111 protein-coding genes, 17 tRNA genes, 9 rRNA genes and 2 other annotated features (2 of these 139 running past the window's edge) are annotated in these 115,343 nt (G+C 41.0%); of the genes, 5 read left to right on the top strand and 132 right to left on the bottom strand.

The features are described from left to right. The 4 genes from MKX65_RS01050 to MKX65_RS01035 all read right to left on the bottom strand — a co-directional run. Nucleotides 1-130, bottom strand: partial view of a metal-sensitive transcriptional regulator gene (locus MKX65_RS01050; protein WP_160549524.1) — the beginning only. Its footprint begins 134 nt before the window's first position; only the first 130 of its 264 coding nucleotides appear in the window; it begins with the start codon at nt 128-130; its stop codon lies off the left edge, out of view. A 177-nt stretch (nt 131-307) separates the two neighbouring features. Beyond that, complete coding sequence (locus tag MKX65_RS01045; RefSeq protein ID WP_101730630.1) at nt 308-1,423, bottom strand: IS4 family transposase; 1,116 nt, start codon at nt 1,421-1,423, stop codon at nt 308-310. A gap of 118 nt (nt 1,424-1,541) precedes the next feature. Beyond that, a complete protein-coding gene (locus MKX65_RS01040; protein WP_340901820.1) occupies nt 1,542-1,892 on the bottom strand; it encodes a hypothetical protein in 351 nt (116 codons plus the stop codon). 166 nt (nt 1,893-2,058) lie between these two features. Beyond that, a complete protein-coding gene (locus MKX65_RS01035) occupies nt 2,059-4,005 on the bottom strand; it encodes a CoA-disulfide reductase (protein ID WP_340901819.1) in 1,947 nt (648 codons plus the stop codon). A gap of 224 nt (nt 4,006-4,229) precedes the next feature. On the opposite strand from MKX65_RS01035, the gene MKX65_RS01030 reads away from it, so the two are divergent. Continuing rightward, on the top strand, nt 4,230-5,141 hold the full coding sequence (locus MKX65_RS01030) for a ferritin family protein (RefSeq protein ID WP_340901818.1): 912 nt from the start codon (nt 4,230-4,232) through the stop codon (nt 5,139-5,141). Nucleotides 5,142-5,194: 53 nt separating this feature from the next. Here MKX65_RS01030 and MKX65_RS01025 read toward each other — a convergent pair whose 3' ends face one another. The 7 genes from MKX65_RS01025 to sigW form a co-directional block, all read right to left on the bottom strand. Further along, the gene (locus tag MKX65_RS01025) at nt 5,195-5,995 is read right to left on the bottom strand and encodes an HAD-IIB family hydrolase (protein ID WP_160549527.1); all 801 of its coding nucleotides are present in this window, start codon (nt 5,993-5,995) and stop codon (nt 5,195-5,197) included. Between the two features lie 230 nt (nt 5,996-6,225). Beyond that, nucleotides 6,226-8,028, bottom strand: coding sequence for a glutamine--fructose-6-phosphate transaminase (isomerizing) (glmS, locus tag MKX65_RS01020; protein WP_340901817.1), 1,803 nt, complete (start codon nt 8,026-8,028; stop codon nt 6,226-6,228). A gap of 429 nt (nt 8,029-8,457) precedes the next feature. Next, nucleotides 8,458-9,801 carry a phosphoglucosamine mutase gene (gene glmM / locus MKX65_RS01015; protein WP_340901816.1) on the bottom strand — a complete coding sequence of 448 codons (1,344 nt, stop codon included), beginning with the start codon at nt 9,799-9,801 and terminating at the stop codon, nt 8,458-8,460. Nucleotides 9,802-9,833: 32 nt separating this feature from the next. Next, nucleotides 9,834-11,069, bottom strand: coding sequence for a CdaR family protein (locus MKX65_RS01010; protein ID WP_340901815.1), 1,236 nt, complete (start codon nt 11,067-11,069; stop codon nt 9,834-9,836). Continuing rightward, nucleotides 11,062-11,889, bottom strand: a complete 828-nt coding sequence (gene cdaA, locus MKX65_RS01005; RefSeq protein ID WP_340901814.1) for a diadenylate cyclase CdaA — start codon at nt 11,887-11,889, stop codon at nt 11,062-11,064. The genes MKX65_RS01010 and cdaA overlap by 8 nt, the downstream gene beginning before the upstream one ends. Before the next feature lie 143 nt (nt 11,890-12,032). Then, nucleotides 12,033-12,665 carry an anti-sigma factor gene (locus tag MKX65_RS01000; RefSeq protein ID WP_340901812.1) on the bottom strand — a complete coding sequence of 211 codons (633 nt, stop codon included), beginning with the start codon at nt 12,663-12,665 and terminating at the stop codon, nt 12,033-12,035. Between the two features lie 16 nt (nt 12,666-12,681). Further along, nucleotides 12,682-13,245 carry an RNA polymerase sigma factor SigW gene (gene sigW, locus MKX65_RS00995; RefSeq protein ID WP_160549887.1) on the bottom strand — a complete coding sequence of 188 codons (564 nt, stop codon included), beginning with the start codon at nt 13,243-13,245 and terminating at the stop codon, nt 12,682-12,684. Nucleotides 13,246-13,440: 195 nt separating this feature from the next. On the opposite strand from sigW, the gene MKX65_RS00990 reads away from it, so the two are divergent. Further along, complete coding sequence (locus MKX65_RS00990; RefSeq protein ID WP_160549888.1) at nt 13,441-13,611, top strand: aspartyl-phosphate phosphatase Spo0E family protein; 171 nt, start codon at nt 13,441-13,443, stop codon at nt 13,609-13,611. Nucleotides 13,612-13,628: 17 nt separating this feature from the next. Here the strand turns inward: MKX65_RS00990 and rocF are convergent, their stop codons facing one another. The 13 genes from rocF to MKX65_RS00925 form a co-directional block, all read right to left on the bottom strand. Beyond that, nucleotides 13,629-14,525 carry an arginase gene (rocF, locus tag MKX65_RS00985; protein ID WP_160549889.1) on the bottom strand — a complete coding sequence of 299 codons (897 nt, stop codon included), beginning with the start codon at nt 14,523-14,525 and terminating at the stop codon, nt 13,629-13,631. A gap of 153 nt (nt 14,526-14,678) precedes the next feature. Then, nucleotides 14,679-14,751: transfer RNA gene (locus tag MKX65_RS00980), tRNA-Lys, on the bottom strand. A gap of 130 nt (nt 14,752-14,881) precedes the next feature. After that, nucleotides 14,882-14,953, bottom strand: a tRNA-Gln gene (locus MKX65_RS00975). 62 nt (nt 14,954-15,015) lie between these two features. Continuing rightward, a tRNA-Tyr gene (locus tag MKX65_RS00970) sits at nt 15,016-15,099 on the bottom strand. 18 nt (nt 15,100-15,117) lie between these two features. Continuing rightward, nucleotides 15,118-15,193: transfer RNA gene (locus tag MKX65_RS00965), tRNA-Thr, on the bottom strand. Between the two features lie 44 nt (nt 15,194-15,237). Then, nucleotides 15,238-15,310: transfer RNA gene (locus MKX65_RS00960), tRNA-Val, on the bottom strand. A gap of 89 nt (nt 15,311-15,399) precedes the next feature. Then, nucleotides 15,400-15,474: transfer RNA gene (locus MKX65_RS00955), tRNA-Glu, on the bottom strand. A gap of 24 nt (nt 15,475-15,498) precedes the next feature. Continuing rightward, nucleotides 15,499-15,571 (bottom strand) — tRNA-Thr (locus tag MKX65_RS00950). Between the two features lie 36 nt (nt 15,572-15,607). Then, nucleotides 15,608-15,683: transfer RNA gene (locus MKX65_RS00945), tRNA-Asn, on the bottom strand. 16 nt (nt 15,684-15,699) lie between these two features. Next, nucleotides 15,700-15,815: ribosomal RNA gene (rrf, locus tag MKX65_RS00940) — 5S ribosomal RNA — on the bottom strand. Between the two features lie 232 nt (nt 15,816-16,047). Further along, a 23S ribosomal RNA gene (locus tag MKX65_RS00935) occupies nt 16,048-19,003 on the bottom strand. Between the two features lie 203 nt (nt 19,004-19,206). After that, a 16S ribosomal RNA gene (locus MKX65_RS00930) occupies nt 19,207-20,756 on the bottom strand. Together the 16S, 23S and 5S rRNA genes with 8 tRNA genes alongside form the textbook arrangement of a ribosomal RNA operon. A gap of 253 nt (nt 20,757-21,009) precedes the next feature. Further along, nucleotides 21,010-21,243, bottom strand: a complete 234-nt coding sequence (locus MKX65_RS00925) for a hypothetical protein (protein WP_160547945.1) — start codon at nt 21,241-21,243, stop codon at nt 21,010-21,012. Nucleotides 21,244-21,370: 127 nt separating this feature from the next. On the opposite strand from MKX65_RS00925, the gene pdaB reads away from it, so the two are divergent. Next, entirely contained in the window at nt 21,371-22,123 is a 753-nt protein-coding gene (gene pdaB, locus MKX65_RS00920) for a polysaccharide deacetylase family sporulation protein PdaB (protein ID WP_340901811.1), read from the top strand. Between the two features lie 14 nt (nt 22,124-22,137). Here pdaB and MKX65_RS00915 read toward each other — a convergent pair whose 3' ends face one another. Beyond that, nucleotides 22,138-22,758: a KinB-signaling pathway activation protein gene (locus MKX65_RS00915; RefSeq protein ID WP_340901809.1), complete on the bottom strand. Its 621-nt coding sequence runs from the start codon at nt 22,756-22,758 to the stop codon at nt 22,138-22,140. A 143-nt stretch (nt 22,759-22,901) separates the two neighbouring features. Between MKX65_RS00915 and gerD the strand changes: the two genes are divergently transcribed. Further along, nucleotides 22,902-23,495 carry a spore germination lipoprotein GerD gene (gerD, locus tag MKX65_RS00910; protein ID WP_160547948.1) on the top strand — a complete coding sequence of 198 codons (594 nt, stop codon included), beginning with the start codon at nt 22,902-22,904 and terminating at the stop codon, nt 23,493-23,495. Nucleotides 23,496-23,921: 426 nt separating this feature from the next. Here gerD and MKX65_RS00905 read toward each other — a convergent pair whose 3' ends face one another. The 3 genes from MKX65_RS00905 to MKX65_RS00895 all read right to left on the bottom strand — a co-directional run bounded on the left by MKX65_RS00905 (nt 23,922) and on the right by MKX65_RS00895 (nt 26,341). Continuing rightward, complete coding sequence (locus MKX65_RS00905; RefSeq protein WP_160547949.1) at nt 23,922-24,977, bottom strand: P-loop NTPase; 1,056 nt, start codon at nt 24,975-24,977, stop codon at nt 23,922-23,924. Nucleotides 24,978-25,097: 120 nt separating this feature from the next. Further along, nucleotides 25,098-25,820 (bottom strand): N-acetylmuramoyl-L-alanine amidase CwlD, encoded by a 723-nt coding sequence (gene cwlD, locus MKX65_RS00900; protein WP_160547950.1) that lies wholly within the window; start codon nt 25,818-25,820, stop codon nt 25,098-25,100. 77 nt (nt 25,821-25,897) lie between these two features. Beyond that, nucleotides 25,898-26,341 (bottom strand): YbaK family protein, encoded by a 444-nt coding sequence (locus tag MKX65_RS00895; RefSeq protein WP_340901808.1) that lies wholly within the window; start codon nt 26,339-26,341, stop codon nt 25,898-25,900. Between the two features lie 220 nt (nt 26,342-26,561). On the opposite strand from MKX65_RS00895, the gene MKX65_RS00890 reads away from it, so the two are divergent. Further along, complete coding sequence (locus MKX65_RS00890; RefSeq protein WP_340901806.1) at nt 26,562-27,947, top strand: PAS domain S-box protein; 1,386 nt, start codon at nt 26,562-26,564, stop codon at nt 27,945-27,947. A gap of 86 nt (nt 27,948-28,033) precedes the next feature. On the opposite strand, the gene rpsI is transcribed toward MKX65_RS00890, so the two are convergent. The 104 genes from rpsI to spoIIE all read right to left on the bottom strand — a co-directional run. Beyond that, entirely contained in the window at nt 28,034-28,426 is a 393-nt protein-coding gene (gene rpsI, locus MKX65_RS00885; RefSeq protein WP_066058480.1) for a 30S ribosomal protein S9, read from the bottom strand. 19 nt (nt 28,427-28,445) lie between these two features. Then, entirely contained in the window at nt 28,446-28,883 is a 438-nt protein-coding gene (gene rplM, locus MKX65_RS00880) for a 50S ribosomal protein L13 (protein ID WP_066058483.1), read from the bottom strand. A 250-nt stretch (nt 28,884-29,133) separates the two neighbouring features. Then, nucleotides 29,134-29,874 carry a tRNA pseudouridine(38-40) synthase TruA gene (gene truA / locus MKX65_RS00875; protein ID WP_160547952.1) on the bottom strand — a complete coding sequence of 247 codons (741 nt, stop codon included), beginning with the start codon at nt 29,872-29,874 and terminating at the stop codon, nt 29,134-29,136. 13 nt (nt 29,875-29,887) lie between these two features. Continuing rightward, nucleotides 29,888-30,685, bottom strand: a complete 798-nt coding sequence (locus MKX65_RS00870; RefSeq protein ID WP_340906125.1) for an energy-coupling factor transporter transmembrane component T family protein — start codon at nt 30,683-30,685, stop codon at nt 29,888-29,890. Continuing rightward, a complete protein-coding gene (locus MKX65_RS00865) occupies nt 30,682-31,548 on the bottom strand; it encodes an energy-coupling factor ABC transporter ATP-binding protein (protein ID WP_160547954.1) in 867 nt (288 codons plus the stop codon). Before MKX65_RS00865 ends, MKX65_RS00870 begins: the two co-directional genes overlap by 4 nt. Beyond that, nucleotides 31,524-32,372, bottom strand: coding sequence for an energy-coupling factor ABC transporter ATP-binding protein (locus tag MKX65_RS00860; protein ID WP_377058712.1), 849 nt, complete (start codon nt 32,370-32,372; stop codon nt 31,524-31,526). The genes MKX65_RS00865 and MKX65_RS00860 overlap by 25 nt, the downstream gene beginning before the upstream one ends. A gap of 383 nt (nt 32,373-32,755) precedes the next feature. Then, nucleotides 32,756-33,118 (bottom strand): 50S ribosomal protein L17, encoded by a 363-nt coding sequence (gene rplQ, locus MKX65_RS00855; RefSeq protein ID WP_066058495.1) that lies wholly within the window; start codon nt 33,116-33,118, stop codon nt 32,756-32,758. A gap of 77 nt (nt 33,119-33,195) precedes the next feature. Then, nucleotides 33,196-34,140 carry a DNA-directed RNA polymerase subunit alpha gene (locus MKX65_RS00850; RefSeq protein WP_160547955.1) on the bottom strand — a complete coding sequence of 315 codons (945 nt, stop codon included), beginning with the start codon at nt 34,138-34,140 and terminating at the stop codon, nt 33,196-33,198. Between the two features lie 172 nt (nt 34,141-34,312). Continuing rightward, nucleotides 34,313-34,702 carry a 30S ribosomal protein S11 gene (rpsK, locus tag MKX65_RS00845; RefSeq protein ID WP_160547956.1) on the bottom strand — a complete coding sequence of 130 codons (390 nt, stop codon included), beginning with the start codon at nt 34,700-34,702 and terminating at the stop codon, nt 34,313-34,315. Nucleotides 34,703-34,723: 21 nt separating this feature from the next. Beyond that, nucleotides 34,724-35,089 (bottom strand): 30S ribosomal protein S13, encoded by a 366-nt coding sequence (rpsM, locus tag MKX65_RS00840; protein ID WP_119706284.1) that lies wholly within the window; start codon nt 35,087-35,089, stop codon nt 34,724-34,726. A gap of 23 nt (nt 35,090-35,112) precedes the next feature. Next, entirely contained in the window at nt 35,113-35,226 is a 114-nt protein-coding gene (gene rpmJ / locus MKX65_RS00835) for a 50S ribosomal protein L36 (protein ID WP_000868344.1), read from the bottom strand. Between the two features lie 36 nt (nt 35,227-35,262). Beyond that, nucleotides 35,263-35,481 carry a translation initiation factor IF-1 gene (gene infA / locus MKX65_RS00830; RefSeq protein ID WP_034676129.1) on the bottom strand — a complete coding sequence of 73 codons (219 nt, stop codon included), beginning with the start codon at nt 35,479-35,481 and terminating at the stop codon, nt 35,263-35,265. A gap of 202 nt (nt 35,482-35,683) precedes the next feature. Further along, complete coding sequence (map, locus tag MKX65_RS00825; RefSeq protein ID WP_340901802.1) at nt 35,684-36,430, bottom strand: type I methionyl aminopeptidase; 747 nt, start codon at nt 36,428-36,430, stop codon at nt 35,684-35,686. After that, nucleotides 36,431-37,081, bottom strand: coding sequence for an adenylate kinase (locus MKX65_RS00820; protein ID WP_340901801.1), 651 nt, complete (start codon nt 37,079-37,081; stop codon nt 36,431-36,433). Nucleotides 37,082-37,139: 58 nt separating this feature from the next. Then, nucleotides 37,140-38,432 carry a preprotein translocase subunit SecY gene (gene secY / locus MKX65_RS00815; RefSeq protein ID WP_340901799.1) on the bottom strand — a complete coding sequence of 431 codons (1,293 nt, stop codon included), beginning with the start codon at nt 38,430-38,432 and terminating at the stop codon, nt 37,140-37,142. Continuing rightward, nucleotides 38,432-38,872 carry a 50S ribosomal protein L15 gene (rplO, locus tag MKX65_RS00810; RefSeq protein ID WP_066058511.1) on the bottom strand — a complete coding sequence of 147 codons (441 nt, stop codon included), beginning with the start codon at nt 38,870-38,872 and terminating at the stop codon, nt 38,432-38,434. The genes secY and rplO overlap by 1 nt, the downstream gene beginning before the upstream one ends. 34 nt (nt 38,873-38,906) lie before the next feature. Continuing rightward, nucleotides 38,907-39,089, bottom strand: coding sequence for a 50S ribosomal protein L30 (gene rpmD / locus MKX65_RS00805; protein ID WP_119706280.1), 183 nt, complete (start codon nt 39,087-39,089; stop codon nt 38,907-38,909). A 14-nt stretch (nt 39,090-39,103) separates the two neighbouring features. Continuing rightward, a complete protein-coding gene (gene rpsE, locus MKX65_RS00800; protein ID WP_066058517.1) occupies nt 39,104-39,604 on the bottom strand; it encodes a 30S ribosomal protein S5 in 501 nt (166 codons plus the stop codon). Between the two features lie 24 nt (nt 39,605-39,628). Further along, nucleotides 39,629-39,991 (bottom strand): 50S ribosomal protein L18, encoded by a 363-nt coding sequence (gene rplR / locus MKX65_RS00795; protein ID WP_066058521.1) that lies wholly within the window; start codon nt 39,989-39,991, stop codon nt 39,629-39,631. Nucleotides 39,992-40,024: 33 nt separating this feature from the next. After that, on the bottom strand, nt 40,025-40,561 hold the full coding sequence (rplF, locus tag MKX65_RS00790) for a 50S ribosomal protein L6 (RefSeq protein ID WP_119706279.1): 537 nt from the start codon (nt 40,559-40,561) through the stop codon (nt 40,025-40,027). Nucleotides 40,562-40,592: 31 nt separating this feature from the next. After that, nucleotides 40,593-40,991, bottom strand: a complete 399-nt coding sequence (gene rpsH / locus MKX65_RS00785; RefSeq protein ID WP_066058527.1) for a 30S ribosomal protein S8 — start codon at nt 40,989-40,991, stop codon at nt 40,593-40,595. Nucleotides 40,992-41,021: 30 nt separating this feature from the next. After that, the gene (gene rpsN / locus MKX65_RS00780; RefSeq protein WP_001085700.1) at nt 41,022-41,207 is read right to left on the bottom strand and encodes a 30S ribosomal protein S14; all 186 of its coding nucleotides are present in this window, start codon (nt 41,205-41,207) and stop codon (nt 41,022-41,024) included. 25 nt (nt 41,208-41,232) lie between these two features. Further along, nucleotides 41,233-41,772, bottom strand: coding sequence for a 50S ribosomal protein L5 (gene rplE / locus MKX65_RS00775; RefSeq protein WP_066058530.1), 540 nt, complete (start codon nt 41,770-41,772; stop codon nt 41,233-41,235). A 24-nt stretch (nt 41,773-41,796) separates the two neighbouring features. Continuing rightward, nucleotides 41,797-42,108, bottom strand: a complete 312-nt coding sequence (gene rplX, locus MKX65_RS00770) for a 50S ribosomal protein L24 (protein WP_160547960.1) — start codon at nt 42,106-42,108, stop codon at nt 41,797-41,799. 35 nt (nt 42,109-42,143) lie between these two features. Continuing rightward, nucleotides 42,144-42,512: a 50S ribosomal protein L14 gene (gene rplN / locus MKX65_RS00765; RefSeq protein WP_066058539.1), complete on the bottom strand. Its 369-nt coding sequence runs from the start codon at nt 42,510-42,512 to the stop codon at nt 42,144-42,146. A 42-nt stretch (nt 42,513-42,554) separates the two neighbouring features. After that, complete coding sequence (rpsQ, locus tag MKX65_RS00760; RefSeq protein WP_066058542.1) at nt 42,555-42,818, bottom strand: 30S ribosomal protein S17; 264 nt, start codon at nt 42,816-42,818, stop codon at nt 42,555-42,557. A gap of 20 nt (nt 42,819-42,838) precedes the next feature. Further along, entirely contained in the window at nt 42,839-43,042 is a 204-nt protein-coding gene (gene rpmC / locus MKX65_RS00755; protein ID WP_119706276.1) for a 50S ribosomal protein L29, read from the bottom strand. Then, the gene (gene rplP, locus MKX65_RS00750) at nt 43,032-43,466 is read right to left on the bottom strand and encodes a 50S ribosomal protein L16 (protein WP_160547961.1); all 435 of its coding nucleotides are present in this window, start codon (nt 43,464-43,466) and stop codon (nt 43,032-43,034) included. The genes rpmC and rplP overlap by 11 nt, the downstream gene beginning before the upstream one ends. 1 nt (nt 43,467) lies before the next feature. Beyond that, on the bottom strand, nt 43,468-44,124 hold the full coding sequence (rpsC, locus tag MKX65_RS00745) for a 30S ribosomal protein S3 (protein ID WP_119706274.1): 657 nt from the start codon (nt 44,122-44,124) through the stop codon (nt 43,468-43,470). 2 nt (nt 44,125-44,126) lie between these two features. Next, nucleotides 44,127-44,468 carry a 50S ribosomal protein L22 gene (gene rplV / locus MKX65_RS00740; protein WP_119706273.1) on the bottom strand — a complete coding sequence of 114 codons (342 nt, stop codon included), beginning with the start codon at nt 44,466-44,468 and terminating at the stop codon, nt 44,127-44,129. 18 nt (nt 44,469-44,486) lie between these two features. Next, entirely contained in the window at nt 44,487-44,765 is a 279-nt protein-coding gene (rpsS, locus tag MKX65_RS00735) for a 30S ribosomal protein S19 (RefSeq protein WP_066058557.1), read from the bottom strand. Nucleotides 44,766-44,825: 60 nt separating this feature from the next. Continuing rightward, nucleotides 44,826-45,656: a 50S ribosomal protein L2 gene (rplB, locus tag MKX65_RS00730; RefSeq protein ID WP_066058560.1), complete on the bottom strand. Its 831-nt coding sequence runs from the start codon at nt 45,654-45,656 to the stop codon at nt 44,826-44,828. Nucleotides 45,657-45,687: 31 nt separating this feature from the next. Next, on the bottom strand, nt 45,688-45,972 hold the full coding sequence (rplW, locus tag MKX65_RS00725) for a 50S ribosomal protein L23 (protein WP_066058561.1): 285 nt from the start codon (nt 45,970-45,972) through the stop codon (nt 45,688-45,690). Beyond that, nucleotides 45,972-46,595, bottom strand: coding sequence for a 50S ribosomal protein L4 (gene rplD / locus MKX65_RS00720; RefSeq protein WP_066058564.1), 624 nt, complete (start codon nt 46,593-46,595; stop codon nt 45,972-45,974). The genes rplW and rplD overlap by 1 nt, the downstream gene beginning before the upstream one ends. Before the next feature lie 29 nt (nt 46,596-46,624). Beyond that, nucleotides 46,625-47,251, bottom strand: a complete 627-nt coding sequence (gene rplC, locus MKX65_RS00715; RefSeq protein ID WP_066058566.1) for a 50S ribosomal protein L3 — start codon at nt 47,249-47,251, stop codon at nt 46,625-46,627. Nucleotides 47,252-47,290: 39 nt separating this feature from the next. Continuing rightward, nucleotides 47,291-47,599: a 30S ribosomal protein S10 gene (rpsJ, locus tag MKX65_RS00710; RefSeq protein WP_009336571.1), complete on the bottom strand. Its 309-nt coding sequence runs from the start codon at nt 47,597-47,599 to the stop codon at nt 47,291-47,293. Nucleotides 47,600-47,972: 373 nt separating this feature from the next. After that, the gene (gene cysC, locus MKX65_RS00705) at nt 47,973-48,572 is read right to left on the bottom strand and encodes an adenylyl-sulfate kinase (RefSeq protein ID WP_119706271.1); all 600 of its coding nucleotides are present in this window, start codon (nt 48,570-48,572) and stop codon (nt 47,973-47,975) included. 13 nt (nt 48,573-48,585) lie between these two features. Continuing rightward, nucleotides 48,586-49,734: a sulfate adenylyltransferase gene (gene sat, locus MKX65_RS00700; RefSeq protein ID WP_160547962.1), complete on the bottom strand. Its 1,149-nt coding sequence runs from the start codon at nt 49,732-49,734 to the stop codon at nt 48,586-48,588. A gap of 2 nt (nt 49,735-49,736) precedes the next feature. Continuing rightward, nucleotides 49,737-50,816: an inorganic phosphate transporter gene (locus MKX65_RS00695; RefSeq protein WP_160547963.1), complete on the bottom strand. Its 1,080-nt coding sequence runs from the start codon at nt 50,814-50,816 to the stop codon at nt 49,737-49,739. A gap of 13 nt (nt 50,817-50,829) precedes the next feature. Beyond that, nucleotides 50,830-51,549: a phosphoadenylyl-sulfate reductase gene (locus MKX65_RS00690; protein ID WP_160547964.1), complete on the bottom strand. Its 720-nt coding sequence runs from the start codon at nt 51,547-51,549 to the stop codon at nt 50,830-50,832. A gap of 170 nt (nt 51,550-51,719) precedes the next feature. Continuing rightward, nucleotides 51,720-52,907, bottom strand: a complete 1,188-nt coding sequence (gene tuf, locus MKX65_RS00685) for an elongation factor Tu (protein ID WP_160547965.1) — start codon at nt 52,905-52,907, stop codon at nt 51,720-51,722. Nucleotides 52,908-53,038: 131 nt separating this feature from the next. Further along, nucleotides 53,039-55,117: an elongation factor G gene (gene fusA / locus MKX65_RS00680; RefSeq protein ID WP_160547966.1), complete on the bottom strand. Its 2,079-nt coding sequence runs from the start codon at nt 55,115-55,117 to the stop codon at nt 53,039-53,041. Between the two features lie 63 nt (nt 55,118-55,180). Continuing rightward, nucleotides 55,181-55,651 carry a 30S ribosomal protein S7 gene (gene rpsG / locus MKX65_RS00675; protein WP_119706265.1) on the bottom strand — a complete coding sequence of 157 codons (471 nt, stop codon included), beginning with the start codon at nt 55,649-55,651 and terminating at the stop codon, nt 55,181-55,183. Nucleotides 55,652-55,701: 50 nt separating this feature from the next. After that, on the bottom strand, nt 55,702-56,124 hold the full coding sequence (rpsL, locus tag MKX65_RS00670; protein ID WP_066058589.1) for a 30S ribosomal protein S12: 423 nt from the start codon (nt 56,122-56,124) through the stop codon (nt 55,702-55,704). Nucleotides 56,125-56,230: 106 nt separating this feature from the next. Further along, on the bottom strand, nt 56,231-56,479 hold the full coding sequence (locus tag MKX65_RS00665) for a 50S ribosomal protein L7ae-like protein (protein WP_119706264.1): 249 nt from the start codon (nt 56,477-56,479) through the stop codon (nt 56,231-56,233). Between the two features lie 147 nt (nt 56,480-56,626). After that, nucleotides 56,627-60,223: a DNA-directed RNA polymerase subunit beta' gene (gene rpoC / locus MKX65_RS00660; RefSeq protein WP_160547967.1), complete on the bottom strand. Its 3,597-nt coding sequence runs from the start codon at nt 60,221-60,223 to the stop codon at nt 56,627-56,629. A gap of 169 nt (nt 60,224-60,392) precedes the next feature. Continuing rightward, on the bottom strand, nt 60,393-63,962 hold the full coding sequence (gene rpoB / locus MKX65_RS00655) for a DNA-directed RNA polymerase subunit beta (RefSeq protein ID WP_445677899.1): 3,570 nt from the start codon (nt 63,960-63,962) through the stop codon (nt 60,393-60,395). Nucleotides 63,963-64,280: 318 nt separating this feature from the next. After that, nucleotides 64,281-64,883 carry a methyltransferase gene (locus MKX65_RS00650; protein ID WP_160547969.1) on the bottom strand — a complete coding sequence of 201 codons (603 nt, stop codon included), beginning with the start codon at nt 64,881-64,883 and terminating at the stop codon, nt 64,281-64,283. A gap of 110 nt (nt 64,884-64,993) precedes the next feature. Continuing rightward, nucleotides 64,994-65,359 (bottom strand): 50S ribosomal protein L7/L12, encoded by a 366-nt coding sequence (gene rplL, locus MKX65_RS00645; protein WP_160547970.1) that lies wholly within the window; start codon nt 65,357-65,359, stop codon nt 64,994-64,996. Nucleotides 65,360-65,419: 60 nt separating this feature from the next. After that, nucleotides 65,420-65,920, bottom strand: coding sequence for a 50S ribosomal protein L10 (gene rplJ, locus MKX65_RS00640; RefSeq protein ID WP_160547971.1), 501 nt, complete (start codon nt 65,918-65,920; stop codon nt 65,420-65,422). A gap of 32 nt (nt 65,921-65,952) precedes the next feature. Next, nucleotides 65,953-66,099: a sequence feature (ribosomal protein L10 leader region), on the bottom strand. Between the two features lie 57 nt (nt 66,100-66,156). Next, complete coding sequence (rplA, locus tag MKX65_RS00635) at nt 66,157-66,855, bottom strand: 50S ribosomal protein L1 (protein WP_119706258.1); 699 nt, start codon at nt 66,853-66,855, stop codon at nt 66,157-66,159. A gap of 163 nt (nt 66,856-67,018) precedes the next feature. Continuing rightward, complete coding sequence (gene rplK, locus MKX65_RS00630; protein ID WP_251523673.1) at nt 67,019-67,444, bottom strand: 50S ribosomal protein L11; 426 nt, start codon at nt 67,442-67,444, stop codon at nt 67,019-67,021. Between the two features lie 174 nt (nt 67,445-67,618). Further along, entirely contained in the window at nt 67,619-68,152 is a 534-nt protein-coding gene (gene nusG / locus MKX65_RS00625; RefSeq protein ID WP_160547972.1) for a transcription termination/antitermination protein NusG, read from the bottom strand. Nucleotides 68,153-68,318: 166 nt separating this feature from the next. After that, entirely contained in the window at nt 68,319-68,498 is a 180-nt protein-coding gene (secE, locus tag MKX65_RS00620; RefSeq protein WP_160547973.1) for a preprotein translocase subunit SecE, read from the bottom strand. Nucleotides 68,499-68,547: 49 nt separating this feature from the next. Next, nucleotides 68,548-68,691: a 50S ribosomal protein L33 gene (gene rpmG / locus MKX65_RS00615; RefSeq protein WP_119706256.1), complete on the bottom strand. Its 144-nt coding sequence runs from the start codon at nt 68,689-68,691 to the stop codon at nt 68,548-68,550. Nucleotides 68,692-68,785: 94 nt separating this feature from the next. Further along, a complete protein-coding gene (gene sigH / locus MKX65_RS00610; RefSeq protein ID WP_377058716.1) occupies nt 68,786-69,397 on the bottom strand; it encodes an RNA polymerase sporulation sigma factor SigH in 612 nt (203 codons plus the stop codon). 125 nt (nt 69,398-69,522) lie between these two features. Further along, nucleotides 69,523-70,029: an NYN domain-containing protein gene (locus MKX65_RS00605; protein ID WP_160547975.1), complete on the bottom strand. Its 507-nt coding sequence runs from the start codon at nt 70,027-70,029 to the stop codon at nt 69,523-69,525. A 1-nt stretch (nt 70,030) separates the two neighbouring features. Then, nucleotides 70,031-70,774 carry a 23S rRNA (guanosine(2251)-2'-O)-methyltransferase RlmB gene (rlmB, locus tag MKX65_RS00600; RefSeq protein WP_160547976.1) on the bottom strand — a complete coding sequence of 248 codons (744 nt, stop codon included), beginning with the start codon at nt 70,772-70,774 and terminating at the stop codon, nt 70,031-70,033. A 16-nt stretch (nt 70,775-70,790) separates the two neighbouring features. After that, nucleotides 70,791-71,195, bottom strand: a complete 405-nt coding sequence (locus MKX65_RS00595) for a ribonuclease III domain-containing protein (protein WP_160547977.1) — start codon at nt 71,193-71,195, stop codon at nt 70,791-70,793. Between the two features lie 3 nt (nt 71,196-71,198). Then, nucleotides 71,199-72,596 (bottom strand): cysteine--tRNA ligase, encoded by a 1,398-nt coding sequence (cysS, locus tag MKX65_RS00590; RefSeq protein WP_340901777.1) that lies wholly within the window; start codon nt 72,594-72,596, stop codon nt 71,199-71,201. Beyond that, on the bottom strand, nt 72,577-73,245 hold the full coding sequence (gene cysE / locus MKX65_RS00585) for a serine O-acetyltransferase (protein WP_160547978.1): 669 nt from the start codon (nt 73,243-73,245) through the stop codon (nt 72,577-72,579). Before cysE ends, cysS begins: the two co-directional genes overlap by 20 nt. Nucleotides 73,246-73,308: 63 nt before the next feature. Then, nucleotides 73,309-73,537: a binding site (T-box leader), on the bottom strand. Between the two features lie 43 nt (nt 73,538-73,580). After that, a complete protein-coding gene (gene gltX, locus MKX65_RS00580) occupies nt 73,581-75,041 on the bottom strand; it encodes a glutamate--tRNA ligase (protein WP_160547979.1) in 1,461 nt (486 codons plus the stop codon). A gap of 65 nt (nt 75,042-75,106) precedes the next feature. Continuing rightward, complete coding sequence (gene ispF / locus MKX65_RS00575; RefSeq protein ID WP_160547980.1) at nt 75,107-75,589, bottom strand: 2-C-methyl-D-erythritol 2,4-cyclodiphosphate synthase; 483 nt, start codon at nt 75,587-75,589, stop codon at nt 75,107-75,109. Nucleotides 75,590-75,594: 5 nt separating this feature from the next. Beyond that, entirely contained in the window at nt 75,595-76,293 is a 699-nt protein-coding gene (gene ispD / locus MKX65_RS00570) for a 2-C-methyl-D-erythritol 4-phosphate cytidylyltransferase (protein ID WP_160547981.1), read from the bottom strand. A gap of 20 nt (nt 76,294-76,313) precedes the next feature. Then, nucleotides 76,314-77,405 (bottom strand): PIN domain-containing protein, encoded by a 1,092-nt coding sequence (locus MKX65_RS00565; RefSeq protein ID WP_160547982.1) that lies wholly within the window; start codon nt 77,403-77,405, stop codon nt 76,314-76,316. 196 nt (nt 77,406-77,601) lie between these two features. After that, entirely contained in the window at nt 77,602-78,978 is a 1,377-nt protein-coding gene (radA, locus tag MKX65_RS00560) for a DNA repair protein RadA (RefSeq protein WP_160547983.1), read from the bottom strand. A 138-nt stretch (nt 78,979-79,116) separates the two neighbouring features. Further along, nucleotides 79,117-81,552 (bottom strand): ATP-dependent protease ATP-binding subunit ClpC, encoded by a 2,436-nt coding sequence (gene clpC / locus MKX65_RS00555; RefSeq protein ID WP_160547984.1) that lies wholly within the window; start codon nt 81,550-81,552, stop codon nt 79,117-79,119. 20 nt (nt 81,553-81,572) lie between these two features. Continuing rightward, nucleotides 81,573-82,637, bottom strand: coding sequence for a protein arginine kinase (locus MKX65_RS00550; protein ID WP_160547985.1), 1,065 nt, complete (start codon nt 82,635-82,637; stop codon nt 81,573-81,575). Between the two features lie 3 nt (nt 82,638-82,640). Further along, nucleotides 82,641-83,195, bottom strand: coding sequence for a UvrB/UvrC motif-containing protein (locus MKX65_RS00545; RefSeq protein ID WP_160547986.1), 555 nt, complete (start codon nt 83,193-83,195; stop codon nt 82,641-82,643). A gap of 52 nt (nt 83,196-83,247) precedes the next feature. Then, nucleotides 83,248-83,709 (bottom strand): CtsR family transcriptional regulator, encoded by a 462-nt coding sequence (locus MKX65_RS00540; RefSeq protein ID WP_066058665.1) that lies wholly within the window; start codon nt 83,707-83,709, stop codon nt 83,248-83,250. Between the two features lie 255 nt (nt 83,710-83,964). After that, a 5S ribosomal RNA gene (gene rrf / locus MKX65_RS00535) occupies nt 83,965-84,080 on the bottom strand. A 192-nt stretch (nt 84,081-84,272) separates the two neighbouring features. Beyond that, nucleotides 84,273-87,227: ribosomal RNA gene (locus tag MKX65_RS00530) — 23S ribosomal RNA — on the bottom strand. 323 nt (nt 87,228-87,550) lie between these two features. Further along, nucleotides 87,551-89,100: ribosomal RNA gene (locus MKX65_RS00525) — 16S ribosomal RNA — on the bottom strand. Between the two features lie 166 nt (nt 89,101-89,266). Further along, a tRNA-Ala gene (locus MKX65_RS00520) sits at nt 89,267-89,342 on the bottom strand. 21 nt (nt 89,343-89,363) lie between these two features. Continuing rightward, a tRNA-Pro gene (locus MKX65_RS00515) sits at nt 89,364-89,440 on the bottom strand. A 13-nt stretch (nt 89,441-89,453) separates the two neighbouring features. Then, nucleotides 89,454-89,530, bottom strand: a tRNA-Arg gene (locus MKX65_RS00510). A gap of 85 nt (nt 89,531-89,615) precedes the next feature. Next, nucleotides 89,616-89,704, bottom strand: a tRNA-Leu gene (locus tag MKX65_RS00505). Between the two features lie 10 nt (nt 89,705-89,714). Further along, nucleotides 89,715-89,789 (bottom strand) — tRNA-Gly (locus MKX65_RS00500). A gap of 33 nt (nt 89,790-89,822) precedes the next feature. Further along, a tRNA-Leu gene (locus tag MKX65_RS00495) sits at nt 89,823-89,907 on the bottom strand. A gap of 45 nt (nt 89,908-89,952) precedes the next feature. Further along, nucleotides 89,953-90,028, bottom strand: a tRNA-Lys gene (locus tag MKX65_RS00490). An 8-nt stretch (nt 90,029-90,036) separates the two neighbouring features. After that, nucleotides 90,037-90,112, bottom strand: a tRNA-Thr gene (locus MKX65_RS00485). A gap of 69 nt (nt 90,113-90,181) precedes the next feature. After that, nucleotides 90,182-90,257 (bottom strand) — tRNA-Val (locus tag MKX65_RS00480). An 8-nt stretch (nt 90,258-90,265) separates the two neighbouring features. Further along, nucleotides 90,266-90,381: ribosomal RNA gene (gene rrf, locus MKX65_RS00475) — 5S ribosomal RNA — on the bottom strand. 78 nt (nt 90,382-90,459) lie between these two features. Beyond that, a 23S ribosomal RNA gene (locus tag MKX65_RS00470) occupies nt 90,460-93,414 on the bottom strand. A gap of 323 nt (nt 93,415-93,737) precedes the next feature. Then, nucleotides 93,738-95,290: ribosomal RNA gene (locus MKX65_RS00465) — 16S ribosomal RNA — on the bottom strand. A 310-nt stretch (nt 95,291-95,600) separates the two neighbouring features. Continuing rightward, complete coding sequence (gene lysS, locus MKX65_RS00460; RefSeq protein WP_340901768.1) at nt 95,601-97,094, bottom strand: lysine--tRNA ligase; 1,494 nt, start codon at nt 97,092-97,094, stop codon at nt 95,601-95,603. A gap of 202 nt (nt 97,095-97,296) precedes the next feature. Then, nucleotides 97,297-98,298 (bottom strand): tRNA dihydrouridine synthase DusB, encoded by a 1,002-nt coding sequence (gene dusB, locus MKX65_RS00455; RefSeq protein WP_160548448.1) that lies wholly within the window; start codon nt 98,296-98,298, stop codon nt 97,297-97,299. Between the two features lie 26 nt (nt 98,299-98,324). Further along, a complete protein-coding gene (locus tag MKX65_RS00450; protein ID WP_160548447.1) occupies nt 98,325-98,540 on the bottom strand; it encodes a helix-turn-helix domain-containing protein in 216 nt (71 codons plus the stop codon). Further along, nucleotides 98,492-99,019, bottom strand: coding sequence for a 2-amino-4-hydroxy-6-hydroxymethyldihydropteridine diphosphokinase (gene folK / locus MKX65_RS00445; RefSeq protein ID WP_160548446.1), 528 nt, complete (start codon nt 99,017-99,019; stop codon nt 98,492-98,494). The genes MKX65_RS00450 and folK overlap by 49 nt, the downstream gene beginning before the upstream one ends. Further along, complete coding sequence (gene folB, locus MKX65_RS00440; RefSeq protein ID WP_160548445.1) at nt 99,016-99,381, bottom strand: dihydroneopterin aldolase; 366 nt, start codon at nt 99,379-99,381, stop codon at nt 99,016-99,018. The genes folK and folB overlap by 4 nt, the downstream gene beginning before the upstream one ends. Beyond that, nucleotides 99,374-100,147, bottom strand: coding sequence for a dihydropteroate synthase (gene folP / locus MKX65_RS00435; RefSeq protein ID WP_160548453.1), 774 nt, complete (start codon nt 100,145-100,147; stop codon nt 99,374-99,376). The genes folB and folP overlap by 8 nt, the downstream gene beginning before the upstream one ends. Nucleotides 100,148-100,222: 75 nt before the next feature. Beyond that, a complete protein-coding gene (gene pabC / locus MKX65_RS00430) occupies nt 100,223-101,083 on the bottom strand; it encodes an aminodeoxychorismate lyase (protein WP_160548444.1) in 861 nt (286 codons plus the stop codon). Beyond that, nucleotides 101,083-101,682, bottom strand: coding sequence for an aminodeoxychorismate/anthranilate synthase component II (pabA, locus tag MKX65_RS00425; RefSeq protein ID WP_160548443.1), 600 nt, complete (start codon nt 101,680-101,682; stop codon nt 101,083-101,085). The genes pabC and pabA overlap by 1 nt, the downstream gene beginning before the upstream one ends. Beyond that, on the bottom strand, nt 101,679-103,079 hold the full coding sequence (locus tag MKX65_RS00420) for a chorismate-binding protein (protein WP_160548442.1): 1,401 nt from the start codon (nt 103,077-103,079) through the stop codon (nt 101,679-101,681). Before MKX65_RS00420 ends, pabA begins: the two co-directional genes overlap by 4 nt. A gap of 105 nt (nt 103,080-103,184) precedes the next feature. After that, nucleotides 103,185-104,111, bottom strand: coding sequence for a cysteine synthase A (gene cysK / locus MKX65_RS00415; protein WP_160548441.1), 927 nt, complete (start codon nt 104,109-104,111; stop codon nt 103,185-103,187). A 131-nt stretch (nt 104,112-104,242) separates the two neighbouring features. After that, nucleotides 104,243-105,115: a peptidyl-prolyl cis-trans isomerase gene (locus tag MKX65_RS00410; RefSeq protein WP_160548440.1), complete on the bottom strand. Its 873-nt coding sequence runs from the start codon at nt 105,113-105,115 to the stop codon at nt 104,243-104,245. A gap of 17 nt (nt 105,116-105,132) precedes the next feature. After that, on the bottom strand, nt 105,133-106,014 hold the full coding sequence (gene hslO, locus MKX65_RS00405; RefSeq protein WP_160548439.1) for an Hsp33 family molecular chaperone HslO: 882 nt from the start codon (nt 106,012-106,014) through the stop codon (nt 105,133-105,135). Nucleotides 106,015-106,050: 36 nt separating this feature from the next. Further along, nucleotides 106,051-106,827, bottom strand: a complete 777-nt coding sequence (locus MKX65_RS00400) for a type III pantothenate kinase (protein ID WP_160548438.1) — start codon at nt 106,825-106,827, stop codon at nt 106,051-106,053. 122 nt (nt 106,828-106,949) lie between these two features. Beyond that, the gene (gene ftsH, locus MKX65_RS00395; protein ID WP_340901760.1) at nt 106,950-108,929 is read right to left on the bottom strand and encodes an ATP-dependent zinc metalloprotease FtsH; all 1,980 of its coding nucleotides are present in this window, start codon (nt 108,927-108,929) and stop codon (nt 106,950-106,952) included. Nucleotides 108,930-109,037: 108 nt separating this feature from the next. After that, nucleotides 109,038-109,586 carry a hypoxanthine phosphoribosyltransferase gene (gene hpt / locus MKX65_RS00390; RefSeq protein WP_340906120.1) on the bottom strand — a complete coding sequence of 183 codons (549 nt, stop codon included), beginning with the start codon at nt 109,584-109,586 and terminating at the stop codon, nt 109,038-109,040. 27 nt (nt 109,587-109,613) lie between these two features. After that, nucleotides 109,614-111,008, bottom strand: coding sequence for a tRNA lysidine(34) synthetase TilS (tilS, locus tag MKX65_RS00385; RefSeq protein WP_340901758.1), 1,395 nt, complete (start codon nt 111,006-111,008; stop codon nt 109,614-109,616). An 88-nt stretch (nt 111,009-111,096) separates the two neighbouring features. After that, entirely contained in the window at nt 111,097-112,116 is a 1,020-nt protein-coding gene (locus tag MKX65_RS00380) for a protein kinase domain-containing protein (protein WP_160548434.1), read from the bottom strand. Then, entirely contained in the window at nt 112,085-112,822 is a 738-nt protein-coding gene (locus tag MKX65_RS00375; RefSeq protein ID WP_160548433.1) for a VWA domain-containing protein, read from the bottom strand. The genes MKX65_RS00380 and MKX65_RS00375 overlap by 32 nt, the downstream gene beginning before the upstream one ends. A gap of 90 nt (nt 112,823-112,912) precedes the next feature. Further along, nucleotides 112,913-115,343, bottom strand: the 3' portion of a protein-coding gene (gene spoIIE / locus MKX65_RS00370; protein ID WP_160548432.1) for a stage II sporulation protein E. It continues 44 nt past the right edge of the window; 2,431 of the gene's 2,475 nt are visible here — the last part of the coding sequence; its start codon lies off the right edge, out of view; its stop codon occupies nt 112,913-112,915.

Here is a 115,343-nt window from a genome sequence, read left to right as displayed (position 1 = left end):
CCGTTCGAACAGCTGATAATTGTGTAATTACTTCTTTACAGTCCTTATTTTCATCCATCATTCGTAAAATCCCTCTAAGCTGTCCTTCTATACGCTTTACTCTATTTTGAATTTGAGTATTGTATTCCATATCCTTGCCTCCTTTTAACAAAGATTTTTTCACTAGTGTTGCATAAATAATTTCGTAATTTTCAGTTTAATTATATTCTCTATTTAGAGCCAAAAAAGTAAATACCCAACAAAGGTGGCTCCATCCATTTGGAAATTTATTTACAATTAGACCTGTGTGACGACGACAACTTTCTTATCAAGGAATGGCTTTTCCTTCAATTTTTCGGAGCCAAATATGGGCTGGTTTCCAAAGGGCAGCCCGTAGATAACGGCTAATTTTTAAGGTTTTTCGCTTACTATTTGTCTCAAGTTGAACAAGAACATGTAGGCAAAAAACGATAAGTGCGATAAACACTTGATTTTGAATGGCCCATTCGCTTTGTCCGTAGAACTTTTTGATGCTAAGGTGCTGTTTGATCCATTTAAAAAACAACTCAATGGCCCACCTTGATTTATACATCTCTGAAATTTCTTCAGCGTTCAAATCAAAGCGATTGGTGATTAAATGGAGTTCATTTCCTTTGGAATCAAGCACTTTTAGAAGGCGAAAGTAATTTTCAGCACGGTTTTGGGTTGTACCAATCAGGACCATTTGATCTGATAAAACAGCGGAATCCTCGGGTAGTTTAAAATCATAAACCTCCCGTATAACGGCGTTTTTTCTTAGCCTTGATAGAAAAAAGTAACCATCATCTGTCATGCGATCAAAGCGCTCGTAGTCTAGATAGCCACGGTCAAACACATACATGCATTCCTTGTCATCGACCATGATTTCAAGTTGACCACGATCATGTTCGTTTGCCGTTGTTATGACTGCTTTTTCGGGATAGGACGCACCTTTTTCCATAAACACAAGGCGTAGATGCAACTTCACACCGGCTTTTGTCTTACGGAACTTTGCCCATTTATGATTGGTCAAATTAAGTGGCAATGTGCTTGAATCAATGATTTTTAACGGCATGACCAGTTTCGTATAGTGTGTCTTGGCATGAATTTGTACGACCAAATCAAGGAAAAGCCTTTGAAATAGATCTGGGTTCATGCCATTTAATCGCCGTGACAGCTGAGAAATACTGATCGAATCAAGGTCAATCCCTTTTTGAAGTTGGTCATCGAATAGACAATCACCTAGCGCATGCAGGCTTTCGATTTCTTCTAGCTGGGCAAAAAGTAGTAATTTTAGGAAAGACTCTGTCGTTAATTTTTTCGTATAGTAATCTAATTTCATCGTTTTCACCTGTTCTTCAAATAATTGAATATTAATTGGTGAAAACCATTGTCCAAATGAAGTTTTTCGTGTAATCTTGTCCATGAGATGTGTCCTTTTTAGTGGATTTGGACGGGTTACCACCTGACTTATCCATTATAAAGGACTTTTTCTTTGCACAATATAATAAAGTTGAACATTTTGAGTATTTTTAATAGTGAAATTAAATTAATGCAACACTAGTGAGATTTTTTATATTTAGTTGATCCTCTTTCAATAGTTTTGATTGATGACCAGCAAGGGTATATCCAATTACTTGAAATCCTTTCCTACGTAAAAGACGAATACCCACATTTCTTTCTAGATTGTTTGAAGCAATAATATATAGTTTACGATTGGGTATGTCCGTGCTAAATCTATTAAGATAAGCAACAGGTATATTTACTGAACCCGGTATAGAGAATTTACTCGATTGATTATAATCTCTTAAATCAATAATAGTGGATTTTGTTTCGATCTCTTCTCTCGGAATATAAACTACAGAGTAAACCGGAAAATACCTTTCAAATAACACATATCCAATCACTAACAGTAGAATGGTTACAAAAGCAATCTGAAATACCTCCTTAGGTGTTTGTCGATATGTACATATTATACCCCATTGGGTATAAAGTCAATCAGGGAATTTTTACCACATGAAAAACGCACGACTCCTGTATTTGAGTCATGCGTTTATTAACCTATTTCTTTTTAATCCAAAACTTAATGAGCTTATCATCTTGCTCCGTTTTTAGAATGGTGTGACCAGCATTTTTTGACCAAGCAGGTAAATCATTTAATGCTCCTTTATCTGTTACATGAAGCTCTAGCACCTGGCCACTTACTAATACCTCTATTCCTTTTTTTAGCTTTACGATAGGCATGGGACACGTTAAACCACTAACATCTACCAATGAATCCACCTGTAAGTCTTTGGAACGTTCTTCGATAACTGTTTCTCCAAGATCGTTCGTTTTTGTTTCAACTTGTTTAGCTATGTTGCTTCCAAATACGGAAGAATAGGTCTTCCAGCCACCATCCACATTCTTTACATTGAATCCGTTATTTTTTAGAATTCGGCTTGCTAAATACCCTCTTAACCCTACCTGACAGCTTACATATATGGTTTGATCTTTAGGAATTTCATCTAATTTATTTCTGAGTTCATTTAGCGAAATATTAATTGAACCTTCAATAAAACCAAATTCACGTTCCATTGGTTCGCGAACGTCAATTAGTAAGCCACCTTCAGAAACGATTTGGTCTACTTCATGCCACTGAATATGTTCTAATTCATCCTCCATAAGATTTGTTGCTACATAACCTGCCATATTGACTGGATCTTTAGCAGAGGAATACGGTGGAGCGTATGACAGTTCTAAGTTTGTTAAGTCTTCAACCGTTAGTCCACCTTTAATCGCTGTAGCAATAACGTCCATTCGTTTATCAACCCCATCTGCTCCAACCGCTTGTGCACCAAAGATTTTTCCTGTTTCCTTGTCAAAAATCAACTTTAGAGACATGGGTACAGCTCCTGGATAGTAGCCAGCATGTGAGCTTGGGTGAAGATGAACCACTTCGTAAGATACCCCTAGTTGTTTTAGTGTTTTTTCATTGTTCCCAGTAGCGGCAACCGTTAAATCAAATACCTTTGCAATAGAAGTACCCATCGTTCCTTGGTATTTCTCTTTTTTCCCCATGATATTATTAGCAGCGATCCGCCCTTGACGGTTTGCAGGACCAGCAAGTGGAATCATTGCCTTTGTACCGCTAATATAATCGACTACCTCTACTGCATCTCCCACTGCGTAAATATCCTCAATTGACGTTTGAAGATACTCATTCACCATAATACCTCCACGCTGTCCTATTTCAAGACCAGCTGATTTGGCCAACTCATTTTCAGGAATGACACCGATAGACAGAATGGTCATATCTGTAGAAATTTCCAAACCATCTGAGAGGATGATGTTCTTTCCTTGATCTTCAAACGCTTTTACCCCATTTTCTAGAATAAGTTGAACTCCTTTTTCTTTTAAATGAGCATGTAAAATACTCGCCATTTCAAAATCGATTGGTGCCAGAATTTGATTAGCCATTTCAATTAGTGTTACTTCAATTCCTCGATCTACTAGGTTTTCTGCCATTTCGATACCAATAAAGCCACCACCTATAACAACCGCCTTTTTAGGTTGTACGGTATCTACATAGTTTTTTATTTTATCCGTATCTGGAATATTTCTTAAAGTAAATAAAGTCTCATTTTCCTTTAATCCTGGAATCGGTGGCACGATGGGTCTAGCCCCAGGAGATAATAATAACTTATCAAAGGACTCTTCATAAACTTCCCCATTTTGAAGATTCTTTATGGTCACCCGTTTGTTATCCGGATCAACGCTCACTACTTCACTTAAGTTACGAATATCGAGCTTAAAGCGTTCTGACATACCCTCGACAGTTTGTACTAACAACTTGCTTCTATCCTTGATCGTTTCCCCGATATAATAAGGTAATCCACAGTTTGCAAATGAAATATGCTCCCCACGTTCGAAAAGAACGATTTCTACATCTTCACTAATTCTTCTTAATCTTGCTGCTGCCGTTGCTCCCCCAGCTACTCCGCCTACGATAACCACTTTCTGTGTCATATCTATTCCTCCAACAAAGAATTTTTATATATGAAAAACTAACTTTATAACTAGGTTTCAGGCAATACCATATACCTATATGGGTATTATAGTATATAAAAAAATAAAGTAAACCCCTTTGGGTATGAGTTCACTCTTTCTTCACAATTACTCCCTGTTAGGCACCTATCCAATATATGAGCATATGATAAGTTGAAAAATTACCCTAGGGGGTGGATTCTTGCATGCACTATTTCTATAATAATTATCCCTTTTATCATACTTATCTAAGAAATACTTTTGATGTCAGTTTAATAACCGATATTCAAAAAGCGATCAACGGGGAATATGGAGCCATTGAATGTTATGAACAATTATCTAGAATGGCCAAATCTCAGGTTGAAAAAGATCAGATTCTTGAAATACGTCAGGATGAGATACGTCACTTTGAGGAGTTCAGTAGAATATATAGAGAGCTAACGGGCAGACAACCGGTTGCTGAAAACATTGAAAAGTGTCCTGACCAGTATCAAGAGGGTGTAGAGTTTGCTTTTAGAGATGAACAAGAAACCGTAGACTTTTACCTAGACATTGCAGATAAGTCACAAAATCCTGTTATTAAAGAGACCTTTCGTCGCGCTGCTGCTGATGAGCAAAATCATGCCGTATGGTTTTTATACTTTCTATTAAATAAACAAATGATTCCAACCGCTAGTCGCCAGCCTACTAATTACGGAGCTAAAGGTGCATTAAATGCTACCAGTTTAACCCTACCCCAGATGCTAACCTTCGCACTTCAAGATGAACACTTGGCTCAATCTAGGTATAAAAATGTACTCCAAACTTTTGGAGACATTCGTACATTTGCACAAATCAAAGAAGCAGAATTAAGACATATCTATGCACTATTACCTCTTTTTGAAAAATATCAAGTCACAATTCCAGAAGATATATCACAATCGTTCGTCAAAACACCGGGAAGTGTAAAGGCCGCTTTTGCCGCTAGTGTAGAAGCAGAAGTTGACAATATAGCTATGTATGAAAAGTTCCTAGCATATGAACTTCCAAATGATATTAGTATGGTGTTCACTCAATTACGAAATGCATCCAAAAATCATCTTGCGGCATTTGAAAGAGGGCTTGAAAGAAATAGGTAAAAATCTTCAGGACAAAAAAAGTCGGAAACAAATCCGACTTTCTTTTTCTTCCATTATCTTTGTAATGATAATATCTCAATGATGGTTTTCATCACAGCGTCATCTTGATTGGAACGTGTGATAAAATTAGCCGCGTCTTTTAATTCTTGAACAGCATTTCTTACAGCAAAGCTATAGGTAGCTCGAGTCATTAGTTCTAAATCATTATAGCCATCGCCGAATGCCATCGTTTCTTCTGGCGTCACATTCAATAAGCGCTGTAAGTGTTCAACCGTAGTACCTTTATGAACATTCACATTGGCAATGTCGATCCATGCTGCTTCAGATGCGACAATATAGGCTGACTCAAAAAATGGTGATAGTTTTTCTCTTGTTTCCATACATCTTAACAAGGGATCATGAATCGTGATCTTAACAAAATCCTCTGTTAGTTCATTAAAATCAGATACTTGTTTTACATGCGCATAGGATCTTCTGACAATAGCCGATTCCCCTTGAGGAATGTTATCTTTTATTACCGCACCATTTCTCGTACAAGCAATAATCGTATGTTCTGTACTAATTTCCTCCAGTAAACGAATAATTGCCAAACCTAATTTATTACTTAACAGAGATTCATAAACAAATTCTCCATTATGCTTAATTCGAGTTGCACTATCACCTAGAATCCACAAATCTTCGGTATCCACACCAAATAACTCTTCTACACGTTCACATTGCTTACCAGTAACGGGAGCAAATACTACTCCTTTTTCTTTCATGATCTTCTTTACATCCTGGTACAGTTCTCTATTAAAATCACCACTATTATTTAAGAACGTTCCATCCATATCAGTTAACACTAATTTAATCATTATGGTTCCCCCATTATTTCTACTTCGTGACTTATTAAACTTCTTTAATAAGTGATGTGAATAATATATCATATGAGATCTTATAGAGAGTATAAAAATGAGATAAACAGTTATTAATAATGATGAATGATAAACGTTACAACCATGTAACACAGCGTTACATAGTAAGAATGAAAAATATGCAAAAAAAGACACAACCCTTTAAAGGATTGTGCCTTACTAGACAAGTTTTACTCAACCGTTACTGATTTGGCAAGGTTTCTTGGCTTATCTACGTCACACTCACGGTGTAGTGCTGCATAGTAAGCGATCAGCTGGGTTGGAATAACAGAGACTAAAGGTGTTAAAATTTCGTGTACTTCTGGAATAACAAATCGATCTTCTTCCATTTCTAAGCCTTTCATGGAAATGATACATGGGTTTGCTCCACGAGCTACTACCTCTTTCACATTTCCGCGAATGCTTAGGTTCACACTTTCTTGAGTTGCTAGAGCGATGATTGGAGTACCATCTTCAATTAAAGCAATCGTTCCATGCTTTAATTCTCCACCTGCAAAGCCCTCCGCTTGAATATAAGAGATTTCTTTCAGCTTTAGTGAAGCTTCAAGAACTACATAAAAGTCGATTCCACGGCCAATAAAGAACGCATTTCTAGTGGTTGATAAATACTCACGTGCAATGGCTTCAAACTCATCTTTAGAATCACATAGTACCTCGATGGCATTTGCTACGATTCCTAGCTCATGAATTAAATCAAAGTTCACTTCAAGTCCACGTTTTTTCGCTATTACTTCTGACAAGATAGAAAGAACCGCAATTTGTGCCGTGTAGGCTTTCGTAGATGCAACCGCAATTTCAGGACCAGCATGAAGCAGGAGTGTATAATCGGCTTCACGTGATAATGTTGAACCTGGTACATTCGTTACAGTTAACGTCTTATAACCAAGCTTTTTCACATGAACTAACACCTGACGGCTATCTGCAGTCTCACCACTTTGAGAGATAAAAATAAATAATGGATTTGCTGATAATAATGGTGTATTATAAGCAAACTCACTTGCAATATGAACCTCAACTGGAATGTGAGCAATTTTTTCAATTAATTGCTTCCCAACAAGTCCTGCGTGATAAGAAGTTCCAGCCGCAATGATATACACTCGATCAGACTGATCCACTGCATCCACAATGTCTTGGTCAATCACAAGCTGACCTGATTCATTTTGGTACTGTTGAATAATTTTACGAATAACAGCTGGCTGCTCATCAATTTCCTTCAACATGTAGTGAGCATAGGTGCCTTTTTCAATATCACTTGCATCAAGCTCTGCTGTATAAGGCGCACGAGTAATGGTTTCACCTTCAAGGTTTTGAATGGTTACTTCATCTTTCGTAACAATGACTACTTCTTTATCCATTAGTTCTACATATTGGTTAGTCACTTGAAGCATCGCCATTGCGTCACTAGCCACTACATTGAACCCGTCTCCAAGACCAACTAAAAGAGGACTTTTGTTTTTCGCAACAAAAATCGTCTCATTGTTTTGAGAGTCAAGCAAGGCAAGGGCATATGAACCCTTCAAAAGTTTCAATGTTTTACGGAATGCTGCTTCTACTTCAAGACCTTCACTCACGAATAAATCGATTAATTGAACGATAACTTCTGTATCTGTGTCACTCTCAAAGTGAACATTTTGTAGATACTCTTTCTTCAACAAGTCATAGTTCTCAATAACTCCATTATGAACAAGTGTTAAACGAGTCGTAGAACTTTGATGTGGATGGGCATTCACTTTGCTTGGCACCCCGTGTGTTGCCCAGCGAGTGTGACCAATACCTGTATTTGCCATTACACCTAAGTCGACAATTTCACGTAAGTCTGCAATACGACCCTTTTCCTTAAACACGTGAACGCCTGTATCATTCATTACTGCAATACCAGCAGAATCATAACCTCTATATTCAAGCTTTTCTAGCCCTTTTAATAAAATTTCCTTTGAGTCATTATTACCGATATATCCAACGATTCCACACATAAGTGTAATTCCTCCTAATTTACGGAGGCAAGTTGCTAACGAGGGCAGACTTGCCCCCTAGTCTCTGTGATATTTATTGTTAGCATTTATTGATTTAAGCATTCTTTTTCCCTTTGTCCATCGGGTTACCCCAATGATTTTTAGAAAAAGCATACGATTGTGCTTAACAATCGGGAGGCATCCGCCGAAAAATCGATAAACCTCCTCCTCGTCAACTAGCCGCTCTTCGTCCATTAGCTAGTTCAGGCGCTTTAAGTTTTTATATTTTTTACCTCTATCCTCCTTCCGACTTCTTTACAAAATCAGGATAATCATACAATATGGATAGGCCTTCGTCAACAAAAATCTATGTGACATAAAGTATCCCATATATAAAAAATATGCATGAGGGGTTGTAAACGTTCCCCACATGCATATTTCTAGGTGATATTATAGTCCCATTTCTTCCTGAACAACTGCTGCTATACGGCTTACGTAAGACTCACAAAGCTCCTCTGTTGGTGCTTCTGCCATGACTCTTACAAGTGGTTCTGTACCTGAAGGTCGAACAAGAATACGTCCGTTACCGTTCATTTCGGTCTCTACCTCTGAAATAATAGCACTTACCTTTTCATTGTCTGTAACATGGTACTTATCCGTTACGCGAATGTTCACCAGCTTTTGAGGGAATTTTTTCATTTCTCCTGCAAGTTCCGAAAGTGGCTTCTTCGTGATCTTCATGATATTTGCTAACTGGAGGCCAGTAAGCAATCCATCTCCGGTTGTGTTGTAGTCTAGGAAAATGATGTGTCCTGACTGTTCACCACCTAAGTTGTAGCCTGTCTTTTTCATTTCTTCCACAACATAACGGTCACCTACTGCTGTTTGAACACTTTCAACCCCGTGACCTTCCAAGCCCTTATAGAAACCAAGATTACTCATTACAGTCGAAACCACTGTATTGTGCTTGAGTCTTCCTTGCTCCTTCATGAACTTAGCACAAATATACATAATCTGATCTCCGTCAACGATATCTCCATTTTCATCGATGGCAATTAATCGATCTCCATCACCATCGAAAGAGAGACCCACATCTGCACCTTTTTCTTTAACAAAAGCTGAAAGTGCCTCAGGGTGTGTCGAACCAACACCATCATTGATGTTTAGTCCATTAGGAGACGCTCCCATTGTTGACAGATCTGCATCTAGATCAGCAAATAAATGTGTCGCTAGAGAAGAAGTAGCGCCGTGAGCACAATCTAGAGCAATATGTATTCCTGTAAAATCTTCATCAACCGTTTGTTTTAAGTATTGAAGATATTTCTGTCCACCTTCAAAATAATCATTAACTTGTCCTAAATCTGAACCGACTGGTCTAGGCAATTCATCTTTTTCAAGATCCATTAAACCTTCAATCTCCAGTTCTTGCTCATCAGAAAGCTTAAAGCCATCTGGTCCAAAGAATTTAATTCCGTTATCAGCTACCGGGTTATGAGAAGCTGATATCATAACTCCAGCTTGTGCTCCAAGTGCTTTCGTTAAGTATGCCACTCCAGGTGTTGAAATCACGCCTAAGCGCATGACCTCTGCACCAATAGATAAAAGGCCTGCAACAAGTGCCCCCTCTAGCATATGTCCTGAAATACGAGTATCACGTCCAATGATCACCTTCGGACGGTCTTTATCTTTTGTTAACACATACCCACCAAAACGTCCTAGTTTGAATGCTAATTCTGGTGTTAACTCACTGTTTGCTACTCCTCGCACCCCATCAGTACCGAAATATTTACCCATTAAAAGATCTCTCCTTAATAATTGTTGTGCATCTATGCTTCACGTTCTGTAATCGAAATTTTTGCTGTCTTTTGGTTGATCGTCCAACTAATATTTGTTGGACCAGTGACGTTTAGATCTACAGTATGTTCTCCTTCACCTAGACCAGCTAAATTAAGGATGACGCTAAAGTCACTTTCTTTTAAGGAGCCTATTATATTGCTCTCCCCTGTTGCGGTAATTGAAACTGTCCCATCAAGCGGTTCATTGTATGACATATTAAAGTCGGCTGCCAATCCATTTGCTTTAATCGGAATATTTGAAAAGGTAATATCCTCTTCCCGACTGACCTTAACGGTGACTTCAACAGTTTCCGGATCCACACTAACTATGCCTTCAGATATAATGACCGGCAGAGTAAGAGTTGTATCATCATTTATGGAACTAACATCTACCTCCACACGTACAGATTCTGTCTTGTTTAATATATCCGCATTAGCAAGTATGGTTGCTTGGGATTGAGCTAAGTCAATGGATTCAATCGTCACCCCACTGGGGGGAGTTCCTTGTTCAACTATTTTAATTGGAACTTCTTTACTAGACGCCTTTACAGGTATGGTCACTTCTACTGTATCTGATTCAAGTATGACATCCAGTTTATTTAGATCTTGATCCAAGACTAAAATTTTCGCTTCCTTCGTTACAGTATCCTCGATCTTTCCTTCTAAATCTATCGTTGCTTTTACATAAGTGATTTTTTCAATCACATCTTTTGCGCCGGTAATTTTCACTTTGTTAGGCTTAACAACCGCCTGCTCAGCGGTATAGCCATCTGCAACAAGACTTGAATTATATTCGGGCTCCACCTTAAATTCTTGAGTAACCTTCTCTTGTATAGATACATCAGCATAATTCGGTTCAATTTCCACCGTTAGTCTGTCGGACACATCTCTAATTTCAATTGGTACGCGTTGTGTACCGATCTCTGCCTCTGATAAATCCACATACACTTCATATGATCGAGAGGTCTTTGCTTGCTGCAAGAGATTTTTAGGTCCACTTAACTTGATGGTTACGGTACTAGGAACCCCACTTACGACAAGGTTTTCCGTATCATAATAACTTTTCACGGGAACGTCTGTGATTGTTTCAGTTTCTTGATCCTGTGGCACATTAATCGATAAATCTTCTCCGTCATACACGTATATGAAAAGTAAGAAGGCTAATAGCAAGGCAACAACTCTAATAAACCATCGATTATCAATTAGTTTATCAATTATATTATCCATTCTTTTTTCCCCTCCAATTCCATCGAGGTGTGGAGGCTTGCTTCGGTTTCATTGGAGTAATAAATTCATTGGCTAACATTTGCTTAAACTGTTCAAGTTTTAAGTCACGGTGAAGTTCTCCATTTTTAGTAAGTGAAATTGCCCCGGTTTCTTCAGAGACAATAACGGTTACACTATCTGTCACTTCACTAATTCCTAGAGCCGCTCTGTGCCTTGTTCCTAGTTCCTTAGAAATAAAAGGACTCTCAGATAAAGGTAGATAACAGGCAGCTGCTGCAACCATATTCTTTTGAATAATAACTGCACCATCATGAAGCGGTGTATTTGGTATAAATATATTAATTAATAGCTCTGAGGAGATTTTCGCTTGTAAGCCAATTCCAGTCTCTATGTAATCTCCCATACCGGTTTCTCTTTCAATTGACATTAACGCACCGATTCGACGCTTTGCCATATAATCAGTTGCTTTTGTAATCGCTTCTACCATTTTTTCCTGTTCTTCCTCTTCCTGTCCTCCCGTTCGAGAGAAGAAACGCCCACGACCTAGCTGTTCAAGTGCTCTTCTAAGCTCTGGCTGAAAGATAATAATAATCCCAAGAACTCCCCAAAGCAATACTTGTTCCATCATCCAATTCAGTGTTTTTAGGCTAAACCAATCACTAATCACTGTCACCATTAATATAACAAATATTCCTTTAAGCAGTTGGACTGCCTTCGTACCTTTAATAACCATAATCAGCTTATAGATCACGTACCAAACTAGGAGAATGTCAATGGTAATGGATAAGTATTTCAAAACATCGAAATCCGCAATCGACATTGTACTTCCTCCAAATATATTTTTCAAAGCATCAAGCTAATAATTTTGTTTAACTTTTTTATTATAACATAAAATTGAAATGACAAATAATTTGCTCTTATTATAAGAAAAAATTAGTCACTCCTATACGAGCGACTAATTTATCAATCCTTATCTTGAAAAACGCTAACAAGCTCTTTGCTTGTCTTTTTTATATGATACCAAATCCATTCAAACACTTCATTTACTTCTTTAATCTCACCCGTAACATGTCCTGCAGAGGCCAAATAATTTTCTCCGTTAATTTGCCCGTTAATGACAGTTACATCACCTTCAACCTTTCCCTCAATTTGAAGGGCGCCGTTTCTAACAGTTATATCCCCTTTAACTACTTCACCCTCAGGAACAATAACGGTATTATTATGAACCACTAAATTTGGTTGCTTTGTTACTGAAAACTCTTGATCTTTATTCCAAGTTGAAAGAACACTACCTGTCATTAAAATGATAAAAAGTGATGCTGCGGTCAATAAAGGATGCTGTCGGAACCATCGATTGACACCCACCCTTCTTTTTTCTTTAGGTAGTCGAGCCATTACATTTTCAGTAAAATTACTAGGTGCCTGTATATGAGAAGTGCTCTGCACTAAGGCAATTGCCTTCTCTAATTCATGAAAATAACTTTGACATTTTGGGCAGGTCTGTAAATGCTTTTTTAGTAGCTGTTCATCTTGATCTTCAATTTCTTCATCTAGATATTCATGCATATACAAGACAATGTTATCTGGACACTTCACTGATTTTCACCTCTCATTAAACATTTCTTAATTGGTGTCGTAATGCTTCCCTACCCCTATGTATCCTTGTTTTTACTGTGCCTAGTGGGATATCTAGTATCTCACTAATTTCATTTAATGAAAGCTCTTCAATATATTTTAGAACAATTACAGATCGATATTTTTCTGGCAACTTAGTAATTTCTCGTTGAATCGTCTCTTGTAGTTCAAGACTCTCTATTTCATCTTCAGGAAGAATCGTATCTGATGCAATTTGAGAATACATGGTCAGTCCATCTGTACCTGATACTTCTGCATCAAGGTAGTAGTCTGGCTTTTTCTTTCGAATCCGATCAATACATAGGTTTGTTGCAATTCTATATAACCAAGTTGAAAACTTTAAATCAATATTAAAGCTGGATATGTTAACATATCCTCTAATAAATGCCTCTTGTGCCATATCCTCCGCTTCATGACGATTACCAAGAATTCGAAAACAAAGTTGAAAAACTTTGTCCTTATATATCTCAACGATTTCCCCGTATGCGCTTTGGTCCCCTTTTAACACTTGCTTGATTCTTTTTTTAATCAGTGCTTCCATTCCTATACCTCCGCTCTAATGCGGCTACTCGATAATACGTATCGATACCGGAAAAGGTTTCATTACTTACAAAAAATTTTTCTCCACTACATATTTTAACAAATATTTACTGTAAATAGTTTAAAAATTTTGGCTCTGGGTATAAATGTAGAAATTAGGGAGGTTATTATATCATTACGAATAGGAGTGAATCATATGGATAAGCAATCTCTTCTTAAAGATATTGAAGCTCATCGTAGAAAAATGGTGAGCCAAGCATCTCACTCTTCATTAAGCAATGAAAAAGTAATCATACTTAGTAAAAAATTGGACAATCTATTAAATAAATACGACAGATTAATAAAAAATAGCAGCAACTCTTTATGAGAGTTACTGCTATTGTGTTATAATAATTTTTCGCCAAATAACGAACCCATCAGAGCAACAGCTACTGATGCTGTTTTATTTTTATCATCTAATATCGGATTAACTTCGACAAATTCAGCGGATGTAATAAGTTTAGATTCTGCAAGCATTTCCATGGCAAGATGGCTTTCTCTGTAGCTAATCCCACCGGTAACAGGTGTTCCTACTCCTGGAGCATCATGTGGATCTAACCCATCTAAGTCTAAAGAGAGATGTACCCCATCCGTTCTCTCTTTTAAATACTCAATCGTTTCTTCCATCACCTTTGTCATACCTAAACGATCGATTTCATGCATCGTGTATACTTTTATACCAATCTCTTTTATTAACTCTTTTTCTCCCTCATCAAGTGCTCTTGCACCTATTAGAACAATATTTTCAGGTTTAATTTTAGGTTCAAATCCTCCGACACTTGTTAACATCTTATGTCCAATACCCAGACTTACAGCCAATGGCATTCCGTGGATATTTCCAGAAGGTGAAGTTTCCGCCGTATTAAGATCCCCATGTGCGTCATACCAAATAACACCCAAGCTCTTGTAATGCTTTGAAACTCCAGCTAATGTTCCAATTGCAATACTGTGATCTCCTCCAAGGACAAGCGGAAAGGATCCTGAAGAGATCGCTTGATCAACTTCCTTTGATAGTGCCTCATTTTTTTCTGCGACAAGATGTAAGTTTCTTAGATTAGATTGCTCGTCTATCACAACCTCAGGTCTGCCGATCGGAATATCTCCTAAATCTTGAACTTCATCAAAAAGGTTTCGCAATCTTTCAACAACCCCAGCATACCTAATGGCACTCGGCCCCATATCTACCCCACGTCTCATTTGACCTAGATCCATTGGCATCCCAATAATAGATAGTTTTTTCATCCTCTAACCCCCTGTCTGTTCTCCCTCCTATTGTATACATTTCTATGTCTGTGACTCAACTCGACAAAATCACGCATAAATATGCAGTAAATATCCAATTTTCAAATAACTTTACGTACAAAAAAACCTTAGGAAATACTCCTAAGGTTTAAATGAGCCATGAAGGACTCGAACCTTCGACCCTCTGATTAAAAGTCAGATGCTCTACCGACTGAGCTAATGGCTCAAGATATTAGTGTCTAGCTACAGCAACTAGGGGCTCGGGGTTATAAGGCAAAGTCTCCAGAGGTCAGCACCTCCTACAGCCTTCGCCTTATACCAGTCGCCCCTATTCAAGTTGCTTCCGCTTTTTCCAACTGGGCTAGCTGGATTCGAACCAACGCATGACGGAGTCAAAGTCCGTTGCCTTACCGCTTGGCTATAGCCCAAAAGTCAAAATAAAAAGGACACTTTTAGTTTGTCCAGTTTTAGACTTACTATGTAATTTAAATGGTGGAGGGGGACGGATTCGAACCGCCGAACCCAAGGGAGCGGATTTACAGTCCGCCGCGTTTAGCCACTTCGCTACCCCTCCATTATTCTAAATGAAGCATGGTGCCGGTGAGAGGACTTGAACCCCCAACCTACTGATTACAAGTCAGTTGCTCTACCAATTGAGCTACGCCGGCTTATTAGGAAGACTACTTTTCACAGAAGTGAAAAGTAGTCTTGATGGAGGATGACGGGATCGAACCGCCGACCCCCTGCTTGTAAGGCAGGTGCTCTCCCAGCTGAGCTAATCCTCCGAAATAGAATGTTATTTTCACTTTGCGAAAAAACTTGGTTATTTTCACTTCGTAAAAAAACTTGGTTATTTTCACTTCGTTAAAAAACTTGGTGACCCCTACGGGATTCGAACCCGTGTTACCGCCGTGAAAGGGCGGTGTCTTAACCGCTTGACCAAGGGGCCGTACTAGTAATCTATAAAACAGAGAGCTTCCAACCGGATTCGAACCGGTGACCTCTTCCTTACCATGGAAGTGCTCTACCTGCTGAGCTATGGAAGCATTCCAAAGAGCTCATAAGAGGTTGTCTTATGAAAATGGCTCCACAGGCAGGACTCGAACCTGCGACCGTTCGGTTAACAGCCGAATGCTCTACCAACTGAGCTACTGTGGAACGATAAAATATTAACGCCTGGCGACGTCCTACTCTCACAGAGGGAAACCCTCAACTACCATCGGCGCTGAAAAGCTTAACTTCCGTGTTCGGTATGGGAACGGGTGTGACCTTTTCGCTATCGCCACCAGACTATTTATGCGACACTATTTATTATAATAGTTTTTCGCGTTTTTTCAAGAGAAATTTTTAAGCATTCTCTCAAAACTAGATAATGAATGAAGAAGAAAGAAATACGTTTCATCGTTGTCCAGCTACAGCGCCTAGCCGCTCGAGGTCATAAGCCAAATCCCTCCAGAAGGCAGGCCTTCTTGCGTGATTCGTCTTATGCTTGTCGCGTCTGTTCAAGGCGCTTCCGCTTTTCTTGGTTAAGTCCTCGATCGATTAGTATCAGTCAGCTCCACACGTCGCCGCGCTTCCACCTCTGACCTATCAACCTGATCATCTTTCAGGGATCTTACTAGCTTGCGCTATGGGAAATCTCATCTTGAGGGGGGCTTCATGCTTAGATGCTTTCAGCACTTATCCCTTCCGCACATAGCTACCCAGCGATGCCTTTGGCAAGACAACTGGTACACCAGCGGTGCGTCCATCCCGGTCCTCTCGTACTAAGGACAGCTCCTCTCAAATTTCCTACGCCCACGACGGATAGGGACCGAACTGTCTCACGACGTTCTGAACCCAGCTCGCGTACCGCTTTAATGGGCGAACAGCCCAACCCTTGGGACCGACTACAGCCCCAGGATGCGATGAGCCGACATCGAGGTGCCAAACCTCCCCGTCGATGTGGACTCTTGGGGGAGATAAGCCTGTTATCCCCGGGGTAGCTTTTATCCGTTGAGCGATGGCCCTTCCATGCGGAACCACCGGATCACTAAGCCCGACTTTCGTCCCTGCTCGACTTGTAGGTCTCGCAGTCAAGCTCCCTTGTGCCTTTACACTCTACGAATGATTTCCAACCATTCTGAGGGAACCTTTGGGCGCCTCCGTTACTTTTTAGGAGGCGACCGCCCCAGTCAAACTGCCCACCTGACACTGTCTCCCACCCCGATCAGGGGTGAGGGTTAGAATTTCAATACAGCCAGAGTAGTATCCCACCGACGCCTCCACCGAAGCTAGCGCTCCGGCTTCTCAGGCTCCTACCTATCCTGTACAAGCTGTACCAAAATTCAATATCAGGCTACAGTAAAGCTCCACGGGGTCTTTCCGTCCTGTCGCGGGTAACCTGCATCTTCACAGGTACTATAATTTCACCGAGTCTCTCGTTGAGACAGTGCCCAGATCGTTACGCCTTTCGTGCGGGTCGGAACTTACCCGACAAGGAATTTCGCTACCTTAGGACCGTTATAGTTACGGCCGCCGTTTACTGGGGCTTCGATTCAGAGCTTCGCGTGAGCTAACCCCTCCTCTTAACCTTCCAGCACCGGGCAGGCGTCAGCCCCTATACTTCGCCTTGCGGCTTCGCAGAGACCTGTGTTTTTGCTAAACAGTCGCCTGGGCCTATTCACTGCGGCTCTTCTGGGCTATTCACCCTGAAGAGCACCCCTTCTCCCGAAGTTACGGGGTCATTTTGCCGAGTTCCTTAACGAGAGTTCTCTCGCTCACCTTAGGATTCTCTCCTCGCCTACCTGTGTCGGTTTGCGGTACGGGCACCTGTTACCTCGCTAGAGGCTTTTCTTGGCAGTGTGGAATCAGGAACTTCGGTACTATATTTCCCTCGCCATCACAGCTCGAGCCTTTTGATCACGGGATTTGCCTCGTGATCAGCCTAACTGCTTGGACGCGCATATCCAACAGCGCGCTTACCCTATCCTCCTGCGTCCCCCCATCACTCAAACGGTAATTTGGTGGTACAGGAATATCAACCTGTTGTCCATCGCCTACGCCTTTCGGCCTCGGCTTAGGTCCCGACTAACCCTGAGCGGACGAGCCTTCCTCAGGAAACCTTAGGCATTCGGTGGATGGGATTCTCACCCATCTTTCGCTACTCATACCGGCATTCTCACTTCTAAGCGCTCCACCAGTCCTTCCGGTCTAGCTTCAACGCCCTTAGAACGCTCTCCTACCACTGACATCAAAGATGTCAATCCACAGCTTCGGTGATACGTTTAGCCCCGTTACATTTTCGGCGCGGAGTCACTCGACCAGTGAGCTATTACGCACTCTTTAAATGGTGGCTGCTTCTAAGCCAACATCCTGGTTGTCTAAGCAACTCCACATCCTTTGCCACTTAACGTATACTTTGGGACCTTAGCTGGTGGTCTGGGCTGTTTCCCTTTCGACTACGGATCTTATCACTCGCAGTCTGACTCCCATGGATAAGTCTTTGGCATTCGGAGTTTGTCTGAATTCGGTAACCCGATGAGGGCCCCTAGTCCAAACAGTGCTCTACCTCCAAGACTCTTACTACATGAGGCTAGCCCTAAAGCTATTTCGGAGAGAACCAGCTATCTCCAAGTTCGATTGGAATTTCTCCGCTACCCACACCTCATCCCCGCACTTTTCAACGTGCGTGGGTTCGGGCCTCCATCCAGTGTTACCTGGACTTCACCCTGGACATGGGTAGATCACCTGGTTTCGGGTCTACGACCACATACTCATTCGCCCTATTCAGACTCGCTTTCGCTACGGCTCCGTCTTATCAACTTAACCTCGCATGTAATCGTAACTCGCCGGTTCATTCTACAAAAGGCACGCTATCACCCGGTATTTATCCAAAGGAAAAATACACAGGGCTCTAACTACTTGTAGGCACACGGTTTCAGGATCTCTTTCACTCCCCTTCCGGGGTGCTTTTCACCTTTCCCTCACGGTACTGGTTCACTATCGGTCACTAGGTAGTATTTAGCCTTGGGAGATGGTCCTCCCTGCTTCCGACGGAATTTCACGTGTTCCGCCGTACTCAGGATTCACTCAGGGAGGGAACGAAGTTTCAACTACAGGGTTGTTACCTTCTATGACTGACCTTTCCAGATCGATTCGTCTACTTCATTCCTTTGTAACTCCGTATAGAGTGTCCTACAACCCCAAGAGGCAAGCCTCTTGGTTTGGGCTAATCCCGTTTCGCTCGCCGCTACTCAGGGAATCGCGTTTGCTTTCTATTCCTCCGGGTACTTAGATGTTTCAGTTCCCCGGGTCTGCCTTCATTACCCTATGTATTCAGGTAAAGATTCTATCCCATTACGGATAGAGGGTTTCCCCATTCGGAAATCTCCGGATCAAAGCTTACTTACAGCTCCCCGAAGCATATCGGTGTTAGTACCGTCCTTCATCGGCTCCTAGTGCCAAGGCATCCACCGTGCGCCCTTTCTAACTTAACCTATGGTTAAAAAGAATTTCTCTAATAAATTAGAGAGAAAACTAAAATGGCGATTACTCGGTATTTCTTGGTTTTCTTCATTTATCATTATCTAGTTTTCAAAGAACGATTATCATAGAGAGATTGCTCTCTCAAAACTAAACAAATCATATCATCAACGGTTGTTAGCTTTGACCGAAGGTCATAAGCCTCAATTTTCCTTAGAAAGGAGGTGATCCAGCCGCACCTTCCGATACGGCTACCTTGTTACGACTTCACCCCAATCATCTGTCCCACCTTAGGCGGCTGGCTCCTTACGGTTACCCCACCGACTTCGGGTGTTACAAACTCTCGTGGTGTGACGGGCGGTGTGTACAAGGCCCGGGAACGTATTCACCGCGGCATGCTGATCCGCGATTACTAGCGATTCCAGCTTCATGTAGGCGAGTTGCAGCCTACAATCCGAACTGAGAGTGGTTTTATGGGATTGGCTCGACCTCGCGGTTTTGCTGCCCTTTGTACCACCCATTGTAGCACGTGTGTAGCCCAGGTCATAAGGGGCATGATGATTTGACGTCATCCCCACCTTCCTCCGGTTTGTCACCGGCAGTCACCTTAGAGTGCCCAACTGAATGCTGGCAACTAAGATCAAGGGTTGCGCTCGTTGCGGGACTTAACCCAACATCTCACGACACGAGCTGACGACAACCATGCACCACCTGTCACTCTGTCCCCCGAAGGGGAACGCCCTATCTCTAGGGTTGTCAGAGGATGTCAAGACCTGGTAAGGTTCTTCGCGTTGCTTCGAATTAAACCACATGCTCCACCGCTTGTGCGGGCCCCCGTCAATTCCTTTGAGTTTCAGCCTTGCGGCCGTACTCCCCAGGCGGAGTGCTTAATGCGTTTGCTGCAGCACTAAAGGGCGGAAACCCTCTAACACTTAGCACTCATCGTTTACGGCGTGGACTACCAGGGTATCTAATCCTGTTTGCTCCCCACGCTTTCGCGCCTCAGTGTCAGTTACAGGCCAAAGAGTCGCCTTCGCCACTGGTGTTCCTCCACATCTCTACGCATTTCACCGCTACACGTGGAATTCCACTCTTCTCTCCTGCACTCAAGTCTCCCAGTTTCCAATGACCCTCCCCGGTTGAGCCGGGGGCTTTCACATCAGACTTAAGAGACCACCTGCGCGCGCTTTACGCCCAATAATTCCGGACAACGCTTGCCACCTACGTATTACCGCGGCTGCTGGCACGTAGTTAGCCGTGGCTTTCTGGTTAGGTACCGTCAAGGTACCGGCAGTTACTCCGGTACTTGTTCTTCCCTAACAACAGAGTTTTACGATCCGAAAACCTTCATCACTCACGCGGCGTTGCTCCGTCAGACTTTCGTCCATTGCGGAAGATTCCCTACTGCTGCCTCCCGTAGGAGTCTGGGCCGTGTCTCAGTCCCAGTGTGGCCGATCACCCTCTCAGGTCGGCTACGCATCGTCGCCTTGGTGAGCCGTTACCTCACCAACTAGCTAATGCGCCGCGGGCCCATCTATGAGTGATAGCCGAAACCATCTTTCAGCTTTTCTACATGTGTAGAAAAGAATTATCCGGTATTAGCCCCGGTTTCCCGGAGTTATCCCAGTCTCATAGGCAGGTTGCCCACGTGTTACTCACCCGTCCGCCGCTAACCTTTGGGAGCAAGCTCCCAAAGATCCGCTCGACTTGCATGTATTAGGCACGCCGCCAGCGTTCGTCCTGAGCCAGGATCAAACTCTCCAATAAAGAGTAAGATTAGCTCTTAAAGTTAAAACGTTGGCTAGTGTATTTTTCAACACTAATCATTTTTGTTGACGTATGATTTGTTTAGTTTTCAAAGAACAATTTGTTTCTCTTTCGCCAAAAAGCGACTTTATTAATATACCACTTAACCATCCGCTCGTCAACAACTTTTTTTGAAAAACTTTTTTTCATTAATTCGTTGTTCAGCAGCGACGTTTATTAATATAACAAGTTATAAAAAATAAGTCAACAGTTTTTATCCCTTTTTTTCTTTTCTTTGATTGGAAGACCTTATGTACTTCAGACATTCTTTTGCTGGTGCTACACGCTTAAATAGCGTAAATAGAATTTTATATCTTTCCTCCATTGCTCTTTTTACAATATGATCAATTCGGTTATCTTTTAAATCAAACAAGATCTCATCCATTTCTCTCTTTATCAGGTACTCGATCTCTTTTACTTCTTTTTCATTGATTAACAATCCTAGCATAAAACATGTACACTCCTTTAACAATTTAGTTATTGTAGTGTGTTCCTAATTTCACCATTTTATAAGCATAAATCAAATTCTTTTTGAATAGATTTGAGACAAGTAGTGTTTGGGACGAGGTGAGAGGATGAACTTTTTCTATGTATTAAATGGCAAATCATTAAAACAATTTATCCTTGTAGGAGTCGCAGCATTTTTCACAGCTTGGTTTTTGTACTTAGAAAATTACGTAAATGTACCAGCGTTTTCAGGAAAAGACGGTCCAAAGGCAGTTTATAAGGGAGAAAAAGACTTAGCTGTTAGCTTTAATATTGGATGGGGGGATGAAAAAGCAGAGCCGATTTTGGATATCCTAAAAAGTAAAAATGTAAAATCAGCGACTTTCTTTTTATCAGGTTCTTGGGCAGAAAGGCATCCACATATTGTGGATCGAATTGTGAAAGAAGGATATGAGATTGGAATGCTGGGATATAATTATGAAGATTATACCGAGCTAGAAGAAAACAAAATTGTAAAGGATATCTCAAGGGCTCAAGAGGCTTTTAGGAAACTCGGTATAAAGGATATAAAACTTTTACGAGCTCCTACAGGGCATTTTGATCAAAAAACCTTAAAAGTAGCAGACCGTTTTGGACTTACTGTAATCCATTGGAGTATCGACTCAAAAGACTGGACTAATCCAGGTGTCGAGATCATACAAGAAAATGCAGCTAAAGCTACCAAGGGAGATATTATTCTCCTTCACGCATCAGATTCTGCCAAACAGACAGCCGCTGCCCTTCCATCTATTATTGATGATATTAATAAAAAAGGATTAAAACTCGTATCTGTTTCCGAAATGATAGCAAATGCGACTTCGTCTTCAAAAGAAATAAAATAATAAAGCCGTTCATTTTAGACGGCTTTTTTACTCTTTTCACTATTTGAAATAAATTTTGGTAATGCTAATAACTGATAGGCATTACAAATTAACAAAGGGAAAATCATTAAGTATAACCAACTATTTTCATTTACTCGAAGAATGGGTACCCATTCTAACACAGTAACAACAATCATAAAGAAAAGTGCAGGTATAAACGCTTCTTTATTTGTAAGCTTCGCTTTATAATATGCCACAACGAACCCACTAACAGCAATAAATGAAGCAAGTCCTAAATAAGGTATCAGACTGTCTCCTTTTTCAGAAAAAGCATTAAATCGTAAATAAACCAAGTCAAAAAGGACAAAAAAGATAAGTAGCACTTGTACACCATTCCAAAGCTTTACTGATTTAAATATACCTAAACCAAAACGATGAACTGTTAAGTAGGCAAAGAAGCCCATTTGACTAATAAGGCTGAATATCAAACCAACCCCTACTAACCATGCTAAGATTGATAATATTTCAACTATCTGAAAATCAGTAAAAAACGGCTCAAATTCTTTCCAACGAACAATGAAGCCAACGATTCCTGTTGTCACTCCCCCGATTATAAGCGTCGAGAAAAACAACCTTACCAAGTTACGGCTATTCAACGTAATTTCCCCCAATTATGTAATCATTCCTTATTGATTGTACCAACCAAAGTATGAAAAATCTAGGTTCGAGTAGGAAACGTATAATTTTTGTCGTTTTTCTTCATCATATACTATAGTTACTATCGAAAGGAGCGTTAATCATGCCTAAAAAGTCTTTAGTGCTCCCTCTTTTAATAAGTGGGTTACTTCTTACTGGTTGTGCTGAAGTGGACACAAGCAGCCAAATGGATTACGAAGAAACAAAAAAAATGGTAGTTGATATTTTAAAGACTGATGATGGAAAAAAAGCTATAAAAGATGTGATGAATGATGAAACCATGAAGGAAACGTTGATCATGGACCAAGCAGTTGTTTCAGATACAGTTGAAAAAGCATTAACCTCAGATCAAGGGACTGCATTCTGGAAGAAGTCCTTTGAAGATCCAAAGTTCTCTGAAAGTGTAGCTAAAAGCATGAGAACAGAAAACGAAACCCTTTTAAAAGATTTAATGAAGGATCCAGAGTATCGAACCATGATGATTGATGTACTAAAAGACCCGGAACTTGAAAAAGAAGTAACAACCATCTTAAAAAGCGCCGAATACAGAAAGCATGTTCAAGCGGTTATGACCGAAACATTCGAAAGCCCTTTATTCAAGGCAAAAATTCAAGATCTCATTTTAAAAGCGGTAGAAGAGGTAGCTGAACAAAGCGGAAGTAAGGAAGAAGCAAAAGAAGAAGGGACAGGGGCATAGAAATGCGGCTCTGCTTTCAATTAAAGCGTTCTAGTGCTTTTCTTAAAATACGTGTAGAACGACGTTCGTAATATTAAAAAGAAATAAGCGGAGATTTTTCGGTTAAATAAAGAATGTAGCTCCTTTTCGGGGAAATAGGGGGAGGTTTTCCGCTTATGTAAAGAAAAATCCTCCATTTTCGACTTTTTCGAGTCAATAGGCGGAATCTCTCCGTCTATTGAACCTTGTTTTAATAATAATTACCAATTAGGCGGAATTTCTCCGACTATTATTATTCGCGCGCTCGGGTACTTAGCATGATCCCCCGTTAGCGGGGACCCTTAAATCCCGGATACAGGAATCAGCAGCTTTTTAGCAAACAATTTATAAAGATCAAACTCTCCATGCATAAAAAACCTCTCCAAGTGGAGAGGTTTTCCTAATTCACTATTTACCAAGTGACTCGATGATCGTACCTGCGATTTCTTTATATATTTGACCAAGCTTATGGTCTTCGTGATATATAGATGGAGCAAAATCATCTTCATTCCAATCAGGCTGGCCAAGAGGTAACTTGCCAAGTACCTTCGTTTGAAGCTCATCAGCAAGCTTTTCTCCTCCACCTTGTCCGAACACATATTCCTTTTCTCCAGTTAGCTTACTTTCAAAATAAGACATATTTTCAACCACACCTAAAATCTCGTGATCCGTTTTAAGCGCCATGGCACCCGCTCTCGCAGCAACAAAAGCAGCTGTTGGATGTGGAGTTGTGACGATAACCTCTTTACAGGCTGGAAGCATGCTATGTACATCAAGAGCTACATCACCTGTTCCAGGAGGTAAGTCTAGTAGTAAATAATCTAACTCTCCCCATTCAACTTCATTGAAAAAGCTGTTCAGCATCTTTCCAAGCATCGGTCCTCGCCAGATGATAGGAGAGTTATCTTCAACAAAAAAGCCCATAGAGATGACTTTTACACCGAAGCGTTCGACTGGTATTATTTTTTCCCCACGTACGGCTGGGCGCTTCGTTATGCCCATCATATCTGGTACACTAAATCCGTAAATATCCGCATCCACTAGCCCAACTTTTTTCCCTAATCTTGCTAAAGAAACAGCAAGATTCACTGAAACCGTCGATTTTCCTACTCCACCTTTCCCGCTAGCAATAGCAATAAAGGTTGTCTTACTTCCTGGTGATAAAAGACCTTGGGATTCTTCCTCCTGAGTAGAACGGAACTTATCAAGAGTTTCTTGTGACAGTTCAGAAAAACGAATTCCGACTGACTCTGCACCCGCTCCCTTTAATAGGTTTACTATTTTCATCTGTAACTGTAGCTGTTCTGCTGTTCCTGTTTTTGCAATTCCTATTTTAACACTTACATGTTTTTTCTCTTCTTTAATCTTTACTTCTTCAATGGCATTTAATTCATCTAATGTCTTATGTAAAAATGGTTCTTCCACACTTTGTAATAGTTCAATCACTTTTGCTTCTGTTAACAACGTTTACACCGCCTTTTTGAATTCGTTTGCATTTCTTATTATAACATAATACTCTGTATATACAGTTAACTGCATCACACTCTTATATAAGAAAAAAAGAAGGTGGCTTAGTTCACCTTCTTACTCCGCTTCAATTAATTCATTTTCATTTGAGAAATATCTTAGCAGTCCTTTATAGATGGAAGCTGCCACCTTTTCTTGATATTCCTCGGTCTTTAACAACTGCTTTTCAGTTGGATTTGATAAAAAGCCAACCTCCACTAATACCCCTGGTTTCTGTGCATTTTTCAAAATATACACAGAACTTAACGGTTTTGCTTTTCGATCCGTATTTTCAAGATTGATTCGAAGCTCGTCCTGAATGAATTTTGCAGCCTTAGCATTTTCCTTTAACTGTGGTGCGTAAAACGTCTGTGCACCACTCCATTTCTGTGAAGGAATTGAATTTAGATGGATGCTAACAAAAAAGTTTGCTTCCGATTCATTGATCATGGCTAAACGCTTTTTTAGATCCTCCGTTTTTCTCCTACTATATCCTCTAGTTCCACCCTCTGCTAAGTCCTTATCTTCCTCTCTAGTCATTATAACTAAAGCACCTTGCTCTTGAAGATAGTCTCTTAATTTTTTCGATACACTTAATGCAATATCCTTTTCAAGGGCCCCTTCTTCCCCAGCTCCCCCATCAGGTCCACCATGACCAGGATCTAATAAGATAATTTGGCCAGAAAGCGGAAGACTCCAAGAACTCCATGATTCTTTTGTTTTAAAATAATCGTACTGAAGAATAAAAAATAAAATAACTAGTCCAACGGTAAAAGCAATGATTTTGGCTCTTTTGCTCATCTCTATGCGTCAGTCCTTCCCATCCGTCCAATATTCACTTTAATATATGGGACAAGATGGGATAATAGAACCTTGAGTTAATGGAGCCTTAATTTATGTCTTCTTTCTCCTGTACGAAAGCCTTCATGCCACCAACTTTCTACATACTGCTCACACAAGTAATAAAGGGACTCACTATAAACTCCTTCCGTTCCCTTTCCCCAATAAAGGAGGAAATTATAAAGTGTATCGATTAAATGTTTTTCCTCTTTATGACATCGATCCTTAATACTGTCTACTGACTCTCCATAAAACCCGAATTTACTAAAGTGTGCACCTAGAAGATAAGCTTCAATTGCTACATCATAACAAGCCTCTTCTATGCCTGATTGCGTCATTAAATTAGCAGTTATACGAGATGAACCAAAATATTGTTTCACTCTTTCCTTTAACGTTTTTAGTGAGATTTCTCTTAAGACTGATTTTTCATATTTCAACTGTTTTTCACGTTTTTTATCTTTAAAGGTTGTAATCACATTCACCGCATTGTCACCCCTTTCGGTTATTCTTTAACGACGAAAAGAGAGACATACAAATTTGCTACTGAATTCGCCTTCCAATTTTTTTGGTTAATTTTTCTACACATTTTCTATTAATTTTTACAAGGAATTAAAAGAGATGAAATAATTCCAGGCAGGAATATGCTACAAAATCTAGAACTTGTTACCAGATGGAAAATTTTAGATAAGGCAGGGTATAAGTATGAACCAACTCGAAATTGATGCACTTGAAATATTAGATCGAATAACAGATGGTTTCTTCTCGGTTGATACAAATTGGAACTTCACTTACATTAACTCTGAAGCAGCACGATTACTTTTCAGAAATCGAGATGATCTTATAGGTAAAAACATTTGGTTTGAATTCCCCGAGGCAGTATATTTAGCTTTCTACGATCAGTACAATAAAGCTGTAAAGGAACAAGTACCAGTTACATTTAGTTCTTTTTTTCCTCCGCTAAATACTTGGTTTGATGTAAGAGCCTATCCATCTTCCAATGGCCTCTCTGTATACTTTTTAGATGTTACAACAGAAAAGAAATCTGCTTCAGAAAAACAGCAACATTATAAATCCCTATTCGAACAAAATCCTGATGCTGTCTTCTCTTTTGATTTAGAAGGAAATTACCTTAGTGTTAACTCAGCTATGAAGCGCTTGTTAGGCTATACAGAAAAAGAATTTCTCCAATCATCTTACCTTCCCCTTGTTGAAGAAGCAGAATTACAAAGAACCAGAAGTCACTATGAAAAGGCAGCAGCAGGTTATACTCAAAATTATGAAACGAAGGCTTTACATAAAGATGGGCGAGTGGTTCACGTGAGTGTTACAAATATCCCCATTATAGTTGATCATGAGGTAGTGGGTGTATATGGGATTGCCAAGGATATCACGGATCAGAAGGCCACTGAGCTCCAGCTCATTAAGTCTGAAAAACTTTCAGCAGTTGGTCAACTCTCTGCTTCGATCGCACACGAAATACGTAACCCACTTACAGCTCTAAAGGGCTTTCTCCAAATCATGAGGTCATCTGCCCCAAGCAAAGAAATGTCCTATTATGAAATTATGGCAGATGAGATTGCACGTATTGAACAGATTACTGGTGAGTTACTAATGGCGGCCAAACCACAAGTTCAGCATTTTCATTATGAGAACCTAACAGACATCCTTCATGATGTGACGAAACTACTCAATTCACAAGCACTAATAAACCGAGTGAACATTCATGTCAATACAGAGGCTATTCCCCTAGTGTACTGTGTTGCACACCAGTTAAAACAAGTATTCATTAACCTAATAAAAAATGCGATTGAATCGATGCCATCAGGCGGAGATATTCATGTGTTTATAGGAAATTCTCAAAACGGGCAGGTTTATTTAAAAATTATGGACCAAGGCTGTGGTATCCCAGAAGATTTACTTCAAAATATCGGCATACCCTTTTATACAACGAAACAAAAAGGAACGGGTTTAGGTATGATGACGAGCTTTAAAATTATCGAGTCACATGGTGGTAGGATGGAAATATCAAGTAAAGAAGAGGAAGGAACGATGGTTACAATCACTTTACCTGTTCATTTTGTAGAGTAATCATTCATATACTTAAGAGGAGGTCTTTTGTTTATAAAATAAAAAGACCCCCAACCAATGGTTGAGAGTCCTTGATAAGCGTAAAATTAACGCTTTGAGAACTGAGGTGCACGACGAGCGCCTTTAAGACCGTATTTCTTACGTTCTTTCATACGAGCGTCACGAGTTAATAAGCCAGCACGCTTAAGTGTTGGACGGTATTCTGGGTCAACGTTTAGTAACGCACGAGCGATACCGTGGCGGATAGCGCCAGCTTGACCAGTGTAACCTCCACCATTAACGTTAACAAGAATATCATAGCTACCTAGAGTTTCTGTTGCGTTTAATGGTTGCTTTACTACTTCACGTAGTGCTTCGAATGGAATGTAATCAGTGATGTCACGATCGTTAATTGTAATTTTACCGCTGCCTGGAACTAGACGAACACGTGCAACGGAGCTTTTACGACGACCAGTACCAATGTATTGAACCTGTGCCAATATAATACCCTCCCTTTAATTATCCACGAAGTTCGTAAACTTCAGGTTGTTGTGCTTGGTGCGGATGCTCGCTACCAGCGTATACGTGTAACTTTCTGAACATTTGACGACCTAAAGAATTTTTAGGAAGCATGCCTTTAATAGCTAGCTCTAACATTCTTTCAGCGTAGTTTGTACGCATTTCAAGAGCCGTTCTAGTTTTTAAACCACCTGGGTGCATAGTGTGACGGTAGTAGATCTTGTCAGTTAACTTCTTACCAGTTAACTCGATCTTTGAAGCATTGATTAGAATTACGTTATCACCAGTGTCAACATGTGGTGTGAAAGTTGGTTTATGTTTTCCACGTAGAATTGATGCAACTTCTGAAGCAAGACGTCCAAGAGTTTTGCCTTCTGCATCAATCACGTACCATTTACGTTCAATATTGTTTGAATTAGCCATAAACGTTGTACGCATTGAATAGTTCCCTCCTAAATTATACATTCATAAAATTTGTTCTGACATGCATTCCACACGTGTTCCGACATGTGTTCAGTCATGTTTTACGTATATCTCGACATAATAAGTTAACGGGGCTTATCATGGGATTAAAATACATACATCTGATATCATATACTGCATCTGTCCTGATGTCAAGGAAATGTTACACCAGGAATAGTTGTCATAGAATTTTTTTATTAATCTTTTCTACTTTTTAACTACGATTCTACTCATAAAACACTTTCCACAGGTATAACCCTTGCGAGGGAGCTGTTTTCCCAGCAAATGTTCGGTCTCGCTTTTCTAGAATTCCTGGAATAGAGTCGGGCCTAATTTCCCCATTCCCTACCTGTATAAGGGTTCCAACAATGATACGAACCATATTATACAGAAATCCATTTCCTCGAAAACGAAATACCAGCTGTTCACCCTCAGATAAAATATCTAGATCATATATCGTTCTTACACGATCCACGACCTCTGTCTTCGCGGAACAAAAGCTAGTAAAATCGTACTCACCAATAAAATGGGTACAAGCTTCTTTTATCCTATCTAGGTCCAAAGGGTAAGGAAAATGATACGAGTAATTCCTTTGAAACGGATCACGAATTTTTCGGTTATCAATAAAATACCGATACTCTTTTCCGATTGCATCAAAACGTGAATGAAAGTCTAGAGTCACTTCCTCCACCTCTAAAATGGCAATCTCACTTGGTAAAGCTCCATGTAACGCTAGTTGCCACCTTGATAAGGGAATGGACAGGTCTGAATCGAAATGAATTACCTGCCCCTTTGCATGCACACCTGCATCTGTACGACCGGAAGCGGTAACCTTTACTTCTCTACCTTTGTGGAGCTTTGTAAGGGCTGCTTCAAGCTCTGATTGAATCGTACGCTTATTAGGCTGAACCTGGTAGCCATGAAAGGCCGTCCCATCATAAGATATTTTACACTTATATCTCTTCATGAGAACCATACCTCTACCCTCGTAAGACTGCTAGTAAAGCCGTAACTAGCCCTAAGGCAAGTAGCATAGATGTATCTCTGGCTCCCCAGCTTAATTGTCGATACTTCGTTCTCCCCTCACCGCCACGGTATCCCCTTGCCTCCATCGCAATAGCAAGCTCCTCTGCACGTTTAAATGAAGAAATAAATAGAGGAATAAGCAATGGGATGATTGCCTTTACACGATCCTTTACCGGTCCTCCAGTAAAGTCGACACCTCGAGCAGACTGTGCCTTCATTATTTTATCTGTCTCTTGCATAAGAGTTGGAATGAATCTTAAGGATATAGACATCATTAACGCAAGTTCATGGACCGGAAATTTCACTCTCTTTAACGGTCCAAGAAGCTCTTCTAAGCCATCTGTTATTTCAATAGGTGTAGTTGTTAAGGTTAAAAGAGAAGTCATAAGAATAAGCAAAAAGAAACGCAATGAAATAAATAGACCTTGCTTGATTCCTTCTTCATATACTTCGATCCACCCCCATTGAAACAGGAGATTCCCTTCCTTCGTTAAAAAGAGATGAAGAAGCAATGTAAAGACAACTAACCACAAAACCGGCTTTAAACCTGCCATGATAAATCGAATAGATATTTTAGATAAAGAAAGCATGATAAGTGTATACACCAGTAAAGTTCCATACGTTAAAGCATTATTTGCTAGAAACACGACACAAACAAATAAAAAAATTAGAACGAGTTTGGAACGTGGATCCATACGATGCAACACAGAGTCAGCAGGTATATAACGACCAAATATCATTTTATCCATTATTTAGTTCCTCCCTGCATATGTTTAACAATCGTTTCGGATAATTCTTCGATGGTTAAACATGTTTTCCCTAGTGGTTGTCCAAATTCGGCCTCAAACTTTCGTTGAAAGCGAACCACCTCAGGAACATCAAGCCCAAGCTCAAACAGCCCCTCAGGGTCGCTGAATATCTCAGTAGGATTTCCTTTCCTGTATACACGGCCTTGGTGCATAATTGCAATCTGGTCAGCGTAAAGGGCTGCATCCTCCATACTATGAGTAACAAGAATGGTAGAAAGGCTTCGTTCTTTATGCAAGGAATAAAACATATCCATTATTTCTTTTCTTCCACGAGGATCTAGCCCCGCTGTTGGCTCATCAAGTACAATTACATCGGGTTGCATGGCAAGAACTCCGGCAATGGCTACCCTTCTCATCTGTCCTCCTGATAAATCAAAAGGAGATTTTTGAAGAATTCCCTCCTGTAAGCCTACTTGTCGGATCGCAACCTTTGCCCGCTCCTTTGCTTCCGATTCAGAAACACCAAAATTCATTGGTCCAAAGCATATATCCTTTTCTACGGTTTCTTCAAACAGCTGATGTTCAGGGAATTGAAAAACAATACCCACTCTTTTTCTTACTTCCTTTAAATTCTTTTGCTTTTTATCGCTCGTAATGACTCGATCACCAATTACAACCTTGCCACTTGTCGGTTTTAACAGGGCATTTAAATGCTGAATAACGGTGGATTTTCCAGAACCGGTATGACCTATGATCGCCAAAAAAGTTCCTGCTTTTATATCAATGGAGACATCTACTAAAGCAAGACGTTCAAAGGGTGTATTTGCTGAATATTTGTACTCTACTTCTTGGAGTGAGATGTCCATAATTGTTTCACCAACTCTTCTTCTGATAGAAAATGTTTATCTAAGGTCATGCCTAACTCTTTTAACTTCTTGCTAAGTTTTACGGAAAAAGGAATATCCAATCCTAATGAAATAAGCTCTTCTTCTAGTTGAAAAATTTCCTTCGGGGTACCTTCTTTATACAGCTGTCCTCTATTCATAACAATCATTCGATCAGCCTTAGCAGCTTCCTCTAAATCATGTGTAATAGAAACGACGGTTAATTCATTATCACTTTTAAGCTCCCGGATCGTTTCTAGAACCTGCTCGCGCCCTTTTGGGTCAAGCATAGATGTAGCCTCGTCTAAAACGATAATAGCCGGTTTTAGAGCTAATACAGAAGCTATAGCTACACGCTGCTTTTGTCCACCTGAAAGATGATGAGGTTCTTGTAATAGAAACTGACTCATCTTTACTTGTTCTAATGCTTCTTGTACGCGGATAATCATTTCCTCTCGAGGAACTCCATGGTTCTCCAGTCCAAAGGCAACGTCATCCTGAACAGTCGTACCGACAAACTGATTGTCTGGATTTTGGAAAACCATCCCAACCATTTTTCTGGTATCCCAAACCGTTTCTTCAGATAACTTTGTTCCTCCAATAGTAATGGAGCCTTTTTCAGCAAACTGAAGACCATTTAAAAGTTTCGCAAGCGTTGACTTACCAGATCCATTATGACCGACAATGGCAAGCCATTCGCCTTTATTTATGTTAAAGGAGACATCATTTAAGGCGTACTCCTCTTGAAGATCATATTTAAAAGAGACATTCTCTATCTGAACAATGGATGTTACCAAATTACTCATCTCCTCTCAACTACCATACCTAACCTATAAGAAAAACCCCATATTATAAAGAAAACTCGCCAATCTTGGCGAGCTTTGAAAGTGAAGACATGGACCATTCACCGTTAAAATATAAATAAAAATAATATGTATGATGGCATGAATGAATGTCTCATTGACTTCTTATTTCAATGCTCTTTCCTAAATAAAGCCTGCGCCTCCTCTTCATTCCAAATGAGAGCAAGGCGCATGAGCTAGACGAGAAGTGAAAAAAATAACATACACGCTCATCGTAACACTCGTTGGGCTTAGAACTTTAGATAGTCAACGGCTCATTACAGCAAAAGGGCAGAGAACAAGTTCCTGTGTAAACTGTCCTTCACCCTTGTTGTCTGTACTAACTATTAAACTAATTCGATAATTACCATTGGAGCTCCGTCTCCACGACGTGGTCCAAGCTTCATGATTCTAGTGTAACCGCCTTGACGCTCTTCGTAACGGCCAGCGATGTCACTGAATAATTTTTGAACAGCATCTTGGTTAGTTTCAGCGTTAGCTACTTCGTGACGAACGTAAGCAGATGCTTGACGACGAGCATGAAGGTCCCCACGCTTACCAAGAGTAATCATTTTCTCAACTACTGAACGAAGTTCTTTAGCACGAGCTTCAGTTGTTTCAATACGCTCATTAATGATTAAGTCTGTTGTTAAATCACGTAACATAGCCTTACGTTGAGCACTAGTGCGTCCTAACTTTCTGTATCCCATGAAAGTTTCCCTCCTTTGTTGAAGTCATTTATCTCTAGTTGCTTAAGACTTGGAATGGTAAAAGGTTTGACCAAAGATCAATCGTCTTTACGTAATCCTAATCCAAGCTCTTCAAGTTTGTGTTTTACTTCCTCAAGAGACTTACGACCTAAGTTACGTACCTTCATCATATCCTCTTCAGTCTTGTTAGCAAGCTCTTGAACAGTATTGATGCCAGCACGCTTTAAGCAATTGTATGAACGAACGGATAAATCCAATTCTTCAATCGTCATCTCAAGTACTTTTTCTTTTTGATCTTCTTCTTTTTCAACCATGATCTCAGCATTTTGTGCTTCATCAGTTAAACCAACGAAGATGTTTAAATGCTCAGTTAAGATTTTCGCTCCAAGTGCAACAGCATCTTGAGGACCAGTGCTTCCATCAGTCCATACATCGAAAGTTAACTTATCATAGTTAGTCAATTGACCGACACGAGTGTTTTCTACTTGGTAGACAACACGTGAAACTGGAGTGTAGATGGAGTCGATTGGAATAACACCGATTGGTTGATCCTCTCTCTTGTTCTGATCAGCAGGTGTATACCCTCTTCCACGCTTAGCAGTTAAGCGCATGCGAAGATTGCCGTTCGAACCAAGGGTCGCAATGTGTTGATCCGGGTTTAATATCTCGACATCACTGTCATGAGTTACGTCAGCCGCAGTCACTACTCCCTCACCTTGCACATCAATTTCAAGCGTCTTCTCTTCATCAGAGTAGATTTTCAGTGCCAGTTTCTTAATATTTAAAATAATAGAAGTAACATCTTCTACGACGCCTTCAATTGTTGAGAATTCATGAAGCACCCCATCGACCTGAATCGATGTGACCGCCGCACCTGGGAGTGACGACAATAGGATACGACGTAAGGAGTTACCCAAAGTAGTACCATATCCACGTTCTAGTGGTTCTACGACGAACTTCCCGTACTTGGCATCATCGCTGATCTCAACCGTTTCGATTTTTGGTTTTTCTATTTCGATCATCAAATATACCCTCCTTCAAAACGTCGAAACCTCGGTTAGTTTTGTTTAACCGAAATTCCCCCTGTATACGTTCCCGCTTGTGCACAACAACTGGAAAAATGATCCTGTATAAACGTATAAAATTCTTATCATATCCCATTATAGACAGGGATTTTTTTTCTATACAGAAAAATTATACACGACGACGTTTTGGTGGACGACATCCGTTATGAGGAACTGGAGTTACGTCTCTAATAGCAGTAACTTCTAGACCAGCAGCTTGAAGAGCACGGATAGCAGCTTCACGTCCTGCACCAGGTCCTTTAACTGTTACTTCTAAAGTTTTCATTCCATGTTCCATAGATGATTTAGCTGCTGTTTCAGCTGCCATTTGTGCTGCAAAAGGAGTAGATTTACGAGAACCTTTGAATCCTAAAGAACCAGCACTTGACCATGAAAGAGCATTTCCATGAACATCAGTGATTGTTACAATCGTGTTATTGAATGTAGAACGGATATGAGCAATCCCTTGTTCAATATTCTTTTTTACACGACGCTTACGAGTATTAGTTTTACGAGCCATTTAAAGTACCTCCTTTACCGATTATTTCTTCTTGTTAGCTACAGTCTTACGTGGACCTTTACGAGTACGTGCATTGTTCTTCGTGTTTTGTCCGCGAACTGGTAATCCACGACGATGACGAAGACCACGGTATGAACCGATTTCCATTAAACGCTTGATGTTTAAAGAAATTTCACGACGAAGGTCACCTTCAACCTTTAATTTATCAACGATATCACGGATTTTGTTAAGCTCTTCTTCCGTTAAATCACGCACACGAGTCTCCTCTGAAACACCAGCTTCAGCCAATACTTTTTGTGCAGTATTTTTACCAATACCATAGATGTAAGTTAATGAGATTACTACACGCTTTTCACGTGGAATATCTACACCTGCAATACGTGCCATTTACTAGAGCACCTCCCTCATTATTAGCCTTGTTTTTGTTTATGCTTAGGGTTTTCACAAATAACCATAACTTTGCCGCGTCTACGGATAACTTTACACTTTTCGCAGATCGGCTTAACAGATGGTCTCACTTTCATTATCCTAACCTCCTTGATATTACGGAGTGCAACAGATTATTTAAAGCGGTAAGTAATTCTTCCGCGTGTTAAGTCATATGGGGATAGCTCAACAGTTACTTTATCACCAGGCAAAATACGGATGAAGTGCATACGAATTTTACCGGAAACATGAGCTAGTACTGTATGACCATTTTCTAATTCTACCTTAAACATAGCGTTAGGCAAAGTTTCAAGAACCTTACCTTCAATTTCAATTACATCATCTTTCGCCATAGAACTAGTCTCCCTTCTACTCATCAGTTACATGATCCATTAAATACTTACTGAAAGAAATCGTAGCTTTCCAATGCAACACGACCGGTTAATACACTACAATTTTCTAGCAACCTTATAATTATAGCATATTAAAAAGGATTTGCCCAATTTTAATAATAAAATATTACTAAACACTTGACAGTTCCTTTGGTTTTACAAGTTAAGCTTTTGTAAGAATTTCAAAACCCGTTTCAGTGATCGCAATGGTATGTTCAAAGTGAGCACACCTACGCCCATCAACTGTAACAACGGTCCAATCGTCAGCTAAGGTCTTAACATAACGACTTCCTGCATTCACCATCGGCTCAACCGCTAGTACCATCCCAGGTTTTAAACGCGGGCCTTTATTAGGTGGACCATAATGGGGAATTTGTGGATCCTCATGTAAGTCTTGCCCTATTCCGTGCCCTACATACTCGCGTACAACTGAAAACCCGTTTGCTTCCACATAAGTTTGAATCGCGTGGGAGATGTTCGACAGACGATCACCTGGCTTAGCTTCATAAAGTCCCTTGTATAAGGATTCCTCCGTAACATCTAATAGACGCTGTGTCTCCTCATCAATGGAACCTACGGCATAAGTCCAAGCTGAATCACCATGATAGCCATTATACTCAGCACCGATATCAATACTGATAATATCACCGTTGTTCAATACACAATTTCCAGGAATTCCATGCACGAGTTCTTCATTTACAGAAGCACAGATGCTACCTGTAAAGCCGTTATAGCCTTTAAAGGAAGGAATTGCATTATGCTTTCTTATAAAAGCTTCAGCAACTTTATCCAGCTCCTTCGTAGTTATACCGGGAACGATATGCTTTTTTAACTCCTGGTGCGTAAGTGCAACGATGCGACCAGCTTCACGCATTATTTCAATCTCACGCGGAGTCTTGCAAATAATCATTTACGCAAGCTCCCGAAGAAGGCTGTCAATATCTTTGAATACATCATTAATATCTTGTTGACCATTAATATTTTTTAGGTAACCTTTTGTTTCATAGAAATGAAGCAAAGGTTCTGACTGTTGAATGTTCACTTCTAATCGGTTATGAACCGTTTCTTCGTTATCATCTGCACGCTGATAAAGCTCTCCACCACAACGGTCACAAGTTCCATCCTTTGCAGGAGGATTGAAAACCAAGTGATAAGTAGCTCCACATTCTTTACAAATACGACGACCAGTTAAACGTTCCATCAGAATATTGTGGTCTACATCAATATTTAAACAGTAGTCAATTTTCTTATCTAATTCAGTAAGCATATTCTCTAGCGCTTCTGCCTGAGCAACAGTTCTAGGAAAACCATCAAGTAAGAATCCTTTTTGACAGTCATCTTTACTTAATCTCTCACGAACAATACCAATTGTTACTTCATCTGGAACAAGTGCACCTTGATCCATGAAAGATTTAGCTTTTAACCCTAGTTCTGTTCCTTCCTTCATAGCAGCACGGAACATATCTCCTGTCGAGATATGAGGGATAGAATATTTTTCAACGATTTTTTCAGCTTGAGTGCCTTTTCCCGCACCTGGCAGCCCCATCAAAACTAAATTCACTCTGGCTCCCCCTCAGTCTCTAAAACGGTGTTTGGGAACATTAGTCCCCAAATCCGAATTATTTTATAAAACCTTTATAGTGACGCTTAACAAGCTGAGCTTCAAGCTGTTTCATTGTTTCAAGTGCAACCCCGATAACGATGAGCAAGCTCGTTCCACCAATTTGAGCAGATTCCGGAAGACCCGCAAACTTTACAAAAAAGACTGGAAGAATGGCAATGGCTGATAAGAACAGCGCACCAACAAATGTTAAGCGATATAATACGCGAGTTAAAAATTCTTGAGTGTTCTTACCTGGACGAATTCCAGGAATATACCCACCTTGCTTCTTCAAGTTCTCAGCCACTTGTTCTGGGTTTACTTGAATGAATGCATAGAAATATGTGAACGCAATAATTAGCGCACAATAGATGACCATTCCAATTGGATGTGTATAATCAAAAATTCGTTCAATCCAAATTGTTACGCTATTTTGCTCAAAGAACTGTGCAATCGTTCTAGGAGTAATAATAAACGAAACTGCAAAGATAACAGGGATAACACCAGCAGCATTTACCTTTAAAGGTAAGTGAGTGGATTGTCCAGCAGGCGAAGAACCAGCAGTCATTTTCTTTGCATATTGAATTGGGATTTTACGTAAAGCTTGTTGAATAAAAATGGTTCCAACAATAATCGCAATTACAGCTAAAACGATCAACAGAACTGTTACGATATTTAAGAAAAGCTGATCCCCAGCATCTTGAAACTGCTGTGCATATATTTGGTTAGCTATATTCGGAATGCTAGCAACGATACCAGCAAAGATGATAATCGAAATACCATTTCCGACTCCTTTTGAAGTGATTTGTTCACCTAACCATAAAAGGAAAGCCGTTCCGCCTGTTAATACAGTAGCAATTAAAAAATAGGTTCCAATACCAGGCTTTTCAATTAATAATCCACCAGCAAGATTATTAAAACCATAGGACATTCCGAACGCTTGGATGAATCCAAGTACGATCGTAAAGTAGCGAGTAAACTGAGCAAGCTTACGACGACCTACATCTCCTTGCTTTGACCATTCCGTAAACTTCGGTACTACATCCATCTGTAAAAGTTGAATGATAATAGACGCTGTAATATACGGCATGATACCCATGGCAAGGATGGAGAAGTTGCTAAGCGCTCCACCGCCAAATGTATTCAAAACTCCAAATACACTAAGTTGATCTTGTGCTTTTAAAATATCGGTATTTACATGTGGAACAGGAATAAATGTCCCGATTCTAAATACAATCAACATTAAAAGGGTGAATATGATTTTTCGTCTTATATCACCCACGCGCATAAAATTGGAGATTGTCTGAAACATTAAATCACCTCAGTTTGACCGCCGGCAGCTTCGATAGCTTCCTTTGCAGCAGAGGAGAATTTATGAGCTTTTACAGTAAGCTTTTTCTCAACATTGCCTTTAGCAAGAATCTTGATTCCTGCTTTTTCACTGCTAACCACACCAGTTTCAATAAGAAGTTCTGGAGTAACTTCAGTTCCGTCTTCGAAACGGTTAAGTGCATCAAGGTTTACAATAGCGTATTCCTTGCGGTTAATGTTGGTAAATCCACGTTTAGGTAAACGTTGGAATAAAGGTGTTTGACCACCCTCGAAGCCAGGGCGTACACCGCCACCAGAACGAGCGTTTTGACCTTTATGACCTTTACCAGCAGTTTTACCTTGCCCAGAACCGATACCACGTCCAAGACGCTTGCGCTCACGACGAGAACCTTCTGCAGGTTTTAATTCATGAAGTTTCATATTGGCACCTCCTTATTAAAAGAAAAAAATCGATTTATTTTTCTACAACTGTTACAAGGTGGGCAACTTTATTGATCATACCGCGAATAGCAGCATTATCTTGTTGCTCAACAGTTTGGTGAATTTTACGTAAACCAAGTGCTTTAACAGTTTCTTTTTGATCTTGTGGACGACCAATCACACTGCGAGTGAGGGTAATTTCTAATTTATTAGCCATTATTTTTCCCTCCCTTAACCTAACAGTTCTTCTACTGATTTTCCACGCAATTTAGCTACGTCTTCAGCACGTTTTAGTTGTTTTAAACCGTCCAAAGTTGCACGAACCATGTTAATTGGTGTGTTAGTACCTAAAGATTTTGATAAGATATCAGCTACACCAGCTAATTCTAGTACCGCACGAACTGGACCACCAGCGATAACCCCAGTACCTTCAGAAGCAGGCTTTAGAAGGATTTCACCAGCACCGAAGTGTCCGATTACTTGGTGTGGAATCGTAGTACCAACCATTGGTACCTCGATTAAATTTTTCTTAGCATCTTCAATTGCTTTACGGATTGCATCTGGTACTTCTTGAGCTTTACCAGTACCAAAGCCAACGTGGCCGTTTTTGTCACCTACTACTACAAGAGCAGAGAAACGGAAACGACGTCCACCTTTAACAACTTTCGCAACACGGTTAACCGTAACTACGCGTTCTTCAAGTTCAAGTTTGTTTGGATCAATACGACGCATCTTTTTGTGTCCCTCCTTTGTCTATTAAAATTCTAAGCCGTTTTCACGAGCAGCATCTGCTAGTGCTTTCACGCGTCCATGATATAAGTATCCTCCACGATCGAAAACAACAGCTTTAACGCCTTTTTCTACAGCACGCTTTGCAACTAATTCTCCGACCTTAACCGCTGCATCAACGTTACCAGTAGATTCAAGACCGATTTCTTTATCTAAAGTTGAAGCACTCGCTAAAGTTACTCCACTTACATCGTCGATTAGTTGTGCATAAATGTGCTTGCTTGAACGGAACACATTTAGACGAGGACGAGCTGCAGTACCGCTAAGTTTTGAACGCACACGTGCGTGTCTTTTCTTACGCGTTGCATTTTTGTCAGCCTTCGTAATCATTTTGGTCACTCCTTTCGTTTACCCCTTAGGGCATTACTTACCTGTTTTACCTTCTTTACGACGAACGAATTCGCCTTCATAACGGATTCCTTTACCTTTATAAGGCTCTGGAGGACGAACGTCACGAATGTTAGCAGCAAGTGCGCCAACGCGCTCCTTGTTTGTACCTTTTACAATTACACGTGTATTTGAAGGTACTTCGATTTCGATACCTGTTTCAGGTTCGATCTCAACTGGATGAGAGTATCCAACGTTTAATACAAGCTTCGTACCTTGCTTTTGAGCACGGTAACCAACCCCGATTAATTCAAGTGTTCTTTCGAACCCTTTTGATACACCTTCAACCATGTTTGAAAGTAATGCGCGAGTAGTACCGTGCAATGCGCGGTGCTCCTTCGCATCAGATGGACGAGATACGTTAATTACGTTCTCCTCTACCTTAATTTCGATATCTGGATTAAATGAACGACTTAGTTCACCTTTAGGACCTTTTACTGTTACGTTGCTTCCATCAACTGTTACTGTAACGCCAGATGGAATTTCAACTGGTTTTTTACCTACGCGAGACATTTAGTGCACCTCCATTCTTTAAGAAACTCTATTACCAAACGTATGCTAATACTTCTCCGCCTACTTGCTTTGCGCGAGCTTCTTTATCAGTAAGAACGCCTTGAGAAGTAGATACTAATGCGATTCCAAGACCGTTAAGTACGCGTGGAACCTCTGTAGCTTTTGCATATACACGAAGACCAGGCTTACTGATACGCTTAAGACCAGTAATAACACGTTCGTTATTTGAACCGTACTTTAAGAAGATACGGATGATTCCTTGCTTGTTATCCTCGATATATTCAACATCACGCACGAAGCCTTCACGCTTTAAGATTTCAGCGATTTCTTTCTTCGTGTTAGAAGCAGGAACTTCTAATTTTTCGTGACGAACCATATTCGCATTACGGATGCGAGTTAGCAAATCTGCAATTGGATCTGTCATGACCATTGTTTTTTACCTCCTTCCCAAACTCTAGTTTTACCAGCTAGCTTTTTTCACACCAGGAATTTGCCCTTTGTATGCTAATTCACGGAAACAAATACGGCAAAGCTTAAATTTACGGTATACAGAATGTGGACGTCCGCAACGTTCGCAACGTGTGTATTCTTGAACCTTGAATTTAGGCGTGCGTTTTTGTTTCGCAATCATTGACTTTTTAGCCACGTTTTCGCCTCCCTCTATTTACCGATTACTTTTGGAATGGCATTCCAAATTGAGTTAACAGTTCACGAGCTTCTTCATCAGTATTAGCTGTAGTAACGATAACAATATCCATACCACGAACTTTACTTACTTTATCGTAATCAATTTCAGGGAAGATTAACTGTTCTTTTACACCTAATGTGTAGTTTCCACGTCCGTCGAAAGACTTTTTAGAAATACCGCGGAAGTCACGTACACGTGGAAGAGATACAGAAACCAACTTGTCGAAGAATTCGTACATACGCTCTCCACGAAGAGTAACCTTCGCACCGATTGGCATACCTTCACGTAGACGGAAACCAGCAATAGATTTCTTAGCGCGAGTAACTACTGGCTTTTGACCAGAGATAGCAGCTAATTCTTCTACCGCATTATCAAGTGCTTTCGCGTTTTGTACTGCATCACCAACACCCATGTTGATAACGATCTTTTCAAGCTTCGGTACTTGCATAATTGATTTATAGTTAAACTTGCTCACAAGAGCAGGAGTAATTTCTTTAACATATTTTTCTTTTAGGCGGTTCATTTTTGTACCTCCCTTCTTTTAGACTTATTTATCTAGTACTTCACCGGATTTTTTTGCAACACGTACTTTTTTACCGTCAACCTCTTTGAACCCTACACGAGTTGGCGTACCAGTCTTAGGATCGATAGGCATGACGTTTGATACATGAATAGGTGCCTCTCGGTTAATGATTCCACCTTGTGGATTCATTTGGGATGGCTTAGAGTGTTTCTTTACGATGTTCACACCTTCAACTAGCACACGGCTTTGTTTTGGGTAAGCAGCTAAAATAACACCTGTTTTGCCTTTATCCTTACCAGAGATGACCATAACTTTGTCACCTTTTTTCACATGCATCTGTTCGCACCTCCTTAAAGGCATATATTTTAAGATTATAGTACTTCTGGAGCTAGTGATACGATCTTCATGAAGTTGCTGTCGCGAAGTTCACGAGCAACAGGTCCGAAGATACGCGTTCCGCGTGGACTCTTGTCGTCACGGATAATTACACAAGCGTTCTCATCGAAACGAATGTATGTGCCATCTGCACGACGAACGCCGCTTTTAGTTCGAACAACTACCGCTTTTACAACGTCACCCTTTTTAACAACGCCACCTGGTGTTGCTTGTTTCACTGTAACAACGATAATGTCACCAATATTAGCAGTCTTGCGGCCTGAACCACCAAGAACTTTAATTGTAAGTACTTCACGAGCACCTGAATTGTCAGCAACTTTTAAACGTGTTTCTTGTTGAATCATGTGTGTAACCTCCCTTCGGGATGTAGCTATTTCCGATCATCATTAAATAATAACTGCTGTTTCTACTACTTCAACAAGGCGGAAGCGCTTCGTAGCAGATAGTGGACGTGTTTCCATAATACGAACAACATCGCCGATTTTTGCTACGTTCTGCTCATCATGAGCCTTGAACTTTTTAGAGTACTTAACGCGTTTACCGTATAGTGGATGCTTTTTGTATGTTTCAACTAAGACAGTAACGGTTTTATCCATTTTGTCAGAAACAACGCGTCCAGTGTAAACTTTGCGTTGGTTGCGTTCACTCATCTTTCGCAAACCTCCTTCAATTATCGATTGTTAACGCCGATTTCTCTTTCACGAACTACTGTTTTCATGCGAGCAATCGCTTTGCGTACTTCACGAATGCGAGCTGTGTTTTCAAGTTGTCCAGTCGCCAATTGAAAGCGAAGGTTGAAAAGCTCTTCTTTTAAAGATTTTACTTTTTGTTCTATTTCGGCAGTGGTAAGGTCACGAATTTCATTAGCTTTCATTTGATTCACCACCAATTTCTTCTCGTTTTACAAACTTACATTTTACTGGAAGCTTGTGTGCTGCTAAACGTAATGCTTCACGTGCGATTTCTTCAGAAACACCAGCAACTTCAAACATTACTTTCCCAGGCTTAACAACTGCTACCCATCCTTCAGGAGCACCTTTACCAGAACCCATTCGGACTTCTAGAGGCTTAGCTGTATAAGGCTTATGAGGGAATATTTTAATCCAAACTTTACCGCCACGTTTCATATAACGTGTCATTGCGATACGAGCAGATTCAATTTGGCGGTTTGTAATCCAAGAAGCTTCAGTAGCTTGTAGACCGAATTCACCGAAGTTAACCTCTGTACCACCTTTAGCCATTCCGCGCATTTTTCCACGGTGTTGACGGCGATACTTAACGCGTTTAGGGACTAACATATTATTTGCCTCCTTCCTCAGATTTCTTCTTAGTAGGAAGGACCTCTCCACGGTAGATCCATACTTTTACACCTAACTTACCGTAAGTTGTATCTGCTTCTGCTGTAGCGTAATCGATGTCAGCACGAAGAGTATGAAGTGGAACAGTTCCTTCACTGTAAGACTCCGAACGAGCGATGTCTGCACCGCCTAGACGACCAGATACCATAGTTTTGATACCTTTTGCACCAGCGCGCATTGCACGTTGAATAACTTGTTTTTGAGCACGACGGAAAGATACGCGGTTTTCTAATTGACGAGCAATGTTTTCCGCAACAAGCTTAGCATCGATGTCTGCTTTTTTGATTTCAAGAATGTTGATATGAACACGCTTGCCAGTAAGTGAGTTAAGAGCTTTACGAAGTGCTTCAACCTCAGTACCACCTTTACCAATAACCATACCTGGTTTTGCAGTGTGGATAGTGATGTTAATGCGATTAGCTGCACGCTCGATTTCTACTTTAGATACAGAAGCATCGCTTAGACGCTTTGTAATGTACTCACGTACTTTAAGGTCTTCGTGTAAAAGATCAGCATAGTCTTTTCCTGCGAACCATTTGGATTCCCAATCACGGATGATACCAATACGCAAGCCGACTGGATTAACTTTTTGACCCACTATTATCCCTCCTTCTTCTCTGTTAATACGATAGTAATATGGCTAGTACGCTTGTTAATAGCACTTGCACGGCCCATTGCACGAGGACGGAAACGTTTTAAAGTTGGTCCTTCGTCAACGAATGCTTGAGATACTACTAAGCTGTTAACGTCCATTTCATAATTATGTTCTGCGTTAGCAATCGCAGAGTTTAGTAATTTTTCAATAACTGGTGAAGCAGTTTTTGGTGTATGCTTTAAAATTGCTACCGCTTCTCCTACTTGCTTACCTCGAATTAAATCTACGACTAAACGAGCTTTACGAGGAGCAATACGTACTGTTCTTAATACAGCTTTAGCTTGCATTAGAATGCCCTCCTCTCATTAACGTCTTGTTTTCTTGTCATCACTAGCATGACCTTTGTAAGTACGAGTTGGAGCGAATTCTCCAAGCTTATGACCTACCATGTCTTCAGTGACATATACAGGAACATGTTTACGACCATCATATACAGCAATCGTGTGTCCGATGAATTGCGGGAAGATCGTAGAACGGCGAGACCAAGTTTTAGTAACTTGCTTGCTTTCAGTTTCATTTAACTTTTCGATCTTTGTGATTAAATGCTCATCAACAAAAGGTCCTTTTTTTAAGCTGCGACCCATGTCTGAACCTCCCTTCGTGACTGCTCTACGGTTCTACGTTGGAACCGTAGTACAATCCCGTTATTTTTTACGACGACGAACGATAAATTTATCTGATTTGTTCTTTTTCTTACGAGTCTTGAATCCAAGAGTTGGTTTACCCCATGGAGTCATTGGAGACTTACGTCCGATTGGTGAGCGTCCTTCTCCACCACCGTGTGGGTGATCGTTAGGGTTCATTACAGAACCACGAACTGTTGGGCGCTTGCCTAACCAGCGAGAACGTCCAGCTTTACCGATGTTGATAAGTTCGTGTTGCTCGTTACCTACTTGACCTACAGTCGCACGGCAAGTAGCAAGAATCATACGAACTTCACCAGAATTTAGACGTACTAATACGTACTTTCCCTCTTTACCAAGAACCTGTGCAGAAGTACCTGCAGAACGTACTAATTGTCCACCCTTACCAGGTTTTAACTCGATGTTGTGGATAACTGTACCAACTGGAATGTTCGCTAGTGGTAATGCGTTACCTACTTTAATGTCCGCTTCAGGACCTGACATGATTTCTGTTCCAACTACTAAGTTCTTAGGAGCTAAGATATAACGCTTTTCTCCATCTACGTAGTTAATTAATGCGATGTTCGCAGAACGGTTTGGATCGTACTCGATTGTAGCAACGCGTCCTGGAATGCCATCTTTGTTACGCTTAAAATCGATGATACGATATTGACGCTTATGGCCGCCACCTTGATGACGTACTGTTAACTTACCTTGGTTGTTGCGTCCACCTTTTCTTTTTAAAGGAGCAAGTAGAGACTTTTCTGGTGTGCTTGTTGTAATTTCAGCAAAATCAGAAACTGTCATACCGCGACGACCGTTAGAGGTAGGTTTATACTTTTTAATCGCCATAATTTTTTCCCTCCTCTTCTTCTATTCTAAATTAAACCTCGAATAATTCGATTTCTTTGCTATCAGCTGTTAATTTAACGATTGCTTTACGACGCTTGTTCGTGTAGCCTCCGAATTTACCCATGCGCTTGAATTTACCTTTGTAGTTCTGTACGTTAACTTTATCAACTTTGACACCAAAAATTTCTTCTACAGCGTCTTTTACTTGAGTTTTGTTAGCTCTAACATCAACTTCAAAAGTATATTTCTTTTCAGCCATTAGGTCAGTAGAACGTTCAGTGATAACGGGGCGCTTAATGATATCGCGTGCATCCATTATGCAAGCACCTCCTCTACTTTTTCAACCGCTGCTTTAGTCATGATCAACTTATCATGATTTAAAACATCCAATACGCTAATTCCGTTAGCAGAAACAACAGTAACACCAGGGATGTTACGTGCAGATAATGCTACGTTCTCATCAAGGTCAGCAGTTACGATAAGTGCTTTTGAATTAACAGATAGTCCTGCTAATACACCTTTAAAGTCTTTAGTTTTTGGAGTTTCGAAAGCAAGGTTTTCAAGTACTAAAATGTTTTCTTCTAAAACCTTTGTAGATAATGCAGATTTAATCGCTAAGCGACGAACCTTTTTAGGTAATTTATAGCTATAGCTACGTGGAACTGGTCCAAATACAGTACCACCTCCGCGCCATTGTGGAGAACGGATTGAACCTTGACGAGCACGACCAGTACCCTTTTGACGCCATGGTTTACGTCCACCGCCAGCTACTTCAGAGCGAATTTTTGTTTTGTGAGTTCCTTGACGTAAAGAAGCTCTTTGCATAATAACCGCTTCGAAAAGAACGTGATTATTAGGCTCGATACCAAAGATTGAATCGTTAAGTTCGATTTCGCCAACTTGTGATCCAGTTTGGTTTAACAATGCTACTTTCGGCATTCTTATTTCCTCCTTTCTGACTTAAATGTTTATGCTTTTACCGCACTTTTAACTTTTACTAGTGCTTTTCTAGCACCTGGTACATTACCTTTAATTAATAGAAGGTTGCGTTCAGCATCCACTCTTACGATTTCAAGGTTTTGTACAGTGATTTGCTCTCCACCCATACGTCCAGGCAATAACTTACCTTTGAATACACGGTTTGGAGCTACAGGACCCATTGAACCTGGGCGACGGTGATAACGTGAACCGTGTGCCATTGGTCCGCGAGATTGTCCGTGGCGTTTGATAACACCTTGGAAACCTTTACCCTTTGAAATTCCTGTTACATCTACGATTTCGCCTTCTGCGAAAATTGTTACTTTGACTTCTTGACCAACTTCATACTCATCAACGTTTACGTCGCGTAATTCACGAACGAAGCGCTTAGGAGCAGTGTTAGCTTTTGCAACGTGTCCTCTTTCAGGTTTGTTAGAAAGCTTTTCACGCTTATCTTCAAAACCTAATTGTACTGAAGTATATCCATCAGTTTCAGACGTTTTCTTTTGAAGAACAACGTTTGGAGCTGCTTCTACTACAGTTACAGGGATAAGATCACCGTTTGCAGCAAACACTTGAGTCATACCGATTTTTCTTCCTAAGATTCCTTTGGTCATTAAAGTCACACCTCCTAAAATATTTATTATTTTATTTCATTAAAGTTTGATTTCGATATCTACACCAGATGGTAAATCTAAACGCATTAATGAATCAACTGTTTGTGGAGTTGGATTCACGATGTCGATTAGACGCTTATGAGTACGCATCTCGAATTGCTCACGAGAATCTTTGTACTTATGCACCGCACGAAGAATTGTGTAAATTGACTTTTCAGTCGGTAATGGAATCGGACCAGATACAGCCGCACCAGAACGCTTTGCAGTTTCAACAATCTTCTCAGCTGATTGATCAAGAATTCTGTGATCATAAGCTTTTAAACGAATACGAATCTTTTGTTTTGCCATTATTTTCCCTCCTTTTCGCCTATATTAAAAATAGACATTCTCCGTGAAAATTTCCCACACACTCGCCATGGCAAAGCGGCCGGGTGTGTCAGCAACCTTTCACTTCATCGCAGTCAAAGACCAACATTGTCTATTATACTGAAACTATAAAGCAATTGCAACATAAATATGTTTTTTTTGTTTATGTTTCGAACACTTTTCCTATTATAGCTGTTACACTTCTTCTTTTCAACTAGCATCAACAATAAACTTTGTGTGAAATAATTCCACTCTTTCCTTCTTTCAATCTAGGAATATCCCCATAAAAAAGGCCGGTACAAAGGAATCTCCCAATATCCCTTGTAACGGCTCTTTCTAGTCTTCTAACTAGTACTTATTCTTTTATATATCCCTTAGATTTTAAGTGTTGTAGAATTTGCTCCACACTTTCTTCTATAGAATACTTATTTGTCTCTACTACGATTTCTGGATTTACTGGCTCTTCATACGGTGAGTCGATACCTGTGAAGTCACGAATAAGTCCTTTTCGTGCTTTTTCATATAAACCCTTAGGATCTCTCTTCTCGCACTCGTCTACCGGACACTTAATATATACTTCAATAAACTCATCAGCCTCAAGAAGTTCACGAACAAGTTCTCTATCCTTAATAAATGGAGAGATAAATGCCGTTATTACAATTTGTCCACTATCTACAAAGAGCTTTGATACTTCTCCGATTCTACGAATATTTTCTGTACGATCTTCTTCAGAAAAACCAAGATCCTTATTTAATCCATGACGGATATTATCTCCATCTAATACATAAGGATTTAACCCTTGATCAAAAAGCGCTTTAGCAGCTGCATTGGCTACCGTAGACTTACCTGAACCAGATAAGCCAGTGAACCATAGAACAAAGCTGTGATGTCCAAATTGCTTTCTTCTTAGCTCTTTATTTAATGAAGCTTCATGCCATGTAATATTTGTACTCATATTACCCCTCCAACTATGCCTTCACACTGTGAGATTTTAAGCCCTCAATTAGTACTTCTACAACTTCTTTACGGCTAAATTCACTTGGTGGTACTTCCCCATTATGAAGCATTTCTCTTACCTTTGTTCCAGATAGAATCACATGATCTTCTTTTGAATGTGGACAAGTTTTTGTTGAAGCCATGTTTCCACACTTTTTGCAGTAGAAGCTATGTTCAAAGAATAGAAGTGTTAAACCTAATTCTTCTTGTGTAAATTGATCAAAAATCTTTTGTGCATCATATGTTCCGTAGTAATTGCCCACACCCGCATGATCTCTTCCTACAATAAAATGCGTACAACCATAATTTTTACGAACCATCGCATGGAAGATAGCTTCTCTTGGGCCTGCATAACGCATCGCTGCTGGGAATACAGCAAGGTACACTCGATCTTCCGGATAGTAGTTCTTTAATAACACTTGATAACTCTTCATTCTTACGTCCGCTGGAATATCATCAGATTTTGTTTCTCCCACCAACGGATTTAAGAATAGGCCATCAACAATTTCTAGGGCTGACTTTTGAATGTATTCATGTGCACGATGGACAGGATTTCTCGTTTGGAAACCTACCACAGTCTTCCACCCGTTTTCAGCAAAGATACTTCTTGTTTCTGTTGGATCTAGATAGTACTCGTTAAATCTTTCTCTTTCCAATCGCTTTACGACCTTAATTGGTCCACCAACGTAAACATTCTTTCTTTCAAATAATTTACGTACACCTGGATGAGCTAATTCATCTGTTTGGTATACCGCTTTCGCCTCAACTTCCTTATCCGGAGTATAGATGTCATTAATCGTGATGACTCCGTATACTTCCCCTTCAAAAACAAGTTTCGCTTCTGCACCAATGGACAAAGTGCTCGCTTTGTCTTCATCTACCGGAAGAGTAATCGGTATACTCCATACATGACCATCAGCTAAGCGTAAGTTATTCACTACTGATTCATAATCCTTTTTATTGAAAAAACCAGTAATCGGGCTATATGCACCATTTCCAATTAGTTCTAGATCGCTTAAAGCTGTCTTATCTAAATCAATGGAAAGTTCGATATGTTCAACTTTGTATTCCGGCTCCCAAAGATTAATAAGTTTTCCTCCGTGTGGTGTACTAAGTGTCATAATTAAATACCTCCGCTATTTTCAAAGTATGTTCGGTTCTCTTTCTTTATCGTATTTGCCAAGGACAGTGTCCCTAGAGTGGCAATACTTACACTAAACAACACAACAACTGTATATATATCAGTATCAACAAAGATTTTCACAAGTCCATAAGATAGGACAAGTGAAAGAATAGGAGATACAACCCATACCTTGAGTATCTTATTTATAATACTTTGTTGAAAAATTACCTTTCCTCTTTGAGCAAAACCTATTCCAATAATTGCAGTACTAGTAACTTGAGTTAACGGTACTGGTAATCCAAATACAGAAGCTAATATTACCAAGATCGCACCTGTACTTGAAATAGCCCCACCTTCAAGCAAGGAAAAGCTTGTGATTTTTTTGCCGTTTGTTTGAAGTACTCTTCCTCCAAGGAATATAGCTCCTAGAGCAATGAATAATCCACCAACCCAAACTCCGGTTGTAATAGAAACTACTCCAGCTCCTACTAGAGGACCAGCAGCATTCGCAACATTGTTCATTCCTGCTGAAAAAGCTTCAAGAAACCCAACCACAATAACAAAGATGGTAATTGGCTTATTATACTTTCCATTCTTAACTGCAGGAAACTTCTTTTCAAGCAACTTTATTCCTCTACCCCACAAGAGCGCCATAGAAAACGCTGCTATTGGAACGATAAACCAGAAAGCAACAATAACTAAAATGTTCTTAACAAATAGTGCCTTAAATGCAACACCCACACCTACAACAGATCCAACTGTTATCTCGCTAGTGGACAACGGTATGCCCATTAAGTTAGCAATAAATAATGAAAGTGCAGCGGAGGATAGAATAATGAGAACTACTTTTTCATCAAGTATTGATGATGGCACAATATTTGAACCGATAGTTTTGACAACTTCACTTCCACCGAGTACAGCACCTAAAAATATCGCTACTCCACAGACAAGCAGAGCGACTTTCTTTTTCGGAAGCGCCCCAGAGCCGTATGCGATAGAAATGGAGGCGGCAGCCCCACTTGCACCAATATTCATTGCCAAAAAGAGAGCAACAATAATAGCCGTATAAGTGATAATCATGGGCAAAGCCCTCCTATTGGTGTAATCCGCATTCTGTCTTACCTGTTCCTGTCCATCGACCTGATCTCATATCCTCTGCGTTAAATGCAGGGGAGGTACATGGTGCACATCCAATACTAGGGTACCCATTGTCATGAAGAACATTGTAAGGAAGATCATTTTTGTGTGTGTATCTCCAAACATCCTTCCATGTCCAATGAATGAGAGGACATACTTTTATCGATTCAAATTTGTTATCTTTATTGAAATACTGCGTGTTCTTTCTCGTTTCTGACTGCTCTCTTCTTAATCCACTTATCCATGCAGTGGCACCCGATAAGGCTTCTCTTAACGGAATGATTTTTCTTATTTCACAGCACTTGTTTGGAGCTGTCTTCCAGAGCTCATCACCATGTTGTTCTGCCTGCTCTTCTAATGTTAAAGAAGGTTTTTTAAGTTCAATTTGTAGTTGCGGATAACGTTCTTTTACTTTATCTATTAACTCGTACGTCTCTTTAAAATGAAGACCTGTGTCTAAGAATACTACTTTTGCATCTGGCTTAACTTTCGAAATTAGATCAATCATGACCATGCCTTCTATTCCAAAACTACATGCGTACACAATTTCATTTTCATCGTATTGCTCATAACTCCAACGCAACGCATCCAGTGCACCTTTTGTTTCATTCTCCTCGTCGAAGCTAGGGAATGAATAATGATCATATGATGAAAAGGTCAATTTTGACTCGACCATGCAATACCACTCCTAACATTATTGTATCTCTAATTTAGTTTTTAATTCCAACTTAACAGATAGGTTTAATTAAATTTATCAACTAAGAGCAAAATTGTCAATGACTTTAGATAAAAATTAGCATATAAAAAAAGCAGATGGATCATCCATCTGCTTTTTTGATTCATTAATTATTCAATGATTGTAGCAACTACGCCAGCGCCTACAGTACGTCCACCCTCACGGATAGAGAACTTAGTACCTTCTTCGATCGCAACTGGAGCGATTAGTTCAACAGTCATTTCGATGTTGTCGCCAGGCATAACCATTTCAACACCTTCTGGAAGGTTACAGATACCTGTAATATCAGAAGTACGGAAATAGAATTGTGGGCGGTAGTTAGTGAAGAATGGAGTATGACGTCCACCTTCTTCTTTAGAAAGAACATAAACTTCCGCTTTGAACTTTGTGTGTGGAGTGATTGATTTTGGCTTAGCCAAAACTTGTCCACGCTCGATTTCTTCACGAGAAACCCCACGAAGAAGTGCTCCAATGTTGTCTCCAGCTTCTGCATAGTCAAGAAGCTTACGGAACATTTCTACACCTGTTACAGTAGTAGACTTAGGCTCTTCAGTGAAACCAACGATTTCAATAACGTCCCCAACTTTAACTACTCCACGCTCAACACGTCCAGTAGCAACAGTTCCACGACCAGTGATTGAGAATACATCCTCAACTGGCATCATGAATGGCTTTTCAGTGTCACGTGCTGGTGTTGGAACATACTCATCAACCGCAGCCATAAGCTCGTTGATTTTCTCTTCCCATTCAGCTTCACCTTCTAATGCTTTAAGAGCAGAACCTTTGATTACAGGAATGTCATCTCCAGGGAAGTCATACTCAGAAAGTAGGTCGCGGATTTCCATTTCTACTAATTCAAGAAGCTCTTCGTCGTCTACCATATCACACTTGTTCATGAATACTACAAGGTGAGGTACACCAACCTGACGAGAAAGTAGGATGTGCTCACGAGTTTGTGGCATTGGGCCATCAGTTGCAGATACAACTAGGATTCCGCCATCCATTTGTGCAGCACCAGTGATCATGTTCTTAACGTAGTCAGCGTGACCTGGGCAGTCAACATGTGCGTAGTGACGGTTAGCAGTTTCGTACTCAACGTGCGCAGTAGAGATTGTGATTCCACGCTCTCTTTCTTCTGGAGCACCGTCGATTTGATCATATGCACGAGCTTCTGCTCCACCTACTTTAGCAAGTACAGAAGTGATTGCAGCTGTTAAAGTTGTTTTACCATGGTCAACGTGACCAATTGTACCGATGTTAACGTGTGGCTTTGAACGGTCAAATTTAGCTTTTCCCATTAGAAAAATCCTCCTTTAATATATAAAAAATAGTCTAAGTATATTTATGGACAGAGAGGCAGCTGTTACCAGCACCTACCAATGTCCACACTTACATAAGTAGTTATACTTTAAAAAAGGGCGAAAATCAATTATTCGCCTTTATTTTTTTTGATGATTTCTTCAGAGATTGATTTTGGAACCTCTTCATAGTGATCGAAGTGCATAGAGAATACTCCACGACCTTGCGTACTAGAACGAAGGCTAGTTGCATATCCAAACATTTCAGAAAGTGGAACCATTGCACGAACAACTTGAGCGTTTCCGCGTGCTTCCATACCTTCTACACGACCACGACGTGAAGTTACGTTACCCATAATATCACCAAGATACTCTTCAGGAATAATAACTTCGACTCTCATGATAGGCTCAAGAATAACTGGGTTACACTTAGAAGCTGCTGCTTTAAGTGCCATAGACGCAGCGATCTTAAACGCCATTTCAGATGAGTCAACATCATGGTAAGATCCATCAAATAATCTAGCTTTGATATCAACAACAGGGAATCCAGCAATCATACCTCTGTCAAGTGAGTCTTCAAGACCTGCTTGTACAGCTGGGATGTATTCACGAGGAACAACACCACCAACGATTCCGTTTACGAATTCAAATCCTTTTCCTTCTTCGTTTGGAGAGAATTCAATCCAAACGTGTCCGAATTGTCCACGACCACCAGATTGGCGAGCGAACTTTCCTTCTACACTAGCAGAAGAACGGATTGTTTCGCGGTAAGCAACCTGAGGAGCACCAACGTTTGCTTCAACTTTGAATTCACGACGCATACGGTCTACTAGAATATCTAAGTGAAGCTCACCCATACCTGCAATGATAACTTGTCCAGTTTCCTGGTCAGTATGCGCACGGAATGTAGGATCCTCTTCTTGAAGCTTTTGTAGAGCAGTAGTCATTTTATCTTGGTCAGCTTTAGACTTAGGCTCGATAGATAATTGAATAACTGGCTCTGGGAATTCCATAGACTCTAGGATAACTAGGTTCTTTTCATCACATAGTGTATCTCCAGTTGTAGTATCTTTTAGACCTACAGCAGCAGCGATGTCACCAGCGTATACCATTGAAATCTCTTCACGGCTGTTAGCATGCATTTGTAGAATACGACCTACACGCTCACGCTTACCTTTAGTAGAGTTTTGAACGTAAGAACCTGAGCTTAATGTACCAGAGTACACACGGAAGAAAGTTAGTTTTCCAACATAAGGGTCAGTCATAACTTTGAACGCTAGAGCTGAGAAAGGCTCTTCATCGCTTGAGTGACGCTCAACTACTTCATCGCTATCAGGTAAAGTACCTTTGATTGCAGGTACATCTAATGGTGATGGCAGGTAGTCAATTACAGCGTCAAGCATCAATTGAACACCTTTGTTTTTGAATGCTGAACCACAGATAACTGGGTAGAACTCAACGTTAACAGTACCTTTACGAATCGCTGATTTCAGCTCATCGTTAGTGATTTCTTCGCCACCAAGGTATTTTTCCATTAATACTTCGTCAAACTCAGATACCGCTTCAATTAATTTTTCACGGTATTCTTCTGCTTCAGCACGGTACTCTTCAGGGATTTCACGAACTTCAATATCTGTTCCAAGGTCGTTACCATAGAATGTTGCATTCATTTCAACAAGGTCAATTATTGCTGAGAATTGATCTTCAGCTCCGATTGGAAGTTGAATTGCAGCAGCATTCGCTTGTAAGCGATCATGAAGTGTTTTGATTGAATACTTGAAATCAGCACCAATTTTGTCCATCTTGTTTACAAATACAACACGTGGTACACCGTAAGTTGTTGCTTGGCGCCAAACTGTTTCAGTTTGAGGCTCAACACCAGACTGTGCATCAAGTACAGCAACTGCGCCATCAAGTACACGAAGAGAACGTTCAACTTCAACTGTGAAGTCTACGTGTCCTGGTGTATCGATGATGTTAACTCGGTGGCCTTTCCATTGAGCAGTTGTAGCAGCGGAAGTGATTGTAATTCCGCGCTCCTGTTCCTGCTCCATCCAGTCCATTTGAGATGCACCTTCATGTGTTTCACCAATCTTATGAATACGACCAGTGTAATAAAGTACACGCTCAGTTGTTGTTGTTTTACCAGCATCGATGTGTGCCATGATACCGATATTTCTTGTATTTGCTAAGGAGAACTCTCTTGCCATTGGTATTTCTCCTTTCTCGTATGAGTGTTTTAGTTTATTTTTATATTAGGGTAAAAGTAAATTCTACCAACGATAGTGAGCAAATGCTTTGTTTGCTTCAGCCATTTTGTGAGTGTCTTCACGCTTCTTAACTGATGCACCAGTGTTATTAGCTGCATCTAAGATTTCGTTAGCTAAACGCTCTTCCATCGTCTTTTCTCCACGAAGGCGAGAGTAGTTTACTAACCAACGAAGACCTAGAGTTGTACGACGATCTGGACGCACCTCTACTGGTACTTGATAGTTAGAACCACCTACACGGCGTGCTTTAACTTCAAGAACTGGCATGATATTTTTAAGTGCTGCATCGAATACTTCGATTGGTTCTTTACCACTGCGCTCACGAATAAGTTCGAATGCAGAGTAAAGGATTGCTTGTGACTTTCCTCTTTTACCGTCGATCATCATTTTGTTGATCAAACGAGTGATTAGCTTTGAGTTATATAACGGATCTGGTAATACGTCTCTCTTTGCTACAGGACCTTTACGAGGCATGTTTGTTCCTCCTTTCACAGAAGTGTGATTTTAGTTTTTTGTAGTAATCATTATTTCTTAGCTGCTTTTGGTCTCTTAGTTCCGTATTTAGAACGACCTTGCATACGGTTGTTTACACCAGCTGTATCTAGTGCACCACGAACGATATGATAACGTACCCCTGGTAAGTCCTTTACACGACCACCGCGAATAAGTACTACGCTGTGCTCTTGTAGGTTGTGACCAATTCCAGGAATGTATGCTGTTACTTCAATTCCGTTAGTTAAGCGTACACGAGCATATTTACGTAATGCTGAGTTCGGCTTCTTCGGTGTCATAGTACCAACACGCGTACATACCCCACGCTTTTGAGGTGAAGATACGTTCGTTTGTGATTTCTTGAAGCTGTTGTAACCTTTGTTTAGTGCAGGTGATTTAGACTTTTCCTCTTTCGAAGAACGTGGCTTACGCACTAATTGATTAATTGTAGGCATTTCTTTTTCCTCCCTTCATCTACTATTTCAAAGCCCACACATCCAGGTGGTTCATTTTGAAACAAAAAACAAAGTCTTTATAGATATCTTTCTATAAAAACAGTTTTTAAAAAGTTATTGCTACAGTAGAAGCACCTACTTCGATCCCACAAGCTTTACCAAGCTTTTTCATAGAATCTACGTATATAATTGGAACGCCTACTTCCTGTGCTGTACTAATTACCTTTGCTGTCACACGTGGTTCAGCATCCTTAGCTACTAGTACTTCGGAAATAGTGCCGCTTTTGATGGCTTTTACTGTTTGCTTAGTTCCTACGATAAATCTCTTTGCCTGCATTACTTTTTCATAAGACATGATTACATCCTCCAAAGTAACAGGTTTATAGGAGCACCTTTGATATATTAACACCTATGAAACTCGCTGTCAACACCTATTGGAATTTTTATTACTAGAGATATTCATTTAATGTGCGGCACTCCATGTAGAGTGCCGCATGAATGATTATTCTACGGTTAAAACTTCTTCTTGTTCAATGTTTGTTACTGGCTCAGCTTTACGATAACGTTGCATTCCAGTTCCAGCCGGAACAAGTTTACCGATAATTACATTTTCCTTCAGACCGAGTAACTCATCGCGCTTACCTTTAATAGCAGCGTCTGTAAGTACTCTTGTTGTTTCTTGGAACGAAGCAGCAGATAAGAAGCTATCTGTTTCAAGTGAAGCCTTAGTAATACCCAGTAATACAGGACGTCCTGTTGCAGGCATTTTACCAGAAAGCAATGCTTTTTCGTTTGCATCTCTGAACTGATGAACATCAAGGAGTGATCCAGGTAATACTTCCGTTTCACCTGCATCAATGACACGAACCTTACGAAGCATTTGCCGTACCATTACTTCTACGTGCTTGTCGCCAATTTCTACCCCTTGCATACGGTATACTTTTTGAACTTCACGAAGCAGGTATTCTTGAACAGCTGTTACGTCTCTCACCTTAATTAATTCCTTAGGATCGATAGAACCTTCTGTCAATTCTTCACCACGTTCAACCTTATCGTTTACACCCACTTTTAGACGTGCTGTGTACGGAGCTGTGTAGGTTCTTGACTCTACTTCACCCTGAACGATAATTTCATGCTGGCGGTCGCGACCTTCATTAATACCCACAACCACACCTTCGATTTCAGAGATGACCGCTTGACCTTTCGGGTTACGCGCTTCAAATATCTCTTGAATACGAGGTAGACCTTGTGTGATATCATCTCCGGCAACTCCACCTGTATGGAATGTACGCATCGTTAACTGCGTTCCTGGTTCACCGATAGATTGGGCAGCGATGATACCAACAGCTTCTCCCACTTCTACCTCTTGACCAGTTGCTAAGTTACGACCATAACATTTCTTACATACACCGTGACGAGAATTACATGTAAACGCAGAACGAATCCACACATCTTCAACACCAGCGCTAGCCACTTCAGCTGCTAGGTCTTCTGTAATTAATTCATTTTCACGGACCATTACTTCTTTTGTTTCAGGGTTTTTAATTGCTTTTCTTGCATAACGTCCGATTAAACGTTCTTCTAGAGACTCGATGATTTCTGTTCCGTCTCTTAGGGCAGCAATATGCAATCCACGATCCGTACCGCAATCATCATCACGAACAATAACGTCCTGTGCTACGTCAACGAGACGACGAGTTAAGTATCCAGAGTCAGCCGTTTTTAGTGCTGTATCGGCAAGACCTTTACGCGCGCCGTGAGTAGAGATAAAGTACTCTAATACGGTTAAGCCTTCACGGAAACTTGATTTGATCGGTAATTCAATGATTCGACCAGCCGGGTTGGCCATTAGACCACGCATACCAGCAAGCTGCGTAAAGTTAGATGCGTTACCACGGGCACCAGAGTCACTCATCATGAAGATTGGGTTTGTTTTATCTAATGATTTCATTAGCTTCGCTTGGATTACATCCTTCGCAGCACTCCAGATAGAGATAACACGATCATAACGCTCATCTTCAGTGATTAAACCACGTCTAAATTGCTTTTGAACATTATCTACCTTTGTTTGTGCCTCAGCGATAATTTCTTGCTTTTCACCTAATACAACGATGTCTGCAACCCCAACTGTAATACCAGCTTTTGTAGAGTGTTTAAACCCTAGGTCCTTCATTCGGTCAAGCATCTTTGAAGTTTCAGTAATCTTAAACTTCTTAAATACTTCCGCAATGATGTTTCCTAGAATTCCCTTTTTGAATGGATCTACAACATCCATTTCGCTAATTACTTGTTTTACATTCGTACCAGGCTCTACAAAGAATCTTGCAGGTGTTTCTACTTCAAGATTAGATTTTGTAGGCTCGTTAATGTAAGGGAATGAGCTAGGCAAAATTTCATTAAAGATCAGTTTTCCAACCGTAGTTAATAGAAGTTTTTTGTTTTGCTCTTCCGTGAACGTCTCATTATTCAATGAACCTGCATGTACAGCTACACGAGTATGTAAGTGTACATAACCATTTTGGTAAGCTAATATCGCTTCATTTGTGTCCTTGAAAACCATACCTTCCCCAACAGAACCCGCACGTTCAAGAGTTAAGTAATAGTTTCCTAATACCATATCCTGAGACGGAGTAACTACAGGCTTTCCATCCTTCGGGTTAAGGATGTTTTGAGCAGCAAGCATTAATAATCTTGCCTCTGCTTGAGCTTCAGAAGAAAGCGGAACGTGAACGGCCATTTGGTCACCGTCAAAGTCAGCATTGTATGCTGTACATACAAGCGGATGAAGACGAATCGCACGACCTTCTACTAGCGTTGGTTCAAATGCTTGGATACCAAGTCTATGAAGAGTCGGAGCACGGTTAAGAAGAACAGGATGCTCTCTAATTACTTCTTCAAGTACATCCCAGATTTCGGGCTGAACTCGTTCAATTTTACGCTTAGCTGATTTGATGTTGTGCGCTAGACCTTTTTCAACCAATTCCTTCATAACGAACGGCTTAAACAGTTCTAGTGCCATTTCTTTTGGCAAACCACACTGATACATCTTTAAGTTTGGTCCTACAACGATAACGGAACGACCAGAATAGTCAACACGCTTACCCAGTAAGTTTTGACGGAAACGACCTTGCTTCCCTTTCAACATATGTGAAAGTGATTTTAAAGGACGGTTACCTGGTCCTGTTACCGGACGTCCGCGACGACCGTTATCAATTAAAGCATCTACTGCTTCTTGAAGCATACGCTTTTCGTTTTGAACGATGATGCTTGGAGCTCCTAAATCTAATAGACGCTTCAGGCGATTGTTACGGTTGATTACACGACGGTATAAATCGTTCAAGTCAGAAGTAGCAAAACGCCCTCCATCTAATTGAACCATTGGACGTAATTCTGGCGGAATTACTGGCAGAACATCAAGGATCATCCATGACGGCTCATTGCCTGAGTTACGGAATGCTTCTAGAACCTCAAGACGCTTAATGGCTCTTGTACGACGTTGACCTTGTGCCGTTCTTAACTCTTCCTTCAATGCTTCAACATCTTTGTTTAAATCAATATCAGAAAGCAGCTTTTTAATAGATTCAGCACCCATTGACGCTTGGAATTTATTACCGTATTTGTCACGGTATGCACGATATTCCTTCTCAGATAGAAGCTGCTTCTTTTCTAATGCTGTATCACCAGCATCTGTAACTACATACGAAGCAAAATAGATAACCTCTTCAAGTGCACGAGGAGACATATCTAAAACAAGACCCATACGACTTGGGATCCCTTTGAAGTACCAAATATGAGATACAGGTGCGGCTAATTCAATGTGACCCATACGCTCACGACGTACTTTTGCGCGAGTGACTTCCACTCCACAACGATCGCAGACTACACCTTTATATCTAACACGTTTATACTTACCGCAATGACATTCCCAGTCCTTTGTCGGCCCGAAAATACGCTCACAGAATAACCCATCTTTTTCAGGTTTTAGTGTACGGTAGTTAATTGTTTCTGGCTTTTTTACTTCTCCAAAAGACCATGAACGAATCTTATCTGGTGAAGCAAGACCAATCTTCATAAACTCAAAATTATTGACATCTAGCAAGGGGCCTACCTCCCTTTTGATCTACGGGTTTTACCCTTATATGAAAGGCTTAGATTCTAAATAAGTCTCTATGCCAACAATATGTTAGGGAATGATTCCTTGAAAAATCAGCCCATCTCCTAATACCTCATCAGTCAAGGAGATGGTCTTTATATATGTGAGTGGATTACTACTCTTTTGTACCTACTTTTTCTGATTCAGACTCTTCAAAATCAGGTAAAATCGTCAAAGCATCAGCTTGTTGTACCTCATCATCTTCTTCTAGATCGCGCATTTCAATCTCTTGCTCATCGCCTGAAAGGATCTTAACATCCATACCTAAGCTTTGAAGCTCCTTCATTAATACACGGAATGATTCTGGCACACCTGGTTCTGGGACATTCTCACCTTTAACGATTGCTTCATACGTCTTCACACGTCCTACTACATCATCCGACTTAACCGTCAAGATTTCTTGAAGCGTATAAGCAGCACCGTAAGCTTCTAATGCCCAAACCTCCATCTCACCAAAACGCTGTCCACCAAATTGTGCTTTACCACCAAGTGGTTGTTGCGTTACAAGTGAGTAAGGTCCAGTTGAACGAGCATGTAGTTTATCATCAACCATGTGAGCAAGTTTGATCATATACATTACGCCGACAGAAACACGATTATCGAATGGTTCACCAGAACGGCCGTCGTATAGTACTGTCTTCGCATCTCGAGCCATACCTGCTTCTTCAATAGTTGACCAAACATCTTCTTCACGCGCTCCATCAAATACAGGAGAAGCAACATGAATACCTAGTGCTCTTGCAGCCATACCTAGATGAAGCTCAAGTACCTGACCGATGTTCATACGTGATGGTACTCCTAATGGGTTTAACATGATGTCAACCGGCGTTCCATCTGGTAAGAAAGGCATATCTTCTTCCGGTAATATACGTGAGATAACCCCTTTATTCCCATGTCGACCAGCCATCTTGTCCCCTTCAGAGATCTTACGCTTCTGAACAATATAAGCACGAACAAGTTGGTTTACACCTGGAGGTAACTCATCTCCATCTTCACGGTTAAAGACTTTTACATCTAGGACAATACCGCCACCACCGTGAGGTACACGAAGAGATGTATCTCTAACTTCACGTGCTTTTTCACCGAAGATTGCATGTAATAAGCGTTCCTCAGCAGTTAGTTCTGTTACACCTTTAGGCGTTACTTTACCAACTAGTAAATCTCCGTCCTTCACCTCAGCTCCGACACGTACGATTCCACGCTCATCGAGATTTCTTAGAGCATCTTCCCCTACGTTTGGAATATCACGAGTGATTTCCTCTGGTCCAAGCTTTGTATCACGAGACTCTGACTCGTATTCTTCGATATGGATAGAAGTATACACATCGTCTTTTACTAGTCTTTCACTCATGATGATTGCATCTTCATAGTTATAACCATCCCAAGTCATGAAGGCAACAAGAACGTTACGACCTAGAGCAAGTTCCCCAAGCTCCATAGATGGTCCGTCTGCAAGGATCTCTCCTTTTGTTACACGATTACCTACAGCCACGATTGGTCTTTGGTTATAGCAAGTACCTTGGTTTGAACGAATGAATTTTTGCATTCTATATTTATCTAGATCGCCCTTCACTTCTTGGCCATCTACTTCAGTCACTCTTCTTACCCACACTTGACGAGCTTCAACATGCTCCACGATTCCATCGTGTTTACAGATCACAGCTGCTCCAGAGTCTTTACCAGAAACATATTCCATACCCGTACCTACACGAGGGGCTTCTGGTTGCATCAATGGTACAGCCTGACGTTGCATGTTCGCACCCATAAGAGCACGGTTGGAGTCATCATTTTCAAGGAACGGAATACATGCTGTCGCAGCAGAAACTACTTGTTTAGGAGAAACGTCCATGTAGTCTACACGCTCACGATTAACAACTGTGTTCTCACCACGGAAACGAGCAATAATATCGTTATCTAGGAATGATCCATCTTCTCCTAGTTTTACATTTGCTTGTGCTACTACATAGTTATCTTCTTCGTCTGCAGTTAAGTAGTCGATATGGCTTGTAACTTTTCCTGTTTCAGGATCTACACGACGATATGGCGTTTCGATAAACCCGAATCGATTTACTTTTGCAAAGGAAGATAATGAGTTGATTAGTCCAATGTTCGGGCCTTCCGGTGTTTCAATTGGACACATACGGCCATAGTGAGAGTAGTGAACGTCACGTACTTCGAAGCCAGCACGTTCACGTGTTAAACCACCTGGTCCTAACGCTGATAAACGACGCTTATGAGTAAGCTCAGCTAATGGATTGGTTTGATCCATGAACTGCGATAACTGAGAGCTACCAAAGAACTCTTTAATTGACGCAATTACAGGACGTATATTAATTAATTGCTGTGGTGTAATCGTATTTGTATCTTGAATGGACATTCTTTCACGAACAACTCTTTCCATTCTTGATAAACCGATACGGAATTGATTTTGAAGTAATTCTCCTACTGAGCGCAGACGACGATTTCCTAAGTGGTCAATATCATCTGTATCTCCTACCGAATGTAGAAGGTTAAAGAAATAGCTAATGGAAGCAATAATATCAGATGGGTCAATGTTCTTAACCGCTTCTGGTACATATGCATTTCCAATCACATTAATTGCCTTTTCGCCATCCTCATTTGGAGCAAAAATCTTAATTGATTGTAAAAGAATATCTTCTTGTACTACTCCTCCAACTGGAGTGAACGTCTTAAATCCAATATTCTTTTCTAATTGTGGAAGAATACGATCTAACGTACGGCGGTCTAAAAGCACACCTTTTTCCGCAATGATTTCTCCCGTTTCAGGATCAACCAATGTTTCTGCAAGACGTTGACCAAATAGACGATTCTTTATATGCAGCTTCTTGTTAATTTTGTAACGACCAACATTCGCTAGGTCATAGCGCTTAGGGTCAAAGAATCTAGAAACAAGTAAACTTTTTGCATTTTCAACCGTTGGTGGTTCACCCGGACGAAGACGCTCATAAATTTCTAATAGAGCTTTCTCAGTACCTTCTGTATTATCTTTTTCAAGCGTATTACGAATGTACTCATTGTCTCCTATTAACTCAATGATTTCTTGGTCTGAGCCGAATCCTAATGCACGCAAAAGAACCGTAACGGGTAATTTCCTCGTACGATCTATTCTAACGTACACAACATCCTTCGCATCAGTTTCATATTCTAACCAAGCACCACGGTTCGGGATTACAGTTGCTGTATATCCTCGTTTTCCGTTTTTATCAAGTTTTCCACTATAATAAACACTTGGTGAACGCACAAGCTGAGATACGATAACGCGCTCGGCACCATTAATAACGAATGTACCTGTTTCCGTCATAAGCGGGAAGTCACCCATGAATACATCTTGGTCTTTTACTTCCCCAGTTTCTTTATTAACAAGACGCACTTTTACACGAAGTGGAGCAGAGTATGTAACATCTCGTTCCTTGGATTCTTCAACAGAATACTTTGGCTCACTTAAACTATAATCAATAAATTCTAATGACAAATTACCTGTGAAATCTTCAATCGGTGAAATATCCTGGAACATTTCACGCAATCCTTCATCAAGGAACCATTGATACGAAGCTGTTTGAATCTCAATTAAGTTAGGTAATTCTAATACTTCACTGATTCTCGCATAACTTCTTCGCTGGCGGTGTCGTCCATACTGAACTAGTTGACCTGTCAACAGATTCACCCCTCAAATCAAGCTTTTATGATTACTTCTATAAATTTCTTATAAAAAATAGATGGGCAAACGAGATGCTTTTATCCAGACAGGAGGATTTTCCCACTTGACCGCTCGACTTAAGTCAACAACGCTTACATGCACCTTTTTTCATAAGACAAAAAGAAAAAGGGTTTTTTCTTAAAAACCGCATTCTCCAATTTTCTACTATTATTTTATTAGCATCGCCGCATATTGCCAAATTTATACAACTAGAGTTGAATTTAGCAATTTTACACAATATATCATGTTGGCATTTTATAATATTAACATAGCCAAAATGTCAAGTCAAATCTTTTTAGCTTTCAAAATAAAATACCCTTTTTTCTTTTCGATGGTTTCAACTGAACCAAATATTTCACTTAATTTCTCTATTGCAGATGGTGCACCCTGTTTTTTTTGAATGACAACCCACAGCTCACCGCTAGGAGCTAAATGATCAAAACTTTGTTCAAATATATCGTGAACTACTTGCTTTCCTGCACGAATTGGAGGATTTGTTAAGATAGCAGCAAACCCTTTGCCTTTTACCTGAGTTAACCGATCACTTTCGTATATCGTTACATTTGAAACTTTATTTAGAGTTGCATTGTCTTTTGCTAATCCAATCGCCCGCTCATTCACATCTACCATATGTATCTCTTTGGCTACTTGTTCTTTTGCTAGAGAAATCCCAATCGGACCATAGCCGCAACCAACATCTAAAATCGGTCCATCGATGTTTGGAAATTGAAACGCCTCAATGAGTAACCTCGATCCAAAATCTACTTCACTTTTCGAAAACACACCATTATCAGTAATAAAAGATAGGCTTTGATTTCTAAGTGTGAAACTCCATGTCTTTCGATTACTCTCAACTTTTTGCTCGCGCGAGAAATAATGCTCTGCCATACTACCACTTCCAAATTTTTAGTAGAGAAAACTTATACGAAAAAATTATAATCGAACCTTTTTTAAAAAGCAAAAGGCTCGCTTATGCAGCGAGCCTTTCAATATCATTATTACTTAACTTCAACGTTTGCTCCAACTTCTTCAAGCTTAGCTTTGATTTCTTCAGCTTCTTCTTTAGAAGCTCCTTCTTTAACTGCCTTTGGAGTGTTGTCAACAAGTTCTTTTGCTTCTTTAAGTCCAAGACCTGTGATTTCACGTACAACTTTGATAACTTTGATTTTTTGGTCGCCTGCAGAAGCAAGAACAACGTCAAATTCAGTTTGTTCAGCAGCAGCGTCTCCACCAGCAGCTCCACCAACTACAGCTACAGGAGCAGCAGCAGTTACACCAAATTCTTCTTCGATAGCTTTTACTAGGTCGTTAAGTTCTAAAACAGTCATGCTTTTAACTGCTTCAATGATTTGTTCTTTAGTCATGATAAAGTTCCTCCTTAAAATTGTGTTTTAATAGTTTATTTCACGAACGATAATTCTAACTTACGCGCCTTGTTCTTCTTTTTGATCTGCAACAGCTTTTGTAGCAAGAGCAAGGTTGCGGATTGGAGCTTGAAGTACGCTGAGTAGCATAGATAGTAAGCCTTCGCGTGATGGTAGTTCAGCAAGAGCCTTAATATCTTCTAATGATGCAACGTTCCCTTCAATTACACCTGCTTTAATTTCAAGAGCTTCATGCTTTTTAGCGAAGTCATTTAAAATTTTAGCTGGGGCAACAACATCTTCGTTACTGAATGCGATAGCGTTAGGACCTGTAAGAGCGTCGTTAAGGCCAGCAAGTTCAGAAGCTTCAGCAGCACGACGAGTTAAAGAGTTTTTGTAAACCTTGAACTCGATACCAGCTTCACGAAGTTGTTTACGAAGTTCTGTTACTTCAGAAACATTTAAACCACGATAGTCAACAACAACTGTTGTTTTAGCAGTTTTTAACTTATCAGCGATTTCGTCTACGATTACTTTTTTAGTTTCGATAGCGTTGCTCATCCTTACACCTCCTGTAGATTTACTACATTTATACCAGAAAATATAAACCTCCATGCCTTGCAGACATGGAGGAAGTATACAATAGTCGTTTACACGAACTGTTCAATCTATCGTATGACCTCGGTAGGAGATTAAGCCTTGAAGGCACCTACTGTCTGCGGTACAAATGTTATTCTATTTTCACAACAAAATCTATTCTAGTAGAATTTTATTCTGTTGTCAATTATATTTTTAAATTACTTTGCATTTACAGTTGAAGGGTCTACTTTTACTCCAGGTCCCATTGTTGAAGTAACAGTTACGTTCTTCATGTAAGTTCCTTTTGCAGCAGAAGGCTTCACTTTAAGCATTGTTTCGAAAATTGTAGTGAAGTTTTCAACAAGCTTTTCGTTTTCGAAAGAAGTTTTCCCGATTGGTACGTGGATGTTTCCAGCTTTATCAACACGGTATTCAACTTTACCAGCTTTGATTTCATTAACTGCTTTTGTTACATCAAATGTAACTGTACCAGTCTTAGGGTTTGGCATTAAGCCTTTAGGTCCTAACACACGACCAAGCTTACCAACTTCACCCATCATGTCAGGTGTAGCAACGATTACGTCAAACTCAAACCAACCTTGGTTAATTTTGTTGATGTAGTCTGCATCTCCTACATAATCAGCGCCAGCTGCTTCTGCTTCTTTCGCCTTTTCACCTTTAGCAAATACAAGTACACGTTGTGTTTTACCAGTTCCGTTTGGAAGCACAACTGCTCCACGGATTTGTTGGTCAGCTTTCTTTGGATCTACTCCAAGACGGAAAGCAACTTCTACAGATGCATCAAACTTTGCAAAGTTTGTCTTTTTAGCAAGTTCAATAGCTTCTTCAACCGGATATGCTTTTGTACGGTCAACAAGCTTTGAAGCTTCTAAAAACTTCTTACCTTTTTTAGCCATTTTTATTTCCTCCTAGATTGTGGTTTTAGCGGAAAAGTTCTTAACTAACCTCCCACGAATAACAGCGCTGTGCTTTAACACACCCGCTAGACATAAGAAAGGTTGCGCGTGAAACCAAATTCAACACCGCAACCCCTTAACTAAAGAAACATTCGAGCATGAATTAGTCTTCGATAACAATACCCATGCTGCGTGCAGTACCTTCAACCATACGCATAGCTGCTTCAACGCTAGCCGCATTTAGATCAGGCATTTTTGTTTCAGCAATCTCGCGCACCTTGTCACGCTTGACTGTTGCTACTTTATTACGGTTCGGTTCACCAGAACCAGACTCAATGCCAGCCGCCTTCTTAAGAAGAACTGCAGCAGGAGGAGTTTTTGTAATAAATGTAAATGAACGGTCTTCAAAAACCGTAATCTCAACAGGAATGATTAAGCCAGCTTGTTCAGCTGTACGAGCGTTGAACTCTTTACAGAATCCCATGATGTTAACACCGGCTTGACCAAGTGCAGGACCAACTGGTGGTGCTGGATTAGCTTTAGCAGCAGGGATTTGCAACTTAACAATCTTAATTACTTTTTTAGCCACGAGACACACCTCCTTAAGTCCGTGATGTGGTAATAGGGGATTTTCCCCTCCCACTCATATAATAGTCTTTATTTAGAATAAAGAACTGTTTCCTTTTGTCCGGTCTCAATGTTTGAGACATACTGACCTTTGAAATATTACCATCTTTCGAAACCTATTTCAAGTTTTTTCAGGTTATATTTTTTCAATCTGTGTAAATTCAAGTTCTACAGGGGTATCCCGACCAAACATATTTACAAGAACCTTGACTTTAGACTTGTCTTTGTCAATTTCTTCAATAGATCCAGTAAAGTTTGCAAATGGACCCTCCTTGACTTGTACCGTTTCTCCAAGTTCAAAGTTTACATCCACACGCTTCTGCTCAAGTCCCATACGTTTAAGAATGAAATTCACTTCTTCCGGCAGTAAAGGTGTCGGCTTAGAACCAGATCCAGCTGAACCTACGAAACCAGTTACTCCAGGAGTATTTCGAACCACATACCAAGAGTCATCTGTCATTAAGATTTCAACTAATACGTAACCTGGGAATACTTTTCTTTTAACTACTTTCTTTTTACCATTCTTAATATCTGTTTCTTCTTCTTCAGGCACTACTACTCGGAAGATTTTGTCTTGCATCGCCATAGACTCTACACGCTTTTCAAGGTTTGCTTTTACCTTGTTCTCATAACCAGAGTAAGTATGAACTACATACCAATTCTTTTCCATTGTCGAGGACGAATTGTCCTTCCCTCCCTATATAAAAAAATCCATATTATTAAACTAGAAAGCATTGTTAGCTTTTATTTTTTTACAAATGAAAAAACCCGTTGCCGGGCTTTGCTAAAAGTTTCCTATGTTTGTTACCATTATACCATTATGTTACGGGTGTTATTCAAGGAATTAAACGAATTAATTCTGAAATCCCTAAATCTATTACAGCAAAGAAAAGAGCAAAAAATATAACTGTAGCTAATACTGTAACTGTGTAGTTCGTCAGTTCCTTACGCTTTGGCCAACTAACCTTGCGCATTTCACGGCTGACATCTTTAAAAAAATCGACTACGCGCTGCATGTGGATACCCCCAACTTCCTTGTCTTACTCTATCTATAGGTGGTGCCTACTACTTTGTTTGACGGTGGATGGTATGAGCACTGCATGTTCTACAAAACTTCTTCAGCTCTAACCGTTCCGACTCTTTATTGCTCATCGTTGAATAGTTTCTCGAACCGCAAGTTACACAGGCCAAAACTACCTTTTTTGTCAAAAATGCCACCTCTAACTTACTATTTTGTCCATAAAACTGTATCATGGACACTTATCAATGTCAACAGAGCTCTATTACCATCTACCCTGTCATACTACAGGGTGAGCTCCCTTACCTCAAGGTATTTCTCAAGCTTCCTTTTCACACGTTGGAGCGCATTATCAATCGATTTCACATGACGGTTAAGCTCCTCTGATATTTCCTGATATGACTGGCCATCAAGGTATAGAGCTAGGACTTTCCGCTCTAAATCACTTAGAAGCTCTGCCATTTTCACCTCAATATGATCAAATTCCTCTTGATTGATAATAAGTTCCTCCGGATCTAACACTTTAGCTCCAGAAATAACATCCATTAACGTACGATCGGATTCTTCATCATAGATCGGCTTGTCCAACGACACATAAGAGTTCAGTGGAATATGCTTTTGTCTTGTTGCCGTTTTAATGGCGGTAATGATTTGTCTCGTAATACAAAGTTCTGCAAACGCTTTAAAGGAAGTGAGCTTGTCTTCTCGGAAATCTCTGATCGCTTTGTAAAGACCGATCATTCCTTCTTGAACAATGTCCTCTTTGTCAGCACCGATTAAGAAATAGGATCTAGCTTTAGCTCTAACGAAGTTTCGATACTTATGAATCAAGTAATCTAATGCTTCACTATCACCTTTGTGCACTAAATCAACTATTTCTTCATCCTCAAGCTGCATTAAATGTAAATAATTTTCGTTGATTTTTGTTGTCTTGTAGTCAGCATTCACTTCGGATCCCCCCGACCGAACAAGCATAGATAGAAATATTATACAGTAGGCCTTTTTAAAGCGTCAACCGCTCTTCACTTTCCTCGACGCCATTTTTCGAAAATTTCTGCCACTTCACTACTTAACGGTATTTTTGAAGCAGGGCTATTTTCCTGGATGTTCTTTACCTTTTTTTCTATCTTCTTTTCAACCGAATCCATCTCAATTAATAACTCTCGTGCTGATTTTCTTAGGGCTCCTTGTCCAAATATGGCCCATTGTTCTGTAAAATCAGAGGTGGCCACATGAATTTGAGTTTTCCTATTATTTAAAGAGATCGCAAGTTTTTCAATGCGTTCATCCGCAGTTTCATTATTTCTTGTGAAGATAACTTCGACTTTATAATTTTTATACTTTTTCTCTGTTCCTTTTACAAAATGTGCATCAAAAACAACGATGACACGATAACCTGAGTAGGCTTGATACTCGGCCATCCTCTCAACCAGACGGTCCCTAGCGGCAGCTAGATCCTTATTTTTCAGCTCTCGAAGCTCTGGCCAGGCTCCGATGATATTGTATCCATCCACTAACAGAATGTCCATTTTATCCCTCTAGTGGATATCGTTTTCGATACACCTCATACATTAAAAGGGCAGCTGCTACCGAAGCATTTAAAGAGGTGACATGTCCTTTCATTGGCAGGCTAACCAAAAAGTCACATTTATCACGGATGAGTCTCCCCATTCCTTTACCTTCACTACCAATCACAAGACCTAAAGGCATTGTCCCATCGAGCGAACGAAAGTCCTGTTTTCCCAACGCATCGGTACCTGCAATCCATAATCCTCGTTCCTTTAGTTCATCAATGGTTTGTGCCATATTCGTCACTCGGACAACAGGAACATACTCAATGGCACCCGTTGATGCTTTTGCTACGGTTGCTGTTAACCCAACTGCTCTTCGTTTCGGAATGATGATTCCGTGTGCACCAGTGGAATCCGCTGTTCTCATAATGGATCCTAGATTATGTGGATCCTCAATTTCATCTAACAGAAGGAAAAAAGGTGTTTCTCCTTTTGCTTCTGCTGCCTTAAACAAGTCATCCAGCTCCGCATACTGATAGGCAGCCACTGCCGCAACGACCCCTTGGTGATTTCCTTCTACCATCTGATCGATTTTCTTTTTAGGAACAAATTGAACGATGACATTTTGTGCTTTTGCTAGCCCAATGACCTGTTGCATTTGACCCGTTTGGGAACCTTCTGCGATAAATATTTTATTCACATCGCGTTCTGACTTTAGTGCTTCTATAACTGGGTTTTTTCCAATAATAAAGTCTTGGCTCATCTTATTGTTCCTCCTTTCATTCTCCAACTTGAGAGAGGGCGACTGTGATCAACTCATCAAGTCGCTCCTCTCTGTTCATCAAATATAGATATCCGATTAATGCTTCAAACGCTGTCCCATAGCGATATGTCTGTACATCTGTGTTCTTTGGCACTGTTCCAGATTTTGCATTTCTGCCCCTTCTAACAACAGCCTCTTCTTCCTCACTCAAAAGCTTCGAATCCAGAAAGTGATGGATGAATTGACACTGAGCTTTTGCTGAAACATACTTGGTTGACTCCTTATGAAGCTGATTTGGTCTTACCTTCCCTGATTCAAGGAGATATCTTCTAACATAAACTTCAAAAATGGAGTCCCCTATATATGCTAAAGCGAGACTATTCAATTGTTTCGCATCTATCGTATTTTCAAAGTGAAGCATATTTTAGCCTCTTTTCCATCTTGTGCCTTGAGGCGTATCTTCTAAAATAATATTCATCTCTTTTAACTGATCACGAATTTGGTCAGATAACTGGAAATTCCGATCTTTTCTAGCCTGGATTCGTTGTTCAATTAATGCTTCTATTTCTTCGTCAAGCAGTTGATCCGCTTCAAGCGTTAAACCTAAGATTCCAAATAACACTTCAAACTCTCTCATAAATGCATCGATTACAACAATAGATGTATTTTTTTCTATAAGATACATGTTAGCCAACTTAGATAGGTCGAATAACTTAGTGATCCCATTTGCTGTATTAAAATCATCATCCATATCACGAACAAACTCATCATGTAAGGTGGTAACTTTTGTCAACCACTCTTGATCATTATCCGTTAAGTTGGTACTTGCATCCCGTCGATGTTTTAAGTTTTGGTACGAAGTTTTCAATCGTTCAAGTCCTGCTTTTGTATTTTCTAACAATTCATCAGTATAGTTAATAGGATTGCGATAATGGACTGCTAACATGAAGAAGCGTAGTACCTGCGGATCATGTTTTTTGATAATATCGTGAACGAGAACAAAGTTTCCTAGTGATTTTGACATTTTTTCATTATCAATATTAATGTACCCGTTATGCATCCAATAGCGCGCAAATGTTTTTTCTGTTAGCGCTTCTGATTGGGCAATTTCATTCTCATGATGAGGGAAAGCCAGATCCTGTCCTCCTGCATGAATGTCAATGGTATCACCTAAATACTTCTTCGCCATGGCAGAGCACTCAATATGCCAACCCGGTCTTCCTTTCCCCCATGGGCTTTCCCAGAAGATTTCACCCGGCTTTGCTGCCTTCCAAAGGACAAAGTCTAAGGAATCTTGTTTCTTTTCACCGATGGCAATTCTCGTTCCTAGTCGCAGTTCATCAATTGATTGGTGAGACAGTTTACCATACTCCTTAAATTTGCGAGTGTGATAGTATACATCTCCCTCGGACTCATAGGCATATCCCTTTTCAATCAATGTAGAAATAAAATCTAAAATAATATCCATACTTTCTGTAACTCGAGGATGCACATCTGCTCTTTTGCATCCAAGTGCTGTAACATCTTCAAAGTACGCTTTAATAAAACGATCAGCAATCGTTGGGACATCTTCACCCAGCTCATTTGCTACGCGAATAAGTTTATCATCCACATCAGTGAAATTGGAGATATATTGAACCTCATAGCCCCTGTACTCTAAGTATCTTCTTACTGTATCAAACACAATAGGTGGTCTAGCGTTTCCTATATGGATATAGTTATAAACTGTAGGTCCGCAAACATACATCTTTACTTTACCTTCTTCAAGAGGTATGAACGGCTCTTTTGAACGAGTCAATGTATTATATATTTGAATGCTCACGCTCGTAACTCCTTTCCTTCTCTACCTGTTCTAGTTGTCTTCTTAAATGGTTAATTTCGGATTCTAATGCTTTAAAACGATCACCAGTTGGATCTGGTAGATCACAGTGATTTAAATCTTTCTCTACTTTCTTTCCATCCCTTATTACCACTTTCCCAGGAATACCAACTACTGTCGAATTCGGAGGGACATCCTTTAGTACAACAGAACCTGCGCCTATCTTAGAATTTTCACCAACCGTGATTGACCCTAATACTTTCGCACCCGTTGCAATAAGAGCATTGTCCTTTATCGTTGGATGTCGCTTTCCTTTCTCTTTTCCAGTTCCTCCGAGTGTAACTCCCTGAAACACCGTCACATTGTCACCAATTTCACATGTTTCACCAATGACAACCCCCATGCCATGATCGATAAAAAAACGTCTTCCGATGGTTGCACCTGGGTGAATTTCTATCCCTGTGAAGAAGCGACTTACCTGCGAAATGACCCTTGCCATAAAATAAAATTTTCTCTTATATAGAGCATGTGCCATTCGATGAGCCCAGATGGAATGCAAACCTGAATATGTTAAGATAACCTCCAAATACGTCCTTGCCGCTGGATCTTGTTCAAAAACTACTTCAACATCTTCCCTTAGCATTTTAAACATTATCGTTCCCCCTAAACGTAAATGCTGCTTTTTTATAAAAATAAAAACGCCCCTGTCAAAAATGACAGAGACGCTTTGTTGCGCGGTTCCACTCTGTTTAAGTAACCTAAGTTACTTCAACTCAACTCTTGTAACGGAAGAAATCCGCCTCATTCTACTAAGGGAATGACCCCGTTTCGAATCAGGACTCAGAGGGGCACTTCAAAAAACAAGGGACTTAAACCACTTTCAGCCGATGATGGTTCTCTCTAAAAAGCATTGCTTTTTTACTTTTCCTCTTCAACATTTTCTAAATTATATAATTATCTTTACTATATTACATTTTTTCCAATCTGTTAACCAATAATGCTCACAATTCGCTGTAATATTTTTTCTTTTCCGATTAGCGCAATGGCTTTCGGTAGATCGGGACCATGTGTTTGACCAGTAGCAGCCACACGAACCGGCATAAAGAGCTTCTTACCCTTTTGCCCCGTTGCTTTTTGAACACTCTTCAACGTTGCTTGAACATCCTCTGGCTGGAGACTTGGAAGCTTTTCAATCTCATTCGCAAAAGTAGATAATACTTCCTTCACGCCTTCCTCCTGAAGAACCGCCTTTGCTTCTTCCTCTAGCTCCAGCTCTTCCTTGAAGAATAACTCAGATAGCTCGACAATTTCAGCCCCATAGCTCAACTGCTCTTGATAAAGTGCTACGAGGTTTTTCGTCCATTCTATTTCCTCTGGAGTCATTGCCTCACTAATAAGACCCGCCTTTTGAAGATGTGGCAGAGCAAGCTCATACACGACATCAACCTCTTGCTTCTTCATGTATTGGTTATTCATCCACGTAAGCTTTTGCTTATCAAATAGAGCCGGAGATTTCGAAAGTCGATTCGCTTCAAAAATAGAAATCAACTCTTCCTTCGAGAAAATCTCTTCTTCTCCAGATGGTGACCAGCCGAGTAAAGTAATAAAATTAAATAATGCTTCAGGAAGATATCCTAATTCCTCATACTGTTCAATGAACTGAATAATGGACTCATCTCGTTTGCTCAGCTTCTTTCGGCTTTCATTCACGATCAATGTCATATGTCCAAACACCGGTGTTTCCCAACCTAATGCTTCGTAGATCATCATTTGCTTTGGTGTATTTGAGATATGATCATCACCACGCAACACATGTGTGATTTCCATTAAGTGATCATCAACGGCTACAGCAAAATTATATGTTGGTGTTCCGTCCTTTTTTACAATAACAAAATCTCCGCCGATTCCATCTGCCTCAAAAGAAACGTCCCCTTTAACCATATCGTTAAAGCTGAAAACCTTTCCTTCAGGAACTAGAAAGCGAACACTTGGCTGTCTGCCTTCTTTTTCTAAACCTTCACGCTGCTCACTCGTTAGATGACGACATTTGCCTGAATAGCCACCCATCTCACCCTTCTCCGCTTGCTCATTACGTTCTGCTTCTAATTCTTCTTCTGTACAATAGCATTTATAAGCTTTGCCCTCTTCTAGAAGTTGCTTATAATACACTTCATATAAGTCGTTACGTTCTGATTGTCGATATGGACCATATGATCCACCGACATCAACGCTCTCATCCCAATCGATCCCTAACCATTTTAAGTATTTTAGCTGACTCTCTTCCCCACCAGCAATATTACGCTTCTTATCAGTGTCTTCAATTCGGATAATAAACTTTCCACCTTGATGACGCGCAAACAAGTAGTTAAATAGCGCAGTACGAGCGTTTCCAATATGTAAATGCCCCGTTGGACTTGGTGCATAACGAACACGTACAGTGTTAGACATTCTTTTTCCTCCTAAGAGTTCAATCTATTTTTGACATTTATTTTATCATTGTGAAAAGACAATTCCTAGAGCTCTTTCTTTTTTAAGAGCACCACTGCTTGAGAGGCAATTCCTTCTCCTCTTCCGGTAAACCCAAGCTTTTCTGTCGTTGTTGCTTTCACATTTACTTGATCGGGTGTAGCTTTCAATAATTCAGCGATTCGGTTCTTCATTTGCTCAATATATGGTGCCATCTTAGGTTTTTGTGCAATAATGGTGCAATCTGCATTCACAAGCTCATACCCTCGATTCTCAACTAATGACCATACATGTTCAAGAAGTTTCGCTGAATCGGCATCCTTAAACTCTGGGTCCGTATCCGGGAAGTGTCTTCCAATATCTCCTTCACCAATCGCCCCTAAAACTGCATCTGTCACTGTGTGAAGAAGGACATCTGCATCAGAATGCCCTAACAATCCTTTTTCATAAGGAATCGTTATACCTCCTAATATCAAAGGTCTACCTTCTGTGAGCTGATGAACGTCAAATCCTTGTCCAATTCTAAACATCGTTATTAAAGTCCCCTCTTTTGGTAGTCACGTTGCTTAATGATTGCCTCTGCAAAATACAAATCTTCTGGTGTCGTCAGTTTGATATTATCGTAGTCGCCCTCAACAATTTTTACAGGTATATGTAGTCGTTCTACTAAACTGGCTTCATCCGTCCCTAAAAAATTCTGTACCAACGCTAGGTTATGAGCTTCTTCTAGCAACGACACGCGAAAAGCTTGTGGGGTTTGAATGGCCCACAAGCTTGAACGCTCAATCGTCTCAACTACTTCAAAATTATTTACCTTCTTAATCGTATCCTTAACAGGCACCGCTACTACAGCCGCTCCATCCTTTTCAGCTACCGATACTAATTCATGGATCACTCTTTTTTCAATAAATGGCCTAGCTGCATCATGTACGAGTACAATTCCCTCTTTCTTTGCTGCCTGCAACCCATTGTATACACTATGCTGTCTTTCGTTCCCACCAGCAACAAGAGAGGTAACCTTTTTAATTCGATACTTTTTTAAGAGACTGGAAAAATGATCTTCATCTCCGGCTGAAATAGCTAAAATAATTCCCTTACATGCGTCATCTAATTCAAATACTCTCAGAGTATGAATTAATATAGGAATATCCTTTAGCTGAAGCAACACCTTATTTTTGCCTGCCCGCATTCTTTTCCCTTGTCCTGCTGCAGGGATAATAACTTGGTAAGACATAAGATATCCCCTAACTATTTCTATAATGCTTTTTCTAGTAACTTCGGTTTAGCAAAAATCATTCGACCAGCTGATGTCTGTAATACACTTGTTACCAATACATCAAGCTGCTTACCAATATAATCTCTACCATCTTCCACCACAATCATCGTGCCATCATCGAGATAAGCAATCCCTTGATTATGCTCCTTGCCATCTTTAATGACTTGAACATTCATTTCTTCTCCAGGTAATACCACTGGCTTAACAGCATTTGCCAAGTCATTAATGTTTAATACGGCGACCTTTTGAAGTTCACACACTTTATTAAGATTAAAGTCATTAGTTACAACTACCCCACTTGTTAACTTAGCAAGCTTAACAAGTTTTGAATCTACCTCTTGTACATCCTCAAAATCGCCTTCATATATTTCAACATTCATCGCTAGCTCTTTTTGAATTCGATTTAAAATATCAAGACCTCTTCTACCACGGTTTCGCTTTAATACATCTGAGGAATCAGCAATATGCTGCAATTCTTCAAGGACAAATTGTGGAATGACAATCGTTCCATCTAAGAAACCTGTTTGACAGATATCAGCAATACGTCCATCAATAATAACACTTGTATCTAATATTTTTAATTCATTTTTAGCATTAGTAGGCTCAGCCTCTATTTCTTCGTCACTAGACTTCTTTTTCGATTTTGTAAAAAGGGTTAATAACTCGTCTCTCTTTTTAAAACCAACCTGGAAACCTAAATAACCAAATAGAAGTGTCAATAGTACGGGAGCAACCGTATTTAAAATAGGTACTTCAATACCCGTTAAAGCATAACCAACTAAAAAGGCAATGATTAATCCAAACACTAATCCTACGCTACCAAAAATAATATCTGTTATAGGTACTTTCACAAGGGATTCTTCTACCCATTTCACGAAATTGACGACATACTCGACCGCCCAAAAAGTAATAAGATAAAAAATAATAGCACCTAAAATAGCGGTAACATAATGATTATTTATCAGAGGAATGTCGTCTAATGAGATAAGAGTTAATAAATCAGAGATTAAAAAGATCCCTAAAGTACCACCTGTAATTAAGAAACAGGCTTGAACAATACGCTTTAACATTCCTTCACCTCCTTTTATACATTATAAACAAATTCTATAAATTGAAACGTAATATTACATAGAAAATTATTGTTTGTCATTATCCTGTAATCTCTTTGTTATTTCAGTATAATTGCGGGTGATTTCTAATGATTATTATTACTAAGGGTAGCACCTAGCAAATATTGGTGTCAATTTTTTACCCTTTATCTTTCACTTATTCAAATGTCGCTTTTAGTGCATCCGCTACAGTAGATACTCCAATCAACTGAATCCCTTTTGGGGCTGACCATCCACCTATGTTATTGGCAGGAATAATGACTCGTTCAAACCCTAACTTAGCTGCTTCTTGAACACGCTGCTCTATTCTAGATACCCTTCTTATCTCCCCTGTCAAACCTACTTCACCTATAATACAATCGGTTGGTCTGGTTGGCTTATCACGGAAACTTGAAGCAATGCTAATTGCTACCGCTAAATCAATTGCTGGTTCATCCAACTTCACTCCACCAGCAACCTTTAAGTAGGCATCCTGGTTTTGAAGCAACAACCCAACTCGTTTCTCCAGCACAGCCATTAACAGTGAAACTCTGTTATGATCAATTCCTGTAGCCATTCTCCTAGGATTTCCAAAACTAGTTGGTGAAATAAGTGCTTGTATCTCTACTAAAACCGGTCGTGTACCTTCCATCGAAGCAACTACTGTCGATCCTGCCGCCCCTTGTGATCGCTCCTCAAGGAATATCTCAGATGGATTATGAACCTCTTCTAATCCAAATTCCTTCATTTCAAAAATTCCCATTTCATTTGTGGAACCAAAACGATTTTTTACCGCTCTGACAATCCGATACGTATGGTGACGCTCTCCTTCAAAATAGAGCACGGTATCGACCATATGTTCGAGAAGTCTAGGTCCCGCAATCGAGCCTTCCTTTGTCACATGACCTACGATGAAAATGGCAATCCCCTTTGTCTTCCCTATCCTCATAAGCTCAGCTGTACACTCTCTTACTTGAGAAACACTTCCTGGTGCAGAAGTTACTTGAGGATGGAATATGGTTTGGATAGAATCCACAATGACAAAACTCGGGTTTTCCTTTTCAATTGTTCGACTGATCTCTTCTAGGTCCGTTTCAGAATAGACGAGTAAGTTTTCTGATGTGACTCCGAGGCGATCGGCCCTTAGCTTCGTTTGTCTCATTGATTCTTCCCCTGATATATAAAGAACGGAATGTTGCTTTTTTGCCAGTTGAGAGGAAACCTGCAGAAGCAGAGTGGACTTCCCAATTCCAGGATCACCGCCTATTAACACAAGGGAGCCCTTAACGATTCCGCCACCTAACACACGATTTAACTCAACCAAGTCCGTTTGTATACGGGGCTCTGTCATCGTTTCAATAGAGGTAATTGGTGTTGCTTTAGACATGGTTGTTGAACCTACTGAATGAGCAAAGGTTGCACGGTGATTAGATACCTTTTTTTCTATCTCTTCCACCATCGTATTCCATTGTCCACACCCTGGGCATTTCCCCATCCATTTGGGAGATTCATAGCCGCAATCATTACACATAAATTTTGTTTTTACTTTTGCCAAACGTATATCCCCCTTTACACCTTCCTTGCCATACTCTCTTATTATAAGACATGTTATAAATCCATTGCAGTGATAAGTATTTCCCAAAAGAAAATAGAAGGCACACGTAATCTCTTACGTGTGCTCCTATTTTTATGATTATTTATGAATAGGTTCTCCTGCCCTAACAGCAAAATCACCATCCACATAATCAATGACAACCTTTTGTCCTGTCAGTACCGTACCTCTTAATAACTCTTCTGATAGACGGTCTTCAATATGCTTCTGAATCGCTCTTCTTAAAGGTCGAGCACCGTATTCAGGGTCGTATCCTTCTTCAGAAATTTTCTCTTTTGCAGCATCGGTTAGCTCTAATGTAATATCCTGTTCATTTAATCTCTTAATTAGCTGATCAGACATTAAAGTTACGATCTGTTTCAAGTGCTTCTTCTCTAATGAATGGAAAACAATAATCTCATCGATACGGTTTAGGAACTCTGGACGGAATGCCTTTTTCAGCTCTTCCATTACCTTGCCCTTCATATCTTTAAAGTCCTGCTCTCCATCTTGAATGTTAAATCCAACATACTTATTACGCTTTAACGCTTCTGCTCCAACGTTAGATGTCATAATTACAACTGTATTTCGGAAGTCAACACTTCTTCCTTTTGAGTCCGTTAAACGTCCATCTTCAAGTACTTGGAGCAAAATATTAAATACATCTGGATGAGCTTTTTCAATTTCATCTAATAAAATAACAGAGTAAGGCTTTCTTCTTACCTTTTCTGTCAATTGTCCACCTTCATCGTATCCTACATAACCTGGAGGAGAACCTACTAGTCTGGAAGTCGAATGTTTTTCCATATACTCTGACATATCAACGCGAATCATTGCGTCCTCATCGCCAAACATCGCTTCTGCTAATGCACGTGCAAGCTCGGTTTTACCAACACCTGTTGGACCAAGGAAAATAAACGAGCCGATAGGGCGCTTTGGATCTTTCAAACCAGCACGAGCACGACGGACAGCCTTTGAAATTGCCTTTACAGCTTCCTCTTGGCCGATTAAACGAGAATGAAGAATTTCTTCAAGCTTTAATAACTTATCTGTTTCTGTTTGTGCCAGTCGTGAAACAGGAATTCCCGTCCAACTTGCCACAACCGTAGCAATATCATCGACCGTAACCTCTGAGTTCTCTTTCCCTTGCTTCTCTTTCCAGGTTTTCTTTGTCTCCTCAAGTTGTTCACGAAGTCTTTGCTCTGAATCTCGTAAAGATGCAGCCTTTTCAAATTCTTGACTTTGAACTGCAGCATCCTTTTCCTTGCGAACTTCTTCAAGCTTGGCTTCAAGCTCCTTTAAGTTTGGAGGAGTCGTGTAAGAACGCAATCTTACTTTTGATCCTGCTTCATCAATTAAATCAATGGCCTTATCAGGAAGGAAGCGATCCGAAATATAACGGTCTGACAATTTTACAGCTGCCTCAATCGCTTCATCCGTAATGGACACTCTATGATGTGCTTCGTAACGATCTCTCAATCCTTTTAAAATTTGTACAGATTCATCCGCTGTTGGTTCATCTACCATGATTGGCTGGAAACGTCTTTCTAAAGCGGCATCCTTTTCAATATATTTACGGTACTCATCAAGGGTTGTTGCCCCAATACATTGAAGTTCTCCACGAGCTAATGAAGGCTTTAAGATATTTGAAGCATCAATCGCACCTTCTGCTCCACCAGCACCGATAAGTGTATGCAACTCATCGATGAATAAAATGATATTTCCTGCCTGACGGATCTCATCCATTACTTTCTTTAAACGGTCCTCAAACTCACCTCGATACTTTGTACCCGCTACAACCGTACCCATATCAAGCGTCATAACACGCTTATCTCTTAATGTTTCAGGAACCTCATTATTTACAATTTGTTGAGCCAAACCTTCAGCAATAGCCGTTTTCCCTACTCCAGGCTCCCCAATTAACACTGGGTTATTTTTCGTACGTCGGCTTAATACCTCGATCACACGTTGAATTTCTTTGCTTCTACCAATAACAGGATCAAGACTTCCTTCTCTAGCAATAGCTGTTAAGTCACGTGCTAAGCTATCTAAGGTAGGTGTATTCGCACTAGCTGCCGTACCACCTTGGTGATTGCTTGACTCACTGCTACCTAACAGTTGAAGCACTTGCTGTCTTGCTTTGTTTAAGCTTACGCCTAAATTGTTTAATACCCTCGCTGCTACCCCTTCACCTTCACGAATAAGACCAAGCAATATATGCTCTGTTCCTACATATGAATGGCCAAGCTTTCTTGCTTCATCCATGGAAAGTTCAATCACCTTTTTTGCTCGTGGTGTATAGTGAATGGTCTGAGAAGCATCTTGCCCCCTACCAATCAGATTTTCTACTTCTTTTTGTATTTTCTCTGATCCTAATCCTAAAGCATATAATGCTTTTGCTGCGATACCTTCGCCTTCTCTTACCAATCCAAGTAAAATATGCTCTGTTCCAATATTGTTATGACCTAAACGAATAGCTTCTTCCTGCGCTAGTGCAAGTACCTTTTGAGCTCTCTCTGTAAAACGTCCAAACATCATATGAACATCCTCCTCTAAGGTTAATTTTCCATTTTTATTCTTTCCCTTATTAAAGAGGCGCGACGAATATCACGCTCGTTGGGTCTTAGTGGTCCTCCCGCATATTGCTGGAGAAATCCTGGCTGTGTTAATATCATTAATTCATTCAATATATTTTTTGATATGTTTTCAATATAGCCCATATCAATCCCTAATCTTACATCAGACAAACAGCTGGCTGCTTCCTTTGTTTCAATGATTCTACTATGTGTTAGAACACCTAGGGAGCGAAAAACTCTATCTTCTAATTGTATGTTAGAAGTCTTTGCTAATGCCCCACGTGCTGACCTTTCCTGGGCAATTAGTTGGGTGACAACTCCCTTTAAGTCTTCAACAATATCCTCTTCAGATTTACCTAACGTGATCTGATTTGATATTTGAAAGATGTTGCCTAACGCCTCACTACCCTCTCCATATATGCCTCTGACGACGAGGCCCAGTTGATTGATGGCTGGAATAATACGATTCATTTGTTGCGTTAATGTCAAACCTGGTAGATGCATCATTACAGAAGCGCGCATCCCTGTTCCCACATTTGTCGGACAGCTCGTTAAGTATCCTACCTGTTCATCAAATGCATAATTGATATGCTCTTCTAATTCATCATCAATTCGATCAGCCAGAGTCAACGCCTCGCTTACCTGGAATCCAGGGTATAAGCATTGAATTCGAATATGGTCTTCTTCATTAACCATAATGCAAACTTCTTCATTTTCTGATAAAAGACAGGCACCTAAAGTAGAGTTTTCAACTAGATGAGGACTGATTAAATGCTTCTCCATTAATACTCGTTTTTGTATTGGCTGAAGTTCTTCCATTCTTAGAAGTTCTAATGGACTTAGGTTAGGAATGGAATGATTTAATAATGCCTTCTCCATTGTCTGAATAACCTCTTGTGCTTCTTCATTAGAGAAGAGGGTTGGGAACTTATACTCATTTATATTCCGCGCGAGCCGAATTCGAGAACTTAGAACAATGTCTGAATCAGGCCCTTCTGCACTCATCCATGAGCTTATGGCTTGATTAATAAATTTTTCAAGAGACATGTACTATTCCTCTCCTTCAATTTCACTGCGTAACAGTTTTTCAATTTCTCTTATTTCGTCCCTTACAATGGCTGCTTGTTCAAACTCTTCATTTTCTATTGCAGACTTCAAATCAACCTTTAGTTCTTCCATTTTCTTTTTGTAGTGAATGTTGCCACCTATACGCTTAGGTATCTTTCCGTTATGTGTGGAGTTTCCACTATGGAGCCGTCGTAGTATCGGTTGAAGTTGATCCTTAAACGTCTCATAGCACTGTGCACACCCAAACCGCCCGACTTGACTGAATTGCTTATATGTCATCGAACAGCTTTCACATTGCAATACTTGTTGTTGCTCATAAAGTGAAGCTTTTTGTTGAGCAAGCTGATATTTATGATCGAAGTTTAATAGTCCAGCCAATAGATTATTAATGGAAAAACCAGAAGTATTAGTGACTACAAAGTGCTCTCCTTTTTCTTGGGCACACACCTCACATAAGTGGAACTCAGTTTTCTTACCATTGTTAATCTTTGTAAAATGAAGTGTAGCTGGCCTTTCATTACACTCCTGACAAATCATGTTACTCACCTCAATAAATGGCTTTACTTTTTTCTAAAGGCGTAAGATCTTATTATTTATATTTCAATGTTGTTAACATAGCCTTTAGCATTCTCGAACGAAGTTCATCACGATATGGTAAGTCAATATACAGGACGGAGCGATCAATGACACTGAGCATAATTTTTGCTTCTCTCGTTGAGATCACATCTTCCTCAACGAGCCTAAAAATCACATGCTCTGCACTACTTTGTGACACTCTAGAAGAGATCACAGTTAGCAGCTGGTCAATAAGGTGAGCGTTATCGTGTGATTGAACTTTCATAATTCGAATATATCCACCACCACCTCGTTTACTTTCTACAACATACCCTTTTTCAATGGTAAATCGTGTGTTAATTACGTAGTTGATTTGTGATGGTACACACTGAAACTTATCGGCTATTTCACTACGCTTAATTTCAACGAGTTCTCTTTCACTCATATCGAGTACTTCCTTTAAGTACTGCTCAATGATATCGGAGATGTTCCTCACCATATCCCCCCTCTCTGACTTTGACTATATTTGACATTAATTATACATGATGAACGTAGTTTCATGCAATGAACAACACCTTATAAATTTTTCCCCAAATTTCGTGCTCTCAAACTAGGAAGGAATTCATAATTATATTTCTTTATTACTTTTTGAGATGATAGAACCTTTTTATTTTCATTTAAAGATAAGATCTTACGGTTAATTAGAAAAATATAAAACAAAAAAAGCACCCACTCAGGTGCTTTTTTCTTTGCCTAGCGACGTCCTACTCTCACAGAGGGAAACCCTCAACTACCATCGGCGCTGAAAAGCTTAACTTCCGTGTTCGGTATGGGAACGGGTGTGACCTTTTCGCTATCGCCACTAGACTTGTATTAAGTTGAAGAAAATCATTCCTTCAAAACTAGATAATGAATGAAGAAGAAAGAAATACGTTTCATCGTTGTCCAGCTACAGCGCCTAGCCGCTCGAGGTCATAAGCCAAATCCCTCCAGAAGGCAGGCCTTCTTGCGTGATTCGTCTTATGCTTGTCGCGTCTGTTCAAGGCGCTTCCGCTTTTCTTGGTTAAGTCCTCGATCGATTAGTATCAGTCAGCTCCACACGTCGCCGCGCTTCCACCTCTGACCTATCAACCTGATCATCTTTCAGGGATCTTACTAGCTTGCGCTATGGGAAATCTCATCTTGAGGGGGGCTTCATGCTTAGATGCTTTCAGCACTTATCCCTTCCGCACATAGCTACCCAGCGATGCCTTTGGCAAGACAACTGGTACACCAGCGGTGCGTCCATCCCGGTCCTCTCGTACTAAGGACAGCTCCTCTCAAATTTCCTACGCCCACGACGGATAGGGACCGAACTGTCTCACGACGTTCTGAACCCAGCTCGCGTACCGCTTTAATGGGCGAACAGCCCAACCCTTGGGACCGACTACAGCCCCAGGATGCGATGAGCCGACATCGAGGTGCCAAACCTCCCCGTCGATGTGGACTCTTGGGGGAGATAAGCCTGTTATCCCCGGGGTAGCTTTTATCCGTTGAGCGATGGCCCTTCCATGCGGAACCACCGGATCACTAAGCCCGACTTTCGTCCCTGCTCGACTTGTAGGTCTCGCAGTCAAGCTCCCTTGTGCCTTTACACTCTACGAATGATTTCCAACCATTCTGAGGGAACCTTTGGGCGCCTCCGTTACTTTTTAGGAGGCGACCGCCCCAGTCAAACTGCCCACCTGACACTGTCTCCCACCCCGATCAGGGGTGAGGGTTAGAATTTCAATACAGCCAGAGTAGTATCCCACCGACGCCTCCACCGAAGCTAGCGCTCCGGCTTCTCAGGCTCCTACCTATCCTGTACAAGCTGTACCAAAATTCAATATCAGGCTACAGTAAAGCTCCACGGGGTCTTTCCGTCCTGTCGCGGGTAACCTGCATCTTCACAGGTACTATAATTTCACCGAGTCTCTCGTTGAGACAGTGCCCAGATCGTTACGCCTTTCGTGCGGGTCGGAACTTACCCGACAAGGAATTTCGCTACCTTAGGACCGTTATAGTTACGGCCGCCGTTTACTGGGGCTTCGATTCAGAGCTTCGCGTGAGCTAACCCCTCCTCTTAACCTTCCAGCACCGGGCAGGCGTCAGCCCCTATACTTCGCCTTGCGGCTTCGCAGAGACCTGTGTTTTTGCTAAACAGTCGCCTGGGCCTATTCACTGCGGCTCTTCTGGGCTATTCACCCTGAAGAGCACCCCTTCTCCCGAAGTTACGGGGTCATTTTGCCGAGTTCCTTAACGAGAGTTCTCTCGCTCACCTTAGGATTCTCTCCTCGCCTACCTGTGTCGGTTTGCGGTACGGGCACCTGTTACCTCGCTAGAGGCTTTTCTTGGCAGTGTGGAATCAGGAACTTCGGTACTATATTTCCCTCGCCATCACAGCTCAGCCTTATGCAAGTGGGATTTGCCTCACTTGCAGCCTAACTGCTTGGACGCGCATATCCAACAGCGCGCTTACCCTATCCTCCTGCGTCCCCCCATCACTCAAACGGTAATTTGGTGGTACAGGAATATCAACCTGTTGTCCATCGCCTACGCCTTTCGGCCTCGGCTTAGGTCCCGACTAACCCTGAGCGGACGAGCCTTCCTCAGGAAACCTTAGGCATTCGGTGGATGGGATTCTCACCCATCTTTCGCTACTCATACCGGCATTCTCACTTCTAAGCGCTCCACCAGTCCTTCCGGTCTAGCTTCAACGCCCTTAGAACGCTCTCCTACCACTGACATCGTGTGACGCCAATCCACAGCTTCGGTGATACGTTTAGCCCCGTTACATTTTCGGCGCGGAGTCACTCGACCAGTGAGCTATTACGCACTCTTTAAATGGTGGCTGCTTCTAAGCCAACATCCTGGTTGTCTAAGCAACTCCACATCCTTTGCCACTTAACGTATACTTTGGGACCTTAGCTGGTGGTCTGGGCTGTTTCCCTTTCGACTACGGATCTTATCACTCGCAGTCTGACTCCCATGGATAAGTCTTTGGCATTCGGAGTTTGTCTGAATTCGGTAACCCGATGAGGGCCCCTAGTCCAAACAGTGCTCTACCTCCAAGACTCTTACTACATGAGGCTAGCCCTAAAGCTATTTCGGAGAGAACCAGCTATCTCCAAGTTCGATTGGAATTTCTCCGCTACCCACACCTCATCCCCGCACTTTTCAACGTGCGTGGGTTCGGGCCTCCATCCAGTGTTACCTGGACTTCACCCTGGACATGGGTAGATCACCTGGTTTCGGGTCTACGACCACATACTAAAGCGCCCTATTCAGACTCGCTTTCGCTACGGCTCCGTCTTATCAACTTAACCTCGCATGTAATCGTAACTCGCCGGTTCATTCTACAAAAGGCACGCTATCACCCGGTATTTATCCAAAGGAAAAATACACAGGGCTCTAACTACTTGTAGGCACACGGTTTCAGGATCTCTTTCACTCCCCTTCCGGGGTGCTTTTCACCTTTCCCTCACGGTACTGGTTCACTATCGGTCACTAGGTAGTATTTAGCCTTGGGAGATGGTCCTCCCTGCTTCCGACGGAATTTCACGTGTTCCGCCGTACTCAGGATCCACTCAAGAGGGAACGAAGTTTCAACTACAGGGTTGTTACCTTCTATGACTGACCTTTCCAGATCGATTCGTCTACTTCATTCCTTTGTAACTCCGTATAGAGTGTCCTACAACCCCAAGAGGCAAGCCTCTTGGTTTGGGCTAATCCCGTTTCGCTCGCCGCTACTCAGGGAATCGCGTTTGCTTTCTCTTCCTCCGGGTACTTAGATGTTTCAGTTCCCCGGGTCTGCCTTCAATACCCTATGTATTCAGGTAAAGATTCTATCCCATTACGGATAGAGGGTTTCCCCATTCGGAAATCTCCGGATCAAAGCTTACTTACAGCTCCCCGAAGCATATCGGTGTTAGTACCGTCCTTCATCGGCTCCTAGTGCCAAGGCATCCACCGTGCGCCCTTTCTAACTTAACCTATCCGAAAAAATATAAGCTTCACATCTCTTCGTCATCTCACTCGTCAACATCCTCACGTACCTTAAGTACGCTCCGGTGTCTCCTCACTCGATTCCTCGACCTGTTCGCTTCTCTTTTTTCTCAGTTAAAAAGTTTCTCTATATAATATAGAGAGAAAACTAAAATGGCGATTACTCGGTATTTCTTGGTTTTCTTCATTTATCATTATCTAGTTTTCAAAGAACGATTATCATAGAGAGATTGCTCTCTCAAAACTAAACAAATCATATCATCAACGGTTGTTAGCTTTGACCGAAGGTCATAAGCCTCAATTTTCCTTAGAAAGGAGGTGATCCAGCCGCACCTTCCGATACGGCTACCTTGTTACGACTTCACCCCAATCATCTGTCCCACCTTAGGCGGCTGGCTCCTTACGGTTACCCCACCGACTTCGGGTGTTACAAACTCTCGTGGTGTGACGGGCGGTGTGTACAAGGCCCGGGAACGTATTCACCGCGGCATGCTGATCCGCGATTACTAGCGATTCCAGCTTCATGTAGGCGAGTTGCAGCCTACAATCCGAACTGAGAGTGGTTTTATGGGATTGGCTCGACCTCGCGGTTTTGCTGCCCTTTGTACCACCCATTGTAGCACGTGTGTAGCCCAGGTCATAAGGGGCATGATGATTTGACGTCATCCCCACCTTCCTCCGGTTTGTCACCGGCAGTCACCTTAGAGTGCCCAACTAAATGCTGGCAACTAAGATCAAGGGTTGCGCTCGTTGCGGGACTTAACCCAACATCTCACGACACGAGCTGACGACAACCATGCACCACCTGTCACTCTGTCCCCCGAAGGGGAACGCCCTATCTCTAGGGTTGTCAGAGGATGTCAAGACCTGGTAAGGTTCTTCGCGTTGCTTCGAATTAAACCACATGCTCCACCGCTTGTGCGGGCCCCCGTCAATTCCTTTGAGTTTCAGCCTTGCGGCCGTACTCCCCAGGCGGAGTGCTTAATGCGTTTGCTGCAGCACTAAAGGGCGGAAACCCTCTAACACTTAGCACTCATCGTTTACGGCGTGGACTACCAGGGTATCTAATCCTGTTTGCTCCCCACGCTTTCGCGCCTCAGTGTCAGTTACAGGCCAAAGAGTCGCCTTCGCCACTGGTGTTCCTCCACATCTCTACGCATTTCACCGCTACACGTGGAATTCCACTCTTCTCTCCTGCACTCAAGTCTCCCAGTTTCCAATGACCCTCCCCGGTTGAGCCGGGGGCTTTCACATCAGACTTAAGAGACCACCTGCGCGCGCTTTACGCCCAATAATTCCGGACAACGCTTGCCACCTACGTATTACCGCGGCTGCTGGCACGTAGTTAGCCGTGGCTTTCTGGTTAGGTACCGTCAAGGTACCGGCAGTTACTCCGGTACTTGTTCTTCCCTAACAACAGAGTTTTACGATCCGAAAACCTTCATCACTCACGCGGCGTTGCTCCGTCAGACTTTCGTCCATTGCGGAAGATTCCCTACTGCTGCCTCCCGTAGGAGTCTGGGCCGTGTCTCAGTCCCAGTGTGGCCGATCACCCTCTCAGGTCGGCTACGCATCGTCGCCTTGGTGAGCCGTTACCTCACCAACTAGCTAATGCGCCGCGGGCCCATCTATGAGTGATAGCCGAAACCATCTTTCAGCTTTTCTACATGTGTAGAAAAGAATTATCCGGTATTAGCCCCGGTTTCCCGGAGTTATCCCAGTCTCATAGGCAGGTTGCCCACGTGTTACTCACCCGTCCGCCGCTAACCTTTGGGAGCAAGCTCCCAAAGATCCGCTCGACTTGCATGTATTAGGCACGCCGCCAGCGTTCGTCCTGAGCCAGGATCAAACTCTCCAATAAAGAGTAAGATTAGCTCTTAAAGTTAAAACGTTGGCTAGTGTATTTTTCAACACTAATCATTTTTTGTTGACGTATGATTTGTTTAGTTTTCAAAGAACAATTTCGCCTCGTTTTGAAGCGACTTTTCTATATTAACAGCACTTAATTGTGTTGTCAATAGTTTTTTTGGTGGAGCCTAGCGGGATCGAACCGCTGACCTCCTGCGTGCAAGGCAGGCGCTCTCCCAGCTGAGCTAAGGCCCCATTAAATAATTAGTAGGATCATGGTCGGGAAGACAGGATTCGAACCTGCGACCCCTTGGTCCCAAACCAAGTGCTCTACCAAGCTGAGCTACTCCCCGATTAAAACTAATATGGCGCGCCCGAAAGGAGTCGAACCCATAACCTTCTGATCCGTAGTCAGACGCTCTATCCAATTGAGCTACGGGCGCATATTTTTTAATTTACCAATCCAATTGATATGGATGGATATTTTACTTCGTAATAACGAAAGCTATTTTACTTCGTAAAAAGCATTGGTGCCGAGGACCGGAATCGAACCGGTACGGTAGTCACCTACCGCAGGATTTTAAGTCCTGTGCGTCTGCCAGTTCCGCCACCCCGGCAAGTACGTTCTGGAGCGGAAGACGGGATTCGAACCCGCGACCCCAACCTTGGCAAGGTTGTATTCTACCACTGAACTACTTCCGCGTATAGTAATTATTTTGCTTGTGCAAAAAACTATGGTGCGGGTGAAGGGAGTCGAACCCCCACGCCTTGCGGCGCTAGATCCTAAGTCTAGTGCGTCTGCCAATTCCGCCACACCCGCATAATAATAATAAATGGAAAGTTATTTTGCTGAAGCAAAAAACTTTGGTGAGCCATGAAGGACTCGAACCTTCGACCCTCTGATTAAAAGTCAGATGCTCTACCGACTGAGCTAATGGCTCGGTATAAGTGGTGCCGGTGAGAGGACTTGAACCCCCAACCTACTGATTACAAGTCAGTTGCTCTACCAATTGAGCTACGCCGGCAAATAATGATAGTATTTTCATTTCGTGAATTTAAAATGAAAACTATTTTTCACTACGTGAAAAAAGTTTTGGTGGAGGATGACGGGATCGAACCGCCGACCCCCTGCTTGTAAGGCAGGTGCTCTCCCAGCTGAGCTAATCCTCCATATATATGCCTAGCGACGTCCTACTCTCACAGAGGGAAACCCTCAACTACCATCGGCGCTGAAAAGCTTAACTTCCGTGTTCGGTATGGGAACGGGTGTGACCTTTTCGCTATCGCCACTAGACTTGTATTAAGTTGAAGAAAATCATTCCTTCAAAACTAGATAATGAATGAAGAAGAAAGAAATACGTTTCATCGTAATTTGGTTAAGTCCTCGATCGATTAGTATCAGTCAGCTCCACACGTCGCCGCGCTTCCACCTCTGACCTATCAACCTGATCATCTTTCAGGGATCTTACTAGCTTGCGCTATGGGAAATCTCATCTTGAGGGGGGCTTCATGCTTAGATGCTTTCAGCACTTATCCCTTCCGCACATAGCTACCCAGCGATGCCTTTGGCAAGACAACTGGTACACCAGCGGTGCGTCCATCCCGGTCCTCTCGTACTAAGGACAGCTCCTCTCAAATTTCCTACGCCCACGACGGATAGGGACCGAACTGTCTCACGACGTTCTGAACCCAGCTCGCGTACCGCTTTAATGGGCGAACAGCCCAACCCTTGGGACCGACTACAGCCCCAGGATGCGATGAGCCGACATCGAGGTGCCAAACCTCCCCGTCGATGTGGACTCTTGGGGGAGATAAGCCTGTTATCCCCGGGGTAGCTTTTATCCGTTGAGCGATGGCCCTTCCATGCGGAACCACCGGATCACTAAGCCCGACTTTCGTCCCTGCTCGACTTGTAGGTCTCGCAGTCAAGCTCCCTTGTGCCTTTACACTCTACGAATGATTTCCAACCATTCTGAGGGAACCTTTGGGCGCCTCCGTTACTTTTTAGGAGGCGACCGCCCCAGTCAAACTGCCCACCTGACACTGTCTCCCACCCCGATCAGGGGTGAGGGTTAGAATTTCAATACAGCCAGAGTAGTATCCCACCGACGCCTCCACCGAAGCTAGCGCTCCGGCTTCTCAGGCTCCTACCTATCCTGTACAAGCTGTACCAAAATTCAATATCAGGCTACAGTAAAGCTCCACGGGGTCTTTCCGTCCTGTCGCGGGTAACCTGCATCTTCACAGGTACTATAATTTCACCGAGTCTCTCGTTGAGACAGTGCCCAGATCGTTACGCCTTTCGTGCGGGTCGGAACTTACCCGACAAGGAATTTCGCTACCTTAGGACCGTTATAGTTACGGCCGCCGTTTACTGGGGCTTCGATTCAGAGCTTCGCGTGAGCTAACCCCTCCTCTTAACCTTCCAGCACCGGGCAGGCGTCAGCCCCTATACTTCGCCTTGCGGCTTCGCAGAGACCTGTGTTTTTGCTAAACAGTCGCCTGGGCCTATTCACTGCGGCTCTTCTGGGCTATTCACCCTGAAGAGCACCCCTTCTCCCGAAGTTACGGGGTCATTTTGCCGAGTTCCTTAACGAGAGTTCTCTCGCTCACCTTAGGATTCTCTCCTCGCCTACCTGTGTCGGTTTGCGGTACGGGCACCTGTTACCTCGCTAGAGGCTTTTCTTGGCAGTGTGGAATCAGGAACTTCGGTACTATATTTCCCTCGCCATCACAGCTCAGCCTTATGCAAGTGGGATTTGCCTCACTTGCAGCCTAACTGCTTGGACGCGCATATCCAACAGCGCGCTTACCCTATCCTCCTGCGTCCCCCCATCACTCAAACGGTAATTTGGTGGTACAGGAATATCAACCTGTTGTCCATCGCCTACGCCTTTCGGCCTCGGCTTAGGTCCCGACTAACCCTGAGCGGACGAGCCTTCCTCAGGAAACCTTAGGCATTCGGTGGATGGGATTCTCACCCATCTTTCGCTACTCATACCGGCATTCTCACTTCTAAGCGCTCCACCAGTCCTTCCGGTCTAGCTTCAACGCCCTTAGAACGCTCTCCTACCACTGACATCGTGTGACGCCAATCCACAGCTTCGGTGATACGTTTAGCCCCGTTACATTTTCGGCGCGGAGTCACTCGACCAGTGAGCTATTACGCACTCTTTAAATGGTGGCTGCTTCTAAGCCAACATCCTGGTTGTCTAAGCAACTCCACATCCTTTGCCACTTAACGTATACTTTGGGACCTTAGCTGGTGGTCTGGGCTGTTTCCCTTTCGACTACGGATCTTATCACTCGCAGTCTGACTCCCATGGATAAGTCTTTGGCATTCGGAGTTTGTCTGAATTCGGTAACCCGATGAGGGCCCCTAGTCCAAACAGTGCTCTACCTCCAAGACTCTTACTACATGAGGCTAGCCCTAAAGCTATTTCGGAGAGAACCAGCTATCTCCAAGTTCGATTGGAATTTCTCCGCTACCCACACCTCATCCCCGCACTTTTCAACGTGCGTGGGTTCGGGCCTCCATCCAGTGTTACCTGGACTTCACCCTGGACATGGGTAGATCACCTGGTTTCGGGTCTACGACCACATACTAAAGCGCCCTATTCAGACTCGCTTTCGCTACGGCTCCGTCTTATCAACTTAACCTCGCATGTAATCGTAACTCGCCGGTTCATTCTACAAAAGGCACGCTATCACCCGGTATTTATCCAAAGGAAAAATACACAGGGCTCTAACTACTTGTAGGCACACGGTTTCAGGATCTCTTTCACTCCCCTTCCGGGGTGCTTTTCACCTTTCCCTCACGGTACTGGTTCACTATCGGTCACTAGGTAGTATTTAGCCTTGGGAGATGGTCCTCCCTGCTTCCGACGGAATTTCACGTGTTCCGCCGTACTCAGGATCCACTCAAGAGGGAACGAAGTTTCAACTACAGGGTTGTTACCTTCTATGACTGACCTTTCCAGATCGATTCGTCTACTTCATTCCTTTGTAACTCCGTATAGAGTGTCCTACAACCCCAAGAGGCAAGCCTCTTGGTTTGGGCTAATCCCGTTTCGCTCGCCGCTACTCAGGGAATCGCGTTTGCTTTCTCTTCCTCCGGGTACTTAGATGTTTCAGTTCCCCGGGTCTGCCTTCAATACCCTATGTATTCAGGTAAAGATTCTATCCCATTACGGATAGAGGGTTTCCCCATTCGGAAATCTCCGGATCAAAGCTTACTTACAGCTCCCCGAAGCATATCGGTGTTAGTACCGTCCTTCATCGGCTCCTAGTGCCAAGGCATCCACCGTGCGCCCTTTCTAACTTAACCTATCCGAAAAAATATAAGCTTCACATCTCTTCGTCATCTCACTCGTCAACATCCTCACGTACCTTAAGTACGCTCCGGTGTCTCCTCACTCGATTCCTCGACCTGTTCGCTTCTCTTTTTTCTCAGTTAAAAAGTTTCTCTATATAATATAGAGAGAAAACTAAAATGGCGATTACTCGGTATTTCTTGGTTTTCTTCATTTATCATTATCTAGTTTTCAAAGAACGATTATCATAGAGAGATTGCTCTCTCAAAACTAAACAAATCATATCATCAACGGTTGTTAGCTTTGACCGAAGGTCATAAGCCTCAATTTTCCTTAGAAAGGAGGTGATCCAGCCGCACCTTCCGATACGGCTACCTTGTTACGACTTCACCCCAATCATCTGTCCCACCTTAGGCGGCTGGCTCCTTACGGTTACCCCACCGACTTCGGGTGTTACAAACTCTCGTGGTGTGACGGGCGGTGTGTACAAGGCCCGGGAACGTATTCACCGCGGCATGCTGATCCGCGATTACTAGCGATTCCAGCTTCATGTAGGCGAGTTGCAGCCTACAATCCGAACTGAGAGTGGTTTTATGGGATTGGCTCTGGCGTCGCCGCTTTGCTGCCCTTTGTACCACCCATTGTAGCACGTGTGTAGCCCAGGTCATAAGGGGCATGATGATTTGACGTCATCCCCACCTTCCTCCGGTTTGTCACCGGCAGTCACCTTAGAGTGCCCAACTAAATGCTGGCAACTAAGATCAAGGGTTGCGCTCGTTGCGGGACTTAACCCAACATCTCACGACACGAGCTGACGACAACCATGCACCACCTGTCACTTTTGTCCCCCGAAGGGGAACGCCCTATCTCTAGGGAAGGCAAAAGGATGTCAAGACCTGGTAAGGTTCTTCGCGTTGCTTCGAATTAAACCACATGCTCCACCGCTTGTGCGGGCCCCCGTCAATTCCTTTGAGTTTCAGCCTTGCGGCCGTACTCCCCAGGCGGAGTGCTTAATGCGTTTGCTGCAGCACTAAAGGGCGGAAACCCTCTAACACTTAGCACTCATCGTTTACGGCGTGGACTACCAGGGTATCTAATCCTGTTTGCTCCCCACGCTTTCGCGCCTCAGTGTCAGTTACAGGCCAAAGAGTCGCCTTCGCCACTGGTGTTCCTCCACATCTCTACGCATTTCACCGCTACACGTGGAATTCCACTCTTCTCTCCTGCACTCAAGTCTCCCAGTTTCCAATGACCCTCCCCGGTTGAGCCGGGGGCTTTCACATCAGACTTAAGAGACCACCTGCGCGCGCTTTACGCCCAATAATTCCGGACAACGCTTGCCACCTACGTATTACCGCGGCTGCTGGCACGTAGTTAGCCGTGGCTTTCTGGTTAGGTACCGTCAAGGTACCGGCAGTTACTCCGGTACTTGTTCTTCCCTAACAACAGAGTTTTACGATCCGAAAACCTTCATCACTCACGCGGCGTTGCTCCGTCAGACTTTCGTCCATTGCGGAAGATTCCCTACTGCTGCCTCCCGTAGGAGTCTGGGCCGTGTCTCAGTCCCAGTGTGGCCGATCACCCTCTCAGGTCGGCTACGCATCGTCGCCTTGGTGAGCCGTTACCTCACCAACTAGCTAATGCGCCGCGGGCCCATCTATGAGTGATAGCCGAAACCATCTTTCAGCTTTTCTACATGTGTAGAAAAGAATTATCCGGTATTAGCCCCGGTTTCCCGGAGTTATCCCAGTCTCATAGGCAGGTTGCCCACGTGTTACTCACCCGTCCGCCGCTAACCTTTGGGAGCAAGCTCCCAAAGATCCGCTCGACTTGCATGTATTAGGCACGCCGCCAGCGTTCGTCCTGAGCCAGGATCAAACTCTCCAATAAAGAGTAAGATTAGCTCTTAAAGTTAAAACGTTGGCTAGTGTATTTTTCAACACTAATCATTTTTTGTTGACGTATGATTTGTTTAGTTTTCAAAGAACAATTTATTAACCCGTCGCTCTTGGGCGACTTTTTAATATTACCAGAAGCGATTGTTAGAGTCAATAACTTTTTTCATTTATTTTCTCATAACCTTAACTTCTTTTGCGGCAACAGATAATAATATATCACCTATTCGAATTGAATGCAACATGTTTTTTACAAAAAAATAGCGAACAAGAATAATTCATATTCTTGTCCGCTATTTAGATAGTTAACGATGTCTCATTGCCGGGAATAACAATACATCTCTAATAGAAGGTGCACTTGTTAGAAGCATAACAAGTCTGTCAATTCCGATTCCTAACCCACCTGTAGGAGGCATCCCATACTCAAGAGCTTCGATAAAGTCATCATCCATCATATGAGCTTCATCATTTCCTTCTTCACGCTCTTTTAATTGTGCTTCAAAACGTTCACGCTGGTCAATCGGATCATTCAGTTCAGTGAAAGCATTCGCATGTTCACGAGCCACAATAAATAATTCAAAACGATCTGTGAAACGCGGATCTTGGTCATTTTTCTTTGCAAGAGGGGAAATTTCAACTGGATGACCATAGATAAATGTCGGTTGAATTAACTTTTCTTCTACTTTTTGCTCGAAGAACTCATTAACAATATGACCGTACAGCATGGTATCCTTAATTTCTACTCCATGTTCCTTCGCTAAAACTCTTGCTTCTTCTACACTCATTTCCTTCCAGAAATCAGCACCTGTATATTCCTTAATTGCATCTACCATATGAAGCCTCTTCCACTCTGGCTTAAGGTTTACTTCATATTCACCGTATTGAATAGTAGTTGTCCCTAATACTTCTTGAGCAATATGAGCAATTAGGTTTTCTGTAAGACTCATAATATCTTGATAATCAGCATAAGCCTCATACAGTTCAATCATTGTAAATTCAGGATTATGACGAGTAGACACACCTTCGTTACGGAACACACGCCCAATTTCATAAACTTTTTCTAAACCACCGACAATTAGACGCTTTAAATGAAGTTCGATGGCAATACGCATATATAATTCCATATCTAATGCATTATGGTGTGTAATGAACGGACGAGCAGATGCCCCACCTGCGATGGCATGCATCATAGGCGTCTCTACTTCTAGGTACCCCTTAGAATCAAGGTATCTCCTCATTGATTGAATGATCAAACTACGAGTAATGAATGTGTGTCTACTTTCTTGACTCATAATAAGATCAACATAACGTTGGCGATAGCGCTGTTCAACGTCCTTCAGACCGTGAAATTTATCAGGAAGTGGACGTAATGACTTTGTTAAAAGCTGAAAGTCTTCTACTTTTACAGACAGCTCTCCAACTTGTGTCTTAAACAATGTACCCGTTACACCAACAATATCCCCTAAATCAGCAATATTAAAGATTTCATATTGCTCTTCACCTACTGCATCTTGACGAACATATATTTGCAGCTGCCCCTTTAGATCTTGGATATGCGCAAAGCCAGCTTTACCTTTTCCACGCTTTGTCATGATACGACCAGCAATAGTTACAGCAATATTTTTATTTGCCAGCTCTTCTTTTTCCATTTCTCCGTACTGACTAATAAACTCTTGGGAGAAGCCAGAACGTTCAAATCTCTTTCCGAATGGATCGAGACCTTTTTCTTGAAGAGAAGCTAGCTTTTCTCTTCTGACTTGTAATTGGTCATTAAGTTCCTCATGACTCATTTTTATCAACTCCAATTTCCTTCTTGTATCTATCAAACATCAATTGCTTGAATTTATGTAATAACACCATCTTATAAGCATACTATATTATTTTACACAAAGTGAGAAAAACAGACATTAAAAAAGTAAAATAAAATAAAAACTGCCAGCACGAACTGGCAGTTAACATAATCAAACGTATTATATTGAATGTTCGCTTAGAAGTCAAACCTTAACCGACTTGAGATTCCATCGCTTCTTTTTCTTCTTCTTCTACAACTAGAGCTGTTAATAAAGTAACAAGATCCGCACGAGTATTGCACTCATTAATACCATTTCGCACCTTTGCATTTCCTCTAATTCCTTTTAAATACCAAGCTGCATGCTTACGCATTTCACGAACTGCTACATATTCTCCTTTAAGAGCGATAAGGCGATCTAAGTGAAGAATACATACATCAATCTTTTCACGAACGGTTGGCTCACCCATGAGCTCCCCTGATTCAAGGTATTTAACCGTACGGTAGATCATCCAAGGATTTCCTAGAGCTGCACGACCGATCATTACTCCATCACAGCCGGTTTCTTCTAGCATACGCTTTGCCTCTTGAGGAGTCGTTACATCTCCATTACCAATTAATGGGATGCCAATTGATTGCTTAACCTCACGAATAATATCCCAGTTTGCTTGTCCCTCGTACATTTGGACCCGAGTCCGACCGTGTAAAGAAACTGCCTTACCACCAGCTCGTTCAACAGCCTGAGCATTCTTAACAGCGTAAATATGATCTTCATCCCAGCCCATACGCATTTTTACAGTAACCGGCTTTTTCACAACATCCGTAACCGCAGAAACCATCTCGTAAATTTTATTAGGATCTAAAAGCCACTTTGCTCCTGCATCACATTTTGTGATTTTCGGAACCGGACATCCCATATTAATATCAATGATATCGGCATTAGTATTTTCATCAACGAATTTAGCCGCTTGGACTAATGTCTCTTTTTCACCACCAAAGATTTGCAAGCTCAGTGGCTTCTCTCTTTCATCGATGTAAAGCATATTCATTGTTTTTTCGTTTTTTAAGATAATTCCTTTATCACTAACCATCTCAGCACAAACTAGACCTGCACCAAACTCTTTAACAGTTAGACGAAAAGCAGAGTTACATACTCCAGCCATTGGAGCTAACACTACTTGATTTTTCATTTCAATATCACCAATTTTAAGCATGTTACCCCTCCGTCTTAATAATATATTTATTCATCCACCTCTTGTGGCATTAAATCCTTTACAGAAACTTTTAGTGCTTGAGCCGCTGTTTCCACTAAATGATCTGAAGGCATTCGATTTCCTCGTTCTATTTCGCCCAACACAGAAACAGAAACACCGATTTCCTTAGCAAACCCTTCTTGTGTAAAACCTTTTAGTTTTCGAAAAGCGCGAATACGTCTTCCCCATTTTTCTGCTTCCATATTCGTACCCCTTCTTTTTCAGCGTTCATTTTGAAATAGTCCTCTATCGACTTATCCTGATCTGGTATCTTGATCGAAGAATCTATCTCAAGTAATGGCGCAAGAACAAAGGCGCGTTCCTGCATTCTTGGATGTGGAACAATTAGGTTCTCTGCTTCAATATTTTCTTGATTGTAGAGCAAAATGTCAAGGTCTATTATTCTTGGACCCCACTTGAATTCCCTTTTTCTCCCTAAATCTTTTTCAATACGAAGGCAAACTTCTAATAATTCATACGGTGTAAGTGCTGTTCTAATCAAGATTACCATATTTAAAAAATCATCTTGTTCCGTATACCCAACCGGAACTGTATCATAAATAGAGGAGCTTTTTACCAAATGAATTTCCTTCTCCTCTTTTAAATAACAGATTGCATCTACTAGGTTTTTATATCGGTTGCCCATATTGGTACCTAAGGCAAGATAAGCCAAGTTATTCAATTAGATCTACTCCTCATAATTTCAACTGCGACTGATTCGTAATGTCCTTGAATGGGTGGATCTGGCTTGATGACCTTTACCGTTACAGCATGAGCTTTAGAAAATCCGCTTAAACAGCGTGAAGCAATTTCCTCAGCAACTGATTCTACTAGCTTAAAAGGTTCACCTTCCACAACGTCTTTACACAGCTGATATAGCTCGCCATAATTAATGGATTCATTCAAGTTATCGCTTTGCCCCGCTTTTTTCAAGTCCACTTCAACAACGAGATCAACCATAAATCTCTGTCCTAACCGATTTTCTTCTGGGAACACACCATGAAAACCATAAAATTGCATACGGTTAACGTAAATTTTATCCATCGTATTCTCCTTTTCCCATCATCGCGTCCATCATTTTTGCCATTCGACTAATTTCCTTCACATCATGAACTCTAACGATTTGGCATCCCTGTTGAATACCATAACATACAGTCGCTCCGGTTCCTTCCATGCGTTCATGTACAGGTAGGTCTAACACAGCACCTATCATTGATTTACGAGAGGTTCCGAGAAGAACAGGGTAACCGATAGCTACAAGCTTATGTAGATGTCTCATCATTTCCAAGTTTAACTGTACATTCTTCGCAAACCCAATGCCTGGATCTAATATAATTTGTTCATCACTCACACCAGCATCCTTCACTAGAGAAATGCTTTCATACAAATCATACATAACATCCCTGAAAAAAGACTGATAGTTCCGGTCCTCCCGGTTGTGCATGAGAATGATAGGTGCCTTTGTTTCTGCCGCTACCAGTTTCATATTCGCGTCCGCCTTAGCACCCCATACATCATTAATAATATGAGCTCCAGCAGCCAATGCTTCTCTAGCTACATCTGCTTTATATGTATCTATAGATATTGGAACATTAACCTCTTTTGATATGGCTTTAATAACAGGAACCACACGTTCAATTTCCTCTTCAGCAGGTATAAATCTCGCTCCAGGCCTTGTGGACTCCCCACCGATATCAATAATATCTGCTCCTTCATCCACCATCTCTATCGCTCGTTTGACCGCTTCATCAACTCTATCAAAGCTGCCACCATCAGAAAATGAATCAGGGGTAGCATTTAAGATTCCCATGATAATTGTTTTCTTCTCAAAATCTAATGTATATGGTCCGGCAGTAATCAAATAATTCGCCTCCTAATTCCTTTGTTACTTTATTTCCTTCCTACTCCAAAGACTATGTGTATACAATCGATACGCTTGGTGCAACATTTGAAAAAGCTCACCCTTTACACCTGGTAATACAAGTGAGTTAAATTTCGAAATAGCAACAATTTCTTGAATCGAGTTTGTAACAAAGATCTCAGTTGCTTTATCCAGTACGTCTGGTTTATAAAAACCTTCCTGAACCTGTAGTCCTTTTTTTCTAGCAAGCTCTATAGTAAAAGATCGGGTGATTCCATTTAATATTCCTGTATCCAGGTCAGGGGTAAACAATTGATTATCTATTACCCAGAAAATATTTGAGACAATTCCTTCTGCAATACATCCATCCTGTGTTAGAAAGATCCCCTCTACATCTGTCCGATTTCCTATTTCTTTTTTTGCCAATAAATTATTCATATAATGATGAGACTTCAATCGCATGGAACCTTCTGGAGTATTTCGACTGAGCTTTAGAAACTGAGCTTCCTTTTCTATCGGTCCACCAGCTTCAGGAAGAGGCTTTACAAACATCATTACATTGGCATGATCATACGGCTCTACAGGTAGACCGACAGCACCAACACCTGCTGATACATTTAGTCGAATATAAGCATTGGATAACTGGTTCTTTTCCAAAAGAAGCTTGAGCGCTTGAATCACTTCGTCCTTATTAATAATTTTTTGGATTCCAATCATCGTTAGACTGCTATTTAGTCGCTCAAGATGATCCTCTAATAAAAAGGGATGCCCATCATATACACGAAATGTTTCAAATATGCCCATCCCATAAAGGAACCCATGATCAAAGGGGGAGATTCTTGCCTCCTCCTCCTGGATCATTTCTCCGTTCATATACAAATACATCAATATCCCTCATCCTTTGGAGACAATTCCATTTTGTAATACGAAACAAAGTTCTGAAGCAATTGTTTCCCTGCCGTAGTCATAATAGACTCTGGATGGAATTGAACCCCCTCTACCGGAAGGTCCTTATGCCTGATGGCCATGATTTCTCCTTCTTTCGTCCAAGCAGATATTTCAAAGCAATCTGGTAACGTGTCCCTTTTTACAATTAAAGAATGGTATCTTGTTGCAGGAAATGGATTAGGTAAGCCTTCAAAGATTGTTTTTCCATCATGATACATAAGAGAGGTTTTGCCATGCATTAACCGTTCCGCTTGCACGACATCTCCCCCGAATACTTGAGCGATCGATTGATGTCCTAGGCATACACCAAAGATAGGAATCTTCCCAGCGAATTCCTCTATCGCCCTTAATGATATCCCAGCTTCGTTGGGGCTACATGGACCAGGTGAAACCATAAGAAAGTTTGGTCCTAATTCTTCAATGTCTTTAATACTTATGGCGTCATTTCGTTTAACTTCCAAAGTCTCACCAAGTTCACCTAGATACTGAACAAGATTAAAAGTAAATGAGTCATAATTATCTATCATTAAAATCAATGGAATTCACCTTTTTCCGCTAGTTCTTTTGCTCTCCAAAGAGCCATTGCCTTTTTCAAAGATTCTTTATATTCATGTTTAGGATTGGAATCTATGACAATCCCTGCTCCCGCTTGTACAAAAGCTTGTCCGTCCTTTACTAGCATGGTTCGAATGACAATATTAATTTCCATATCATCATTGAAACCAATCCAACCCATAGATCCTGTGTAAATTCCGCGCTGGACCGGCTCGAGCTCTTCAATAATCTCCATGGTTCGAACCTTAGGGGCTCCTGTAATCGTACCACCTGGAAAGGAAGCATCAATCAAATCAAAGGATGTTTGATCTGGTCGTATGACTCCTCTCACATTCGAGACAATATGCATAACATGCGAATATCTTTCGATGACCATAAATTCATTCACTTCGACCGATCCGTACTCACAGACTCTCCCTAAATCATTTCGTTCCAAATCAACAAGCATCACATGCTCTGCTCTCTCTTTTTCATTTTCAATAAGTTCTTTAGCAAGCCTGAGATCTTCTTCCTCATTCTTTCCTCGAGAGCGTGTACCAGCAATCGGTCTTGTACTAACCTCATTTCCTTGCTTTTTAACAAGGAGCTCAGGAGACCCACCTACAATTTGAAACTCAGGAGTATGTAAATAACTCATATACGGTGACGGGTTCAATTGTCTGAGTTGGTCGTATACATTCACTGCTGGAATCGATATCGCTTTTGCTTGGCGAACAGATAAATTCACTTGGAAGATGTCACCTTGAGCAATGTATTCCTGAATTCTTTCTACTGCTTTCATAAACTGTTCGTCACTCATCGAAACATGCAGTTCATCAGTAGCTGGCATGATTCTTTCTGTTTCGAACTTCATTAGTGGACCTGTCCACTTTGACTCCCATTCATATAGAGCATCTGGATTTTCATAACCCTTTTCTTGAATCTGCAAGAGCCAGAGCGTTTCCTCTTCGTGATCAAATACAAACCATTCGTTAAATAGGAAAAAATAAACCTCAGGCATGTCCAAATCATCCGTTGAAAATCGAGGCAGTTTTTCTATATAGCGCACATAGTCATAGCTAATATAACCAATAAGGCCTCCTTGAAAATCGGGAAGTCTTTCCTGACGCTCCATCTGATACTGAGAAAGATATTCCTTCATTAAATGAAGAGGATTCCCTTCTAGTTCCTGTTTATTTTCCTTTTCAACAATCGTTAGTTTGTGGTTTTTCCCTATAAAGATTGTTTCTGGCCCAAAGGCGGCAATATTGTATCGTCCACCCCGGCCACTTTCTAACAATACATGGTGTTCATATGACCCAGAAAGCTCCCTGTACTTCTCGTAAAACCTTTCTTTATCAAAAGGTATTTGTTTGCTATTTAGTGTTAATATCTTCAAAAAAGGTTCTCCCCTTTAAAAAAGTGAAAATAAAAGTTCCTTGTCTTATTTTACTATTTGACAAAATAAAAACAACAGCCCCGGGGACTGTTGCTTATGTTTTGATTAATCTTCAAATTGATATAATGGAGTACTTAGGTAACGCTCACCGTTACTTGGAATAATTGCTAGTACTTTCTTACCTGCTCCAAGTTCTTTTGCTACCTTTAATGCTGCACAGATAGCTGCCCCAGAAGAGATCCCTCCAAGAATTCCTTCTTCCTTCGCTGCACGACGTGCAAATTCAAAAGCTTGATCATTAGAGATTTGAATTACTTCGTCGTAGACCGTTGTGTCAAGAATATCAGGAACAAAACCTGCACCGATTCCTTGAATTTTGTGTGGACCTGGTTTACCACCAGATAATACAGGTGAATCAACCGGTTCAACCGCATAAATTTTAATATTGTCAAAATTTTGCTTAAGAACTTGACCAGCACCTGTAATGGTTCCGCCCGTTCCAATCCCTGAAACGAATGCATCAAGACCTTCGCTCATCTGTTCAACAATTTCCTTACCTGTCGTTCTTCTGTGAACTTCAGGGTTAGATAGGTTTTTAAATTGTTGTGGCATAAAGTAACCATTTTCTTTTGCAAGTTCTTCCGCTTTACGAATAGCTCCACCCATTCCTTCTGGACCCGGTGTTAAAACAAGCTCTGCTCCGTATGCACGAAGTAAGTTGCGTCTTTCCATACTCATCGTTTCAGGCATAACCAGAATCGCTCTGTATCCTTTTGCTGCTGCAACCATGGCAAGACCAATTCCAGTGTTACCACTCGTTGGCTCAACAATCGTATCTCCCGCTTTAAGTTCTCCACTCTCTTCAGCGGACTCGATCATTGCAAGAGCAATACGGTCTTTTACCGAGCTTCCTGGGTTCATATATTCAAGCTTTAAGTATACTTCTGCGCTACCTTCTTCAACAAGGCGATTAAGCTTTACAATCGGCGTTTGTCCGACTAGTTCTGAAATAGAGTTTGCTACACGTACCATCAACAACCACTCCTTATTCCGACTAATTTTATTGGTTTAATTTAATTTATATCATAAATTCGCCAAGTGTCAATCTTTTTACACAAAACTTTTCTGATTATTTAAGTGAAAAATCGTTCAAATGAACCATATTAGTTCTGTTCGTAAAACCAATCAACCTTAGCCTCTTCCCAAAAGTCACGCGCCGTTGTGGTTACATCCATTTGCTCCAAGGCGATTTGTCTTCGGATACTTTCCTTCACATCCTTAAACTCAAACGTTCTACCTTTTATTTGATCGTGAAGCAATACAATCGAGAAACCATTATCTGTTTTAATTGGTCCTGCCCACTCGTTTTCCTTCAACTTCTGAACAGCTGCTAAATAGTCGCGGGCATATTGGTCCATCTCTTCACTAACATAACCAATATCCCCGCCTTGATTGGCACTGAATTCATCGATGGAGCGTTCCATTGCCAATGCTTCAAAACTTGTACCCTGTTCAAGCTCCTCTATTGCCTTTATTGCTTCTTCTTCCGTCTCTACAATGATATGAGAAAGGTGGTAAGCAGTCGGAATTTTGTACAGGCTAGAATTTTCCTCATAAAACTTTTTTAAATCTTCTTCTTCCACTACCACATCTTTTGTCAGCAGCTCATCCAGCATGATACTATACTGGATTTGTTCTCTCCATTTTTCTTCATCTACCATCTCATTAGATCCTGAACCATACATGGTTTTCACCAGGAGAAGCTCCCTATCTACTGCTTTTTTTGAAATGGAGATATCATATTTATTAGCTAATTGAGCGATTGCTTTTTGATCGATCATCTCACTTAATACATCACGGCCATAACGCTCTTCCATTTCCCCAAGCCATTCCTGTCTAGTTATTGTCTCATTCCCTATCGTTGCCACTACCTCTTTACTACCACCGTTATCCCGTGATAGAAAAAAAATAATGGTTACAATATTTAGCAAGAGAAGGCCGACAACTAAAGACTTTAAGTACTTTTTATCCACCATTTCTCCCCCAGGTTATATTAAAATTTTACCTGTTCCTTTAATTTCTCTAATTCTTCTTTCGTAAACTGATATTTTTCATTACAGAAATGACATTGTGCTTCTGCTTGACCATCTGTCTCAATCATATCTTCGATTTCCTCTTTACCTAAAGAGATAATTCCATTAGAGAATTTCTCCTTTGAACAGGTACATGAGAAAGTAACAGGTAATGATTCGAGAATTTTTACATTTTCTTGGCCCAGTAGCTCATTTAGTATTTGTTCGGGAGTGAGTCCCTTTTCAATCATCTTAGAGATTGGTTCAATGGTTTTTAAACGATTTTCGATTTCCGTAATGGTTTTATCTTCGGTTCCAGGCATCAGCTGAATAATAAATCCACCTGCAGCGAGAATACTATTATCAGGATTTACTAAGACACCCACACCGACAGATGAAGGAACTTGTTCGGAAGTGACAAAGTAATAAGTAAAATCTTCACCCAGTTCTCCGGACACAAGAGGTACTTGACCTGTAAAGTTCTCACGAAGTCCAATATCTTTAACGACAGATAAAAAACCATCTGTCCCAACTGCTCTTCGAACATCCAGCTTTCCATGTTCATTCAAATCAAAATGAGTTTGGGGATTGGTTACATAACCGCGCACTTCCCCTTTTGCATTGGTATCAATTAATATCGGGCCAAGAGGACCCCCACCATTGATCCTGATAGTGATTTTTTCTTCCCCTTTTAACATAGCCCCCATCATTACTCCTGCAGTCATAGCTCTTCCTAAGGCAGCTGATGCAGTAGGCCATGTATAATGACGTCTTTGTGCCTCTCCTACTGTTTCTGTACTCCTAGCCGCGTAGGCACGAACTTGCCCATCATAAGCAAGAGCTTTTATTAAATAGTCACTCATTGTGTTTACCCCTTTCAGTCTTACAAAGCTGTTATCTTACTTTATCGTTTCCAAATTTCTTTTATAAATAATCTGAAGGCCCTTTAATGTTAAAAATGGATCCACTATGTCAATAATAGTAGATTCCTGTGCAATGAGATTGGATAATCCCCCTGTAGCAATAACGGTTGGCTTCGCTTTACTTTGATCCTTCATCCGTTTGACAATTCCTTCAACCTGGCCTACATAGCCATAAAGAATCCCCGCTTGCATGGCAGCAACCGTATTTTTCCCTACAACTCCATCTGGTCGAGCAATTTCTATCCTCGGCAGCTTGGCAGCCCTTGTATATAAAGCTTCTGTTGAAATATTAATACCAGGAGCAATCGCTCCTCCCATATATTGCTTATGTTCATCTATGTAACAATAGGTTGTTGCCGTACCAAAATCAACGATGATCAACGGACTTCCATATTCATGGATAGCAGCTACCGCATTAACGATCCTGTCTGCTCCAACTTCTCTTGGGTTTTCATACTTTATATTCAACCCGGTTTTGATTCCTGGCCCCACAACTAAAGGCTTTATATGGAAATATTTTTGGCACATACGTTCTAATGAGAACATAATGGGCGGTACTACGGAAGAGATAATAATTCCGTCAATATCGGAAAAAGAAAGATTTGCATGATTAAACAAATTCCTAATAATCATTCCAAATTCATCTTCTGTTTTCGAACGGTTTGTTTCTATTCTCCAATGATGTTTTAATTCTTCTTGGTCATATACACCCAACACTATATTGGTATTTCCCACGTCAAATACAAATATCAAACGGCTCACCACTTTATTAAAATTTCTTAACCTTTAGTTTCATTCTGCCAACATCATACCATAACTATCCAACCCAAGCATAGAAAAGAGGCACTCAGTAAAAGAGTACCTCTTAAGATTTATTATTCTTTTTTACTTCTTAAATCAGGCAGTGTACTTTCATCTGAAGATGACTCATCTAATGACGATTCTTCTTCCTTCTTACCACCGATATTCACTTTCACATCATCTACCACTGATGTTGTAGGATTTGTAGTTACCCCTTCATCACTAGATGGTCGATCAGGAAGTGTACCTTTTTCAACTAAGTGCTTAATTTGCTCAGCATCTAGTGTTTCTACTTCAAGAAGTGTATTGGCTATCAAATCAAGCTTATCTCGATTTTCAGTAAGAAGCTTTTTCGCTCTAGCGTAACACTCTTTAATAATGGTTTGAATTTCAACATCGATTTCGTAGGCAATCCTATCTGAATAGTTTTGTTCATTATGAAGATCTCTACCTAAGAACACTTGACCACCAGAAGATTGACCAAATTGTAATGGACCTAATTTATCACTCATTCCGAATTCTGTAACCATTCGACGGGCAATTCCCGTTGCACGTTGGAAGTCATTATGAGCGCCTGTACTTACTTCACCGAAGACGATTTCCTCAGCAACACGTCCTCCTAGTAAGCCAACAATTTTATCAAGAAGCTCAGGTTTTGTCATGAAGTAACGGTCTTCTTTTGGAAGCATTACCGCATAGCCACCTGCTTGCCCACGAGGGACAATCGTTACCTTATGCACCATTTCTGCTTCCTCTAATACCACACCAATAACCGTATGGCCCGCTTCATGGAAAGCAACAATATTACGTTCTTTTTTAGATATCACACGACTCTTTTTCGCAGGTCCCGCAATTACACGATCAGTTGCTTCATCGATATCTGTCATATCCACCTTTTTCTTATTCTGACGAGCAGCAACTAATGCCGCCTCATTCAATAAGTTTTCAAGATCTGCACCAGAAAAGCCTGGAGTTCTAGCGGCAATCGCTTTTAAGTTTACTGATTCATCAAGCGGTTTGTTTCGTGCATGCACTTTTAATACTGCTTCACGGCCATTGACATCCGGACGATCAACCGTAATTTGACGGTCGAAACGTCCTGGGCGAAGTAAAGCAGGGTCTAGAATATCAGGACGGTTTGTTGCAGCAACAATAATAATTCCTTCGTTCGCACCGAATCCATCCATTTCTACTAGCAATTGGTTAAGGGTTTGTTCACGCTCATCGTGACCTCCACCAAGACCTGCTCCACGCTGACGTCCAACTGCGTCGATTTCGTCTATAAAGATGATACAAGGAGCATTCTTCTTTGCATTTTCGAAAAGGTCACGTACACGTGATGCCCCAACCCCAACAAACATTTCCACAAAATCAGATCCACTGATTGAGAAGAACGGTACACCAGCTTCACCAGCTACCGCACGAGCTAATAAGGTTTTACCTGTACCAGGAGGTCCTACTAAAAGTACTCCTTTTGGTATACGCGCACCTAGTTCAGCAAATTTACGCGGATCTTTTAAAAATTCAACGACTTCAACGAGCTCTTGCTTTTCTTCATCAGCACCAGCTACATCTTTAAAACGAACCTTCTTTTTCTCATCATTGTAAAGCTTCGCCTTGCTCTTTCCAAAGTTCATGACACGACTTCCGCCGCCTTGTGCCTGATTCAAAAGGAAGAAGAACAAAATAAAGATAATGACAAATGGAATAATAGAAGTAAAGAAAGTTACCCAACCACTTGTTTCTTTCGCTGGAAGCACATCCACAGTAGGGTCTGCTTGCTCAATCTTTTGTAAAAGACTTTCACTGTTCCATACGTAAGTAATAAATGATTTTCCTTCTTCAGCACCTTCAAGTGTTCCACGAACTTCATAAACTCCTCTTTCAGGCTGTACCGAGATGGAATCCACCTGTTTTGCCTCAAGATGGTCTACGAATTTACTGTAAGATATATTTTCGGTGGGTTCATTATTACCATTAAAAAAGCTAACCACACCAATAATCACTAGAAAAATTAATAAATAAAAGATGGTATTACGAAAAATCCGATTCATCCCTTACCTCCTCCCACGGGTAAACAAGCTATAGTAAATAGTAACATAGAAAATTGTTCCAGTATATGAATATGCCTTTGTAGTATGCATACAATACTTATTCTTTTCTTACTCGTTATTTGTTGAGTAAACTTCTGGTTTTAACACCCCAATATAAGGTAAATTACGGTATTTCTCTGCATAATCGAGACCATAACCTACAACAAACTCATCAGGAACGATGAATCCAACATAATCTGCCGCTATATCGGCTTTACGACCAGTTGGTTTATCTAATAAAGTGACAATACTAATTGACTTTGCTTTTCGGTAACGGAAAAGCTCCACAAGATAGCTGAGTGTTAACCCACTATCGATGATGTCTTCGATAATTAATATATCTCTACCCTCTACCGAAGTATCTAAATCCTTTAAAATTTTCACTTCACCAGAAGAGACGGTCGAATTCCCGTAACTTGACACATCCATAAAATCCATTTCAAGGTATGTATCCATTCGTTTTAAAAGGTCTGCCATAAAAGGCATCGCACCCTTAAGTACCCCAATTGCTAATGGAAACTTATCACTATAATCATGCGATAACTTTGCCCCTAGCTCTTTGATTTTTCCCTGAATTTCCTCTTCAGAAAATAAAACTTTTTCAATGTCATTTTTCATCATGATTTGATTGTGCCCCCTAGAAGTTCAATGCTTGTTATATTGTAATAGTATGTATTTCTTTTCATCAGCTTGAACGAAAGAAGATATATCTGATTTCTTTATTCCGGGAATCCAAATGATATGATCATTTGAGTCTGTAACAATAGGCCACCTATTTCTCTCTACTATGGGCAGCTTTAGATCAATAAAGATATCTTTAATCTTTTTTGTTCCTTTCATCCCTTTTACTTTCATTCGGTCTCCCTCTCTCCTTGTCCTGACTTTCAGCGGAAGACTAATACAGGTCATAGGAAGTAGAAGTTGATTAATGTTAGTATATTCTATTTCTTTATCAACATATTCCCATGTAATGAAATCCCCTGTTGGCAATAATGTTTTTCCAACTGATATTTCAATCTCATAGGATTCATCCTTTGGTGGGGAATGTTGAAATTGTAATTGCAACTCTCCATACGATCTAATTACCTTTAATTTTTCAGGTAAATCAATCACACCAGAAGGCTGAGGATTGTTGATTAGAGAAAAGATCTGTTCAATATGAACAGCAGAAAGGGAAGCTGGTTGTTGCTTATAAAGATAGTTTAATATTAGTTTAATCACTCTTCTTTGTAAAGGCATTGGCATTGAGCATAGCTTCTGAATGTCAATAACAAATTTTCCCTCACTTTGAAGCATTACGACCTTTGTTAAATGCTGATTTGCCAAGTCTTCCAAAAACTGCTCTGTTTCTTCCAGTTCCTCACTAAATCTTTGAAAATGCTCATGAACCCTCGGATTTTCAGCTTTCAAAAAAGGAAGGATCGTGTGACGAAATCGATTTCTACTATATTTGCCACTGTCATTACTAGGGTCTCTTCTTGGATCTAGCCTATTCCTTTGGCAGTATTCTTCAATTTCTTGTTTAGAGACGCATAAAAAAGGTCTTATAAGTGTCCCTTTATCAAATGGTCTTGAAAAAGGGATACCGACTCTAGCTTTTCCTGAACTTCCTCTTGTTAACCTCATAACAACTGTTTCCAATTGGTCATCCCCGTGATGTCCGAGCATTAAATAGCGAAGGTTTTCCCTTCTCATCGTTTCTTGAAAAAAGGAATATCGGCATTCTCTAGCAGCTACTTGGGAGCTTAACCCTGTTTCTTCTATGTACAATGGTACATTTATAGAACGAACAGTTACAGGAATGTTCCTCTCTTCACAAAAGGATTGAACAAACCTTGCTTCACGCTCGGACTCACCTCCTCTGAACATATGATCAACATGAGCAACAAAAAGTTTTAGATGGTACCGCTCTTGACGTCTCCACAGGAAGTGTAGGAGTGCGAGGGAATCTGGGCCTCCCGATACACCTACTAAAATGCTTGCTCCCATTAAGTTTATTTGTTTTCGAGTTAGAAAAGCTTCTACTTTTTGTTCAAGCATACGATTCTTCCTTACTTCATTGTCTTATCATTAGCTTACCATGTTCTATACATTCCTTCAAAAACCAAGGGACTTATTTATCACTTTTTTATAGCTGTCCATAAATATAAAGGAAATAAAGAAAGGACAGGGTCGTTACAATGAGCATTGTTTCTAACGCATGTCTTTTCTTTTTCTTTTTTACAATGGTTTGACGACTTTGACCCTTTTGATTTTGCACCTGACTTCTTTGATGATGCACAGCTGGTTTGGATCTTTGCTTTTGTGGACTTACATGTGAAGTCTTCGATGTATGGGGCTGAGAGGAAGCATGATTGCCGTCAATTATTGCTTTTCTCATATCCATTGCTGTTTGGTATTTCCCCTGCAGGGCATGAATAATCACTTGCTCAAATTTTAGTAATTCTGGCTTTTGTCTAATCATCATCTGAAGCTGATTAAGACCACCTGATGTTTTCTGGAATCGTTTGGGGTAAGCCGTATTGATCATAATCATAGCAACTGCAAACAAATCATAACCAGGATCTGCTTTTCTTGAACCTAGTCCCCAATAGCCTCTATCATAAAACTCAGTGAATTCCTTGATTGCTCTACCTTGAATGGTGGTTCCTCCAACATCAATACAACGAATTTTCGATGGTGGGCCTGTAACAATTAAGTTTTCTGGCTTTAAGTCGCCAAAAGTCCACCCATTGATATGCAATAAATGAAGATCAGAGAGTAACTGGAGCACGAGAACTTCAATCCATACGGCTCCCTTTTGTTGGATAAACGTTAAAAAATCCGGACCTTTAATATATTCCATCGCATAAAAGGAAACCTTTCCTGACGATCTTATCCAATCATCCACATCAACCAAAGAAGGCCCTAGGGTTGACCCTTGGACCTTCGCAAAGGATTTGAGGACATTGACCTCAGAAGTAATCGACATGCCATTATCACTTAACTTTAACGCTACATACTTATTCAAGTGCTGAGCAAGATAAACAATTCCATTTGCTCCATACCCAAGCTCTTTGACAATTACATATCTATTCTTATGCCATTTCCCTTCGACAATTGTTCCTGCTGTTATATTAGACAGATTCTTCAAAGTATTGTTCATCATCACGAGAAAGTAGGCTCCTTAACGAACGTTTTTTCTTAAAGGATGACAGTGCTTCACGAAGTGCGGGACCAGTAGGTGTAATTCCTCCTGTTGTAAGTTTTGAGAAAATAGTAGTTAATGATTCTAACCTCGGGGTCCAATCTAGCAATTTTTCGACATCATTCTTTTTCCCGGGAAATACAAAAACGGAAAATTGATTGTCACCTGACCTGGCATTAAGGCTTAACGATAGGTCTAATAAGGCCTCTTTAACAGTTGGAAGCTTATGTTTCATACTTGCGCTTGTGTCGACAAGAATCAACACTTCTAGTTCTACTTTTTCTCCCAGCTCATCGACTACCTCCATGACTTCTCCTCGCTTTTCAGGAGGTAAGTCTTCCATTGTCTGTGAACCACCTAGGATTTGCTGTAATTCCTTGTTCACCACTCCTTGAAGAGTTTGTGTCATTGCCTTTCTTGTAACCATTTGTACGGTTTGAGAAAGCTGCTGTGCATAGACGACTTGGCTTACTCCCCCGCCAGCTAATGCGATATTTTCAATTTCCCTTAATCCTTGATCATCAATAACATCCTGTTCCATTACTCCTATAACATTTACGGTGATCCCTTGTTCTTTTGCTAGAGCTGAAACAGCAATTGGGTCCTCTCCTTGGTTTGAGCATCCATCAGTTATCAAAAGAATTTGTTTTAATGTGCCAGTTTTCATTCGATTCCCCTCCACGTCTAAATGTTGCTAACATTTTCGACTAGTTGGAGAGGAAATATACATATCTTTTCTCTTTACTGTATAAAATAACTAGTTTGCTTTTTGTCGATATTTATTAATTGGTATTGAGGACCACTTTGGCGTGTTATGTTTAATCTTTGAAACAACGACTGTCATATCATCCTCAATATAACCTGAACGCGAGCGAATCACCTCTTCCATAATTAAATCCGCTACCTCTTGTGGATCGTCTGTTGCTAGCTCACCGATTTTCCGCTTCATCCATAGGTCGTAGTTCTCTACATGCTTTGGTCCTTCAAATACACCATCGCTCATCATAATAAGGAGATCACCAGCTTTTAACTGATCACTTACCACATCGACATCAAACTCCTGAATGATCCCCATCGGTAGATTACTCGCTTGGACCTTAATAACAGCATTTCCTCTCTTAATAAAACTTGGGGTTGAACCAATTTTCAAGAATCTTACTGCAGCATTTTGAAGATCAATCATCGCTAAATCTAAGGTTGAGAAAATTTCATCCGTTGTACGGAGTGATAAGACGGAATTGACTGACTTAATGGCCACTTTCTCTTCTATTCCCGATTGTAGAATTTTCTGTAGGAGTTGAAGAGTTTCCTGACTTTCGATATGAGCTCTTTCTCCATTTCCCATTCCATCACTAATGGCAACCGCATGCTTACCACCACCAAGCTCAATCGTTGAATAACTATCACCTGATACCAAGCCTCCATCTTTTGCTGCGTGAGCAACCCCTGTATCAATGGTAAAAGCCTTCGCCGAGCGGAACGTTACATGACAATAACCATTCGGATAGGAAGCACACTCTTCCGAATTAACAACGATGTTTTCCCCTAAAATGTCTGAAAGCATAGGTGCTATGAGCTTTTCACATTCTCCATGTCCATTACAATATGGAATAGTTATATCGATATCAACATTTCCTTGTTCAAGGCTGTAGATCTCAACATGTTCAATATGAACACCATACTCTCGTAATGCTTCTAAAATAAGCTCTTCTTGCTTATAATGATTATCTCTTTCCCTTTGAATCTCCTTAGCAAAGTTCCCCATGACTGTTGAAACACCCAGGAGCTGATCCGCTACAAGTCTCCTACTTTCCTGCACTTGTTTCTTTAGCTTTTGATTTGCTTGATAAAAGGTTAGCTCCTGTTGAATCGCATCCACTACCTTTTTGGATTTTGTACAATGTTTCTCCCAGTCTCGTGAAAGCTTCAATGGCACAACACCAGAATTATGATCCATTTCATTCATAATATCCTTCATATATTCATAGGTTGTATTAAAGTTTCTGGACCAGCAATTTTCCTTTTTGAAGCAAGTTTGACAGGTCTTTTCTGTTACGTTTCCAAGGAAAAAGTCCAGTTCTCTATCTTTGTCTACTTCACCACTTTCGTCTAATGATGAAAAACTGTCTGACAGAGCTTGAAAGACAGAAGAAAATTGTTCCACTCGTTGCGCAGTTACATCCCTCATTTTTCTCATATACTGCTGTTGCTCAGCAGAATACTCAGGTGTTCCAGGGATATACTTTGCTAGTTTAGACGTTAGCGCTTGAGGTGTAAGGAAAAATAATAGAATCGCAGCAGATGTCTCTAAGATGGTTTTATAGAGAGAGCCACCACCCTCTCCGTACATTCCAATTAATAATGTGGCTATAAGAAGCCCAACGGCTACCCCTACTTTTTTTCCTTCCTTTAAAAGCCCACCCAATAGCCCTGAAAAGGCCAATAAACTCATATGATAGAAACTAGTAATGTTCGCTAGACTGAATATTAGTCCCGTCACAACTCCTACCGTAGAACCTACCGTTGCCCCTGCAACAAACGCGAATACCAACACTAAATACCTTGACATAATATGTTCAATAGATAGATCGTACAATGACCATCCAATAGTCCCTGTCATAATAGATGCCAGCATAATAATCAGGCAAACGATTTCTTCGGTTTTTAACGTTTGTCTTCTTTTACTTAGAGAAAGAAGGGGGATACTTTGAAGGAAAATTAGAGTAAGTATGAAGCCAAGGCTAGCCTCAACCCCTGCCATCATTCCATCGTAAAGTGAAACATTGCCTGTTGTTAGATAGCATTTCCCTATCTCACCAATACCCAGAGTGAAGAATACATAAAAGGGGATTGCACGAACTTCTGTTTTTAGCCATTTTTTTGTTAGTCGAAAGGCAAATAAAAAGAGAAAAGCTGTGCAAAAAGCAAATGCGGAATTCACAATTGAAAGGGTTGCTGCACCAGCTACTAGTCCGATTAAAGCAAGAGGAGCTTTGTCCTTATTCACGAAATAGACAGCCGCAAAAAAAGGAAGGGCAAAAGGCGTTAGTTTAGACAAGATTAGGGCTCGTCCAAGCAAAAAACCGATGAGTAGTAGAAGAATTCCTTTCTTGACGAAAAACGTCGCTAATTTTGCTTGTATCTTGTCCAACATATTTCCAAACTCGATCTTATGTTTATTAAAATTG

Origin of the sequence: Robertmurraya sp. FSL R5-0851 (assembly GCF_038002965.1) — a bacterium.
Classification (GTDB): Bacteria; Bacillota; Bacilli; order Bacillales; family Cytobacillaceae; genus Robertmurraya_A; species Robertmurraya_A beringensis.
The sequence above is the reverse complement of the archived record's forward strand: the minus strand, read 5'-3'. Positions and strand labels throughout refer to the sequence as shown.

Coding starts and splice junctions, on each gene's coding strand:
- ispF (WP_160547980.1), bottom strand. CDS start 75,589: ATGTTTAGAATTGGACAAGGATTTGACGTTCATCAGCTCACAGAAGGT.
- folP (WP_160548453.1), bottom strand. CDS start 100,147: ATGGGAATCTTAAATGCTACCCCTGATTCATTTTCTGATGGTGGCAGC.
- cysE (WP_160547978.1), bottom strand. CDS start 73,245: ATGTTTAAAATGCTAAGGGAAGATGTTGAAGTAGTTTTTGAACAAGAT.
- MKX65_RS00595 (WP_160547977.1), bottom strand. CDS start 71,195: ATGCTTCACTTTGAAAATACGATAGATGCGAAACAATTGAATAGTCTC.
- glmS (WP_340901817.1), bottom strand. CDS start 8,028: ATGTGTGGAATCGTTGGATATATCGGTAATAATGACTCAAAGGAAATT.
- rplD (WP_066058564.1), bottom strand. CDS start 46,595: ATGCCGAAAGTAGCATTGTTAAACCAAACTGGATCACAAGTTGGCGAA.
- MKX65_RS00410 (WP_160548440.1), bottom strand. CDS start 105,115: ATGGTGGATAAAAAGTACTTAAAGTCTTTAGTTGTCGGCCTTCTCTTG.
- secE (WP_160547973.1), bottom strand. CDS start 68,498: ATGCAGCGCGTAGTCGATTTTTTTAAAGATGTCAGCCGTGAAATGCGC.
- pdaB (WP_340901811.1), top strand. CDS start 21,371: ATGAACTTTTTCTATGTATTAAATGGCAAATCATTAAAACAATTTATC.
- rpsH (WP_066058527.1), bottom strand. CDS start 40,991: ATGGTCATGACAGATCCAATTGCAGATTTGCTAACTCGCATCCGTAAT.
- MKX65_RS00550 (WP_160547985.1), bottom strand. CDS start 82,637: ATGTCTCTTGAAAAATTTATTAATCAAGCCATAAGCTCATGGATGAGT.
- rplW (WP_066058561.1), bottom strand. CDS start 45,972: ATGGATGCACGCGATATCATTAAGCGCCCCGTTATCACTGAACGTTCT.
- MKX65_RS00650 (WP_160547969.1), bottom strand. CDS start 64,883: ATGGCAGAGCATTATTTCTCGCGCGAGCAAAAAGTTGAGAGTAATCGA.
- infA (WP_034676129.1), bottom strand. CDS start 35,481: ATGGCGAAAGATGATGTAATTGAAATTGAAGGTAAGGTTCTTGAAACT.
- MKX65_RS00990 (WP_160549888.1), top strand. CDS start 13,441: ATGGATAAGCAATCTCTTCTTAAAGATATTGAAGCTCATCGTAGAAAA.
- rplC (WP_066058566.1), bottom strand. CDS start 47,251: ATGACCAAAGGAATCTTAGGAAGAAAAATCGGTATGACTCAAGTGTTT.
- rplF (WP_119706279.1), bottom strand. CDS start 40,561: ATGTCTCGCGTAGGTAAAAAACCAGTTGAAATTCCATCTGGCGTTACA.
- gltX (WP_160547979.1), bottom strand. CDS start 75,041: ATGTCTAACACTGTACGTGTTCGTTATGCACCAAGTCCAACGGGGCAT.
- MKX65_RS00690 (WP_160547964.1), bottom strand. CDS start 51,549: ATGGTCGAGTCAAAATTGACCTTTTCATCATATGATCATTATTCATTC.
- rpsG (WP_119706265.1), bottom strand. CDS start 55,651: ATGCCTCGTAAAGGTCCTGTAGCAAAGAGAGACGTATTACCAGATCCG.
- hslO (WP_160548439.1), bottom strand. CDS start 106,014: ATGAGTGACTATTTAATAAAAGCTCTTGCTTATGATGGGCAAGTTCGT.
- tuf (WP_160547965.1), bottom strand. CDS start 52,907: ATGGGAAAAGCTAAATTTGACCGTTCAAAGCCACACGTTAACATCGGT.
- folB (WP_160548445.1), bottom strand. CDS start 99,381: ATGGATAAAATTTACGTTAACCGTATGCAATTTTATGGTTTTCATGGT.
- rplL (WP_160547970.1), bottom strand. CDS start 65,359: ATGACTAAAGAACAAATCATTGAAGCAGTTAAAAGCATGACTGTTTTA.
- rplO (WP_066058511.1), bottom strand. CDS start 38,872: ATGAAACTTCATGAATTAAAACCTGCAGAAGGTTCTCGTCGTGAGCGC.
- nusG (WP_160547972.1), bottom strand. CDS start 68,152: ATGGAAAAGAATTGGTATGTAGTTCATACTTACTCTGGTTATGAGAAC.
- rpsE (WP_066058517.1), bottom strand. CDS start 39,604: ATGCGTCGTATTGATCCAAACAAACTTGAACTTGAAGAACGCGTAGTT.
- rplB (WP_066058560.1), bottom strand. CDS start 45,656: ATGGCGATTAAAAAGTATAAACCTACCTCTAACGGTCGTCGCGGTATG.
- rlmB (WP_160547976.1), bottom strand. CDS start 70,774: ATGAGCCAAGACTTTATTATTGGAAAAAACCCAGTTATAGAAGCACTA.
- rpsM (WP_119706284.1), bottom strand. CDS start 35,089: ATGGCACGTATTGCAGGTGTAGATATTCCACGTGAAAAGCGTGTAGTA.
- rplV (WP_119706273.1), bottom strand. CDS start 44,468: ATGCAAGCTAAAGCTGTATTAAGAACAGTACGTATTGCTCCTCGTAAA.
- MKX65_RS01045 (WP_101730630.1), bottom strand. CDS start 1,423: ATGGACAAGATTACACGAAAAACTTCATTTGGACAATGGTTTTCACCA.
- rpsJ (WP_009336571.1), bottom strand. CDS start 47,599: ATGGCAAAACAAAAGATTCGTATTCGTTTAAAAGCTTATGATCACAGA.
- rplM (WP_066058483.1), bottom strand. CDS start 28,883: ATGCGTACAACGTTTATGGCTAATTCAAACAATATTGAACGTAAATGG.
- truA (WP_160547952.1), bottom strand. CDS start 29,874: ATGAAGAGATATAAGTGTAAAATATCTTATGATGGGACGGCCTTTCAT.
- MKX65_RS00865 (WP_160547954.1), bottom strand. CDS start 31,548: ATGGACATCTCACTCCAAGAAGTAGAGTACAAATATTCAGCAAATACA.
- rocF (WP_160549889.1), bottom strand. CDS start 14,525: ATGAAAAAACTATCTATTATTGGGATGCCAATGGATCTAGGTCAAATG.
- rplX (WP_160547960.1), bottom strand. CDS start 42,108: ATGCATGTGAAAAAAGGTGACAAAGTTATGGTCATCTCTGGTAAGGAT.
- rpmD (WP_119706280.1), bottom strand. CDS start 39,089: ATGGCTAATAAATTAGAAATTACCCTCACTCGCAGTGTGATTGGTCGT.
- MKX65_RS00695 (WP_160547963.1), bottom strand. CDS start 50,816: ATGATTATCACTTATACGGCTATTATTGTTGCTCTCTTTTTGGCAATG.
- map (WP_340901802.1), bottom strand. CDS start 36,430: ATGATTATTTGCAAGACTCCGCGTGAGATTGAAATAATGCGTGAAGCT.
- sigH (WP_377058716.1), bottom strand. CDS start 69,397: ATGCAGCTTGAGGATGAAGAAATAGTTGATTTAGTGCACAAAGGTGAT.
- sigW (WP_160549887.1), bottom strand. CDS start 13,245: ATGGAAGCACTGATTAAAAAAAGAATCAAGCAAGTGTTAAAAGGGGAC.
- MKX65_RS00860 (WP_377058712.1), bottom strand. CDS start 32,372: ATGAGTAATTTGGTAACATCCATTGTTCAGATAGAGAATGTCTCTTTT.
- rpsK (WP_160547956.1), bottom strand. CDS start 34,702: ATGGCTCGTAAAACTAATACTCGTAAGCGTCGTGTAAAAAAGAATATT.
- MKX65_RS00605 (WP_160547975.1), bottom strand. CDS start 70,029: ATGGACATTCTGTTAGTGGATGGATACAATATCATCGGAGCCTGGCCA.
- sat (WP_160547962.1), bottom strand. CDS start 49,734: ATGACACTTAGTACACCACACGGAGGAAAACTTATTAATCTTTGGGAG.
- secY (WP_340901799.1), bottom strand. CDS start 38,432: ATGTTTCAGACAATCTCCAATTTTATGCGCGTGGGTGATATAAGACGA.
- rplJ (WP_160547971.1), bottom strand. CDS start 65,920: ATGAGCAACGCTATCGAAACTAAAAAAGTAATCGTAGACGAAATCGCT.
- rplA (WP_119706258.1), bottom strand. CDS start 66,855: ATGGCTAAAAAAGGTAAGAAGTTTTTAGAAGCTTCAAAGCTTGTTGAC.
- MKX65_RS00545 (WP_160547986.1), bottom strand. CDS start 83,195: ATGATTTGTCAGGAGTGTAATGAAAGGCCAGCTACACTTCATTTTACA.
- cwlD (WP_160547950.1), bottom strand. CDS start 25,820: ATGAGCAAAAGAGCCAAAATCATTGCTTTTACCGTTGGACTAGTTATT.
- glmM (WP_340901816.1), bottom strand. CDS start 9,801: ATGGGTAAATATTTCGGTACTGATGGGGTGCGAGGAGTAGCAAACAGT.
- MKX65_RS00565 (WP_160547982.1), bottom strand. CDS start 77,405: ATGTTAAAGCGTATTGTTCAAGCCTGTTTCTTAATTACAGGTGGTACT.
- MKX65_RS00375 (WP_160548433.1), bottom strand. CDS start 112,822: ATGAAAACTGGCACATTAAAACAAATTCTTTTGATAACTGATGGATGC.
- rplE (WP_066058530.1), bottom strand. CDS start 41,772: ATGAACCGCCTAAAAGAAAAATATGTTAAAGAAATTACTCCTGCTCTT.
- MKX65_RS01030 (WP_340901818.1), top strand. CDS start 4,230: ATGCACTATTTCTATAATAATTATCCCTTTTATCATACTTATCTAAGA.
- MKX65_RS00380 (WP_160548434.1), bottom strand. CDS start 112,116: ATGATGAACAATACTTTGAAGAATCTGTCTAATATAACAGCAGGAACA.
- cysK (WP_160548441.1), bottom strand. CDS start 104,111: ATGGTACGTGTAGCAAACTCTATTTCAGAACTAGTCGGACAAACGCCG.
- fusA (WP_160547966.1), bottom strand. CDS start 55,117: ATGGCAAGAGAGTTCTCCTTAGCAAATACAAGAAATATCGGTATCATG.
- rpsS (WP_066058557.1), bottom strand. CDS start 44,765: ATGGGTCGCAGCTTAAAAAAAGGACCTTTTGTTGATGAGCATTTAATC.
- rplQ (WP_066058495.1), bottom strand. CDS start 33,118: ATGGGATACAGAAAGTTAGGACGCACTAGTGCTCAACGTAAGGCTATG.
- cysC (WP_119706271.1), bottom strand. CDS start 48,572: ATGAGTACAAATATTACATGGCATGAAGCTTCATTAAATAAAGAGCTA.
- ftsH (WP_340901760.1), bottom strand. CDS start 108,929: ATGAATCGGATTTTTCGTAATACCATCTTTTATTTATTAATTTTTCTA.
- rpsL (WP_066058589.1), bottom strand. CDS start 56,124: ATGCCTACAATTAATCAATTAGTGCGTAAGCCACGTTCTTCGAAAGAG.
- hpt (WP_340906120.1), bottom strand. CDS start 109,586: ATGAAAAATGACATTGAAAAAGTTTTATTTTCTGAAGAGGAAATTCAG.
- dusB (WP_160548448.1), bottom strand. CDS start 98,298: ATGCTTAAAATTGGTGATATTGAAATGAAAAATCAAGTAGTGTTAGCT.
- rpsQ (WP_066058542.1), bottom strand. CDS start 42,818: ATGAGTGAACGCAACCAACGCAAAGTTTACACTGGACGCGTTGTTTCT.
- pabC (WP_160548444.1), bottom strand. CDS start 101,083: ATGTATTTGTATATGAACGGAGAAATGATCCAGGAGGAGGAGGCAAGA.
- MKX65_RS00450 (WP_160548447.1), bottom strand. CDS start 98,540: ATGGAAGCAGAAAAATGGGGAAGACGTATTCGCGCTTTTCGAAAACTA.
- MKX65_RS01010 (WP_340901815.1), bottom strand. CDS start 11,069: ATGGATAATATAATTGATAAACTAATTGATAATCGATGGTTTATTAGA.
- MKX65_RS00850 (WP_160547955.1), bottom strand. CDS start 34,140: ATGATCGAAATAGAAAAACCAAAAATCGAAACGGTTGAGATCAGCGAT.
- rpmC (WP_119706276.1), bottom strand. CDS start 43,042: ATGAAAGCTAATGAAATTCGTGACCTTACCACTGCCGAAATAGAACAA.
- gerD (WP_160547948.1), top strand. CDS start 22,902: ATGCCTAAAAAGTCTTTAGTGCTCCCTCTTTTAATAAGTGGGTTACTT.
- MKX65_RS00665 (WP_119706264.1), bottom strand. CDS start 56,479: ATGTCTTATGAAAAAGTAATGCAGGCAAAGAGATTTATCGTAGGAACT.
- ispD (WP_160547981.1), bottom strand. CDS start 76,293: ATGTCTTACCAAGTTATTATCCCTGCAGCAGGACAAGGGAAAAGAATG.
- MKX65_RS01035 (WP_340901819.1), bottom strand. CDS start 4,005: ATGACACAGAAAGTGGTTATCGTAGGCGGAGTAGCTGGGGGAGCAACG.
- MKX65_RS01025 (WP_160549527.1), bottom strand. CDS start 5,995: ATGATTAAATTAGTGTTAACTGATATGGATGGAACGTTCTTAAATAAT.
- rplR (WP_066058521.1), bottom strand. CDS start 39,991: ATGATTACGAAGGCTGACAAAAATGCAACGCGTAAGAAAAGACACGCA.
- clpC (WP_160547984.1), bottom strand. CDS start 81,552: ATGATGTTTGGACGTTTTACAGAGAGAGCTCAAAAGGTACTTGCACTA.
- tilS (WP_340901758.1), bottom strand. CDS start 111,008: ATGCTTGAACAAAAAGTAGAAGCTTTTCTAACTCGAAAACAAATAAAC.
- rpmJ (WP_000868344.1), bottom strand. CDS start 35,226: ATGAAAGTGAGACCATCTGTTAAGCCGATCTGCGAAAAGTGTAAAGTT.
- MKX65_RS00890 (WP_340901806.1), top strand. CDS start 26,562: ATGAACCAACTCGAAATTGATGCACTTGAAATATTAGATCGAATAACA.
- MKX65_RS00925 (WP_160547945.1), bottom strand. CDS start 21,243: ATGCTAGGATTGTTAATCAATGAAAAAGAAGTAAAAGAGATCGAGTAC.
- cdaA (WP_340901814.1), bottom strand. CDS start 11,889: ATGTCGATTGCGGATTTCGATGTTTTGAAATACTTATCCATTACCATT.
- rplN (WP_066058539.1), bottom strand. CDS start 42,512: ATGATTCAACAAGAAACACGTTTAAAAGTTGCTGACAATTCAGGTGCT.
- rplP (WP_160547961.1), bottom strand. CDS start 43,466: ATGTTAGTCCCTAAACGCGTTAAGTATCGCCGTCAACACCGTGGAAAA.